95 protein-coding genes, 6 pseudogenes and 1 riboswitch are annotated in these 115,343 nt (G+C 39.1%); of the genes and pseudogenes, 48 read left to right on the top strand and 53 right to left on the bottom strand.

Annotation, left to right across the window (positions count from 1 at the left end; all coding sequences use genetic code 11):
- Positions 1-218: 218 nt before the first annotated feature.
- Positions 219-351: riboswitch (cobalamin riboswitch) on the bottom strand.
- A 61-nt stretch (positions 352-412) separates the two neighbouring features.
- Positions 413-1,342, bottom strand: coding sequence for a porin (locus tag P20652_RS04700; protein ID WP_008170861.1), 930 nt, complete (start codon positions 1,340-1,342; stop codon positions 413-415).
- A gap of 182 nt (positions 1,343-1,524) precedes the next feature.
- Positions 1,525-2,379: a LysR family transcriptional regulator gene (locus tag P20652_RS04705; RefSeq protein ID WP_008170859.1), complete on the bottom strand. Its 855-nt coding sequence runs from the start codon at positions 2,377-2,379 to the stop codon at positions 1,525-1,527.
- 91 nt (positions 2,380-2,470) lie between these two features.
- On the opposite strand from P20652_RS04705, the gene P20652_RS04710 reads away from it, so the two are divergent.
- Together P20652_RS04710 and P20652_RS04715 are read left to right on the top strand one after the other, a co-directional pair.
- Entirely contained in the window at positions 2,471-2,845 is a 375-nt protein-coding gene (locus tag P20652_RS04710) for a DUF413 domain-containing protein (RefSeq protein ID WP_008170857.1), read from the top strand.
- An 86-nt stretch (positions 2,846-2,931) separates the two neighbouring features.
- A complete protein-coding gene (locus P20652_RS04715) occupies positions 2,932-4,167 on the top strand; it encodes a response regulator (protein ID WP_008170856.1) in 1,236 nt (411 codons plus the stop codon).
- Here P20652_RS04715 and rarD read toward each other — a convergent pair.
- Both rarD and P20652_RS04725 read right to left on the bottom strand, forming a co-directional pair.
- Entirely contained in the window at positions 4,164-5,084 is a 921-nt protein-coding gene (gene rarD / locus P20652_RS04720) for an EamA family transporter RarD (protein WP_008170854.1), read from the bottom strand. The genes P20652_RS04715 and rarD overlap by 4 nt on opposite strands.
- Positions 5,085-5,135: 51 nt before the next feature.
- On the bottom strand, positions 5,136-5,591 hold the full coding sequence (locus P20652_RS04725) for a thioesterase family protein (RefSeq protein ID WP_193371789.1): 456 nt from the start codon (positions 5,589-5,591) through the stop codon (positions 5,136-5,138).
- Positions 5,592-5,723: 132 nt separating this feature from the next.
- Between P20652_RS04725 and recQ the strand changes: the two genes are divergently transcribed.
- From recQ to P20652_RS04745, 4 genes are all read left to right on the top strand, one after another.
- Positions 5,724-7,547, top strand: a complete 1,824-nt coding sequence (gene recQ / locus P20652_RS04730) for a DNA helicase RecQ (protein ID WP_008170852.1) — start codon at positions 5,724-5,726, stop codon at positions 7,545-7,547.
- 7 nt (positions 7,548-7,554) lie between these two features.
- On the top strand, positions 7,555-7,839 hold the full coding sequence (locus P20652_RS04735) for a DUF3630 family protein (RefSeq protein ID WP_008170850.1): 285 nt from the start codon (positions 7,555-7,557) through the stop codon (positions 7,837-7,839).
- A gap of 171 nt (positions 7,840-8,010) precedes the next feature.
- On the top strand, positions 8,011-9,720 hold the full coding sequence (locus P20652_RS04740) for a ShlB/FhaC/HecB family hemolysin secretion/activation protein (RefSeq protein ID WP_008170848.1): 1,710 nt from the start codon (positions 8,011-8,013) through the stop codon (positions 9,718-9,720).
- A gap of 69 nt (positions 9,721-9,789) precedes the next feature.
- Positions 9,790-10,362 carry a mechanosensitive ion channel domain-containing protein gene (locus P20652_RS04745; RefSeq protein ID WP_008170846.1) on the top strand — a complete coding sequence of 191 codons (573 nt, stop codon included), beginning with the start codon at positions 9,790-9,792 and terminating at the stop codon, positions 10,360-10,362.
- A gap of 104 nt (positions 10,363-10,466) precedes the next feature.
- On the opposite strand, the gene P20652_RS04750 is transcribed toward P20652_RS04745, so the two are convergent.
- The 3 genes and pseudogenes from P20652_RS04750 to P20652_RS18710 form a co-directional block, all read right to left on the bottom strand.
- The gene (locus tag P20652_RS04750) at positions 10,467-11,525 is read right to left on the bottom strand and encodes a succinylglutamate desuccinylase/aspartoacylase family protein (protein ID WP_008170844.1); all 1,059 of its coding nucleotides are present in this window, start codon (positions 11,523-11,525) and stop codon (positions 10,467-10,469) included.
- The gene (gene rimK, locus P20652_RS04755) at positions 11,512-12,417 is read right to left on the bottom strand and encodes a 30S ribosomal protein S6--L-glutamate ligase (protein ID WP_007376499.1); all 906 of its coding nucleotides are present in this window, start codon (positions 12,415-12,417) and stop codon (positions 11,512-11,514) included. Before rimK ends, P20652_RS04750 begins: the two co-directional genes overlap by 14 nt.
- Positions 12,418-12,419: 2 nt before the next feature.
- Positions 12,420-12,852, bottom strand: a pseudogene (locus tag P20652_RS18710) (ATP-dependent zinc protease).
- A gap of 285 nt (positions 12,853-13,137) precedes the next feature.
- On the opposite strand from P20652_RS18710, the gene P20652_RS04760 reads away from it, so the two are divergent.
- The gene (locus tag P20652_RS04760) at positions 13,138-14,109 is read left to right on the top strand and encodes a zinc transporter ZntB (RefSeq protein ID WP_008170838.1); all 972 of its coding nucleotides are present in this window, start codon (positions 13,138-13,140) and stop codon (positions 14,107-14,109) included.
- 721 nt (positions 14,110-14,830) lie between these two features.
- Here P20652_RS04760 and rraB read toward each other — a convergent pair.
- The 9 genes and pseudogenes from rraB to P20652_RS18705 all read right to left on the bottom strand — a co-directional run bounded on the left by rraB (position 14,831) and on the right by P20652_RS18705 (position 23,893).
- On the bottom strand, positions 14,831-15,166 hold the full coding sequence (gene rraB / locus P20652_RS04765; RefSeq protein ID WP_008170836.1) for a ribonuclease E inhibitor RraB: 336 nt from the start codon (positions 15,164-15,166) through the stop codon (positions 14,831-14,833).
- Entirely contained in the window at positions 15,166-15,879 is a 714-nt protein-coding gene (locus P20652_RS04770; protein ID WP_008170835.1) for a 1-acylglycerol-3-phosphate O-acyltransferase, read from the bottom strand. Before P20652_RS04770 ends, rraB begins: the two co-directional genes overlap by 1 nt.
- Positions 15,880-16,041: 162 nt before the next feature.
- Positions 16,042-18,336: a DNA topoisomerase IV subunit A gene (parC, locus tag P20652_RS04775; RefSeq protein WP_008170833.1), complete on the bottom strand. Its 2,295-nt coding sequence runs from the start codon at positions 18,334-18,336 to the stop codon at positions 16,042-16,044.
- A 10-nt stretch (positions 18,337-18,346) separates the two neighbouring features.
- Positions 18,347-19,441 (bottom strand): sorbosone dehydrogenase family protein, encoded by a 1,095-nt coding sequence (locus P20652_RS04780; RefSeq protein WP_008170831.1) that lies wholly within the window; start codon positions 19,439-19,441, stop codon positions 18,347-18,349.
- Positions 19,442-19,470: 29 nt separating this feature from the next.
- Entirely contained in the window at positions 19,471-21,360 is a 1,890-nt protein-coding gene (gene parE / locus P20652_RS04785) for a DNA topoisomerase IV subunit B (protein ID WP_008170829.1), read from the bottom strand.
- A gap of 108 nt (positions 21,361-21,468) precedes the next feature.
- Complete coding sequence (locus tag P20652_RS04790) at positions 21,469-22,029, bottom strand: YqiA/YcfP family alpha/beta fold hydrolase (RefSeq protein WP_008170827.1); 561 nt, start codon at positions 22,027-22,029, stop codon at positions 21,469-21,471.
- Complete coding sequence (locus P20652_RS04795; protein ID WP_008170825.1) at positions 22,014-22,799, bottom strand: metallophosphoesterase; 786 nt, start codon at positions 22,797-22,799, stop codon at positions 22,014-22,016. Before P20652_RS04795 ends, P20652_RS04790 begins: the two co-directional genes overlap by 16 nt.
- The gene (locus P20652_RS04800) at positions 22,786-23,244 is read right to left on the bottom strand and encodes a DUF1249 domain-containing protein (protein WP_008170822.1); all 459 of its coding nucleotides are present in this window, start codon (positions 23,242-23,244) and stop codon (positions 22,786-22,788) included. The genes P20652_RS04795 and P20652_RS04800 overlap by 14 nt, the downstream gene beginning before the upstream one ends.
- Positions 23,245-23,270: 26 nt before the next feature.
- Positions 23,271-23,893: pseudogene (locus tag P20652_RS18705) on the bottom strand (NUDIX domain-containing protein).
- Between the two features lie 154 nt (positions 23,894-24,047).
- Here P20652_RS18705 and tolC point away from each other — a divergent pair.
- The 3 genes and pseudogenes from tolC (at position 24,048) to P20652_RS04810 (ending at position 27,056) form a co-directional block, all read left to right on the top strand.
- Positions 24,048-25,403: an outer membrane channel protein TolC gene (gene tolC, locus P20652_RS04805; RefSeq protein ID WP_008170818.1), complete on the top strand. Its 1,356-nt coding sequence runs from the start codon at positions 24,048-24,050 to the stop codon at positions 25,401-25,403.
- Positions 25,404-25,513: 110 nt separating this feature from the next.
- A pseudogene (gene lpxL, locus P20652_RS18700) lies at positions 25,514-26,442 on the top strand (LpxL/LpxP family Kdo(2)-lipid IV(A) lauroyl/palmitoleoyl acyltransferase).
- A gap of 41 nt (positions 26,443-26,483) precedes the next feature.
- Positions 26,484-27,056, top strand: coding sequence for a toxin co-regulated pilus biosynthesis Q family protein (locus tag P20652_RS04810; protein ID WP_008170811.1), 573 nt, complete (start codon positions 26,484-26,486; stop codon positions 27,054-27,056).
- A gap of 67 nt (positions 27,057-27,123) precedes the next feature.
- Here the strand turns inward: P20652_RS04810 and glnE are convergent, their stop codons facing one another.
- Positions 27,124-29,919, bottom strand: coding sequence for a bifunctional [glutamate--ammonia ligase]-adenylyl-L-tyrosine phosphorylase/[glutamate--ammonia-ligase] adenylyltransferase (glnE, locus tag P20652_RS04815; protein WP_008170807.1), 2,796 nt, complete (start codon positions 29,917-29,919; stop codon positions 27,124-27,126).
- 77 nt (positions 29,920-29,996) lie between these two features.
- On the opposite strand from glnE, the gene P20652_RS04820 reads away from it, so the two are divergent.
- From P20652_RS04820 to ruvX, 6 genes and pseudogenes are all read left to right on the top strand, one after another.
- On the top strand, positions 29,997-30,890 hold the full coding sequence (locus P20652_RS04820) for a hypothetical protein (RefSeq protein ID WP_008170805.1): 894 nt from the start codon (positions 29,997-29,999) through the stop codon (positions 30,888-30,890).
- A gap of 89 nt (positions 30,891-30,979) precedes the next feature.
- Positions 30,980-31,459 (top strand): hypothetical protein, encoded by a 480-nt coding sequence (locus P20652_RS04825; protein ID WP_008170802.1) that lies wholly within the window; start codon positions 30,980-30,982, stop codon positions 31,457-31,459.
- A gap of 72 nt (positions 31,460-31,531) precedes the next feature.
- Positions 31,532-32,265: pseudogene (gene rsmE / locus P20652_RS18695) on the top strand (16S rRNA (uracil(1498)-N(3))-methyltransferase).
- Between the two features lie 54 nt (positions 32,266-32,319).
- Positions 32,320-33,270 (top strand): glutathione synthase, encoded by a 951-nt coding sequence (gshB, locus tag P20652_RS04830; protein ID WP_008170796.1) that lies wholly within the window; start codon positions 32,320-32,322, stop codon positions 33,268-33,270.
- A gap of 115 nt (positions 33,271-33,385) precedes the next feature.
- Positions 33,386-33,943 (top strand): YqgE/AlgH family protein, encoded by a 558-nt coding sequence (locus tag P20652_RS04835; protein ID WP_008170794.1) that lies wholly within the window; start codon positions 33,386-33,388, stop codon positions 33,941-33,943.
- A gap of 38 nt (positions 33,944-33,981) precedes the next feature.
- Complete coding sequence (gene ruvX / locus P20652_RS04840) at positions 33,982-34,431, top strand: Holliday junction resolvase RuvX (protein WP_008170791.1); 450 nt, start codon at positions 33,982-33,984, stop codon at positions 34,429-34,431.
- Between the two features lie 86 nt (positions 34,432-34,517).
- Here the strand turns inward: ruvX and P20652_RS04845 are convergent, their stop codons facing one another.
- Together P20652_RS04845 and P20652_RS04850 are read right to left on the bottom strand one after the other, a co-directional pair.
- Positions 34,518-35,654, bottom strand: a complete 1,137-nt coding sequence (locus tag P20652_RS04845) for a PilT/PilU family type 4a pilus ATPase (protein ID WP_008170789.1) — start codon at positions 35,652-35,654, stop codon at positions 34,518-34,520.
- A 9-nt stretch (positions 35,655-35,663) separates the two neighbouring features.
- A complete protein-coding gene (locus tag P20652_RS04850) occupies positions 35,664-36,704 on the bottom strand; it encodes a type IV pilus twitching motility protein PilT (protein WP_008170787.1) in 1,041 nt (346 codons plus the stop codon).
- A gap of 2 nt (positions 36,705-36,706) precedes the next feature.
- On the opposite strand from P20652_RS04850, the gene P20652_RS04855 reads away from it, so the two are divergent.
- The 8 genes from P20652_RS04855 to P20652_RS04890 all read left to right on the top strand — a co-directional run bounded on the left by P20652_RS04855 (position 36,707) and on the right by P20652_RS04890 (position 43,724).
- Entirely contained in the window at positions 36,707-37,420 is a 714-nt protein-coding gene (locus P20652_RS04855; protein ID WP_008170785.1) for a YggS family pyridoxal phosphate-dependent enzyme, read from the top strand.
- A gap of 17 nt (positions 37,421-37,437) precedes the next feature.
- Positions 37,438-38,259 (top strand): pyrroline-5-carboxylate reductase, encoded by an 822-nt coding sequence (gene proC, locus P20652_RS04860; protein ID WP_008170783.1) that lies wholly within the window; start codon positions 37,438-37,440, stop codon positions 38,257-38,259.
- A 27-nt stretch (positions 38,260-38,286) separates the two neighbouring features.
- Positions 38,287-38,820, top strand: coding sequence for a YggT family protein (locus tag P20652_RS04865; protein WP_002962568.1), 534 nt, complete (start codon positions 38,287-38,289; stop codon positions 38,818-38,820).
- A 60-nt stretch (positions 38,821-38,880) separates the two neighbouring features.
- A complete protein-coding gene (locus P20652_RS04870) occupies positions 38,881-39,324 on the top strand; it encodes a DUF4426 domain-containing protein (RefSeq protein WP_008170782.1) in 444 nt (147 codons plus the stop codon).
- A gap of 4 nt (positions 39,325-39,328) precedes the next feature.
- Positions 39,329-39,928, top strand: coding sequence for an XTP/dITP diphosphatase (locus P20652_RS04875; protein ID WP_008170780.1), 600 nt, complete (start codon positions 39,329-39,331; stop codon positions 39,926-39,928).
- A complete protein-coding gene (gene hemW, locus P20652_RS04880) occupies positions 39,925-41,061 on the top strand; it encodes a radical SAM family heme chaperone HemW (protein WP_008170778.1) in 1,137 nt (378 codons plus the stop codon). Before P20652_RS04875 ends, hemW begins: the two co-directional genes overlap by 4 nt.
- 68 nt (positions 41,062-41,129) lie before the next feature.
- Complete coding sequence (locus P20652_RS04885) at positions 41,130-42,965, top strand: DUF885 family protein (RefSeq protein WP_008170776.1); 1,836 nt, start codon at positions 41,130-41,132, stop codon at positions 42,963-42,965.
- 90 nt (positions 42,966-43,055) lie between these two features.
- Positions 43,056-43,724: a hypothetical protein gene (locus tag P20652_RS04890; RefSeq protein ID WP_008170774.1), complete on the top strand. Its 669-nt coding sequence runs from the start codon at positions 43,056-43,058 to the stop codon at positions 43,722-43,724.
- Here P20652_RS04890 and P20652_RS04895 read toward each other — a convergent pair.
- Positions 43,707-44,150 (bottom strand): hypothetical protein, encoded by a 444-nt coding sequence (locus P20652_RS04895; RefSeq protein ID WP_008170772.1) that lies wholly within the window; start codon positions 44,148-44,150, stop codon positions 43,707-43,709. The two genes, P20652_RS04890 and P20652_RS04895, sit on opposite strands and share 18 nt — an antisense overlap.
- Positions 44,151-44,424: 274 nt before the next feature.
- Positions 44,425-45,141, bottom strand: a complete 717-nt coding sequence (locus tag P20652_RS04900) for an SIMPL domain-containing protein (RefSeq protein WP_008170770.1) — start codon at positions 45,139-45,141, stop codon at positions 44,425-44,427.
- 114 nt (positions 45,142-45,255) lie between these two features.
- Here P20652_RS04900 and P20652_RS04905 point away from each other — a divergent pair, with 114 nt between their 5' ends.
- Together P20652_RS04905 and P20652_RS04910 are read left to right on the top strand one after the other, a co-directional pair.
- Positions 45,256-47,925, top strand: a complete 2,670-nt coding sequence (locus P20652_RS04905) for a bifunctional acetate--CoA ligase family protein/GNAT family N-acetyltransferase (RefSeq protein WP_008170767.1) — start codon at positions 45,256-45,258, stop codon at positions 47,923-47,925.
- Positions 47,925-48,893 carry an ion transporter gene (locus tag P20652_RS04910; protein WP_008170766.1) on the top strand — a complete coding sequence of 323 codons (969 nt, stop codon included), beginning with the start codon at positions 47,925-47,927 and terminating at the stop codon, positions 48,891-48,893. Before P20652_RS04905 ends, P20652_RS04910 begins: the two co-directional genes overlap by 1 nt.
- 22 nt (positions 48,894-48,915) lie before the next feature.
- Here the strand turns inward: P20652_RS04910 and P20652_RS04915 are convergent, their stop codons facing one another.
- Genes P20652_RS04915 through P20652_RS04925 form a run of 3 tightly spaced genes read right to left on the bottom strand, consistent with a single transcriptional unit; the run spans position 48,916 to position 54,068 of the window.
- A complete protein-coding gene (locus P20652_RS04915) occupies positions 48,916-53,424 on the bottom strand; it encodes an EAL domain-containing protein (RefSeq protein WP_008170764.1) in 4,509 nt (1,502 codons plus the stop codon).
- A gap of 24 nt (positions 53,425-53,448) precedes the next feature.
- A complete protein-coding gene (locus P20652_RS04920) occupies positions 53,449-53,850 on the bottom strand; it encodes a GNAT family N-acetyltransferase (RefSeq protein ID WP_008170763.1) in 402 nt (133 codons plus the stop codon).
- A 14-nt stretch (positions 53,851-53,864) separates the two neighbouring features.
- A complete protein-coding gene (locus P20652_RS04925; RefSeq protein ID WP_008170761.1) occupies positions 53,865-54,068 on the bottom strand; it encodes a DUF3283 family protein in 204 nt (67 codons plus the stop codon).
- A gap of 118 nt (positions 54,069-54,186) precedes the next feature.
- On the opposite strand from P20652_RS04925, the gene P20652_RS04930 reads away from it, so the two are divergent.
- Positions 54,187-54,885, top strand: coding sequence for a transporter substrate-binding domain-containing protein (locus tag P20652_RS04930; protein ID WP_008170759.1), 699 nt, complete (start codon positions 54,187-54,189; stop codon positions 54,883-54,885).
- On the opposite strand, the gene P20652_RS04935 is transcribed toward P20652_RS04930, so the two are convergent.
- Together P20652_RS04935 and P20652_RS04940 are read right to left on the bottom strand one after the other, a co-directional pair.
- Entirely contained in the window at positions 54,882-55,127 is a 246-nt protein-coding gene (locus P20652_RS04935) for a DUF1289 domain-containing protein (RefSeq protein WP_008170756.1), read from the bottom strand. The genes P20652_RS04930 and P20652_RS04935 overlap by 4 nt on opposite strands.
- A gap of 105 nt (positions 55,128-55,232) precedes the next feature.
- Complete coding sequence (locus P20652_RS04940; protein WP_033017761.1) at positions 55,233-56,366, bottom strand: 1-acyl-sn-glycerol-3-phosphate acyltransferase; 1,134 nt, start codon at positions 56,364-56,366, stop codon at positions 55,233-55,235.
- A 387-nt stretch (positions 56,367-56,753) separates the two neighbouring features.
- Here P20652_RS04940 and P20652_RS04945 point away from each other — a divergent pair, with 387 nt between their 5' ends.
- On the top strand, positions 56,754-57,698 hold the full coding sequence (locus tag P20652_RS04945; RefSeq protein ID WP_008170753.1) for a D-2-hydroxyacid dehydrogenase: 945 nt from the start codon (positions 56,754-56,756) through the stop codon (positions 57,696-57,698).
- Positions 57,699-57,882: 184 nt separating this feature from the next.
- Complete coding sequence (locus P20652_RS04950) at positions 57,883-58,263, top strand: DUF3192 domain-containing protein (protein WP_008170751.1); 381 nt, start codon at positions 57,883-57,885, stop codon at positions 58,261-58,263.
- 71 nt (positions 58,264-58,334) lie between these two features.
- Here the strand turns inward: P20652_RS04950 and P20652_RS04955 are convergent, their stop codons facing one another.
- The 3 genes from P20652_RS04955 to P20652_RS04965 are packed head-to-tail and all read right to left on the bottom strand — an operon-like array spanning position 58,335 to position 64,476.
- Positions 58,335-59,234, bottom strand: coding sequence for a diguanylate cyclase domain-containing protein (locus P20652_RS04955; RefSeq protein ID WP_008170749.1), 900 nt, complete (start codon positions 59,232-59,234; stop codon positions 58,335-58,337).
- Positions 59,218-63,027 (bottom strand): PAS domain-containing hybrid sensor histidine kinase/response regulator, encoded by a 3,810-nt coding sequence (locus P20652_RS04960; protein ID WP_008170747.1) that lies wholly within the window; start codon positions 63,025-63,027, stop codon positions 59,218-59,220. Before P20652_RS04960 ends, P20652_RS04955 begins: the two co-directional genes overlap by 17 nt.
- Positions 63,028-63,078: 51 nt before the next feature.
- Positions 63,079-64,476 carry a PhoH family protein gene (locus tag P20652_RS04965; protein WP_008170745.1) on the bottom strand — a complete coding sequence of 466 codons (1,398 nt, stop codon included), beginning with the start codon at positions 64,474-64,476 and terminating at the stop codon, positions 63,079-63,081.
- Between the two features lie 304 nt (positions 64,477-64,780).
- Between P20652_RS04965 and rapA the strand changes: the two genes are divergently transcribed.
- From rapA to P20652_RS04980, 3 genes are all read left to right on the top strand, one after another.
- Positions 64,781-67,675 carry an RNA polymerase-associated protein RapA gene (rapA, locus tag P20652_RS04970; RefSeq protein WP_008170743.1) on the top strand — a complete coding sequence of 965 codons (2,895 nt, stop codon included), beginning with the start codon at positions 64,781-64,783 and terminating at the stop codon, positions 67,673-67,675.
- A 209-nt stretch (positions 67,676-67,884) separates the two neighbouring features.
- Positions 67,885-68,538, top strand: a complete 654-nt coding sequence (rluA, locus tag P20652_RS04975; protein WP_008170741.1) for a bifunctional tRNA pseudouridine(32) synthase/23S rRNA pseudouridine(746) synthase RluA — start codon at positions 67,885-67,887, stop codon at positions 68,536-68,538.
- Positions 68,539-68,630: 92 nt separating this feature from the next.
- On the top strand, positions 68,631-69,593 hold the full coding sequence (locus tag P20652_RS04980) for a DUF3530 family protein (protein WP_008170739.1): 963 nt from the start codon (positions 68,631-68,633) through the stop codon (positions 69,591-69,593).
- Here the strand turns inward: P20652_RS04980 and djlA are convergent.
- The 3 genes and pseudogenes from djlA to P20652_RS18690 form a co-directional block, all read right to left on the bottom strand.
- Entirely contained in the window at positions 69,576-70,436 is an 861-nt protein-coding gene (gene djlA, locus P20652_RS04985; protein WP_008170738.1) for a co-chaperone DjlA, read from the bottom strand. The two genes, P20652_RS04980 and djlA, sit on opposite strands and share 18 nt — an antisense overlap.
- Before the next feature lie 28 nt (positions 70,437-70,464).
- Positions 70,465-71,124: an N-acetylmuramate alpha-1-phosphate uridylyltransferase MurU gene (gene murU / locus P20652_RS04990; RefSeq protein WP_008170736.1), complete on the bottom strand. Its 660-nt coding sequence runs from the start codon at positions 71,122-71,124 to the stop codon at positions 70,465-70,467.
- Positions 71,121-72,123: pseudogene (locus P20652_RS18690) on the bottom strand (aminoglycoside phosphotransferase family protein). Before P20652_RS18690 ends, murU begins: the two are co-directional and overlap by 4 nt.
- A gap of 101 nt (positions 72,124-72,224) precedes the next feature.
- On the opposite strand from P20652_RS18690, the gene lptD reads away from it, so the two are divergent.
- From lptD to P20652_RS05020, 7 genes are all read left to right on the top strand, one after another.
- On the top strand, positions 72,225-74,477 hold the full coding sequence (gene lptD / locus P20652_RS04995) for an LPS assembly protein LptD (RefSeq protein ID WP_008170731.1): 2,253 nt from the start codon (positions 72,225-72,227) through the stop codon (positions 74,475-74,477).
- Between the two features lie 39 nt (positions 74,478-74,516).
- Positions 74,517-75,812, top strand: coding sequence for a peptidylprolyl isomerase SurA (gene surA, locus P20652_RS05000; RefSeq protein ID WP_008170728.1), 1,296 nt, complete (start codon positions 74,517-74,519; stop codon positions 75,810-75,812).
- A 2-nt stretch (positions 75,813-75,814) separates the two neighbouring features.
- Positions 75,815-76,807, top strand: coding sequence for a 4-hydroxythreonine-4-phosphate dehydrogenase PdxA (pdxA, locus tag P20652_RS05005; protein WP_008170726.1), 993 nt, complete (start codon positions 75,815-75,817; stop codon positions 76,805-76,807).
- Positions 76,804-77,610, top strand: coding sequence for a 16S rRNA (adenine(1518)-N(6)/adenine(1519)-N(6))-dimethyltransferase RsmA (rsmA, locus tag P20652_RS05010; RefSeq protein WP_008170724.1), 807 nt, complete (start codon positions 76,804-76,806; stop codon positions 77,608-77,610). Before pdxA ends, rsmA begins: the two co-directional genes overlap by 4 nt.
- Complete coding sequence (gene apaG, locus P20652_RS05015; RefSeq protein WP_008170722.1) at positions 77,594-77,983, top strand: Co2+/Mg2+ efflux protein ApaG; 390 nt, start codon at positions 77,594-77,596, stop codon at positions 77,981-77,983. Before rsmA ends, apaG begins: the two co-directional genes overlap by 17 nt.
- Before the next feature lie 8 nt (positions 77,984-77,991).
- Complete coding sequence (locus tag P20652_RS18685) at positions 77,992-78,810, top strand: symmetrical bis(5'-nucleosyl)-tetraphosphatase (protein ID WP_033017742.1); 819 nt, start codon at positions 77,992-77,994, stop codon at positions 78,808-78,810.
- A gap of 136 nt (positions 78,811-78,946) precedes the next feature.
- Positions 78,947-80,962 (top strand): methyl-accepting chemotaxis protein, encoded by a 2,016-nt coding sequence (locus P20652_RS05020; RefSeq protein ID WP_008170717.1) that lies wholly within the window; start codon positions 78,947-78,949, stop codon positions 80,960-80,962.
- An 81-nt stretch (positions 80,963-81,043) separates the two neighbouring features.
- Here P20652_RS05020 and mutM read toward each other — a convergent pair whose 3' ends face one another.
- Together mutM and P20652_RS18680 are read right to left on the bottom strand one after the other, a co-directional pair.
- Positions 81,044-81,853 carry a bifunctional DNA-formamidopyrimidine glycosylase/DNA-(apurinic or apyrimidinic site) lyase gene (gene mutM, locus P20652_RS05025; RefSeq protein ID WP_008170715.1) on the bottom strand — a complete coding sequence of 270 codons (810 nt, stop codon included), beginning with the start codon at positions 81,851-81,853 and terminating at the stop codon, positions 81,044-81,046.
- Complete coding sequence (locus P20652_RS18680) at positions 81,853-82,368, bottom strand: hypothetical protein (RefSeq protein ID WP_033017739.1); 516 nt, start codon at positions 82,366-82,368, stop codon at positions 81,853-81,855. Before P20652_RS18680 ends, mutM begins: the two co-directional genes overlap by 1 nt.
- Positions 82,369-82,486: 118 nt before the next feature.
- Here P20652_RS18680 and P20652_RS05030 point away from each other — a divergent pair, with 118 nt between their 5' ends.
- Entirely contained in the window at positions 82,487-83,413 is a 927-nt protein-coding gene (locus P20652_RS05030; RefSeq protein ID WP_008170712.1) for a manganese-dependent inorganic pyrophosphatase, read from the top strand.
- Between the two features lie 145 nt (positions 83,414-83,558).
- Positions 83,559-84,674 (top strand): GGDEF domain-containing protein, encoded by a 1,116-nt coding sequence (locus P20652_RS05035; protein ID WP_008170710.1) that lies wholly within the window; start codon positions 83,559-83,561, stop codon positions 84,672-84,674.
- On the opposite strand, the gene P20652_RS05040 is transcribed toward P20652_RS05035, so the two are convergent.
- Complete coding sequence (locus P20652_RS05040) at positions 84,671-85,855, bottom strand: NAD(P)/FAD-dependent oxidoreductase (RefSeq protein ID WP_008170708.1); 1,185 nt, start codon at positions 85,853-85,855, stop codon at positions 84,671-84,673. The two genes, P20652_RS05035 and P20652_RS05040, sit on opposite strands and share 4 nt — an antisense overlap.
- Before the next feature lie 316 nt (positions 85,856-86,171).
- On the opposite strand from P20652_RS05040, the gene P20652_RS05045 reads away from it, so the two are divergent.
- A complete protein-coding gene (locus P20652_RS05045) occupies positions 86,172-88,298 on the top strand; it encodes a S8 family peptidase (protein ID WP_008170706.1) in 2,127 nt (708 codons plus the stop codon).
- Between the two features lie 163 nt (positions 88,299-88,461).
- On the opposite strand, the gene rpmG is transcribed toward P20652_RS05045, so the two are convergent.
- The 3 genes from rpmG to radC all read right to left on the bottom strand — a co-directional run bounded on the left by rpmG (position 88,462) and on the right by radC (position 89,814).
- Positions 88,462-88,617 (bottom strand): 50S ribosomal protein L33, encoded by a 156-nt coding sequence (gene rpmG / locus P20652_RS05050; RefSeq protein ID WP_004335545.1) that lies wholly within the window; start codon positions 88,615-88,617, stop codon positions 88,462-88,464.
- A gap of 11 nt (positions 88,618-88,628) precedes the next feature.
- Complete coding sequence (gene rpmB, locus P20652_RS05055; protein WP_004335549.1) at positions 88,629-88,865, bottom strand: 50S ribosomal protein L28; 237 nt, start codon at positions 88,863-88,865, stop codon at positions 88,629-88,631.
- A 274-nt stretch (positions 88,866-89,139) separates the two neighbouring features.
- The gene (radC, locus tag P20652_RS05060; protein ID WP_008170704.1) at positions 89,140-89,814 is read right to left on the bottom strand and encodes a DNA repair protein RadC; all 675 of its coding nucleotides are present in this window, start codon (positions 89,812-89,814) and stop codon (positions 89,140-89,142) included.
- 144 nt (positions 89,815-89,958) lie between these two features.
- Between radC and coaBC the strand changes: the two genes are divergently transcribed.
- The 3 genes and pseudogenes from coaBC to P20652_RS18675 all read left to right on the top strand — a co-directional run bounded on the left by coaBC (position 89,959) and on the right by P20652_RS18675 (position 94,804).
- On the top strand, positions 89,959-91,152 hold the full coding sequence (gene coaBC / locus P20652_RS05065; RefSeq protein ID WP_008170701.1) for a bifunctional phosphopantothenoylcysteine decarboxylase/phosphopantothenate--cysteine ligase CoaBC: 1,194 nt from the start codon (positions 89,959-89,961) through the stop codon (positions 91,150-91,152).
- Positions 91,153-91,275: 123 nt separating this feature from the next.
- On the top strand, positions 91,276-91,863 hold the full coding sequence (gene slmA, locus P20652_RS05070) for a nucleoid occlusion factor SlmA (RefSeq protein WP_008170698.1): 588 nt from the start codon (positions 91,276-91,278) through the stop codon (positions 91,861-91,863).
- A gap of 173 nt (positions 91,864-92,036) precedes the next feature.
- Positions 92,037-94,804 (top strand): annotated as a pseudogene (locus tag P20652_RS18675) (prolyl oligopeptidase family serine peptidase).
- Positions 94,805-94,940: 136 nt separating this feature from the next.
- Here P20652_RS18675 and P20652_RS05075 read toward each other — a convergent pair.
- From P20652_RS05075 to rplU, 5 genes are all read right to left on the bottom strand, one after another.
- Positions 94,941-95,318 carry a DUF3718 domain-containing protein gene (locus tag P20652_RS05075; RefSeq protein ID WP_008170693.1) on the bottom strand — a complete coding sequence of 126 codons (378 nt, stop codon included), beginning with the start codon at positions 95,316-95,318 and terminating at the stop codon, positions 94,941-94,943.
- 77 nt (positions 95,319-95,395) lie between these two features.
- Positions 95,396-95,887 carry a type 3 dihydrofolate reductase gene (gene folA, locus P20652_RS05080; protein ID WP_008170691.1) on the bottom strand — a complete coding sequence of 164 codons (492 nt, stop codon included), beginning with the start codon at positions 95,885-95,887 and terminating at the stop codon, positions 95,396-95,398.
- A 73-nt stretch (positions 95,888-95,960) separates the two neighbouring features.
- A complete protein-coding gene (cgtA, locus tag P20652_RS05085) occupies positions 95,961-97,118 on the bottom strand; it encodes an Obg family GTPase CgtA (protein ID WP_008170690.1) in 1,158 nt (385 codons plus the stop codon).
- Positions 97,119-97,257: 139 nt separating this feature from the next.
- Positions 97,258-97,515, bottom strand: a complete 258-nt coding sequence (gene rpmA / locus P20652_RS05090) for a 50S ribosomal protein L27 (protein ID WP_002957747.1) — start codon at positions 97,513-97,515, stop codon at positions 97,258-97,260.
- A gap of 16 nt (positions 97,516-97,531) precedes the next feature.
- Positions 97,532-97,843 (bottom strand): 50S ribosomal protein L21, encoded by a 312-nt coding sequence (gene rplU, locus P20652_RS05095; RefSeq protein WP_002957748.1) that lies wholly within the window; start codon positions 97,841-97,843, stop codon positions 97,532-97,534.
- A 422-nt stretch (positions 97,844-98,265) separates the two neighbouring features.
- On the opposite strand from rplU, the gene ispB reads away from it, so the two are divergent.
- Positions 98,266-99,237, top strand: a complete 972-nt coding sequence (ispB, locus tag P20652_RS05100) for an octaprenyl diphosphate synthase (protein ID WP_008170686.1) — start codon at positions 98,266-98,268, stop codon at positions 99,235-99,237.
- 86 nt (positions 99,238-99,323) lie between these two features.
- Here the strand turns inward: ispB and mdh are convergent, their stop codons facing one another.
- Positions 99,324-100,256: a malate dehydrogenase gene (gene mdh, locus P20652_RS05105; protein ID WP_007586102.1), complete on the bottom strand. Its 933-nt coding sequence runs from the start codon at positions 100,254-100,256 to the stop codon at positions 99,324-99,326.
- A gap of 225 nt (positions 100,257-100,481) precedes the next feature.
- On the opposite strand from mdh, the gene argR reads away from it, so the two are divergent.
- On the top strand, positions 100,482-100,949 hold the full coding sequence (gene argR / locus P20652_RS05110) for a transcriptional regulator ArgR (protein ID WP_008170684.1): 468 nt from the start codon (positions 100,482-100,484) through the stop codon (positions 100,947-100,949).
- A 13-nt stretch (positions 100,950-100,962) separates the two neighbouring features.
- On the opposite strand, the gene P20652_RS05115 is transcribed toward argR, so the two are convergent.
- Genes P20652_RS05115 through P20652_RS05130 form a run of 4 tightly spaced genes read right to left on the bottom strand, consistent with a single transcriptional unit; the run spans position 100,963 to position 105,596 of the window.
- Complete coding sequence (locus P20652_RS05115) at positions 100,963-101,862, bottom strand: Dyp-type peroxidase (RefSeq protein ID WP_008170682.1); 900 nt, start codon at positions 101,860-101,862, stop codon at positions 100,963-100,965.
- A 48-nt stretch (positions 101,863-101,910) separates the two neighbouring features.
- Positions 101,911-102,960, bottom strand: a complete 1,050-nt coding sequence (locus P20652_RS05120; RefSeq protein ID WP_008170681.1) for an ABC transporter ATP-binding protein — start codon at positions 102,958-102,960, stop codon at positions 101,911-101,913.
- Positions 102,961-104,592, bottom strand: coding sequence for an iron ABC transporter permease (locus P20652_RS05125; protein WP_008170680.1), 1,632 nt, complete (start codon positions 104,590-104,592; stop codon positions 102,961-102,963).
- A complete protein-coding gene (locus P20652_RS05130) occupies positions 104,592-105,596 on the bottom strand; it encodes a Fe(3+) ABC transporter substrate-binding protein (protein WP_008170679.1) in 1,005 nt (334 codons plus the stop codon). The genes P20652_RS05125 and P20652_RS05130 overlap by 1 nt, the downstream gene beginning before the upstream one ends.
- A gap of 947 nt (positions 105,597-106,543) precedes the next feature.
- On the opposite strand from P20652_RS05130, the gene P20652_RS18670 reads away from it, so the two are divergent.
- Positions 106,544-107,041 carry a hypothetical protein gene (locus P20652_RS18670; protein ID WP_033017737.1) on the top strand — a complete coding sequence of 166 codons (498 nt, stop codon included), beginning with the start codon at positions 106,544-106,546 and terminating at the stop codon, positions 107,039-107,041.
- Between the two features lie 10 nt (positions 107,042-107,051).
- On the opposite strand, the gene P20652_RS05135 is transcribed toward P20652_RS18670, so the two are convergent.
- The 5 genes from P20652_RS05135 to pdhR all read right to left on the bottom strand — a co-directional run bounded on the left by P20652_RS05135 (position 107,052) and on the right by pdhR (position 114,900).
- A complete protein-coding gene (locus P20652_RS05135) occupies positions 107,052-107,732 on the bottom strand; it encodes a tRNA-uridine aminocarboxypropyltransferase (protein ID WP_008170676.1) in 681 nt (226 codons plus the stop codon).
- Positions 107,733-107,863: 131 nt separating this feature from the next.
- Complete coding sequence (lpdA, locus tag P20652_RS05140; protein ID WP_008170675.1) at positions 107,864-109,288, bottom strand: dihydrolipoyl dehydrogenase; 1,425 nt, start codon at positions 109,286-109,288, stop codon at positions 107,864-107,866.
- Positions 109,289-109,463: 175 nt separating this feature from the next.
- Positions 109,464-111,383 (bottom strand): pyruvate dehydrogenase complex dihydrolipoyllysine-residue acetyltransferase, encoded by a 1,920-nt coding sequence (aceF, locus tag P20652_RS05145; RefSeq protein WP_008170674.1) that lies wholly within the window; start codon positions 111,381-111,383, stop codon positions 109,464-109,466.
- Between the two features lie 10 nt (positions 111,384-111,393).
- Positions 111,394-114,060 (bottom strand): pyruvate dehydrogenase (acetyl-transferring), homodimeric type, encoded by a 2,667-nt coding sequence (gene aceE / locus P20652_RS05150; protein ID WP_008170673.1) that lies wholly within the window; start codon positions 114,058-114,060, stop codon positions 111,394-111,396.
- Positions 114,061-114,150: 90 nt separating this feature from the next.
- Complete coding sequence (gene pdhR, locus P20652_RS05155) at positions 114,151-114,900, bottom strand: pyruvate dehydrogenase complex transcriptional repressor PdhR (protein WP_008170672.1); 750 nt, start codon at positions 114,898-114,900, stop codon at positions 114,151-114,153.
- Between the last annotated feature and the right edge of the window lie 443 nt (positions 114,901-115,343).

The following is a 115,343-nucleotide window of genomic DNA, read 5'->3' as shown; positions in this document are numbered from 1 at the left end:
ACCCGCTCGTTAAAAGAATTTATACCAATTGTATTAAATTAGTGATTTATTATTGCGACAAATAAATAGCTTAATAACAAGGCGAAAATTATGACATATAGTTGTTATCACTAATTGCTCCCTGCATTGCTCTACCTCCTGCATCTATGCAGTCGTATATCAATAATTTTTAACGAAGCTAATAAGTTATTTAATTCGCTAGAAAGCTCATGTTTTTAATAAAATTGGTATTATACCATTTGTATCTGACTTACAGCTCAGCTGCTTACAGTTGCGGGAACAGTCGAGGACTCGCACCTCATTCCAAATGAAGCTCTATTATGGGCGGCTAAGTAAATAATTTAAAGCAAAAAAAACCGCACTCAAAAGAGCACGGTTAAAAAGGGAGTGTTTTAACTAATTTAGCGAATAGTTAAAACTTGTATTCCATACCTAAGCCTACGTAGTCTTGGTCAACATTGTTGTCCATATCGAAGCTTGAGTAAAAGCCAAATACTTTAATGTTTTTATTTAATTTGTGATCAAGACCAACTGAAATTGCTGACTTATCGTCGCTGTCGTCAAAGTCCATATCTTGGTATTGTACTTTAAATGTGTTGTTACCCATGCTGTAAGCTGCGTTTAATAAGTAACCATCAGCCTCTGCGCTGCCGTCTACTTTTTCTTGTGTTTGGTACATTGCACCTAATGTAAAACCTTCAACTTTACCTTGAATTGATGCACGTACTACATCGTAGCCATTTACTTCGCTATCGGCTGCAATTGACGCGTATACCGCGCTCTTTTTAAGTGCAACGTCACCATAAGTAACCGCCATTGAATAGCCGTTATCCGCATCTACATCATCTTCAGCTATAAAAGTAGCAAGCACTTTAAAACCTTCGTATGAGTTTGACGAATAGCTAACTGAGTTACCTAAACGATTTTCACCTTTAAAGACATTTTTAATATCGCCTTCAAGGTCGTTAAATAAATCTAACTTACCTTGAGATTGCTTAAGTGCAGTATCGTTACGCCCAATTACCACTTGGCCAAACGCTCCTTTTAAACCCACATATTGGTTACGCGCGGAAATATTATCATCATCGCCTTTTGAGTCTGCGTCCGTTACGTCAACTTGAAACTCAAACTTATATACTGCTTCTAAACCATCGGTTATTTTTTCAGAACCTTTAAGGCCAAAGCGAGATGCATTACTTTTAATTTCAGTAAAAGACCCTTCGCCATCATCAGATGATTGCACGGTTACATTCGCTTTGCCGTATACATCTACATCGGCAATTGCATTAAAAGATAAACCACTTAATAGTGCTAAGCATAAGCTCGATTTTACAAATTTCATGTTATTTCCTTGGATAATCACAAAAGACTAATTTTTAAAACTGCTGCATTTTGTCACCGATAAATGACAGAAATATTACAACGGAAACATTTATGTCTTTTTTAATTAATAAAAATGCATTAAATATGAAATTAAAACAACACGAACACTAGAAACTAATATTTATCGAATAAAACTAGCTGTTAAGCATTAGGCTCTATTTTAGGTAGCAAATTTATTAAGGTTTCTATTAGTTCTTTTTGCTCGTTATCTCTATGATAGGCCACAAATATATCTCTTGACGTATTTTCTACGTTTTTTACATGAAATAATTCACCTTTCTCTAAATGCCCTTGCACCAATACTTGAGGAATAAATGCACTACCACCACATTGTAGTATTAAATCAAGTGCAATACGCCCAGTACTTGTTCTAAAGTAAGGCGATGTTTTACCTGTAAATTGGCGTGCGTGCCAAAGGGAAAAAGTAGTTCCCCAATCAACATATACATATTGATTATCAAAAAAATTCTCATTCGTTGCTGTGTCGAATCCGCTTACTGGAATAATTGGTAATTCACAGATTCGCTCTACTACTAACTCATCAACTTTTGGTGGATCAAATAATATTGCAAGATCGAGCGTGCGCTCTAATAACAGCCGAGTGCTCTCCTGTTGTGCTTTAACTTCAGCAACCAATGAAACACCCGGCATTGCCGATACAATATTAGTTATTCCAAACTGTAAAAAAGCATCCCAAATATTAGGCGTTCCTGCTAAGCTAATTTGCTTATGCATATTATCGGCAAGCGCAACATCCACTTTGGCACGCTGCATACCTGTAATAATCATTTGTGCGTGCGGCAATAAACGCTCGCCTGGTGCGGTAAGTTGAATATTATTGCGCTGGCGAATAAACAAATTAACACCAAGCCCTTGCTCTAATTGGCGAATTCTAAAGCTCACTGCAGACTGCGTAATATAAAGGTTTTCGGCCGCTTTACCAAAGTGACGCGTACGCACTACTTCAACGAATGTTTTTAATAAATCGATATCCAATTTTTTATCCTCACGATAAAAATAATTTGTTTAATAAATTGTCAAACTTGCATCATACTCCAGCTAATTAATAGGGTATGAGGATAAAGCTATGAGCAATAACATTTCATTACTACGCCAAGCATTTGTTAGCCAACGTCAATTTTATGATGATCAGAATTTTCCACGTGGTTTTAGCCGCAGCGGAAACTTCACCTTATTAGAAGCCAGTATATTAGAACAACATGGTGTTGTTTTAAGAGGCTTATATAGCAAAACAATTGAGCCACAAAACGAACATCAAGAACAGTTTGTAGCAGTCGTAACAGGCTCACAAGAACCTACCAACCCAATCGAACGAGCTTGGATAAAATACTTAAAGCTAACAACTTGTAAAACTAAGTTTCATACCTTATTTGGCCGTTCAAAAATATCGAGCCCTGCGCCTGTAAGTCAAGATTATTACTCAGACTCCGATAGTCTTTAAGTACCTAAGTTATTTGCTTTTTTGCGTTTTAACAGTTACAACTTATATAAGCAAATATTTTTGCAAAATATAACCAAGGCTGTTCCGTGACGCGAAAAATACTAATAGTTGAAGATACGCCTGCAATGGCGCGAGTGCAAAAGCACATCGCGCTTAAAGCTGGTTATGAAGTCGATGTAGCGAAGTCATTAGCACAAACAAAAGAGCTTATAAGTAATAATAACTACTTTTGCGCCGTGGTTGATTTTATTTTACCTGACGCTCCCAACGGCGAAGCTGTACCCTGCACTGTTAAAGCTGACATACCAACTATTGTAATGACGGGTAACATCGACAAAAAAACCCGCGACACTGTAGAAAAATACCCAATCATTGATTACATCATTAAAGAAAATAAACAAGCGTACCAATACCTAGAAAAACAATTGCAGCGCTTACCCCGTAACGAAAATGTAAAAGTACTGGTTGTTGATGATTCTAAATCGACACGCCGATACATTTGTAGCTTATTAGTTCGTCACAAATATCAAATTTTTGAAGCTCAAGACGGTCATGAAGCATTGGAAAAGCTCGAAAAATCACCAGACATTTCAGTCATTATTACTGATAATGAAATGCCTAAAATGAATGGGGATGAGCTCTGCAGTGAAATTCGTCGTTTATATAGCAACGATGAAAAAGCTATTATTGGCATTTCGGGTTCTGACTCTATAGGACTTTCTAGCTTGTTTTTAAAAAATGGCGCAAACGATTATCTGCACAAACCTTTTAACAATGAAGAGTTTTACTGCCGATTGAGCCAGAACGTTGACATGCTTGAGCAAATAGCCACAATTAAACACCAAGCAAATACAGATTACCTAACTAACCTGCCTAATCGTCGCTACTTTTTTCAAGAAGCTGAGAAATCATTAAAGCAAATTAAACACGTTAAAGTTGATGGTGCTTTAGCGATGCTTGATATTGATCACTTTAAGTCAATTAATGACACCTACGGGCACGATGTAGGCGACGAAGTATTAAAAAGACTCTCTATTTGTTTTAGTAAATATTTTACAAAGCATTTAGTTGCTCGTTTAGGTGGGGAAGAGTTTGCCGTTTACTTTCTCGATATAGACAAGCAAGAAGCGCTTAAACGCCTTGAAGGCTTTAGATACTTTGTAGAAACGAACAGCCAAGAATTTAGCGCATCAAAAATTAAGTTTACTATTTCAATTGGCTTTGCAAGCGGGCCTGTTTATCATATTGATGAATTATTAAAACAGGCCGATTTAAAGCTCTACGACGCTAAAGAATCAGGTCGAAATAAAGTAGTTAGTTAAACAACTTCTGCGGCTGTAATAGCCGCTTTTTTACGTTTACGTGATTGATGGTAAGAGTCCCAACTAAAAATAGCGAGTGCACTCCAAATACATGCAAATGTTACTACACGCTCCGCATCAAACACTTCACCATAAAATACCACTGCCAGTATGAACATTAAGCTTGGACCTATGTACTGGAAAAAGCCAAGTGTAGTATATTGCAAGCGTTTAGCGGCGCCAGTAAAACACAGCAGTGGTAGTGTAGTTACAATACCTGCACTAATGAGTAATACATTGGTATGCCAGTCGTTAGCTGGTAGGCTCGACGTTGCTGTTGGGACCATTAACCACCAATAAATGAGTGCAACTGGCAATAATATAAGCGCCTCAAGTAATATTCCTGGCAGAGCTTCAACAGGTAGTTTTTTACGTAATAAACCATAAAGCGCAAACGATATAGCCAGTGAAAAAGCTACTACCGGAAACGAGCCAAAACTAATTAATTGCAGCACAACACCGGTGAAGGCAAGTGCTACAGCAACACCTTGAAACTTACGCAGGCGTTCGCCTAAAAAGAGCATCCCCAGTAACACATTTAAAAGAGGGTTTATGTAATAGCCCAAACTTGCATCAAGCATGTGGTTGTTATTTATAGCCCATATAAACAAACCCCAATTAAATCCTAGTAATGCTGAGGTAATAACAAGCATGAGCAAGAGCTTAGGCTGCACAATAATGCGCTTAACCGTCGCCCAATATTTTAAAATACTTACGACCAGTACTAAAAACACAACCGACCAAACAACCCTGTGCATTAAAATTTCAAAGGCAGAAACATGCTGAATCAACTTAAAATATATTGGTGCAAGACCCCACATAAAAAAAGCCAGACAAGCAAAAATAGCACCTTTACGCTGCTCGGTATCAATCGACATAATAAACACTTAGTGATTCAAAAGGTCGATAGTTTACTTCTCATAGGGGTTTTATCCAACTAAATACGTACCTGTACCAAAAGCAATTTGAACCGACTGTTCATTATGTAATTCCATTCGACATACACATACTTTATTACCTGAACGAATAAGTGTGGCACTGGCTGTAAAACTCTTCCCTTTGCCTGGGCGTAAATAATCGGTACGCAAGTCTATTGTCCCAAGCGTTGCTAATCTGTTTTTTACACTCACCATATCTAAATCTATCAATTTATCTATAACACTTGCAGCAGCGAGCATACCGCCTACATTATCAAGTACGGCTGAAATAACACCACCGTGTAGTATTTTTTGCACAGGATTGCCAATTAAAATATCCTGCCACGGAAACGTAATTTTTGCCTGCTCAGGGCTAAGCGACTCGACTGATATTTTTAAAAACTGATTAAACGGCATACCATTTACAAACATCGCACCAACCTGTTCAATTAACATTTCTTTATTCATTATTATTCTCTATGTTTACGTTAGCGATACGAGTAGAACATACCTAATGTAAAACTACGAGACTCCACTTAAATAATTTATCAAGTAACTCAGCTAAAGACATCTTGCTAAAAAACCACTAAAATACCGCCAATGAATACACTAACACCACCACCTAGTACGCTTGTGCGTAAACCTGAAACTGTCCTCAAACAAGTGTTTGGCTACAGTGAATTTCGCGACGGTCAAAAAACAGTTATTGATGCTGCCATAAATGGGCAAGACTCACTTGTATTACTGCCTACCGGCGGCGGAAAATCGGTTTGCTATCAAATACCGGCTTTAGTGCTCGAAGGCGTCACTATTGTTATATCTCCGCTTATATCGCTCATGCAAGATCAGGTAACGCAACTGCAGGCTCTCGGGGTAAAAGCCGCTTATGTTAATAACAGCTTAGCCCGAGAAGAACAGCAATTGGTGTATCAACAGCTTCATCAGGGGCAAATTAAGCTTTTATATGTGGCACCTGAAAAAGTATTACAACGCGAATTTTTAGAGCGTTTATCGCATTTAAATGTAAGTTTATTTGCCATTGACGAGGCGCACTGTGTGTCGCATTGGGGCCATGACTTTAGACCTCACTACTTTCGCTTAAACGAATTAAAGCAACGTTTTGCACATGTCCCAATGATGGCATTAACCGCCACCGCCGATAAAGCCACACGGTTTGATATAGTTGAGCAATTAAAACTACAACAGCCTTATATTCATACTGGCAGCTTTGATCGCCCTAATATTCGCTACACCATAGAAGAAAAATTTAAACCTATGGTGCAATTGCTTCGCTACCTAAAGGAGCAAAAAAGCCAAAGCGGTATTATTTATTGCACCAGCCGTAAACGCGTAGACGATATAGCTGAAAAAATAGCAGATGCAGGACTTAATGCTGCAGCCTATCATGCAGGTATGAGTAACGAGCAACGACAATTTGTACAAACCGGGTTTGCCCGTGACGATATACAAATAGTGGTCGCAACCGTTGCTTTTGGTATGGGCATAAACAAGCCTAATGTGCGTTTTGTACTGCATTATGATATTCCAAAAAGTATAGAGTCGTACTATCAAGAAACAGGTCGAGCTGGGCGAGATGGACTTGCCGCAGAAGCTATAATGTATTTTGATCCAGCTGATATTGGTCGCGTAAGGCGCTTTTTTGAAGACATAGACGACGAACAACGCCGCCGCGTAGAAGAACAACGTTTTAACGCGATGGCAAGCTTTGCAGAAGCGCAAACATGTCGTCGTCAAATATTACTTAACTACTTTAGTGAATATCAACGCGAACCTTGTGGCAACTGCGATATTTGCTTAAATCCGCCAAAAAGCTTTGATGGTACCTTAGTCGCCCAGCAAGCACTTTCGTGTGTATACAGAGCGGGACAACGTTTTGGACTTGGTTATATTGTTGAATTACTGCGCGGTGCAAACACGAGCCGCATCCGCGATAATAATCATCATGAGTTAAGTACCTACGGCATAGGTAAAGATAAAAGCAGTGAATTTTGGCTCAGTATTTTACGTCAACTTATTCATCAAGGCTTACTTAGCCAAGATATAACACAAGGTGCGTCACTTAGATTAACAGAAGCCGCGCGTGTAATTTTAAAAGGTGAATACGCACTGCAATTAGCCGAGCCACGCCTGCAAGCCAAACACGTTTATCAAGATAAGTTAGCGCAATTTAATTACGACAAAAAACTCTTTGCTCGCCTGCGCGCACTTCGAAAAGAACTTGCTGATGCCGACGATGTGCCACCTTATGTAGTATTTAATGATAAAACGTTAGCCGAAATGGCGCAGCTTATGCCAACAAACGACAGTGAATTTTTAAAAGTGTCGGGTGTAGGTTTTACTAAGTTAAATAAGTACGGCGGCGCATTTTTAACGGCAATTCGACACTACTTAACCACACAATAAGAATTTTATGACCCAAATAGAATATGATCATGCTCATAAATATATTTTAATTAATCCCACCGAGCCACCACACGATGAAGACTTTGAGTTGTGGAGTACGTTATTTTTACACTCGGATGATATAACTATCAGCGATTACGCTGCTGGTGCCGATCGCCACCAAGTTCGTTTTACCTATAATCATCAAACCTTTAATTTAAACTATGAGCATTACAGCCAAAGCATCTGGATTAATGCCGAAGGGCTTGAAGCTGAGCACTTACTCGCCGCTTTAGCATTTTATTTAAGCTAGCTTTTAATACCCCGCGCACAGGCGGTTCTAAACCAGGTTGGTTATTAACAAAAGTGAATATGAGTAACAATTAATTAATTTCAAAATCCATACCTTTTACTTACATTATAATAACAATGATGTAAGCTGATATTACGGTAGTCATTTGCTACGTAGCAGTAAAGAGGTTTAATGGTGAACAAGAAGTGGATAGCACAATGTTGTATTAGCTTAACGGTTTTAAGCTTTTATGTGCCTAATGCATTCGCACAACAATCGTCAATGAAAACTGATAACTGCCTTGTAGAACAGACAGATTTAAACACAGATAAAAACTTACGCCGAGAAGTTCAAGACAAAACAACCCTCACGCACAGTAATAGTAACGCTAAAATAGCCTCAATAAAACTCAAGCAACTTAATGTATTTAATACTGAGCTTGAAGAGGAAAATAATGCCTTATTCCGATTTGCTAACCGCGCTCATATTCAAACAGAGCCCGATGTTATTAATAACCTTTTATTATTCTCCCCTGGTGACAAGTACGATGCTAAAAAGCTCGCTGAATCTGAGCGCCTACTTCGTAAAGAAAGCTACTTATATGATGCACAAATTAGTGCTACCGAAAACTGCGACGGCAATGTTAATGTAGAAGTGGTTACCCGTGATTTATGGACACTTTTACCTGAAGTGAACTTTAGTCGTAGCGGCGGAGAAAATAAATCGAGTATAGGTTTTAGAGAATCAAACCTACTTGGGTGGGGTAAGCGCCTTTCTTTTTCGCGCACGACTGACAGCGATCGTAGCGGTTACTTATTTGTTTACGACGATCCTAATATTTTATCTACTCGCTACCGCGGCCGTTTAGAGTACGCTGATAACAGCGATGGCAAACGCCATTTGCTTGAGCTAACCTATCCATTTTATGCGATAGACACCCCTTTTAGTTACGGTATTTTAAGCTATTCTGAGCAGCGCGAAGAGTCACTATATAAACGCGGCGAAGAGTTTAGCGAATTTGATCAAACTACCGATTTAAACCGTGCATTTATAGGACATTCTAAAGCGCTTAATAATAATTGGACCCAGCGCTTAACCTTAGGTTATACCGACGAGCAGCATACCTTTGAGGCTATAGACACTACTTTTGCACCACTTGCCGATGACAGAAGTTTAAGCTACCCCTTTATAAGCGGCCATTGGTTTGAAGATAACTACATAAAAGTACGCAATTTTGACAGTATATCTCGCACAGAAGATTTAAATTTAGGTTGGAATATTAAAAGCTTAATTGGCTATTCAGATGAATCATTAAGTAATGATGACAGCCGCGCGGTGTATTCTTTTAACTTTAAAAAAGCCCACTTTACTAACGATAATACCTTATGGCGTTTTAGTGCTGATATTGATGGCTATTGGAATAAAGAACAGAAAAAACTCGAAAACTTTATGGCCACCAGCCAAGTTCAATATTATTTAAATACTAGTGAAGACCAATCTTGGTATTTTAAAGCCCGCGTGCAATACGCCAAAAACCTGACTGCTGATCAACAGCTTACTTTAGGCGGTGAAACAGGCCTGCGTGGTTACCCTATGGATTATCAACATGGCGACCGCAGCTTTTTAGTTAATCTAGAAAAGCGTTATTACTGGGAATACGATTTACTTCAGCTATTTAAAGTAGGTGGCGCAGCTTTTGTAGATGTAGGCAGAGCATGGTTTAACAATAAAAATAATGGCGAAAACGCACATGTCTTAAAAAATATAGGCGTGGGTCTTCGTTTGGCACCAAGTCGTGCAAATTCAGGAACCATGATCCACATTGATATTGCCGCCCCAGTTGATAGCTACGATGACGTAGACTCAGTACAGTGGCTCGTGAGCGTTAAAAACACTTTTTAAATAATACAAACGCGTTAAACTAATACCAATTGAATTAAATTGAATTGGTATAAAAGTTCAGGGCCTAATGTGGAAATAATAGAAGTTTTAGAATTGTTTGCATCACAATATAAGTTAATTGTAACTATAATCGCTATTTTGGTTTTCCCTCTGCTATTAAAAATAACCAAAAAATTACTCGAAAAAGCAATTAAGGGGAAAGTTGATTTACACCGAAAATACCGTGCAGAGCTCTTACTAAAAATTATACTCGCCTTTGTCGTGCTGTGTTTAGTTTTAGTATTTTGGGGTATAGAGCTGCGTGGTTTATTGGTTTTAGGATCCTCTTTATTCGCTATGTTGGGCGTGGCCCTCTTCGCTGCCTGGTCATTATTAAGTAATCTCACCGCATTTTTACTAATGTTTATTCAAAACGATTGCCGTGTTGGCAATTGGGTACGAATTATTGACGGTGCGAATCATGTTGAAGGTCGAATAGTAGAAATGGGCTTAATGAATGTAGTGCTTGAACATATAGATGGGCACCGTGTAATTTACCCTAATAATTTATTTGTGATCCGCCCTGTCATGGTTTTAAATAAAGAACCAAAGCCAACCAAAACACCCGTTATAAAGCGTATTATTGGCCCTAAAAAAACATAGTTTAAAAAGCATCGTTAATAAAGCAATATTCACAAAAAAGCCGCAGTAAGTAATTACCTACTGCGGCTTTTTAATGTTTGACTAAACAGAGTTCAGGTTGGCTATTAGTTATTTAGTTCAGCTGTTTTAAGCTCGTCATCTAAATCGTTTATTTCGTCAATAAAGTTCTCTAGTTGCTGCTCGACTAAACTATTGTCATTTGCAAAGTAAGCAAGGTGGAATACCGCATCACCTTCATTTACTAATGGCATAGTTTGCTGACCAATAACAATACCGCCTTTGGGCGCTAAAAGCTCAAGCTCTGAGTCACCTAATGGGCTACTAATATAAGCAAGTACTTGCCCTTTAGTTACATGCTCCCCTAGTGATACTTGTGCACGCACAATGCCATCAACTTCAGCGCGTATCCAACTAGTTGAACCTGCAATTATAGGATCTGGTAACTTTTTAGGACGCTTGCCACGGATCATTTTTAAATGACGCATAACATAATCAACACCCTGTACACCTGCCGCAATTGCGATTGGATCAAAACGCAGTGCTTCACCAGCTTCATAAGTTATAACCGGTATACCTAGGTTTGCAGCTTCACTTCGTAATGAGCCATTACGCAATGATGCATCTATAACTGCAGGCGTGCCGAATGCTTTAGCCATTTCAGCGGTTGCTTCATCGGCTAAGTTAGCGCGAATTTGCGGTAAGTTAGTTCGATGAATAGCGCCAGTATGTAAATCAATAATATGGGTACAATGTATTGCCACTTGATTAAAAAACATATAAGCCATACGCCCAGCAAGTGAGCCACGCTCAGAACCCGGAAAACTACGGTTCATATCACGTCTGTCTGGTAAGTAACGCGATTTATGAATAAAGCCAAACACATTCACAATAGGTACCGCTATTAGCGTGCCACGTAGTTGGCTAGGATCTATTTTAGCAAGTAACTGACGCACAACTTCTACGCCATTTAGCTCATCGCCATGAATCGCTGCACATACCATCAGCACAGGCCCTTCCATTACACCATTAACCACTTCTATAGGAATATTAAGTGGTGAGTGGGTATAAAGTTTAGCCGCTTCTAAGGCGAGTGTTTTACGCTCGCCAACGCCAATATTTTCGCCTAATAAAGTAAAAGGTCGGTTAATTTTAACCTTTGCCACGTGTTGCTGTTCCTTTACTTGAAGCATTTTTTTCGATGAAATCAATCACCATACCGGCAATGTCTTTACCTGTTGCTATTTCAATGCCCTCTAAACCTGGTGATGAGTTTACTTCCATCACTAATGGCCCACGAGATGAGCGAAGTAAATCTACACCCGCTACGTTTAAACCCATTGATTTAGCTGCTGCTACTGCTGTTTTACGCTCTTCTGGTGTTATACGAACCAATGTAGCGCTACCACCACGATGAAGGTTAGAGCGGAACTCACCTTCTTGCGCTTGGCGTTTCATTGCTGCGATTACTTTGTCGCCTAACACGAAACAACGTATATCTGCACCACCTGCTTCTTTGATGTATTCTTGAACCATAATATTAGCTTTTAAGCCCATAAATGCTTCAATAACACTTTCTGCCGCTTTACGTGTTTCAGCAAGTACAACACCAATGCCTTGTGTACCTTCCAGTAATTTAATTACTACCGGTGCGCCACCTACCATTTCTAATAGATCTTTTACATCATCTGGTTTGCTCGCAAAGCCAGTTACTGGCATACCAACGCCTTTGCGTGATAGTAACTGAAGTGAGCGTAACTTATCGCGCGAACGAGAGATAGCCACTGATTCGTTTACAGGGTATACACCCATCATTTCAAACTGACGCAATACAGAACAACCATAAAAGGTAACAGATGCACCAATACGCGGGACGATTGCATCGAATTCTTTTAAGTTTTCACCGCGATAGTGAATTTCTGGTTGCTCTGAGTTTATATTCATATAACAACGCAGTGCGTCGATTACTTTCACTTCGTGTCCACGTGCTTCTGCAGCTTCGATTAAACGGCGTGTTGAATATAATTTTTTGTTACGAGATAAAATACCGATTTTCATAGTTAAACCTTACGACCTAATAGTTGAGATAAAGCCGGGTCAACGACTATACGATTTTCCATGGCTGTACGCCCTAATAACATTCTAAACTTCATTGTTGCTCGGCTTGTTAACGTAATTTCGATAGGCCAGCTATGTTCACCTGCATGCAATGTTGTCTCTATAAAATAACGTAATTCTTTTTGCCCACTAGAGCTAGTTACATACTTCTTTTTTAACTTTTGCATTGCAAGTGACTTGCGTTTGCTCATCGTCTTGCAACGGTTGGGCTGTAAATTTAACCCATTTTTCTGAGTCAACTTCGTATTCTTCAATATTGATTGCATGAATACATGAAGTGCGGGCGCCGGTATCAATTTTAGCTTTTATTCGCTCGATGCCAAGCTCTGGTAAACTTAGCCACTCACGCCAACCAACTGTTATCTTTGCTGTCATAAATGTGCCCTTATTAAAAAAGTGACTTATACGCTACAGGTCAAAAAATACCAACGAAATAATTTTATCTAGTCGATAAGTGAATTTGATTGATCTTTTTAAGTAACCGATTGCACAATGCCTACCTTACTGCTGAGTAAAAAGCACTCTGTTCAGTACTTGCATACTACTGCATTAAACTTATTAGCAAACTTAACTTATTAAAAGTAAAGGTAAGTCTGTAAGCAACTCAGTAGATACACTATAGTTAACGGTATTAAAAATACACTATTATGAGAAATAATTATGATTAATGGTTTACTACATGCACTTGTACTTGATGAACAAGGTGGCGCTCACCCTATTGAAAGCACTAATGAGCTAAATAGCTGGCAACCAAGCCACGGAAAACTTTGGGTGCACATGGACTATAGCCAAAGTGAAGCTGTTGAATGGCTCAAGGCACAGTCTCATTTAACAGATTACGAACTAGAGTCTTTAATTGCTGATGAAACACGCCCACGTATTACAGCAACAACTAATGGGCACATGTTATTTTTACGTGGTGTAAATTTAAATCCAGCACAAAGCCCTGAAGATATGGTTTCAATTCGTTTATTTATTAGCGAAGACATTCTTATTACTACCCGCAAGCGCCGTTTATTATCGGTGCAAGATACGCTCGCCTGTTTAAATGAAAATAAAGGCCCATGCAATATTTCTGAGCTAGTATGCTCTATTACACAAAAACTAACTTCTCGCATGCAAAGCGTTATTGACTCACTAGATGAAACACTCGACGAATTTGAAGAAGAAATAGATGAGCCCAGCAAACCTTTTGATAACCAAGGCTTATCACAGTTACGCCGTCAAACAATTGCCTTAAAACGTTATTTAAAACCGCAAAAAGAAGCCCTCAGCTCAATGGTAAATAACCACTACCCTTGGCTTTTTGAAGATGATAAAGCAAAGTTAAACGAAACCACTAACTTACTTATTCGCTATCTTGAAGAGCTAGATAGCTCAATTGAGCGCGCGCAAATTATTCAGCAAACGATCACCAACCAAGTTTCTGAACAACTAAATCAGCGCATGTATGTTATGTCGGTAGTCGCAGCTTTGTTTTTACCACTAGGCTTTTTAACTGGCCTTTTAGGTGTAAACGTAGGCGGTATACCAGGTACCGAAAGTCCTTACGCATTTAGTGCATTTGTAATATTTTTAATTGTACTGACTGGTGGTATTGGTGTGTATTTTAAAAATAAACATTGGCTGTAGTTTTATAAATATTAAAAAGACCATCGAACTTTAAACTGAGTGGTCTTTTAACTAATTAGTTAGTTTTGCGCGTGGAACTAACATCAGTCATTGTTATTTTAAGCTTTGTAATACCTAAATATTTAAAGCACTTTTGAATAAATCTGAGTTTACTGACTACCCACACTCATCGAACATATGTGGGTCTTGCGATTATAGGTCATTAGTAAAAAGCCATCAAAACGAATATCGCTTGAGCTGATATTATACTTAGCAAAGACCTACAATGAACTAGTATGAACTTGAATAAAGTTTTAAATATTTTGCCCACAAAAAAACATAAAATTTCTCGCTTTTAAATACCCGTTGAGATCATTAATCCCAATTTTTCTCTTACCAAGTAGGCACTCAATGTGTATTGCGTTCACCAACCACAACTTGATAAACACGCCCTTAACTGCCTTAAATTTTTAATGATTTAAAAACTTTGTGAGCACTAACTGAAATAACGGTGAGCTCTGTTTCATCCCAGCGGCCCCAACCATCTTCAAATCAGCGTTGTTGATCGTTGCCGATTGTCCAAAAATCACTCTAGCGGAGCATCGCATTGCCGCAAGCATAAATAGAGATTTTGGTTAATATTATCTGGCAGATTCAACTTTGAGGTGAATATTTTATTTTAAAGATATTAAAAAAGACGAGCACTTTGCAATGATCGCCTTTCTTTATAACAGTCAGCTAATTACTCTTGAAAGTAAGTACCCCAACCGTCGTACTCAACTTCGCACTCAACAGCAAGCGCTGCTAGCTTATCAACGTCTTCCATAATGACGTCAACGTCGAGCTCAGCTTCAACTACAATGTCAAAGCTCCAAATTTTATTACCGTCTTCAAGCTCAAGCTCTGCCGGCTCTTCAACATCGTAACCCAATTTAAAAGCAGCCAATGCAGCTTGCTCTAATTTAGGAAAGTCTTCACACACAAAGTGATGCTCTACTTCATAAAGTATTTCAGGGTCTGACCCATCTTCAAGTAGTGAACTTACGATGTCTTCACTTATTTCACGCCAGTTTTCCATTATTTTTCTCTCACTTGAGCATCTAATTCAGTTATTTTAGCAGCCATAATGCTATGCACGCTTTTAGCATGCTCACGCGCGCTAATTTCTTTATCAAGCGTTATAGGCGCTAACATTTCGATGTAAATTGTACCATTATCCCAACGATTTAGCTTAATGGTTTTATGTGTTGTATTCATACATACCGGAATTATGGGTACATCTGCGCTCATTGCGGTGTGAAATGCACCGGTTTTGAATGGTAGCAACCCTCTTCCGTAGCTTCGTGTACCTTCTGGAAACATCCATACAGATAAGCCATTATTTTTAATTTTTTCGGCGGATTTTGAAATAGTTCCCGCTGCTTTGGAGCGATTCGATCTGTCTATTAATATATTACCCGATAACCAATAAAGCTGACCAAAGAATGGGATCCACTTTAAACTCTTTTTACCCAAACTTACGCAGTTTTTTGGCACCATCGCTGGCACTGTAAATAAGTCGTAGCTATTTTGATGATTCGCAACATAAACTGCAGGGCCTGTATCAACTGCATCTTTATGACGTGTTAAAACTAATTTAACGCCAATCATTTTAGCCATTGAGCCAAACCAGCCCGCTATAATATGTACATTATTAGGATGAAATGGTCTTACAATCGAAAGTAATAAACCAAAAATACAACTGAACAATATAAACAGCAGCATAATAAAAACGCGAATAACAGCTAGCAAATGGGCTTCTCCAAAGATCAATTATGATTATTATAGCGTTATTTTGTGACACAGACGAGTCAATAGCGCACAAGTGTACGCTGAAATATGCAAGCTCTTTATTTTAAAACAAAAACGGCCTGCAAATGCAGACCGTTTTTATTTATACAAAAAAGTAATTGGCTACTCTTCGCTAATAACGTCTATTGGTTCATCATCTTGAGGCGTTAGATCAACAACGGCTTCGTCAACACGCTGTAAGCCGCGCGGTAGTTTATTACCCCTACGCCCTCGCTCACCATGATAATGCTCTAAATCACTTGGTTTAAGTGTTAGTTTACGCTTACCAGCATGAAGCGTAACACTGCTTCCTAGTGGCACAACAGCAAGCACTTTTACAAACTCTTCACGGGCTTGTACTTTAGCACCCGGTATAGAAATGATTTTATTACCTTTACCCTTACCTAATTTTGGTAAGTCTCGCAGCGGGAATAAAAGCATTCGACCTTCGTTAGAAATAGCCATACAGTAATCGCTAGCAACATCGTTCACTCTAATAGGAGAAAGTAATATTCCACCTTTAGGAACGCTTACCAGCGCTTTACCATTTTTATTTTTACTCACTAAGTCTTTAAAGTCAGTAATAAAGCCGTAACCTGCATCTGACGCCATAAGCAATACTTGCTCGTCTTCACTCATTACCACGTGCTCAAAATTAGCGCCTGGTGTTAAGTTAAAACGACCTGTCATTGGTTCACCTTGACTACGCGCCGAAGGTAGACTGTGCGCATCGGTTGCAAACGCCCGCCCTGCTGAATCTAGAAATACCGCAGGTTGATTACTTTTACCACGAGCCGAGGCTCTAAAGCCGTCACCTGAGCGGTAATTTAAGCCTTGAACATCTAAGTCATGACCTTTACCAACACGAGCCCAGCCTTTGTCTGATAGCACAACAGTAACTGACTCTGATGGAATTAAATCTTTTTCGTTAAGTGCTTTCGCTTCAGAGCGCTCAATCACTGGCGAGCGACGATCGTCACCGTACATTTCAGCGGCTTCTTGAATTTCTTTTTTAAGCAATGTCGACATACGACGTTCTGAGCCCAAAATTTGCGCTAATTTATCACGCTCTTTGGCTAGTTCGTCTTGCTCACCACGAATTTTAAACTCTTCAAGCTTTGCTAAATGACGAAGTTTTAATTCTAAAATTGCTTCTGCTTGCGTATCAGTTAAATCAAAGCGCTCCATTAATACAGGCTTTGGTTTATCTTCGCTGCGGATGATTTCAATCACTTCATCAATATTTAAAAAGGCGGCTAGTAAACCTTCTAAAATATGCAAACGCGCTAATACTTTATCTAAACGATACTGCAAACGACGACGCACCGTTTCGCGTCTAAATGTTAGCCACTCACTTAAAATACAGCGTAAGTCTTTAACTTGCGGGCGACCATCTAGCCCTAGCATGTTTAAATTTACACGGTAGTTTTTTTCTAAATCGGTGGTTGCAAATAAGTGCGCCATTAATGGCTCAGCTTTAATGCGGTTTGAGCGCGGGATAATTACAATGCGTGTTGGATTTTCGTGATCTGACTCGTCACGTAAATCGGCAATCATTGGTAATTTTTTAGCGTTCATTTGCGCTGCAATTTGCTCAAGTACTTTACCACCAGAACATTGATGCGGCAGTGCTGTAATAACAATATCGCCATGCTCTTCGGTGTAAACCGCACGCATTTTAATAGACCCACGACCGGTTTTATATATTTTATGAATATCGGCTTTTGGGGTAATTATTTCAGCGTCGGTTGGGTAATCTGGTGCATGTACAAGCTCAAGTAATTCTTCAAGTTCTGTTTTTGGTTTATCAAGTAATAAACAACATGCACTAGCCACTTCACGTACGTTATGTGGCGGTATATCGGTTGCCATACCTACGGCAATACCGGTTATACCGTTAAGTAAAATATGCGGTAAACGAGAAGGCAGTACAACAGGTTCGTCCATTGTGCCGTCAAAGTTGGGTGTCCAATCTACAGTGCCTTGACCAAGCTCTTTTAATAATACTTCTGAAAACTTAGATAAACGCGCCTCGGTATAACGCATCGCTGCAAACGATTTAGGGTCATCTGCCGCGCCCCAGTTTCCTTGTCCATCTACCAAAGGGTAGCGGTAAGAAAACGGCTGCGCCATTAATACCATGGCTTCGTAACATGCGCTGTCGCCGTGTGGATGGTACTTACCGAGTACGTCACCCACTGTACGGGCTGATTTTTTGTACTTGGCATTAGCCGACAAACCCAGTTCGCTCATCGCATAAATAATACGACGTTGTACTGGCTTTAGGCCGTCACCTACATGCGGTAGGGCACGATCCATGATCACGTACATAGAATAATTTAAATAGGCGTCTTCGGTAAAACGCCCCATTGTTTGTTGCTCAATTCCTTGCATTAGCAAGGTATCTGTATCACTCATTAAAGCTTACCTAGTTTTTCTTATAGCTTACACGGTAGATTACATTGGCGTAATCATCGCTTACTAACAGACTGCCGTCACCTAATTCTGCAAATGCAACAGGGCGTCCAAATGTTGTTTCGTCTTTCATAAAGCCAGTAATAAATGGCGTATATTTAGTTACGCGACCTACTTCAATTGTTGCCAGCCCTACTTTATAACCTGACTTTTTAGAACGGTTCCATGAGCCATGTTCAGCAACAAATAATTGTTGCTTATAGCTTGCTGGAAATTGCTTACCGTTATAAAAATGAATACCTAATGGCGCTACATGCGCAGCAAGTGCAAGAGCTGGCGACGTGTAATCGGCAATATTTTTACCTTCACCAAACTCAGGGTCAATAATCGCACCGGCATGAACATACGGAAAACCAAAGTGCTCACCTTCTTGCGTTATACGGTTTAACTCATCTGGTGGAATATCATCGCCCATCATGTCGCGACCGTTGTCACTAAACCATAAAGCTTGAGTAGCCGGATGAAAATCAAAACCCACTGTGTTTCTAACGCCCTTGGCTATTGTTTTTATTTGTTTTGTTTCTACATTAAGCGCAAAAATACGACCAAAACGTTCATCTTCAGCACAAATATTACACGGTACACCCACCGGAATGATTAGCTCGCCCGTTGGTGCAAAACGTAAAAATTTCCAACCATGATGACGCTCGCTCGGCAATGCGTCATAAACCACATCAAATTTTGGATCTTTTAATTGGGTATCAATATTTTTAAAGCGAATAATACGATGTACTTCGCCTACATATAAATCGCCATCTTTAATTGCTATGCCAGAGGGCATATTTAGGCCTTTAGCTACAACAATTTTTTTATCTGCTACGCCATCGCTATTATGATCAATAAGCGCATATACGTTACCCGCTTTACGAGAGCCAACATACACAATACCTTTTTTTGAAACGGCTATTTGGCGTGCATTTTCTACATCATTTGCAAATAAGCTTATTTCAAACCCTGGTGCTACTGTGAGCTTATCGAGTATATTTTTCGCCATAACAGGAGCGGTAGTCAGCCCAAGTAACAGCAAACATCCTAGTAGTTTTTTCATTCGCCTCTCCTAGTGTTAAGCACAGGTAATTAAACGAGTGCCTTATTACCATGATCTTCTAACCATTGACGACGATCAGGCGATCGTTTTTTAGCAAGTAGCATATCCATCATCTCCATGGTTTCTACTTCTTCATCAAGCGTAAGCTGCACTAAACGTCGTGTATTTGGATCCATCGTGGTTTCACGCAGTTGTAATGGGTTCATTTCACCCAGACCTTTGAACCGTTGTACGTTTACTTTCCCGCGTTTTTTCTCGGCTTCTATGCGCGCCAAAATAGCGGTTTTTTCTTGTTCATCAAGTGCGTAATAAACTTCTTTACCAATGTCTATTCTAAATAATGGCGGCATTGCTACATACACATGCCCTGTTTTTACTAACTCCGGAAAATGGCGAACAAACAGTGCACACAAAAGTGTTGCAATGTGTAGTCCATCCGAGTCAGCATCGGCCAATATACAAATTTTATTGTAGCGTAGTCCTGACATGTCGGTTGATTCTGGATCAATACCCAGTGCCACTGAAATATCATGTACTTCTTGCGATGCTAGTATTTGCCCCGATTCAACTTCCCAGGTATTTAAAATTTTACCACGTAGCGGCATAATTGCCTGAAATTCACGGTCTCGTGCTTGTTTAGCAGAGCCACCAGCAGAATCACCTTCCACTAAAAACAATTCGGTACGGTCGTTATCAGCAGCGCTACAATCGGTAAGTTTACCCGGTAAAGCGGGACCAGCAGTAACACGTTTACGCACTACTTTTTTAGCTGCACGCAAGCGTGTTTGCGCATTTGAAATACATAACTCAGCTAATAATTCTGCGGTATCTGTATGTTCATTTAACCATAAACTAAACGAGTCTTTTACAACCCCCGATACAAACGCAGCACATGAGCGTGATGATAGTTTTTCTTTTGTTTGACCGGCAAATTGAGGGTCTTGCATTTTAACCGACAACACGTAACTACAACGATCCCAAATGTCATCAGGAGTTAATTTCACACCACGAGGGAGTAAGTTTCTAAACTCACAAAACTCTCGCATTGCTTCAAGCAAACCTTGGCGTAAACCATTTACATGTGTACCACCTTGCGCGGTAGGAATAAGGTTTACGTAGCTTTCAGCTATTGATTCACCACCTTCTGGCAGCCATACAACAGCCCAGTCAGCACCTTCAATTGAACTTTTAAATTCGCCAACAAACGGGTCTTGCGGTAATGTTTCAAAACCTTTAATTGCTTCAACTAAATAATCTTTTAAGCCAGTTTCGTAAAACCATTCTTGGGTTTCTTTTGTTTGCTTATTAATAAACTTAATTCGCAGTCCTGGACACAAAACCGCTTTGGCTTTTAATAAATGATTAAGCTTGGTAATTGAGTAGTTTGGTGAATCAAAATAGCTAACATCAGCCCAAAAACGAACCGTAGTGCCGGTGTTACGCTTACCGACTGTACCAATTACATTTAAGTCTTCTACTTTATCGCCGCTTTCAAATGCCATTCTGTATTGTTGAGCGTCACGTCTTACTGTTACTTCTACACGTGTAGATAACGCATTTACTACCGAAATACCTACACCGTGTAAACCACCCGAAAATTGGTAGTTTTTATTAGAAAACTTACCACCTGCGTGTAATTTAGTGAAGATTAGTTCTACCCCTGGGATACCTTCCTCAGGATGAATATCAATAGGCATACCACGTCCGTCATCACTTACTTCAAGCGAGTTATCTTCGTGGAGTATTACGTCGATACGAGTAGCATGACCGGCCATAGCTTCATCGACACTGTTATCGATAACCTCTTGACCTAAATGATTGGGACGTGTTGTATCGGTGTACATCCCTGGGCGTCGTTTTACCGGATCTAGTCCATTAAGTACTTCAATGGCTTCGGCGTTATAATTTTGATCACTCATAGTTTTTGTCTTTATATCCGCTAAGGCTCTAATTCGTTTTACTAGTTTTATTGTTATATGCGCTAAAGCGTTAATATAGTAACTAACCTCAGTTCAGCCTAACTAGTTTTACGTGATTTTAAGAAAATCTACAATACTTGCAAAGGTGCGTTCAAATTCAACGTAGCTATGATCGCCACCAAACTCTATCAATTGCTTGCATTGCGAATAATAGTTTACTGCGTGTTGAAAATTCAACACTTCATCGCCTGTTTGCTGTAATAAGTACAGTAACTCAGGGGATGCTAATTTATCTACAGCGAGCAATTTAAGTGCCTCAATATGGCTGTTATTTAAATCGTAATGATAATCTTGATACGGATTATAATTAGGTCCAATTAACGACTGTAATAAATTATAGGGTGCGACCGCGGGATTAATAACCACTGCAGGAATTTGATAACGCTGCGATAAATACGTGGCAAAAAAACCACCTAACGAGCTGCCTAATAAAACGGTATTTGGCGTTAGTAATTGCTCAAGCTCAATGATAGCTTGTAGGGGCTCGTGGTTTAAGTTCGGTACACAATAATCAACGTCATAGTTTGCCATAAGCTCACCAAAGCGCACAGCTTTATATGATTTTTGTGAACTATTAAAGCCATGAATATAAATTACGCGCTTAGCCATACCACTTCCGTTTTTACTTCTAGTTTATCTTTTTTACTCTTTATATTTAGCATTCTATAAGCTGGCCCCGTATTTTTTTGCTCCCACTCTGGAGTATATTTTACAAACTGTATTGAGCTCGCTGGGGTTGCATATATGGGCAGCCCTCTAAAATATTGTTCGTAATCATTGTGTACATGGCCATGAAAAAGCGCAGATACATGATTACTATTAACTAAAATATTTAAAAGCTGTGGGCCATTTTCTAATAGATGCTTATCAAGGTAGCCGTTTATTGGCAGCGGATTATGGTGACAAAATATAACTTTACTACTATTCGAATTGATTAAAGCGTCTGTTATTTCGTCTAAATGCGCGCCAGTAACCCATCCTGCAGGTGTAGGACCTTTAGAGTTAATCAGAAGTAGCTCAATACCATTGGCAATAATATGTTTAGCCGAATTTATTTGCCCACCACTTATGCGATTAAGCATTGCTAACTCATCATGGTTACCTGGTACCCAAAATACAGGGCAAATGATGTCACTGGCATTTATAAGTTCACTAAATAATAAGTACGATTCGAAACTATGGTCTTGTGTTAAATCACCACCAAAAATTACGCAATCTATTGACTGCTCAGCGATGTGTGCCAAAGCTTGTTCAAAATGAGCTGCAGTATTTACATTAAAATATTCACCATTTTTATCTGCAAATAAATGGCTGTCGGTAATATGTGCAATGCACAAAGATGATTTATCAAATGTATACGTATCATCAAACCAAACCATTATTTACATCCCAGTTTAATGTAGCTTGTCCGTGCTCTACACAGGCCACTAACCAGTCGTATAAAAACGCATTAAGTTGATACTTTTCATCTTTTTGATGCATTTTAGGGTTGGGGTATCCGTACGATGGTTTTATGCGCTGATGGTAATCGTGATGAATAATTTCAGCTACTTTCGCATCGTGATACAAGCGTACCGTTAAATACAGCGGCGTGATCCCTTTAACCATTCCTGTTAGCTGCCTAATTGAAATATCCATAGTATATTTTGCGCTACCATCAATTTTTGTAGCAAACTCACTGTTGCCAAGTTTAACTTCACGAATGCTTCCTACGTCACGCTCGCTCGGTAACAACTTTAATAGTCGCACATAGTTATGCTCACAAAGTGTTAAATACTTTGGGAGGCTTTGAATATATCGCTTTGTTGCTAATTGTGCTGTCAAAGTACCACCATAATATTAGTAAGAGTTTATGCCCATTTGCTTGCCATTTTTTCGCGATTAAGCGCAAGCCACTGCATACAAATAACCGTTGCCGCATTATCTATTTCACCATTATTGAGACGCACTAGCGCATCATCAACTGATAGAATATGAGTTTTTATATCCTCGCCTTCAGTTTCAAGACCATATACACCTGATTTTACTTGGCTTAAATCTGCACGCGCTAAATATAAATATAAGCGCTCAGTTGTACCACCTGGGCTTGATAGATATGAAAGCATAAATTCAAGCTCGGTTAATTCAAGCCCGGCTTCTTCGTACGCTTCTTTTTTAACAACTGATTCGTAATCAATACTGCCGTCGGTCATTCCGGCTATACATTCTAGCAGCCACGGCGAATGTTTGCTTTTAATGGCACCTATACGTATTTGCTCAATTAAAAGAACAGTATCTGATATTGGGTCGTAAGGAAGAACAGCAATTGCATCACCGCGTTCTAATATTTCACGGCTAATTATTTTAGACTTCCCACCCGCAAAAAGAGCATGTTCAAACTGGTATAAATCAACCTGAAAAAACCTTTATAAAGGTTTTTACTTGGCTTTAAATTCACATCTTCATGTGTAAATTGAACGAGCTTTTGTATCAACCACGTACTTATCCTCTACTTATTTTAAGCTATTAAATGCGTTAATATATTCTGTTACACTTGAACATACTGTTTTACTAATTATTTTTTTGTTATGGAGTAAAACAGGTTAACATGCTTTTAGTACAAAAATTGTCTAAGGACTGAACCTAATATGAAAAAGAACATCCTTGCGGCGCTGGTTAGTTTATCATGCGCATTAGGCGCTACAGCCGCTAACGCTGAAGATTTACTTCAAGTTTTTGAAATAGCGACAGCTAACGATCCTACTGTTTTAAAAGCAAAAGCCCAAGCTGATGCGCAATCTTACCAAAGCGATTTAGCAATGAGCGCACTATTACCTCAAATTGCTTTAACAGCCAGCTATACAAAAAGTGACTCAACGTCGTATCAAAGTGTTGGCGATTTAGCTAGCCAAGTAAAAGTTGAAAGTGATACAGACCAATTCTCTCGTGGTGTAAGTTTAAGCCAAACATTATTTGATTTAGGCGCCTGGAACACTTTAGATATTGCCGATAAGCAAGCTCTACAAGCAAGCGGCCTATATGATGCAGCTAAACAAAATTTAATTGTACGCGTTGCTGAAGGTTATTTTAACGTATTAAGTGCCAGCGATAACCTTGAATTTGTTGAGGCTGAAAAACGCGCAATCGAACGTCAACTTGAACAAACAAAACAACGTTACGCTGTAGGTTTAACAGCTATAACAGACGTACACGAAGCACAAGCTCAGTTTGATAATTCCGTAGCCCAAGAAATTATTGCCAGTAATGCTGTAGAAACTGCACGCGAACAGCTTCGTGAAATCACGGGTAAGTATCACGAAAAATTAAATTTTTTAAATACAGATACTTTCTCAACAACTAAACCAACTAAGCGCTCAAGCGACTTTGTTAAAGTAGCTGAAGATAAAAATATCAACTTACAAGTCTCTAAAGTAACGGTTGATATTGCAAAAGATCAAATTGAATTAGCAAAAGCGGGTCATTATCCAAAGCTAACTCTAAGTGCAAGTTATGGTGACTCTCTTACAGACACTCAAAGAAATGGCGCTAATTTTGATGACCAACCGCGTACAGATTCAAGTTCTGTTGGGCTTAACTTTAGCGTACCTTTATATTCAGGTGGCGCAACGGTTGCTGCAACAAACCAAGCGCGTGCGTTTTACGTATCAGCGAGCCAAGATTATGAAACAAATTACCGCGCAGTCACTCGCACAGTAATTACATCTTATAATCAAGTTGTTTCAGATATTGCGACTTACAAAGCGCTAGAGCAAGCGGTTGTTTCAGCTCAAAGTGCCCTTAAAGCAACTGAAGCCGGTTTTGAAGTTGGTACGCGTACCATTGTTGACGTACTCGTGAGTACGCAAAACTTATACAATGCAAAGCGTAACCTCGCTGATGTACGTTACCGTTATGTGTTATCTACCCTTCGCTTAAAACAAGCTGCGGGTACACTAACAAGTGAAGATTTAGTTGCTATAAACCAAAGTTTAAAAGCAGCTTAAACCACAACATTCGTGTAATTAAAAAACATTCAAAGCCAGCTAACTGCTGGCTTTTTGTATTTTACAGCGCTTAGCGTTAAACTACCGTTTTTATTCTCAGAGAGATTTTTGTGGTCACCTCATCTCCTTTTAAAGCATCTTTTTTAGGCCCTCGATACTGGTTAACGTGGATTGGCGTTTTATTTTTATATTTAATTTCTTGGCTACCACAAAAGCTACAATTGGCAATGGGTAAACAGCTAGGCCGCTTAGTTCACAAGTTTATGAAGCGTCGTCGCCACATCGCAGAAGTAAACGTTAAACTGTGTTTTCCTCATATGAGCGAAGCAGATCAAAAAGCTCTTGTGCTCAAAAATATGGAAAATACAGGCATTGCGATGGTTGAGACCGGCATGGCTTGGTGGTGGCCGCAGTGGCGAGCGCAAAAAGCACTCGGATCTTTTAAAGGACTTGAACACTTTGAACGTGTTCAAGCGTCTGGTAAGGGGGTTTTATTACTTGTACCTCATATTCTGCATCTTGAAATGGCTAGCCGCATTATGGGCTTAGAATGCCAAGGTATCGGCTTTTATCGTCCTCATAATAATCCGCTTATGGAATACTTTACAACGAATGGCCGCCTTCGCTCTAACGAATACCTGATTGGCCGAAAAGATGTAAAAGGTTTATTAAAAGCATTAAAAATAAAAAGGTATGTTATTACTTACCGGATCAAGACTACGGCCGTAACCGCTGTGAGTTTGTCCCATTTTACGCAGTACCTGACGCGGCAACTACAACAGGTACTCTTATGTTTGCAGGCAGTAAAAACTGTGAAACAATGAGTTTAATAACTCGCCGTGATGAAAATGGTAAATACCACTTAGAAATACTGCCAGAGCTTGAAAACTTCCCCAGTGGTGATGATAAAGCTGATGTAACACGTGTAAATCAGCGCATGGAACAATCTGTTAATGCCGCACCAGAACAATATATGTGGCTACACCGTCGTTTTAAAACTAGACCTGATAAAAATACCCCTTCTTTTTATAAAAAGTAATGGTATAACAATAACAGAAGTAATTAAGGTGGGTAATCGTAATGTGGTTTTGGATTAAACATTTATCGTTTGCAGCTGTACTAATAGCACTTGCCGGCTATTTTCTATTGGGCGATGGACCTGCGTTTGATATTAAAGAGTCTAAAAATGCAGCAGCAGAAGGTTTATCACGCTTTTACGCATCTATTCGTAACCAAGTAAAAAGTAATAAAGAACGAGACCAGTTTGTTTTAAAACTTAAAACACCAGAACAAACTCTTGATAGCGTGCTTTCTGAGCGCATGCGAACAGTAGACCCGATGCCTACAACATGGTCCGGGGAGGTTGAACCTAGGCGCTTTGAAAATGGCACAACACTCAAAGATGCACTTAGTCTATATGCAAAAAATGAAGGTATTGAACTTTACTGGTATTTAAGTAAAGACTACGTAGTTAAAGATCACTTTAGAGTAGATAGCAACTTTACTTCAGCGCTTTATCAAATTGGCCGCGCTATAAATGATGACTTTGAGCATGAGGTTTACACTTACTTTTGCCATAAACAAAGAGCAGCAGTTATTACCGAGTTACCATCAGAGTTTGTACGTACAAATTGTTTAAAACTAAAGATTTAAGGGTTTACAGGTGCAAAAAACCCAAGCAAGCGCTTGGGTTTTACAATTTCATTCAATTCAATTCAATTCAATTCAATTCAAAAATACTATTCCAAATATTCGTTACGTTAGTAATATCTTGTAAGAAAGCTTCTCGCAAGATCAATTTGCCCTGCTGATCTAAACTCAACACGTGATAACACGAGCGATAATCAATATACGCTTTAATCAACTGCTGTTTTTGATTTTTAGTAATACATCCTATATTAGCTGCATCCGTTAAAATTCTTACATTATCGGAATACACGGTGAGTTGTTCAAAATTTTGAGCATGTTTAAGCACTAAATATTGAGTAATGAATTCAATATCAGCCATTCCACCAATATCTTGTTTTAAATCAAATTGCTCTGCATCACCTTTCGCTAGATGCTCACGCATCTTTTCTCGCATTTTTATTACATCGGCTTTTAACACGGCGTCATCGCGCTGTTGGCAAAGTATATTTTTACGAATTTGTGAAAAACGATCTATTAGATCGTCTTGGCCCAAAATTAAACGAGCGCGAACAAGTGCTTGGTGCTCCCACGTCCACGCTTGAGTTTGCTGATAGTGATTAAAGCTCTCTAAATTTATCGCCAGCAAGCCTGACGCCCCTTCAGGGCGCAAGCGCGTATCAAGTTCATATAAAATCCCCGATGCAGTACGAGTATTAAATAAATGCATTAAACGCTGAGCGAGCTTTAAATAAAACTGGCGCGAATCTATTGGCTTTTCACCATTAGTTTGACTTGAACCGTCATGATTGTGCACAAAGACTAAATCTAAATCTGAATCGTAACCGACTTCAAACCCACCTGTTTTACCATAAGCGATAACAGCAAAGCCCTTATGTTCATTATCGGTACCCGGCGGCATACCAAAACGCTTAACGGTATTATGCCATGCAATATTAACAGCTTGGTCAACAATCGCTTCTGCCAACACTGTTAAGTGATCGCTTACTTTCATTACATCAAGAACACCGGTTGCATCAGCAGCAGCAATTCGTAATTGATGCGTTTGCTTAAATTGCCTTAACGACTCCATTTGTAACTCTAAGTCATCGTACTCTATACGTAAAAAATATTGTCTTATTTCATCTTTATAAGCACTTAATGGGGTTGGCTTATAAAGTATTGCGGGGTCAATTAACTCATCGAGCAATATGGGGTAGCGAGATATATGCTCTCCAATCCACTTACTATGGCAACACAAAAGTACCAGTTGTTTTAATGCACCTGGGTTTTCGTATAACAATTCTAAATAAGCAGTGCGAGAAATAATCTTATTTAGTATTTGGCAAATCATCGTAAATGCAGCTGCGCTGGCTTTAAAATCACTTAATTGTTTTAACAATGCCGGCATTAATTTATCTAAAATGTCACGCCCACGGTTTCCTACATTCACTTTTAAAAGGCGTTGTTTAAAGTCTTGAAGTGGTAATTGCCACTCATCTTTTTGTTCTTTTAAAAAGCTTATATCACCATGATCCCACGCACTAATAAATGCACCTTCACTGGTATCTAAAGGAACCGTTTCCTCACCTATCACATGCGTAAACTCGTTATTAACTTGACTCATTACACGCTCTATTTTGTTAATAGACGAAACAAAGTCAGGTTGCTCTAATAGGAAATTTAAGCGCTGTTGGTTAAGATCATCGTCTGGCAGTGTTTGTGTCTGTTGGTCGTCAAATATTTGCAAGTACTGTTCTACTTTACGTAAATAAAGGTAATTCCTCTGAATGTCTTTTGCCTCAAGTTCATCTATTACCTGGCTAACTGTAAGCTCTTTTAACGCGTTAAGTAATGATTGAGTTTGCAAGTTTGCTTCTCTTCCACCACGTACCATTTGAAGCGCTTGAACAATAAACTCAACTTCACGAATACCACCCGCCCCTAACTTTATATTGTTAGTTAGGCGCTTACGGCGAACCTCTTGTGCAATCATTAACTTCATTTTACGAAGTGATTCAATAACAGAAAAGTCAATGTACCGGCGATAAACAAACGGCTTTAAAAGCTGGATAAATTCATCCCAATATTTATTAGGCGTTCCAATCAAGCGCCCTTTTAACATTGCGTAGCGCTCCCAGTCGCGCCCTTGTTCTTGGTAGTAATCTTCAATAGCATTAAAGCTCATAACCAAAGGGCCACTTTCGCCAAATGGGCGTAAGCGCATATCAACTCTAAATACTTGCCCATCACCGGTTATTTGATTGAGTGATGCAATTAGTTTTTGCGCAACCTTTGTATAAAATATCTGCGCTTCAATACTGCGACGACCGCCTTGAGTTTTAATACTGCGAGGATAGGCAAAAATAAGATCGATATCAGAAGAATAGTTAAGCTCTTGCCCACCCAACTTCCCCATGCCAAGCACCATCAGTGGCATAGCTTGACCTTGCTCATCCAAAGGTTCGCCATTCACCTTTGCAACGTGTGCATGCGACCATTCATTAGCGCTGAGAATCAGCATATCTGCAAGCTGGCTAATATATTTAATGCTATCAGAGATTGAGTTATTGCAGCACAAGTCTAAAAAAGCGACTTTAAGCCAATATTTTTCACGGTATTGACGAAGTACTTTATGACATTGAACTTCATCAATATCAGCTAAGTTTAGATTTTCAAAAGGAGAATCGATTGCCCTATTGTGTATTTCATCTTTACATAATAGCCACGTGTTTAAAGCCGGTTGTGATTCTAAACAGCGCCAAGCAAAGTCACTGAGCGCTAATAGCCTTATAATCTCACTTTGTTTACTTTGTTGCGGATATAATTTCTCAAAGCGCATTAAGCCAAGTTTTTGTAATTGAATGGGAAGTTGCTTTGCGTTACTCATCAATCCTCACTTTTATATCATCAATAACCGTACTAGAATGACTAAAACCTAGAAAGGTTAACTTAATTAGGATCACCATGTCATATTTGTCTTTATCTAACACTAGTTTTATTGCGATTGCTATTAGTTTTACGGTTATTTGTGTAACTATTTTTAGTTTACGAGTTGTCACTCAAATCAAAGCAAAACAAGCGCTTAAAGATGAGCTAGCGCAACACGATAACTTTGCTATGGGTATTAGCTTTGCCTCTGAAATATCAGTAGTCATAGCAACGATGGCTTTTTTATTTGATGAAATAAGCATAAGCACAGCTCAATCAAATCCATTAAAAGTTTTAATTATTATTATTCTCTTATTTACATTTATAAAAATAGGTCATTTAATTCACAGAAAATGGATATTGCATAGATTTAATGAGGAGGCCGCCATATTAAAGCAAAATGTATGTGCCGCACTAGTGGATTCTGGTATGTTAATCGCCAACTGCATTATTGCACTTGGGTTGTACACGTGGACACACACTCAAGGCTTTAGTAACTTACTCATTGCTTGCGTTAGCTTTTTAACGCTTCAGGGAATGTTTGCACTCGATAGTAAAATACGAGAGCACCGCTTTGCGAGAGCTAATCAAGGTGCTTCATTGCAAAGCAATTTCAACCTAGAAAACACCTCTATTGGCATAAGATATGCTGGTAAATCAATAGGTTTAGCGTTAGCAGTGTATGCTGGTTTATCTAGTGCAGCATTTCAAAATGGTAAAATGGTGGAAAACATATTCACACTCGTTATGCATTGCGGTGTAATGTGGATGTTACTTTATTGTTTAACTTATGTAATAAAAGTTATATCTTTACCAAATATTGATACAGCGCTTGAGATTGATCACCAAGATAATATTGGGATTGCATGTATAGAGTTTGCTGTTTTTTGTGCAATAGGCTATCTACTTATTAGCATGTTTTCTATTTAACACCCATTTTTGCTGAGTTTAGTTGCTAGTTATTAGCTCTGTATTCAAGCAAGGGTAAAAATCATTTTGCTTAAACGCAATGAGGCCCTATGCCACTTGAAGTAACTAACTATTTGTTAATTGACATAGACAACGAATTTAGCCGTGCATTTGCAGAGCATTACACTACTGCACCCTCCAAAAAAACGCCTAGCTTACTTATTGCCGCAGGTAGTAATACCCGACAACTAGTAAGAATGATGTTTGACGAATTAATCAAAGACTACTCTTATTGCGATCTCGAAAACGAAATCAGTGTATCAGAACTTATTAATTACCTAACTGAACATCATAATTTACAAGGCGTTTTATTTAACAGTACTGATTACTTACTCGCAAGCGATAAACAGCGGTTTATTTTTAATTCCTTACACGAAAATCGCTTTTTAATAAGTGTTGATGACACAGGCTATACGGTTAGCCCTATTACGGATGAAAATTTAATCAAACCTTCAACAGCTAATATCGACATTGCACACACTCCACAAGACCTAATTGAGCTTGCAGAACAAATCAATAAAAATAAATAATTGCACCAACTCCTTCGCTTACTTACCATAACGGTATATAACTTTTATTCGCTAACCAATAAGTGACACCACATGCGAGTTCCTCATATTTATCAGGCATCGAGTATTGCCTTAAATACTCCCGTTACATTAGATGAAGACGCTGCAGGCCATATTGGTCGAGTGTTGCGTATGAAAGTAGGTGAAAAAGTATCTATTTTTAATGGCGAAGGCGGAGAATACCTTAGTGAAATTATCGAGGTAACTAAAAAAATGTTGTCGTGATGCCGCAAGAGTTGATCCCGCACGATGTAGAATCTCCCCTTAAAATTCATTTAGGCCAATGCGTTTCTCGCGGCGATAAAATGGATTTTACAATTCAAAAGTCAGTAGAACTGGGTATTACCGAAATCACTCCTATTTTTAGTCAGCGCTGTGGCGTGAAACTAATGGGCGATCGTCTTGAGAAAAAACACCAACAATGGCAAAAAATAGCCATTGCAGCGGCAGAGCAATCAGGGCGTAATTTTGTGCCAATTATTCATCCTCCGGTGGATTTAAAGCAATGGCTTGCACAACAAACCAATGCAATTAAGCTCACTCTTCACCCTCGTGCTGAGCACAGTATTAAAACCATTACGGTTCCTAAAGATGGTGTACGCTTTTTAGTAGGCCCAGAAGGTGGCTTTACCGATGATGAAATGGCATTAACTAAACAACTAGAATTCGTGGATATTCGCTTAGGCCCGCGCGTTTTACGAACGGAAACTGCTGCTTTAACGGTCTTAAGTGCATTACAACTTCAATTTGGCGATTTAGCTAATTGAAATAACTAAAAGCACCCTCATATAAACAGTAACATTTATAGTAAGGCACAGCGCATGGCAATTAAGTTAGGTATTATTTCAGATCCTATTAGTGGATTTAACATCAAAAAAGACACCGGTTTTGCAATGATGATGCAAGCGCAAGAACGCGGCTACGAAATTTATTATATGGAGATGGATGATTTATCTCTTCGTAAAGGTAAGTCGTACGCTACAGCGTCTAAAGCGCAAGTATTCAACAATGAAGACAAATGGTACGAGCTTGAAGAAAAAGCCACTATAGCGCTTGCCGATCTTGATGTAATTTTGATGCGTAAAGATCCTCCTTTTGATACTGAATACATTTACGCGACTTATATTTTAGAGCGTGCAGAGCAAGAAGGTACGTTAATAATTAACAAGCCACAAAGCCTTCGCGATGCTAACGAAAAGCTATTTACAGCATGGTTTAGCGAACATACGCCAGATACCCTGGTTACACGTAGTCAAAAACAAATTCGTGAGTTTTTAGCGCAGCATAAAGATATTATTTTAAAACCCCTTGATGGTATGGGCGGCGCATCTATTTTTCGTGTTAGAGAAGACGACGCCAACATTGGTGTAATTTGTGAGACGCTAACCGAGCACGGTAGCCGCTTTGCTATGGTGCAAAATTACATTCCAGAGATCAAACAAGGTGACAAGCGCGTACTAGTAGTTGACGGTGAAGTTATTCCATATTGTTTAGCGCGTATTCCACAAAATGGTGAAACACGCGGTAATTTAGCTGCAGGCGGTCGAGGTGAAGCCCGCCCACTTAGCGAATCAGATTTAAAAATAGCGCAAGCAGTTGCACCAACGCTCAAAGAAAAAGGCTTAATATTTGTAGGTTTAGATATTATTGGCGATAAATTAACTGAAATTAACGTAACTGCACCAACGTGCGTGCGCGAAATTGAAGCTGCTTATGATATCTCTATTACAGGTATTTTATTTGATGCAATTGAGCGTAAATTAGGTAAGTAATTACCACAATAAAAAGCCCATTAGTTTAAGCCTTTCATGCAATTAATGGGCTTTTTATGTCAATTTAAATAACTATGCCATACTCAAAGTTCATTAATTAAAAAGGGTGAAATCTATGCAGTCATTAGAAAATCATTTTTTAATCGCGATGCCGTCGATGCAAGACCCTTTTTTTAAACGTGCTGTTACCTATATTTGTGAGCACAATGAAGATGGGGCTATGGGCTTGGTAATAAACCAACCCATTAATGTTACCGTTGGCGAGCTTTTAGATAAAATAGAAATTGATAACGACAAAACGCAAAACGCAGCAAAAGTAAGTGTGTTTGCAGGTGGACCCGTTAAAACTGACCGTGGTTTCGTTTTGCACTCTCCCCAATCGGGTTATTCAGCAAGCCAAAAACTCAGTAGCGATATTATGATCACTACCTCAAAAGACGTTTTAGCAAGCTTAACCACAGCACAAGCACCTGAGCAGTTTATTATCACTTTAGGTTACTCTGGTTGGGAGCAAGGACAACTCGAACAAGAATTACTTGATAACAGCTGGTTGATAATTGAAGCAGATCCAAAAATAATTTTTAATACGCCCGTTGAAAAACGATGGGAAAAAGCAGTTTCAATGTTGGGCTTTGATATTAGCCAACTCAGCCCTGAGGCTGGTCACGCATAATAGTAACTTAACCCTTAGCAAACTTAAACAAGATACACATGACAAAAAAATCGCTTAAGCCGCAAGGCGAACGCACTGTAATGGGCTTTGACTTTGGTACCAAAAGCATTGGTATTGCTATTGGGCAAGAGCTAACAGGCAGCGCCTCTAGCCTTAAGGCTGTAAAAGCACAAGATGGCATTCCTAACTGGGACCATATTGCTGTACAAGTAACCGAATGGCAGCCTGACTTAATGGTTGTTGGCTTACCACTAAATATGGATGGAACGTCACAAGAGGTTACCTTTAAAGCAAAAAAGTTTGCCAACAGATTGCATAATCATTATGGTATTCCTGTGCAAACACAAGACGAGCGTTTAACAACAGCCGATGCAAAAGCGCGACTTTTTGAAAGTGGCGGCTACAAAAACTTAGGCAAAGGTAACGTAGATAATATGTCTGCAGTTATTATTTTAGAAAGTTTTTTTGAATCGAGTTACGGTGAGTAAGCCTGCTCTATAAACAACCCGTGATGAATAAAAAGCGCCAATTGGCGCTTTTTTTGTATTAAGTATTAATATCAAAACGCATAGGTTTATTGATCGCTATTTTTATCGTCAATGCCATCAATAGTAACGCCTTGTAAAAAGCCTGCACCTTGCTGCTCGTTATTGCGCAGTTTAATCATTAAGCGTAAATCATTTGGTGAATCGGCATGATGCAGTGCATCTGCGTAATTAATGCGTTGTTGTCTGTAAAGCTCAAACAATGCTTGGTCAAATGTTTGCATGCCCATTTCTCTCGATTTGGCCATTGCCTCTTTAATCCCACCAATATCACCATTTTTAATAAGCTCTGCAATCATTGGTGAATTAAGTAGTATTTCAATCGCTGCCACACGACTTTCACCATCTGCAGTTGGTACAAGTTGTTGTGCCACGATTGCACGTAAATTAAGCGCTAAATCGTACTTAAGTTTGTCATGCTTTTCTTTTGGCACCAGGTGCATTATACGGTCTATTGCTTGGTTCGCATTATTTGCATGCAGGGTAGCTACGCATAAATGACCTGTTTCAGCAAAACTTAATGCATATTCCATGGTTTCTTGTGATCGAATTTCACCAATCAAAATTACATCAGGAGCTTGGCGTAATGAACTTTTTAGGGCTGATTCAAAGCTTTCAGTATCAAGCCCTACTTCGCGTTGTGTAATAATACTTTTGCGGTGCTCGTGTACAAACTCAATCGGATCCTCAATAGTCAGTATATGACCGCGCTGGTTACGGTTTCTATAACCGATAAGTGCAGCAAGTGAGGTCGATTTACCCGTACCTGTACCACCCACAAACAATACTAAACCACGTTTAGACATAATTACATCGGTAAGCGTAGAAGGCAGGCCTAATTCAGTTACATCAGGTATTTGCGTCACAATGCGGCGAATAACCATTCCCGCTCTATCGCGTTGCCAAAAAGCAGAAATACGAAAGCGCCCTTCGTCTGTTGCAATCGCAAAGTTACATTCTTTTGTTTTATGGAATTCTGCTTTTTGCTTTTCGCTCATTGCAGATTCAACCATTTCAAGCGATTGCTTGTCTGTTAACTTTTCATCACTAAGCGCAATAAGCTCACCGTTTATTTTAGCGCTTACTGGTAGTTGGCTCGATACAAATAAGTCAGAACCCTTTTTCTCAATCATAATCAATAAAAAGTCGTTTAAAGATAAAGCCATAATAATTACTTACCCGCCAAATTGTGTTTTGTCTTGTGCTTTTTCCTTGGCTGCAGCATTAGTAATAACGCCACGATTTACCAAATTATTTAAACACTGATCCATTGTTTGCATACCTACCGAGGCACCTGTTTGAATAGATGAATACATTTGTGCAATTTTATCTTCACGGATCAAATTACGAATAGCAGGCACTGCAATCATAATTTCGTGTGCTGCAACTCGCCCACCACCAATTTTTTTAAGTAATGTTTGCGAAATAACAGCACGTAATGATTCAGATAACATTGAACGTACCATGGCTTTTTCTTCACCTGGGAATACATCGATAATACGGTCAATCGTTTTTGGTGCCGAAGTGGTATGTAGCGTGCCAAATACTAGATGGCCTGTTTCGGCTGCGGTCATTGCAAGACGAATGGTTTCTAAATCACGTAGTTCACCTACCAGTATTACATCAGGATCTTCACGCAATGCACTGCGTAGCGCGTTTGAAAAGCTGTGTGTATCACGATGAACTTCACGTTGGTTAATAAGACTTAATTTATTATCGTGAACAAACTCGATTGGATCTTCGATTGTTAGAATATGGTGATGTTTATTTTGATTTATGTAATCAACCATAGCGGCAAGTGTTGTTGATTTACCAGAGCCTGTTGGCCCTGTCACTAACACGAGTCCACGCGGTGTATCAGAGATTGTTTTAAAAATATCTGGCGCACCTAAATCATCAAGCGTTAACACTTCACTTGGTATGGTACGAAATACCGCAGCAGGTCCGCGATTAGAGTTAAACGCATTCACACGAAAACGTGCTAAATTAGGTACTTCAAACGAAAAATCCACCTCGAGGTTTTGTTCGTAGTCCTTGCGTTGATTATCGTTCATAATATCGTAAACCAGACTGTTTACGTCTTTGTCCGTAAGGGCTGGTATATTAATGCGGCGAACATCACCGTCTACGCGTATCATAGGTGAAACACCCGATGATAAATGTAAATCGGATGCTTTGTGTTGCACACTAAACGCTAATAATTCGGTAATATCCATTTATGACTCCACAACTAACTGATAAATATATGGTTACAATAGCAGAACGACTCACATCCGCCTACGCTAGAATTGCAAACGCGGCAAAAAATGCACAACGAAACACTAACGATGTCACTCTACTGGCAGTGTCTAAAACTAAACCAAGCGACGATGTTATTGCAGCTTATGAGCATGGTCAGCGCGAATTTGGTGAATCTTATGTTCAAGAGGCTGTAGATAAAATAGCTCAACTGCAGTCATATAGCGACATCATTTGGCATTTCATTGGGCCTATTCAATCTAATAAAAGCGCTTTAGTGGCTGCCAATTTTGATTGGGTGCAAAGTGTTGATCGTATAAAAATAGCAAAACGATTAAATTCCCAGCGCCCAGACGATAAACAGCCTCTTAATATACTTATTCAAGTAAATATAAGTAATGAGGAAGCAAAGTCGGGTTGCCTCCGCGATGAAATAGATGAACTTGCCGATTTTATTAACCAATGTGAGCACTTAACACTTCGAGGTTTAATGGCAATTCCCGCTAAAAGCGACGATCTGGATACGCAAATTCAATCTTTTGAGCAATTACAAACTTGCTTTGATAAACTAAAGACCCAATATCCTCAAGTAGATACTTTGTCGATGGGTATGAGTAACGATGTTGAAGCTGCTATTAGTGCAGGCTCAACCATGGTAAGGATCGGCACAGACATTTTTGGAACACGAACTTAAAAGGTGATAACAGATTTATGTCAGATAAAAAAATCGCATTTATAGGCACAGGTAATATGAGCTACGCCATTATTGGTGGCATGGTAAAAAACGGTTTTAACGCAAGTAACATTATTGCGACTAACCGCAACCAAGAAAAGCTTGAAAAGGTAGCCTTTGATTTCAAGGTGCAAACCACCAGTGACAATAACGAAGCCCTGCGCGATGCTGATGTAATTGTTTTGTCTGTTAAACCACAAATGATGGGCGATTTATGTAAATCGTTTCAAGAGTCGGGCGTAGATTTTAGCGATAAACTGTTTATTTCTGTTGCTGCTGGCTTAACTGTAAAACGTTTACGTGAAATGCTAGGTCAAGACGTTAAAATGGTACGTTGTATGCCAAATACACCGTCTTTATTAGGCCGTGGTGTATCAGGTTTATATGGCGCGGGCGAAACACAAAGCGAACACGAGTTTGTACAACAAGTTTTTGAATGCACGGGCATCGTTGTATGGGTCGAAAAAGAATCACAAATTAACGATATTATTGCCGTAACTGGCTCATCACCTGCTTACTTTTTCTTATTTATGGAAGCCATAGAAGAAAAAGCTAAAGCGCTGGGCTTTAATGATGAAGACGCTCGTCGTTTAGTACAACAAACAGCTCTTGGCGCTGCTGAAATGGCACTTAGCCAGCCTGATATTACTATTTCGCAACTACGTTCAAACGTAACATCTAAAGGCGGTACGACTCACGCAGCTGTTGAGCACTTAAAAGATCAAGGCTTAACTAAAACCGTTGGCGATGCAATGGATGCGTGTATTGCGCGTGCAGAGCAAATGGAAAAAGAACTTTAAAACCACTTTTTTATTGAAGGTTACACTATGAATGCCATGCAATTTTTAATCAGTACCCTGTTTGATTTGTTTTTAATGGTGGTATTACTGCGCTTTTGGCTGCAGTGGGCAAAAGCCGACTTTTATAATCCAATGAGCCAGTTTGTGGTTAAAGCCACTTCGTTTGCGGTAAAACCACTGCGTAAAATCATTCCGGGGTTTGGCGGACTTGATCTAGCATCTCTGTTGCTGGCATTTATAGTGGCTGTAGCCAAAATTAGTACTTTAATGCTTGTTATATATAATGCGTGGGCAATACAGCCTGTGCTTATTCAAGCACTTATAACGGTACTAAAAGAAGGCCTTAATTTAGTATTTTGGGTACTTATTATTCGCGCTATTTTAAGTTGGGTTAGCCAAGGCTATAACCCTATAGAAGCGGTTTTCCACCAGCTTACTGAACCAATGCTAAAACCAATTCGTAAAATATTGCCATCAATGGGTGGCTTAGATTTATCAGTTTTAGTGCTTATTATTGGTATTCAGTTTTTGCAAATGCTGCTTATGGATTTTTTAGTCTAATATGGATTTTTTAATTAGAGGCCCAAAGGCCTCTTTTTTATATGTTTTGAGGAATACATCATGAACCGTTTAATTAAGTTTTGTTTTATTGCTTGTTTAGCATTTGCATTTAACGCGCAAAGCGAAGAAATGCAAGGCGCACAATACAAAGAGCTTGGCCCTTGGCAAGTCCATTACATCGCCTTTCCTTCTACTTTTATTCAGCCAAAAATAGCAAAAGCGTACAACCTTGAGCGCAGTGGCTACAAAGGCATTGTAAATATTTCTATATTAAAAAATGATGCCGATAAAACAGCACAAACGGCAAAGCTTACAGGCACAGCAAAAAACCTACTTGGCAATAAACAAACGCTTACTTTTAAAGAAGTAAAAGAAGGTGATTCAATTTATTACCTTGCCCAAGTTGATTACACCAACGAAGAGATTTTACGCTTTGAGATTGAAATACAACAAAGTAATCAATTTCAAAAATTACAGTTTCAGCAAAAATTTTACGTAGATTAATAACATGACCAAAACTTTAGTACTTGCTACAGGTAACCCTGGCAAAGTAAAAGAGCTCGCTAACATGCTAAGCTCTCTAAATATTAATGTAGTTCCACAGAGCGATTTTAATGTAAGTGAAGTTGCCGAAACCGGCACTACCTTTGTTGAAAATGCCATCATTAAAGCGCGCCATGCCGCTAAGATTACCGGCATCGCAGCTATTGCCGATGACTCAGGTTTGGAAGTTGATGGCTTAAATGGTGCACCCGGTGTGTATTCTGCTCGCTTTGCAGGCCAAGGTGCCAGCGATCAAGATAACATTGATAAGTTACTTGTTGATTTAGGTAATAACCCTATCCGCAGTGCACGTTTTTGGTGTGTACTGGTATTAATGCGCCACGCAGACGACCCTACTCCGCTTATTTGTAGTGCAAGTTGGGAGGGCGAAATTACGCTCACTCAAAATGGCAACGGTGGATTTGGTTACGATCCGGTGTTTTTTGTAGCAGAGAAAAATTGTACGAGTGCTGAGCTTACAAAAGAGCAAAAAAATGCAGTGAGTCATCGCGGACAAGCGCTACAAAAATTATTGCTAGAACTACAGCAAAAAGGCGGCCTGTGAACCTTCCACCACTGAGCTTATATGTGCACGTGCCTTGGTGCGTGCAAAAATGCCCGTACTGCGACTTTAATAGCCACGGACAAAAAGGTGAAATACCTGAAGCTGAATATGTTCAACACTTAATTGATGACTTAAAAGCGGATTTGCACTTAGTACAAGGGCGTAAAATTCACAGTATTTTTATTGGTGGCGGGACGCCAAGCTTATTAACTGGTGCAGCTTATACCCGATTATTAAATGAAGTCGACAACCTAATTGGGCTTGAAGACAATTGTGAAATTACCCTTGAAGCCAACCCTGGTACAGTAGAAACAGGTCGCTTTAAAGATTACGTAAAAGCAGGCATTAACCGTATTTCTATCGGTGTGCAAAGCATGCAAAACGACAAGTTAAAAGCACTTGGTCGGATTCATGGCAGCGACGAGGCAAACTATGCCGCGCAACAAGCTAAGGAAGCCGGTTTAAATAGCTTTAACCTTGATTTAATGCATGGCTTACCTGGGCAAACACTTGACGATGCACTGAGTGATTTAAAACAAATAATAGCGCTCGATCCACCGCATATATCTTGGTATCAACTAACTATTGAACCCAATACTCAGTTTGCTTCAAAACCTCCTACCTTGCCACAAGACGAAACACTGTGGGACATTCAAGAACAAGGGGTTGAGTTACTAGCTCAAGCAGGTTACGTGCAATACGAAATATCGGGTTATGCAAAACCAGGCTATCAATGCCAACATAACTTGAATTATTGGCGTTTTGGCGATTATCTCGGTATTGGCTGCGGCGCGCATGGTAAGGTTACTGATGTAAATACAGGGCTTATAACGCGTACCGAAAAGGTTAAACACCCACGCGGCTATATGGATTTAATCAAACCGTATATGTACAAAAGCTGGCATGTAGAGCAAGACGATTTAGCGTTTGAATTTTTTATGAATCGCTTTCGCCTTGTTGAGCCTTGCCCAATTAGTGATTTTAATAAACGAACAACACTGCCACTGCAAAGTCAGCAAAGCGCATTAAACCAAGCAATTAATAAAGGTTTATTGACTCAAACAGACAGTCATTGGCAGGTAACCTTAAAAGGTCATCGCTTTTTAAACGACCTGCTAGAATTATTTGTGTAGCGCCCAACGCTAGACAAAAAATAAATATAAAACACCCTAATGGGTTTCTAACAACAAAAGGGAAAACAATGCGTAAACTTACTTTTATTGCGGCCGCAGTAAGCGTTGCACTACTTGCTGGTTGTCAGCAAGCAACACAACAAGCGACTTCAGCTCCGATTGCACAAGCAGTTCAATCACAACAAAGTGAAATAGACAAAGCCAATGCATTTTTTGAAGATACATTTAACCGCGATGTAATGAGCAGTCCTGTATATCAAACATACATGGGTATTAAGCAAGATTACGATAAGTGGGACGATGGCAGCGAAGAAAGAAAGCTTAAAGATTTAGCGCAAACAAAAGCTGACCTAGTTGCACTAACAACAATTAATCGTGATTTATTAGATGACGCAACAAAAGTTAGTTACGACTTAAAAAAACAAGATCTTGAAAGCTCAATTGCTGACTTTAAATGGCGCTACCATAACTATCCTGTAAACCAAATGTTTGGTACGCATTCGATGATCCCGGCGTTTTTAATTAATCAGCACTCAATCAATAATGTAAAAGAAGCTAAAGACTACATTTCACGTTTAAATGGTGTTACGACGGTTATTGACCAGCTTATTACTGATTTAGACATGCGTGCAGAAAAAGGGATTATTGCTCCTAAATTTGTGTTCCCACATGTTATTGATTCAAGTAAAAACATTATTCACGGTGCACCATTTGAAAAAGGCGATGACTCTACATTGCTTGTCGACTTTAAACGTAAAGTGACCGCGCTTGAAATTAGCCAAGACGAAAAAGATTCGTTAATCAGCGATGCATCAGATGCATTAAAATCGGCTGTTAAACCATCTTACTCTAAGCTAATTAATTACCTAGCACAGCTTGAAAAACGCGCTGATGATCGTGATGGTGCATGGAAACTACCTGATGGCGAAGCGTTTTATAACAATGCACTTAAACGTACAACTACAACAGATTTAACAGCTAAAGAAATACATGCAATTGGTCTATCTGAAGTGACACGTATTCATGATGAAATGCGTGAAATTAAAGACAAAGTAGGCTTTAAAGGCGACTTAAAAGCGTTTATGCAGTTTATGAAAACTGACAAACAATTTTACTACCCTAATGATGCACAAGGTAAGCAGCGCTACCTAGATGAAGCAACAGGGCTTATTGATACAATGAAAACGCGTTTAGATGAGCTATTCATTGTTAAGCCAAAAGCAGATTTAAAAGTAAAAGCTGTTGAAGCATTTCGTGAAAAAGCGGCAGGTAAAGCATTTTACCAACAGCCAGCTCCTGATGGTTCACGTCCGGGCATTTACTACGCTAACCTTTACGATATGGAAGCAATGCCAACGTATCAAATGGAAGCACTGGCATACCATGAAGGTATTCCTGGACACCACATGCAAATCGCTATTTCGCAAGAACTAGAAGGCGTTCCTAAGTTCCGTAAATTTGGTGGCTACACAGCGTATATTGAAGGCTGGGGTTTATACTCAGAATTCATTCCTAAAGAAATGGGCATGTACTCAGACCCTTACTCAGATTTTGGTCGCCTTTCAATGGAGCTATGGCGCGCATGTCGTCTAGTGGTTGATACGGGTATTCACGCGATGAAGTGGACTCGCCAAGAAGGTATTGATTACTACGTAAATAACACGCCTAATGCAACCTCTGACGGTGTTAAAATGGTTGAGCGTCACATTGTAATGCCTTCACAAGCAACGGCTTATAAAGTGGGTATGCTTAAGATTTTAGAACTTCGTGAAGAAGCTAAAAAGCAACTGGGTGATAAGTTTGATATTCGCCAGTTCCACGACGTAGTACTTAAAAATGGTCCTGTACCACTTAATGTACTAGAAAACTTTGTTAATGAATGGGTCGCAAGCAAAAAAGCTTAAAACTAATTTAAACAATTGCTTTAAATATGAAAGGTCGCATTTGCGACCTTTTTTGTTTTATAGTATCAAAAAAGATTTTTGGAAATAATAATGGATTTAAGCATACAACTACTTAATGTGCGTATTTCAAAGCAGCAGTTAAATGAGCTCGATAACGACTTTAAGCAATTAAGCCCTGCTCAGCAAACTTTGCAGCTTAACCATTTATATGACAGCGCCCAACGGTTGAGTGTTAAGTATGACTTTATGCAAAACATAGCAACGCGTATATTAAGTACTAACACAGCACCATCTCCATTTATTAATCAACTCACTAATATTGACGCATTGAGCTTTTTTACCCCAGCGCTGAAAGTAAATAAAGGCTTTTTAGTACAAGATACTCAAGGAAATAACGTACTGCACAATGTGTTTAAGCATGCCGGTGCTACCAAGCTGCCATTTAACTATGTACGCTCTTTAATGCTGTTTGAATCAAATGATGACTTAGTTAAAGCACTCGCGCAGCTCAACTCAGAAGGGTTAACACCAGTTGCCTGCTACATTGCCTATGCAAATAAATCGAGCACACCGGTAAAGCATGAATTTTCAGCTTTGTTAGCATTAATGGAAATAGAGCAAAAACAAAACCCTAACGCAAAACAGCAGCTTGCCAGCGTACTAAAAGGGCAAAAAGTTAATGAGACCACAATTTTACTGAGCGCCGCTTACTTGCAACGCTCAACGGCGCAAGTTGCTCACTTAATCAAGGCGCTTTAATTCACTTACAACTTCTGTACGCACACCATCAATGGCATGTGTAATAGATTGCGCAGCACTTTCGTGATCAACCATATTTGGCCAATTTTTTTGCCAGACCTTTTGTAAGTCCTTTGTTTTTAAATGTACTTTATCAACAGCTAAGTAGCTTAAATCGTGAATTAAGTTAACTTTAACCCAGCCTTTTCTGGGGCTACCCTCTATTTTGTTATTATCGTAATGTGCCGCAAATACAATAAGCTCAAGCTCAGCTAGTTCTTGTAATATTTGAAAGCTAGCAATACGTGTATTGTTATTCTCCTCACTTGCCTCCATTCGCCATGCATTATAACTAAAGCCTATAAACGCAAACACTACGCTCGCTATAGCAGTAAAAAAATACGAACGGGGCGCCAGTACAAACTGACCATATTTAGACTCTGACATATTATTTCCTAGGGCCTGTTTATCTTTCGAGGTTAAATTTGCAGCAGTATGTTTGGTATTTAGGCAAGGCAGAGCCTATGTAGTGTGGTTATTCCCCATAAATAGGCGATAACGTAGCACAAATGCCAAACATACGCTGCCCGAAGGGTTCTGCCTAGGGGCAATTTACTCTTTGTTGCTCGGTTTTTACTTAGCCCGCTAGGTTACAAACCTCACGCCGCGATTAAATCGCCCCTAGATTGAACAAATTTTAATCCTGAAAGGTCAACAGGCCCTAGTCATTTAAATAATATTCAACACTAGTCACCACTCTTATGTTTTTTATTTGCGGTGTGTTTGAATCTCGATTACTGATACTAAATTGCCCTTGGCGAGCTGTTTTTATTTTGCCTAATTTTGAATTAGAGTCTTTAGCAAATTTATTAGCAACTTCACGCGCCTTTTCAGTTGCTTCTTGCACCATCGCAGGCTTTACATCATTGAGGCCTGTAAAAATGTATTCAACTTTTGTTTCGTAGCTGTCCTGCACTATTGCGATATCTTGTTTAGCAAGCTGGCTTACTTTACTCAGCGCGTTTTGCACTTTATCTGGCGCATCAGAATAAACAATAATATTTGAGCGCACTATGTATCTAAATTGCTGATTTTCATTACTGTATTCACGTGCTTGCTTATCAATAACTGACTGGCTGCCTATTGTTATTTCATCGTCATCAAAACCATGGAGTTTTAAAAAAGCAGTTACCGCATCATTTTTTTTCTCAACTCGGCTGACTAATTTTTCAAGGTTATTGTCGGCATCACTAAATTGCAGAGGCCAAATTACCGTATCGGCTATTACTTCTCGCTCGGCCAATCCCTTAACCTGCACAGTACGTTCCATCCCTTTTACACTGAGAGCGGTACTTTTTAAAATAAACCCTAAGCTAATTAAGCCTATACTTAAACAAATAGCCGCTATAACAATGTAAAAACCGGGGGTTTTATTCACAGTAATCTCCTTGATTGATATCAATAATAAGCATCGAGACGCTCGAAATAACACAGTAAACAGGGTACATTGAGACTATAAATAACGCAAAATTTAATCAGCCTAGGAAAAACCATGAGCCTTAAGCGCATTACCCAGTTTTTTAACCCAAGCTCAGTGGCCGTTATTGGTGCCTCTAACGTATCTACTCGTGCTGGTTTTGTGGTTATGCGCAACCTACTTCAAGGCGGCTTTAAAGGGCCAATAATGCCCGTTACTCCAAGCCATAGCGCAGTACATGGCGTACTTGCTTACCCCTCTATTGCTGACTTACCAAAAGTACCCGACCTTGCTGTTATTTGTACTAACAAAAACACCTTAATTGATATTATTGAGCAGCTTGGTGAACTAGGTTGTAAAAGTGCAATTGTTATTGCTGATGGGCTTTCATCCGATCAAAAGAAAACATTAAAAAGCTGTGCACACGCTCATCAGGTAACTCTACTTGGTCCTAACTGTTTAGGTTTGTTAATTCCCCATATTGGTTTAAATGCGAGCTTTTCACATACCGTGGCAAGCCCAGGTAAAATTGCATTTGTATCGCAATCTGCAGCAGTATGCTCAACTATTTTAGATTGGGCTAAAAACAAAGAAATTGGCTTTTCATATTTTGTATCGGTAGGTGATTGCCTTGATATAAACTTTAATGAACTACTCGACTTTTTGGGTCGTGATGCTAAAACCAAAGCGATTTTACTCTACATTGATAACATTGAAGATATTCGGGGCTTTATATCAGCAGCAAGAGCTGCAGCTTTTAGCAAACCTGTAATAGCGATTAAAACAGGTAAAACAACTGCAGGTGCACTTGCAGCCGAAATTCACACCGGCGGAAAGCAAAGCTCTGATGCGGTTTACGATGCGTTATTTCAACGAGCGGGTATGCTACGTGTAAATGATTTACGAGAGCTATTTGCAGCGACACAAACACTCGCCATGCATCCAAAATTATTAAAAGTAGAGCAATTAACAATTTTAACTAATGGTGGCGGGCCGGGTGTTATGGCCGTTGATGAGCTTATTCAAAGTTCAGGTAAATTAGCCGAATTGAGTATTGAAACTCGCGATGCACTTAATAAAGTGATTCCACAATCAGAAACCACTTCAAACCCTGTGGATATTTTTGGCGACTCAGCACCGGCACGTTATAAGCAAGCATTAGAAATTTTACTGCACGCAAAAGAAGTTAAAAATTTACTCATAATTCATACCCCTTCTGCACTTGCACCAAGTGAAGATTATGGCGATATTATTGTTCAAACACTCAAAACGCTTCCTAAAATGGCGCGCCCCTATGTAATCACTAACTTTATGGGTGAAGATGCATCATACGCTGCAAGAAAAGTATGTTCCAATAACGCGATACCCACTTATCGCACGCCAGAAGGTGCTGTTGGTGCATTTATGCATTTAGTCACTTATCGTCGTAACCAAAAACATTTAACGCAAACACCTGAGTCAAATACTGATGACGCTAAAATAAATAAAGAAGCAGCTAAAGCCCTTATTAATGAGTTTTTAGATGATCAACACAGCTATTTACCGACTCATCAAGCAAGCCAAATATTAAACCATTATGGTATTAAATGCATAAAAACCGAGGTTGCTTACACCCCAACAGAAGCTAAGGAGCAAGCCATAGAGCTTGGTTTTCCTGTCGCCTTAAAATTGATTAGCCCAAGTATTGCCTCTAAATCTGAGGTAGGTGGTGTTGTGCTCAATTTAAATGATGCCAACGAAGTAGAACAAACTGCTTTTGCAATGCTCATACGTATTAAAAACACGTATCCGGATGCTGTTATTGAAGGGTTTTCATTACAAAAAATGGCGCCACGAGCAGGGGCAAACGAGCTGCGAATTGCGATTAAAACAGAGCCTAATTTTGGCCCAGTTATATTATTAGGTGAAGCAGGAACAGGGCTTGAGTATGCGCAGGCTGCAGTTGCCTTACCGCCACTGAATATGAACTTAGCAAAATATTTAATTGCCGCAGCGCACGACAAAGGCGTATTAAAGGAGCGTATACTCCCCGAAAAGGTTGATAAATATCGTTTATGTGCACTGCTAACGCGTATTTCTCAGTTAGTAATTGATCAACCCGATATCAGCTCAATGGAGCTCAATCCTATACTTGCCAGCAATGGGCAGTTTTTAGTGCTCGATGCCACCATGACACTTAACCGCTATCAAGCTAAGAGCAATCGTAAGCGCTTATCTATTCGTCCCTACCCTATTGAACTTGTTGAAGTGGTAACACTTAAAAATAACACCCAGGCTACGCTCAGACCAATAAAGCCAGAAGATGAACAAGCTCATAAAGCATTTGACGAGTCACTTAATAAAGAAGACAGATATAAACGCTTTTTTGGTGAGCTACCCCAGTTTAACCACGACCAACTCGCAAAAATGACGCAAATTGATTACGACCGAGAAATGGCGTTTATCGTTTGCCAACGATTTGAAGGTAAAACGCGCACACTCGGTGTTTCTCGGGTCATTATGGATCCCGATAACTTACATGCTGAATTTGCCATTGTCGTTCGCTCAGACTGTCAAGGTTTAGGCTTAGGTCGAATACTCATGAGTGCCGCAATTAATCACTGTAAACGACAAGGCGTCGAATCAATTGAAGGCATTACATTGCCAGAAAATACCGGCATGATTGAGCTTGCACGTAAACTCGGCTTTAAAATCAGTCGCGATTTTGAAGAAGGTAGTATTAACATGGTACTTTCACTTAAATAATGAAAAACACACTTACCCCAAGACAAAAAGTAGCTTGCCTGTTTGAAGGCACTGGAAATTATCATCATGCTGGTCATTTACTCGATATAGCATTGATCACTTTAATTATGATTAATGTAGTTGCTATTATTATTGAATCGATTCCAAGCGTAGCTCAGCAATACTTCGATGCTTTTTTAATTTTAGAGATAGTCTCAGTGGCTGTTTTTGGAATTGAATATTTAGTAAGAGTTTGGTCGTGCGTTGATAAAGCAAAGTATGTGGCTATTGAAGGTTCAAATACAAAGCGCCGACTCAAATATCTTTTTTCCCCACTAGCAGTCATTGATTTAATTGCCATATTACCAAGTTTGTTAATGTTTATAGTGCCACTAGATTTGCGTTTTTTACGCGTACTTAGGCTCTTAAGAGTCTTTAAACTTACTCGTTATTCACGTGCTATGCAGTTACTTTCGCGTGCTTTTGTAAGTGAAGGTAGCTCGCTCTTTGCTGCTTTTTTTATTATGGCAGTTGTTCTTATTTTAGCTTCTTGCGGCATTTATTTAATTGAGCACGACGTACAACCAGATAAGTTCGGGTCTATTCCTGCCGCTATGTGGTGGGCAATGGCAACACTCACTACGGTAGGCTATGGTGATGTAGTGCCAATAACACCACTTGGTAAATTTTTTGGGGGAGTTATAACGCTACTCAGTATGGGCATGATAGCAATACCAACAGGTTTATTAGCATCAAGCTTTTCAGAGCAAGTAAGAAAACGTCGTCAACTTTTTGAGGACGCTGTACATGAACAAATTCATGGTGACACACTTAACGACGGTTCACTTAATAAAGCGCAACGCAGCCATTTGGAAGAGTTACGCTGTAAATTAGGCCTAAATAAACTAGAGGCTAACAAGGCAATAAAAACTCAGTTAAATGAGCACAATAGCAAATTATTTTGTCGTAACTGTGGAAAGCGCCCCTAGAAACCCCAGGGGCAGCACATGTTTAACTTTTTTTGAATATGTCATCCCAGTTACGTGTAATCAGCGGCAGTACTTCTTCCCTAGAAACTGGACGGCTAAATAAATACCCCTGAAAATGCATGCAACCAAGCGCCTTCAAAAAGGTAAGTTGATACAAGTTTTCAACGCCTTCAGCAACACATTCTTTTCCTAAACTATGCGCCAACGCAAGTGTGGATCGAATAATGGCTTCATCGTCAGAATCCACGCCAATATCTTGCACAAAGCTACGGTCTATTTTTATTACATCAATCGGGAAGCGCTTTAAGTAGGTGAGCGAGGCATAACCTGTACCAAAGTCATCCATGTATAATCTACATCCAAGCTTTTTAAGCATTTTCATACTTTTTAAAGCGTGTTTTGAATCACGAATTAATATTGATTCTGTAATTTCAAACACAATAGCCTCCGAAGGTATATCTGCTGAATTTAACGCTCGCTTGATCTCAGGAACGAGTTCTTCAAACTCAAAATCAAGTGCAGATAAATTTATAGATAAATATAATTCAGGCGAAGCTTTGCGCCAATTTTTCAACTCACCTAATGCGCGTGCAAGAGTCTGCAACATTATTTTTGTAATTAAACCAATACCCTCTGCCGCTAAAGAGAACTCTTGAGTTTCTACTAATTTGTTTTCGGGCCAACGCAGCAACACCTCAAACCCTTCTGTTTTATAAGTTTGCGCATTTATAATAGGCTGATAATAATTACAAAACTCATGCTCTTGATACGCTTTAGTTAACTGTGACTCTAAATGCAGAGCCTTTTGCACATGCTGATTCATTTCTTGTTTATAAAATTGATAACTCCCTTCAAGTGAATCTTTGGCGTGATACAGCGCAATATTAGCGGCTTTTAATAGGCTGTCACCTTGTAGTGCATCATCGGGCGAAATAGCGACACCAATACTTAAATTTATATTAACAACTTGCTCGTTAATGCTTATATTTTGATTTACACAATCCATGAGCTTTGCGCATATTAATAATACCTCTTCAACTTGATGAATATCTTCAACGAGTACAACAAACTCATCCCCACCAAAACGCGCAACACTATCTGATGGACGCAAAGTAAGTTTTAACCGTTTAGCTACCTTAATAATTAATTCATCAGCCGCTTCATGCCCCAACGAATCGTTAAAGTATTTAAAGCGCTTAATATTTATATGCAGTAGCGCTACTTTACATTGATGGTGTTTGGCTTGCTCTAATGCATGCTCAACACGGTCATTAAATAATGTGCGATTAGGCAAACCCGTCAATACATCGTAATTAGCAAGTAAGTGAAGCTCATTTTCGGCTGCTTTTTGAGCGCTAATATCAGTTAAAATAATCACATAACTATTTAAGCACTGATTGTTATCAGCCACGGCACTTATCTTTACTAATACATGGCGCGACTCTCCATTAGCAAGTATGACTATATCTTCACAAGAGAAGTGCTCTTCTACCGATAGTTTTTTCATGATACGTAAATAGTCAAATAAGCTACTGCGCGAAATACCTAAATTTAAAGAGCGACTAGATAATGACTCAGCCGAAAAATTAAACGCAGTCTGTAGTGATTTATTTGACGCGCGGACATTTAAATTTTTATCGAGTATGAACACCCAGTCACGTGTTTGCTCAAACGCTGCAGTAAATAGTAAAGCGTGTTCTTCAAACACCATTTCACGGGTCATATTGGTATATGTACCGGCTACTTTTTGTGGTGTTTTATCATCCCATTCAACTACCTTGCCAAAATCCTTATACCAGCGCCAATAACCTTTAGCGTGGCGTAAACGATATGTACAATTAAAGTAACCTTTATCAGTAGATAAAACCTCAAGCCACTCTAAGCGAAATAACTGTTTATCTTGCGGGTGAATTTTAGATAAGTACTCATCAAGGCTTACGGTTTCATTTTCGTACCCTAACTCACTCGCCAGACGAGGTTGGTAAATACTTGGATTACTCGATTCCCAATCCCAAACACCCGATTCACTGCCTTCAAGAGCTAGCTTTAAACGCGCTTCGCTTTCTTTACTTTCTTTATTTGCTGCCAATAAAATACGCTGGATTTTATTGCGGCGCATAACCCACATAGCAACAAAACCAATAAACAGCATAGCGTAGAGCACCATAAAATAAGGTGCACGCCAAAGCGGATACTTTACTTTTATTTTTAACGTTGCTGGCGACGTATATTCACCGGTAAAAGGGTCTTTAGCCCAGACTTTTAACTGGTAATTACCTGGATTCAATTTTGGAAACAGTACACGGTTGTTGTTTCGGGTATAACTTTTTTGCCCGTTATCGAGTTGGTATTCATAAATAATACGTTCTTGATTACTAAATGCCATTGCCGAAAAGGCAACTTCAAGACCTATATCATCATGATTTAGTACAACTTCATTAAGTGGTTGTTTTAAATCAAGCGATAAATCTCGTGACATTAAATCAACCCGCGTAATATTTACATCATCAATAAGCGACTGATAGTTTTGGTTTTCCATTGGATGAAAATAAGTGAATCCCTTTAAGCTGCCATACGCGATATGGCCATCTTTAAGCTGTGCCATAGCGTTACTATTAAACTCAGCTGAAAGTAATCCTTCTGATGTAGAAAATTGCTGAAAATGAAGTGTTTCTGGATTTAATCGCCAAATGCCTTTATGGCTACTCATCCAGATCATGCCATCATCATCTAGCACCATATCGTAGAGCAGTGTGCCTAATTTGTTTTTCTCTAGATCAATTGTATGAACTAATTGATAGGTAGATGCGTCAAGACCTATCAAGCCAAAATTAGAAAGTGATATCCACAATATATTGTTATTATCGATTAAATAAGAAAGCACGCTAATGGCTACGTTTTCGTGCTGCTTTGGCACTTTGTAAATCATTTTAAGTGCTAAATCACTTGGGTTTACTTGATATAAAATTCCAGCATTAAAAAATAGTGGCGAGTCTGGCTTATCGCTTAATGCCGGTAAAAACCCGTGCGCTAGAAAGGGCTCAAACTGTGCCATTTCTCCACCTAATCGAGACACTATTTGTGTATCTACATTGTAAACAAAAACACCATGATCAGAGTGAACATAATACAAGTCACCATTAGGCATTAAAGTCACGCCATGTACCCAGCCTGTTATTTGATCTTGGTTAGCTGGATTTTTTGCCTTAGGCTCACTGACTTGATGTGTAACGGGATCAAAAATAAATAACCCGCGATTACTATAAAGCCATAGTTTATCTTTGTAAGGCATTATTTCGTAGATAGTAAATTCTGTAGTGAGTAAATCTACTTTATAATTTTTTAGATAAGGAGTGCCTGTATTTGCTTTTAAATCAACCTCAGTTAACCCGTTGTGCGTTGCTAGCCATAGTTTATCTTTATACTCTGTAATCCCCCAAACAGAGTGATGCGATAACCCTTCCCCACCGAGCTTACTGCCATCAACATTACTAAAGTGATGATTATCATTTGATAGATAAAACGCCCCATCAGTTTTAGTTGCGACCCATGTACCACCTGACTTATCTTTGGCCATATCTATAATACTGGTATCGGCAAGTGTGTACTTACTTTGGGCTATTCGAGTATTTTTAATCATCTCCCCGGTGTTTAAATCAAATTTAAACAAGCCTTTATCGGTAGCTAAATCTATTTTTCCGTGTTCGTTTACTATGCTCCATACATTTAAATCACTGAGTATTACCTTACTTTCAAAAGGCAAATCTGGGCGTTCAAACATTTTTGATAAGTGGCTAATATCAACTTCGTATAAACCTTGTACCGCGCCTACTAATAGTTGTTTATTTTCACCCAATGCGAACGACTTAACATTATTTTGGTAAATATGCTCAGCTTCACCTTTTAAGTGCTGTAAGGGTCTCACTTGCTCTGTGGCAATATCAAATACGTATGCGCCATGGCTTGTACCTATAAATATATAACCGTTGTAAGCAAACAGCTTTCTCACCAGGGTATTTTTATATTTAGCGGGAAGCTCAAAAATAGTTGTTATTTTTCCGGTTGCTATATCAAGCTTTGCAAAATCACGACCTCGTCCAATCCAAAGTGTTTTTTTATCAACGGCTACCATACTAAAAACAGACTGATTAATAATTTCTTCTTCACTGGTAGGTTTTTCTAGGAATTGCTGATATGAATCTGTTACGGGGTCGTATCTAAATAGGCCTGCAAGTAAAGAGGCTATCCAAATTTGCCCTTGAGGGTCTTGGTAAATACGATCTATGATTGCTTCTTCTAACTCACCATTTGGGCCATTTATTGGAATAACTTGATAGCCATCATAACGATTAAGCCCAGCCTCAGTAGAAAGCCAAAGGTAACCGTTAGTATCGATAAGCATTGTATTGACGTAGCTTTGCGATAAGCCTTCACTGGGAGATAAACGTTTTACTTGTGCGCCTACTTGGCAACTTAAAATAGTTATTAAAACTATAAAGTAACAGATTATCCCATTAACGCATTTACTCATGCTTATTCCATATTATTTTTATTACTATGGGTACTCTAGAGCCACTACATTTCGATGTTTGTAAGTATCAAAAAGTACTTGTAAAGCAAGAGTATATGTTAACACCTGGTTAAAACCAATAGCACAATATAAATCAACTACGTTTTTATATGCGAAGGTATAAAGCGTCTTATTTTGCGACTTTAAGAGTGTTGATAATAGTTGTTTAGCCACACCTTTACCGCGATGTTCCAGCACGACAAACACGGTAGATAAAAATAAAAACTCTGTTTTATCTTGTAACCTACATGCTGCAACTATTTCATTATTATAGTAAGTAACCCATACTTTATCTTGTTTATTAGCCCGCCCTCTTACATTATGTTTTTTATAAAACTTATTAACGAGTGGGATCTTTAGCTCATCCAACAATTCAACTATATACATTTTTATATCAATACTTAGCTAAGCATTAGCGCTAAATATTGCTCAAATTTTTGCTTCAAAACTATTTGCTCCGCCATTGGGCGGCTATGAATTGTGTTATAAACTTGCTCTCTCGTTTTTTTATTTCGCTTAATTTGATACGCCCAAAAAGACGCTTCATAATCTAACTGAATTTGGTATTTTTCTTCACGTGGCAATAGGCATAAATTAAAACTCACAATACTTCCTCATTCGCTTTTAAAATTATTTGATTAACCCCGAAACTGGGCAAGAGGTAATCTCCTTGTTATTATACGCGTCTTATTTTATTTATTTCTGTAGTAATTGGAACTGATAATGAATAGACATTTTAGTATCTTGTTATTATTGGTAAATTTATTTTTTAGTGCCTCTTGTTTTAGTCATCAATACAACCTCACTTTTAATCGTCCGCAAAGTACACCCCAAGCTGATTATGCCTTAGAGCTTTTAAAGTTAGCATACGCAGATATCGGTTTTAAAATACATATAATCGATTTTAGTCACCAAAATGCTTTGCTCGCTGCAAATAATGGCGTACTTGATGGGCAGTTAGGAAGAGACGCTAGCATTGAAGAAAATTACGAAAACTTAATTAGAGTTGATTATGAGCTATTTAAGTTTGACTTAATATTATATAAAAACTGTTTACCTAACAGTTTAGAGCAGCTCGATAGTGTCGCAATTGTTGACGGTTACCCTGTGCAAGAACATTATTTAGCAAGCACGCAGTTTGCAGGAAATATTATTAAAGTTAAAAGCATGAATACCCAACTTAATTTGCTTGCTCAGCAAAAAGTACAAGGGGCTTTAATGATTGATTTTATAATGCAAAACAATGAACTCCCGTCACCTCAAGGTTGCTTTGTAAGAGAAGTGTTGAATACTTATCCGCTTTATCATTATTTAAATAAGCGTAATGAAAACTTAGTAGAAAAGCTTAAAATGTCATTAATTAATTTAACTAACAATGGCACAGTGTACTCACTAAGAGCCAAGTATGGATTAAGCTTTTAAAAGTCGAACCCTTGCTGCTGTGCCTGTGTACTTGGCACTGCATTTTGCTGCTTTTTTTGAAGGTAGCGCTTGTAGCGCTGCTGGCACAAACTAAGCACCTTCTTTTTTTGGTCGTTCGATAAGGTATTCCACGAAAAGCGTTCATCCCGACTACGATAACACCCTTTGCAATACCCTCTGTTATTAACTAAGCAAATACTTTTGCAAGGGCTTGGAATATCAAATATTTCAATTTGTTGCATGCATAAGTACCGCCCAGTTGAAGAGTAGGTATTAGTATAGCTTTATTTTTGAGCAAAAAAAAAGCAGCAATTTAATTGCTGCTTAGTTTCGTTGAGCTGGGATTATTAATACTCACAGCTATTGGTATTTATCTCTGTTTTACGGTGAAAGGGCTTAGCGTACATAGCCAGCACTAACGGTTTTAATTCTTCTGGTACACAGGCTATACGCTGTTCAAATGTCGCTGTATCTGGAGAGTCTATTACCGCCTCTTTACAGCCACCAGCAATGTAATTACCTGGGTGCAAATAAAACGAACCTATAATTTGCCTATCAATTGTTTTAGCGAGCTCTTCAGCACTATCACATTTAGATTCAATTGGTTGCCCAAATGCTAAATGCACGTGCCCTTTAGCAGTACTAAAGCCTTCAACAATGCTCGCAATATCTTCACCAGCCGACTTTACGTACTCACCATGATGTTGCTTGTGGTAAAGCTCTTTAGCCTTAGCAATTGCACACGGTTCATATTGATAAGAAATAGAAACAGGCACTATTTTTAACTCTTTAATATAATCGCCAAATTCTTTCTTTTGTTTACGTCCATTTAATTGCAACATTTTTAAAAGGGCAGGATCTGTTTGATCAAAACCGTCTTTTGCACGCCCTTCTTTTTGTGCAATCCAAATAGAATTTCCACCGATTAAAGAGTCATAGATATATGACGATAACTGGGTTAATGCTTTTAACATTTCTTTTGGTGCTTTAGCAGAGCGCTTAACAATGAAACTTTTATTTAAACGCATAAGCTCCGTAATGTAAGGTATTTGCAATAAATTATCGCCAATAGCAATACGCACTGTTTTCATTTTATGCTGATATAAACCCCAATTAACTAATGCAGGATCAAGCACTATGTCTCTGTGGTTTGAAATAAATAAATAGGCCTGGTTAGCGTCTAACTGATCTAGCCCAGAAAAGGTAACTTTTGATGTGGTGCGCTTCACTAGTTTATCTAAGTATTGCGCCACTTCATTTTGCACATCTTCAACGGTGCTTACTTTGCCCCATTTTTTGCGTAACTGACTTCTTACCATTGGACGCGCAATAAAAGGCACTACCGATAAAAAGCGCGGTAAATTATACTTTGCTATTACATCAATAAACGCATCATCGTTAATTAAACGTGTAAGCGACGCCGCAACTTCGTCGTCGTTGTATGGGCGTATATCTGCGTATTTATCTTCTAATTCACTCATTACTACATCTACAATGTTAAAAAACGGCACGCTAAAGCGCACCATTTATGTCTATATCCGATTATAACTCAGCCAATCTAAAATGCGAAATAACCAAAAAAACGATTTTTATTTTAGCAACTTGCTTTAAAGCTGAGTTTAATTACCTTCTATGACCATAGGCTTGCTTAAAAGTGCAAAAAGCTGATCAATCTAGCAAAATACCATGTTCTCAATCTGCTAGTGGGCAGACCACTACTACATAGCCCTCTAATCATTTGGTAGTAATACCATTAACAAGGCCTTTCATTCGTAGTACCTTAAGCCCATATTTTAGATTTTTGATGGATCGTAAGCCTCTTTTTTACGATTTTAACTCTTTCAGATCCACTTATTTTAGGGCTCATAATGAACATTACTATTCTTGATAACGCAACGTTAGCTAAAACATCTCTTTCGTGTATAGAACAACTTGGTAAATTAACGACTTATGAACTTACCAGCCCAGAGCAAGTTATTGAGCATTGCCAAGGCGCTGATGTATTAATCACTAATAAAGCAGTTTTGAATCGCGATACGATTAGTCAGCTAACACAGCTGAAATTAATTTGCGTAAGTGCAACCGGTACTAATAATGTTGATTTAGAAGCCGCTAAAGAATTTGGTATTGCCGTAACCAACGTAGCTGGCTACTCAACCCCTTCCGTTGTTCAACATACGTTTTCTTTAATTACTAACTTACTGGGTAACACACACCGCTATCAGGCGGATTGCCAGCAAGGCGCATGGCAAAAAAGTGAAATGTTTTGCATACTCGATTACAGCTTTAACGACTTACAAGGTAAAACATTTGCCATTATAGGCGGCGGCACGTTAGGCAAAGGCGTTGCTAAAGTAGCAGAAGCATTTGGTGCTAACGTTATTGTTGCAGAGCGCAAAGGTGCTGCATGTCGTGATGGTCGTACACCCTTTGAAGACGTTATTAAAACAGCCGATATAATCAGCGTTCACTGCCCGCTGACTGATGAAACGCTTGGTTTAATTGCATTAAATGAGCTTAAAATGATGAAGCCAAGCGCTATAATTATTAATACAGCACGTGGTGGTATTATTAACGAATCAGACTTAGCAACAGCGCTTGAGCAAAATCTAATTGCCGGAGCTGGTGTTGACGTACTAACTAAAGAACCTGCTGAGCTTTCAAACCCACTTGCCAATTACACAGGCAATAACCTTTTACTTACTCCACATATAGCATGGGCAAGCACTGAATCAATTGTGCGTTTAATTAATGAAGTAAGTTTAAACATTGCGGCATTTACTAAAGGCGAATCACGCAACCGCTTGGTGTAGTGATTTTATTGTAGTAATCAAATAAGCTAAAAAATGGCTGTTTTTACTAATACATTTAATATTTTATTAGATAAAAACAGCTTACCCCCTTAACAAACTGATTAATAACAACTTATAAATATGGTCTACTCTTTGCTTTAATACAGCTAATAACCAATTAAAAATCTTATTAAGGTAAATAAAAATGAAAAAGTCACTTTTAGCGGCCGCTTTAATCGCTCCATTTTTAACAGGCTGTGTTATTGCAGTATCAGATGGTGAAGCTGAAACTCATTGGGCGGGTAACGACTCATCTAGCTGGGAAACTAAGAATGAAAATAATCGTGAAGCCATTTCAGCACTTGCAATGGATAGTAGCTACCAATCCGTTTTAACTAAATTAAAAACACCTAATTTCACTGAATTATTAAAAAAAGACAATGATGTATATCAAGTTCTTTTCTATGCGACTCATAGTGTTCATTCAGACGGAAAAACAACTAAAGATGAATGTACACCACTCGTATTTAAAAACGATAAACTGGTAGGTATTGGTCAAAGCGCTTTAATATTAGCAACGCAATAGTAGCGCACCAATAAATAACAAGCTCAAATAAAAGCGCTAATACAAATATTGGCGCTTTTATATATTAAATTTTAACGCGCGATTATTTTATCACGACCTGTGTCTTTAGCCGCATATAAAGCTAAATCGGCTTCTTCTAATAATGTTTGCTCGGTATAAACTTGACCACTCTCAGTTGTAGCTATACCGATACTGATTGTAATGTGATCTGCATTTAACGACGCTTTATGTTTTATGCATAAACTTTTTACTGCATTTCTCAGTTTGTTTGCAAAACTTTTTGCCTCAGACTTATCTAACCCAGGCAATACAGCGGCAAATTCTTCACCACCATAACGTGCAATAAAGTCACCACCACGCTTACATTGGGCAGTCAATGCTTGTGCAACATCCTTCAAACACTCATCACCTGCACGGTGTCCATAGCAATCGTTGTAACGCTTAAAGTAGTCTATATCCATAAGTATTAGCGTTAAGGGGATACCACTGCGCTTACTGCGGCGCCACTCACGCGATAAGTTCTCATCAAGGTAACGCCTATTAGGAATTTCAGTTAAACCGTCTATTGAGACCAGCGTTTCTAGCAAATCATTTTTTTGTTTTATAAGTAATTGATTACGCACCCTAACGCGAACTATAGAAGGACTAAATGGCTTAGTTATATAATCCATAGCGCCGAGCTCTAAGCCCTTAGCCTCATCATCATGACTATGATTTGCTGATATAAAGATAACAGGTATAGCCTGAGTTATTGGGTTTTCTTTAAGCTGCACTAATACTTCATAGCCATCAATACCAGGCATAATTACATCTAGGATAATTAAATCAACTTGCGTTGTTTTTACAAAAGTCAGTGCTTTTTCGCCATTCTCAACCAGAAATACGTCGTGCTCTGCTTTAAGTGTTTTTTCAAGTACTAATCTATTTAGTGGGTCATCATCGACAACCAGTACTTTAGCTCTTTTCGACATCCCTAGCCTCTAACCCTTTTATAAAAACAATGACTTGTTCTAACTGCATAATAAGCTCTTTCAGTGTTATATCAGTAGGCTTATTCGTTGTTTTAAGCGTTCTTTCGCACAATAAAGCACAGTGCGACAAGCGTTTAAAACCTAAATTACCTGCTACACCCTTTATACTATGCACTAAGCGTACCAAATCATCTTTATTCGTTGTATCTTTCACTTGTGACAGCTGGGTTTGGCACAAATCAGCAAATTTATCAATCATCGTATTGAGCAGTTTTTCATCCATACTAAACTGCGTTAAAGCGAATGATTTTTCGAAAAAGCTTGGCTTTACCAAGTTTAAATCAGCAATTGCATCAATAAGTACTTTAGCGACAACTGGCTTAGTTAAATGCTTATTCATGCCACATTTTAAAGAACGTTCAATATCAGCAGGTTCACAATGAGCTGTTAACGCAAAAATAGGCAGTTGCTTTGCGTCAAACTGTTGACGAATTAAAGTGGTTGCTTGGCAACCATCAATTTTTGGCATTTGCACATCCATTAATATTAAGTCAGGTTTTAATATTTGCAATAATTCCATTCCAATTGATGCACTCAAAGCGGTAACAACACATACGTTTTCTTGGCGCAGCACACTGCTAATAATTTCTAAATTAAGTTGGTTATCATCAATAGCTAATACAAGTAGACCTGATATGTCAGCATTAACCTCAGCGGTATTATGTATCACGTCAATTGTATTGCCATTAGCCTTTTGATGAGCGCTCAAACTAAAGAGCCTTTGCCCTAGCGCTGATGCTTTAACGTGATATGCAGCTAAATGTGAACTTGTTGGTAAGTTAGAGGTATGTTGATGATTAATAATAATCACCGATGTGTTTTTAGCTGATAACGAATCATTAATCGCTTCAACATTTAAAAGTGTAGGTAAGTCCGCTGCATCAATTATTATTTGCTGAGCACTAGAGAGCTTAATTGGGTATTTCAATACCTCATTTAAATTAATCTTAGCAAGCTCGCTATAAGCATTTGTTACTTGCTTAAGCTCTTTGCTTTGATGCGATAAAATAGCCAATGTATTAGTCGGTAAAACATTGTTTTTATTGGTATCAACTAAAAAGCCAATGCTAAAGTAAAATTCACAACCGTGGCCTTTTTTACTCTTTAAAGCAATTTCGCCCCCCATTAATGACACTGCATGTTTAACAATCGCTAAACCTAATCCAACACCTTGATGTATACGTGTTGAAGACTCATCACCTTGCGTAAAGGCATCAAACAAACGTCTTTGATCAACTTCATCTATACCCATACCGGTATCAATTACTTTAAAGCAAATAAGCTGTTGCTCTAAGCTATCACTTTCAATAAGTTCCATTTTTAAAGTGATAGAACCTGTTTTTGTAAACTTAACAGCATTTGTTAATAAGTTACCTAATACTTGCTGTAAACGAATGCTGTCACATATCAAATCAGGCGCTATTAACGGGTCAATATCAATAACAAATTCAATACCTTTTCCTTCGCACAATGGAGCTGTTAAACTTTCGCAAATATCCACCAGCTCAACCATGCTAAAAGATGCTTGTTTTAAATCAGTTTGCGAACTTTCTATACGTGCAAAATCAAGCATTCGATTGAGCATTAGCAACAAGCTTTGTGCTGCATGCTTAGCTTGGTCGGTTTGTTGTAATTGATTTTGCGTTAGTCCTTGCTCAATAAGCATATCAAGCAGCCCTAAAACAGCGTTAAGAGGAGTGCGTATTTCATGACTTAAATTGGCTATAAAGCGGCTTTTAGCAAGCGTTGCTCGCTCTGCATCGAGCTTAGCCTTAGTGAGTGCACTCACATCCTGAATATGAATTACATAATAAGCTGGGTCACGGTTTTCATCCCATACAAGGGATACACTCAGTTGCAACCAACTTGTTATGCGCCCTTGTGCAAGGGTTAAGTGATATACGCGTTTTTTGTCATCTAACAATTGCGCTAAAGTGGTTTTTATTTGCTGCCATTGAGAGTCATCAAACAACGCTTTTAACGGCTCGCCAACTAGTACTTGCTGCTCAGAAAACAGCTTCCTAGCCGCTTTATTTACTTGTAATATGGTGTGCTCAAGCGAGAGTAAAACTACGCAGTTAGCCGCAAATTCAATCGCACCTCTAAATTTAGATTCAGATGCTTTTAAAGCTAATAATGCTTGTTGCTGTTCGGTAATATCGCGGCCAATCCCCATAGTCCCTAACAGATGTTGGTGCTCGTTATAAAAAGGTGCAATAGTAAGTTGGTATGATTTTGTATCGGTTTCTATGCGTTGTTCAACACTATTTCTATTTTGTAATACTTGTTTTTCAAGCGCATTTATTTGCTGATCGTTGTCACCTAAATCATCTACATATTTACCGACTAATGCAGTTTGATCTTTACCGATATACGCCTCAAATGCTTTATTGCATCCTAAAAATGATCCATCAATATTTTTAAAATATATAAGGTCTGGCACACTGTTTAGCATCGTGTTTAGCAAAGCTAAGTGGCGCTCTTTCGCTTCATAACTGCGGCTTAGTTTTTCTGATTGCAGCTGAACTTGGTCGTCCAGAGCTTTATTTGCACTTTGTAATGAATCAACCAACTGTTTATTTTTAGAAAATACACGCTTCACTTTAGAAAACCAAGGCTGCCAGCTCAGGGGGACTTTATAATCCAGCTGCACTTCTTGCTGTGAACCGTTACTCTCCAAGTACGACATTAAGTGAGTCATTGGCTTTATAAAGATGCGCTGACTTAACCAAAAAAACACGCCAAACATAATACTTAAAAATAGCGTTAAAAATGCAAACTCTAATAATATTTCATACTTAATTGGGCTTATTAATTGGGGTTTTTGCTCGTAAAATGCTGCGTGAATAGGTAACCCATCCATAGGCTGCATAAAGTAATTACTATCATTAGTTAATACTGTTTTTTTATTCTGATGTTCTCTCAAGTCTGGCCAATAATTTTTTAATGCTGTTGCTTGCTCTATTAACTGTTTAGAACTTGCGATAACTTGATGCGATTGGTTCATAAAAACGTATTCGCCACTACTCGGTGACACCTCTTTTAACCACCCTGAAATTGCCTGAACATCATAAATTAAAATAACGTAATCGGCTGAGCCAGTGCTTCGTTGTCGGCCAATAGCAAAATACGATTTATCATTAATTTTAACAATAGGACTTGAAGTAAGTTTATTTGGTAATAATTTTGGTTTAAATTTTCCATTTAAGATTTCGGTAAGCATTAAACTTTGGCTTTTGTTACGCCTGCTTACATAGGCAAAACCATTATTATCAACATATGCTACGGCAGATAACGACTGCGTTAATGCAAGCGTTGTATTAAACGAAGGCCCTAATGCAATCGCCTGTTGCCATTGTATGAGTGTCTTGGTAGATAACGCAAACTCACCCTTACCTACAATTTCAGTACCTTGCTCACTAAAATAACGGTAATAGTAACCATTATATTGATTTATACCTTCGAGCAGCGTTTGGTCTATTTTCGGATGGATTGGTTGTTCATATAAGCTAAAAATTGTGGTGAATAAATCACTTAGCGACTCTACTCTATGGTTAACTTGCGCCGACACGTTAGCAAAATCTGCTTCTCGTTTTTCAACTGCTCGCTCAAGCTTTATGTTGTATAAGTGCAAACACAGTAAGGAGGCAACAATTAAAGGCACCAGCAGCGCAATAAATAATGAACGATAATAATGCTTCAGAGGTAAAAAATTCAATGTACTGCCTGCCATTTGGCCCGAAAATCAATCGATAGACTATCGGGCCAATTTGTTAAGCGCAAGTTATAAATTTTCTTCTGCAAATGACGCTAAGCGACTACGTACAACACCGTTGAGGTTTATCGTGGCGCTGCCTTCAAAGTTTTTAAAGCGCTCTACAATATAGGTTAAGCCCGATGTTACTGGCGTTAAATAGTTACTGTCTATTTGCGCTAAGTTACCGGTGCAAATTAATTTAGTGCCTTCGCCGCAGCGAGTAATAATCGTTTTGAGTTGAGATGCCGTTAAATTTTGACTCTCATCTAAAATTACCACCGCATTTTGAATGCTACGCCCGCGCATAAAGTTAACCGACTTAAACTGTACATTAGCCTTTTCCATTATATAGTTTCGGCTCGATATTGGGTTTTCGTCGCCTTTATGTAATACCTCTAATGTATCGGTAATAGCTGCAAGCCACGGTGCCATCTTTTCCTCTTCTGTACCGGGTAAAAAGCCAATAGATTCGGCTATTTCTGGCGTATTACGGGTGACTATTACTTTATCGTAAATACCTTTTTCAATAACCATTTCAAGTGCACTGGCAAGTGCTAACAAAGTTTTACCACACCCTGCTGGTCCTGTTAAAATAACAAGCTCAATACTTGTATCGAGCAGTGCATCAAGCGCCATTCCCTGATAAATGTTTTTTGGTTTAACGCCCCATGCTTGTTGATGCATTAAACGTTCAACACCAATATCTTTTAACGTTATGTGCTCGTCATCGTACGATTTAACACGTGCCGCAAACTGATCCCCTCCATCAAGTAAATATTCATTACAAAATACATCAGGTATTAAGTTTTTAGGCACATGATGAAACGTATCGCGCCCGTGTTGCTCGGTATTACACTGCCCAACATGATCCCAAAAATCCCCTTCAATTTTTTTATAACCACTAGTGAGCAAGCTTATATCGTCAATAAGTTGGTCTGTTCGGTAATCCTCAACATATTTAAGCCCTGCGCCTTTAGCTTTTAAGCGCATGTTTATATCTTTTGTTACTAATATTACTTTTGAATCACTGTGCTGCTTTTGTAAATACACAGCGCAATTAATAATACGATGGTCGTTTTCGTTACCAGGCAAACCAGAAATGGAGTCGGCAAATAAATGGTCGTTTACAATAATAAGAGTGCCTGCAGAGCTCGCCTTTGCCTTTTTGTTACTCGGCAGCGCCACGCCTTGTAGCATTTGTTCAGGCGTAGCATTTTTAAGTACTTCATCTAATCCACGAATAGCGACGCGCGCATCGCGGCTTACGTCGTGTTTTCTGTCTTTTATGTGGTCAAGCTCTTCAAGCACCGTCATCGGAATTACAACGTCATGTTCTTGAAAAGACAAATAAGCGAGGGGTTCGTGAAGTAGTACGTTGGTATCTAGCACATACATTTTACTTTCAAGGTTCGAAGCTTTTTCCATAGCACTTTCCTTACGTTTTATGATTTTTATGCTATACCCAATAATTAAGTAAAACGGGCAAAATCAAAACCTGCAGTACTTAATTGCCAAGGCATAAAGTAAGTTTAGTCTATTTGTCATAAAAGTCCGTTTTATTACAAACTGTAATTAGTTTTGATTTACCTAAAAAAGGGTCTTGTATTAGCCTTTTTAATAGTAATAATTAACACTTATTACATTAATTAAAAGTGAGTCAAATAGCGCCTTGCAGTGGTGTTAGCTTACAGGTAACATAGCCGCCTTTTTCATCATAGACGAGACATACATGAATTTTTCCTTAGGTCAGCGTTGGATCAGTGATACAGAGTCAGATTTAGGATTAGGCACCGTTGTTGCCATTGAAGGCCGTCAGGTCAGCATATTATTTCCTGCCAGTGGTGAGAGCCGTGTTTATTCATCGGCAGAAGCACCTGTTACCCGTGTGGCATTTAATCCTGGCGATGTGATCAAAAGCGTTGAAGAATGGGAATTAGAAGTAGAGTCTATTGAAGTACAAGGCGAGTTACTGTGTTATCACGGCACCCGTGTTGATAACGGCGAAACTGCCAAGCTTAAAGAAACCTTTTTAGATCATTTTATTAAGTTTAATAAACCACAAGATCGTTTATTTGCGGGCCAAGTCGATCGTTTTGATCGCTATACACTTCGCTACCAAACGTGGTTACATAAATTTGAACGTGAGCAATCGCCTATTAAAGGCTTAATTGGTCAGCGTGCTAATCTTATTCCGCACCAGCTTTATATTGCCCAAGAAGTGGGTAAACGTTTTGCACCACGCGTACTTTTATCAGATGAAGTAGGCCTTGGTAAAACAATTGAAGCGGGCATGATTTTACACCAACAAATTATTAGTGGTCGTGCGAGCCGCGTACTTATTGTTGTACCAGAAAATCTACAGCACCAATGGTTAGTAGAAATGCTACGCCGCTTTAACTTACATTTTTCTATTTTTGATGAAGAACGCTGCGACGAAGCGTTTGCAGATTCGCCAAACGTGTTTGATACAGAGCAATTGGTACTTACCAGTCTTGAGTTTTTAACCAAGAAAAAACGCTGGTTTGAACAAGCAACGCTTGCTGATTGGGATTTACTAGTTATAGATGAAGCCCATCACCTAAGTATAAATAACGGCAAGCCAAGCTCAGAGTACCAACGTATGGCAGAGCTTAGCCAAGATATCCCGGGTCTTATTTTACTTACCGCAACGCCTGATCAACTTGGTCACAGCAGCCACTTTGCACGTTTACAGTTACTCGATCCGGATCGTTTTTACGACTACGACGTGTTTAAAGAAGAAGAAGCAAATTATAAAGACGTTGCTGAAGCGGCAAATCAATTACTGCAAGAGCAAGCTCTTGACGACACAGCCAAAGCCACGCTAATTGAGCTATTAAAAGAAACCGATATTACTGATATTCTTGCAAAAGCACAGCAAGGTGATTTACCAGCACGTAAAGAAATACTTAACATGCTACTCGATCGCCACGGCACAGGTCGTATATTATTTAGAAATAGCCGCAGCGGCATTGATGGCTACCCGAGTCGTAAATTACACGCCTACCCAATGGCACTGCCAAAACAGTATAAAACCGCTATGTCGGTTCTTGGCAATATGGGCGGCATTCAAAACCCAGAGCTAAGCGCACATCGTGCGCTTTTTCCTGAAAAAATATTTCAAGAGTTTGAAGGCGAAAGCGCAAGCTGGGGTTTATTCGATCCACGTGTAGATTGGTTAATCGACACTCTTAAAACGCTTAAGCGCGAAAAAGTACTACTTATATGTGCTAAAGCTGAAACAGCTATCAGCCTTGAGCAAATACTGCGTGAACGTGAAGCAATTAAAGCGTCGGTATTTCACGAAGGCATGTCTATTATTGAGCGTGACCGCGCTGCTGCATTTTTTGCAGACGAGTACGATAATGCACAAATATTACTGTGTTCAGAAATTGGCTCAGAAGGTCGTAATTTCCAGTTCTCGCATCACTTAGTGTTGTTTGATTTACCACTGAACCCAGATTTACTAGAGCAGCGTATTGGTCGATTAGACCGTATAGGTCAAACGCAAGATGTGAACATTCATGTGCCATACTTTGAAAACACCGCTCAAGAAGTTCTGCTACGTTGGTATAACGAAGGTCTAGATGCATTCGAATCTACATCAACAACGGGGCAAATGCTTTATAAAGAGTTCCGTGATGATCTACTTGAATATATTTCTGCGCATAACTGCGATGAAGACGAACTCGATCCATTACTTGAGCAAGTAGCACAACAAAATGCGGTACTGCGTAAAAAAATGGAAAGCGGACGAGATCGTTTACTAGAGCTACATTCATCGGGTCAAGGTGCTGCCGACTCGCTTGTGACTGATATCGAAAAACTCGATAACCAGTTTGAATTGCCAAGCTACATGATCAACGTGTTCGACACATTTGGCGTAAGCCAAGAAGATAAAGGCGAAAGTACCATTATCTTAAAGCCAACGGAACATATGTTAAACCCATCGTTCCCATCGCTTAAAGAAGACGGTATGACGGTTACCTTTGATCGCGACACGGCACTTTCGCAAGAGGACGTACACTTTATCAGCTGGGATCACCCTATGGTTCAAGGCACCATGGATATGATTTGTGACGACGACTTTGGTAGTGCATCGGTGGCTTTACTTAAAAACAAAAAGTTACCGCCTGGCACCTTTTTTGTTGAGCTTATTTTTGTTGCCGAAGCAATGGCACCAAAAGTATTACAAGTTGGTCGCTTTTTACCGCCTACACCAATTCGTATATTGCTCGATAAAGCAGGTAATAACCTAGGTGATAATGTGGCTTTTGATGGCTTTAATCAGCAGTTATCAGCCGTTGGCCGCCAAACAGCAAGTAAGCTTGCCGGTGCATTGCAAAGCGCTGTTCACCCAATGATCACTACCGCTAAAGACATGGCACAAGAAAAACTTGAAGTTATTCGCGCAGCGTCACTTGCTAAAATGCAAACCTCACTCAGTGAAGAGCAAGAGCGACTGGTTGCCCTTAAGCAGATTAACCCGAATATTCGCCAAGAAGAAATAACGTTTTACGATAAGCAGCGCAATGACCTAACAACGTATATTGAAAAAACGCAGTTACAACTTGATGCCATTCGACTAATCGTGGTTTCTCACTAAAGTTTTTGAGTTTTTAGTTTATAGCTGTCTGTCGTTAGTAAAAAATTGAAAATGACAGCTTAATAAAGCGCGGTATTTATACCGCGCTTTATTAAGCATTAGAACACTGCATACAAGTTAGAAGCCTTTATGCAGACTGTAAATGTTTTCCTTGAGCCTTCAGCCTCGCTCCACTAAAATAGCCCCCTTAAAAATCATTAAGGTCGGCTGTGTTAGTTAACTATAATCCCCCAATGAGTCCGTATTTAACGATACTTTATCAAGATGACGATTTGCTTATCGTTAATAAACCCAGTGAGTTATTAACAGTCCCAGGTAAAGACCCTAAACATGCCGATTGTTTAATAAGCCGTGTTAATCGTGTTTTCCCTACCGCTAAAATAGTCCACCGTTTAGATATGGCAACATCTGGCATACTTTGCCTTGCCATGAATAAAGCAGCCCACAGGCATTTAAGTATGCAGTTTCAAGAACGTGAAACCGCTAAGCGTTATATTGCACGTGTATTCGGGCAGCTTGAGTCTGATACCGGCTCAGTGGACTTACCGCTTATTTGTGATTGGCCAAATCGCCCAAAACAAATGGTTGATCACGAGAATGGAAAACCTTCACTTACGCATTTTAAAATACTTGAGCGTGAAAAAGATGCAACCCGTGTAGAGCTAACGCCCATCACTGGTCGCTCACATCAATTACGTGTTCATATGCTAAGCCTTGGCCACCCTATTTTAGGTGATAGGCTCTACGCTCACAAAGATGCGCTAGCGGCTGCGCCCCGCTTACAACTGCATGCACAAATGCTGCGACTAAAGCACCCAGTAACAGAGCATGTACTTACATTTGAAGCAGAGCCTGAGTTTTAATAAGCCTTACTAATACTGATTATTGAATCATAACGCTAAACTTTTAGCGTGAAGCGCCGATATCTAATTAGTATTAATTATTTAGGTTTATTATGGTATTTGCACCATTTTTTAAAAATACGCTGTTTAACGTATTGCTAAGCAGTACGTTATTTTTAAGCATGCAAGTATCGGCTGCAGAGCATATTGCTCCACCCAGTTTATCAAGTATTGAAAATGGCGATATTGAACGCTTACTACCAAGTGATGAAGTAAAGTCAATACTTGCAGGCGAAACTGAATTTTTAAGTTTATACAGCGAATACATGAGCGCCGACTTTAGAGGTGTTGTACTACTTATACCGGATTGGCAATCAATGCCAACAAACAACACAGGCATGAGCTTTTTACGAAAAGAACTTAATTATTTAGGTTATACCACCTACGCAATGACGGTACCCGACATTGATTGGCAAGCCAGTAAAGTGCCCAAACTAACACCTGCTGAGGCACAAACGAAAACACCAACTGAAACAACAACTCCAGCAGTGCCCAATGACGCATCAAATACGCAATCACAGCCTGCAGAAATGAAAAAAAACACAGAGCCCCATCATGTTGACGCAATTGAAAAAGTAACCGATGAGATACTCGATAATTATAAAATAAATTTAATTGCTCGTTTTAATGCGCTTTATCAAACCGCTATGGAAGAACCAAGCAATATAGTTGTTATTGCACAAGGTGCTAGTGCTGGTGTGTTGCTAGAATTCTATGCAGATTTTCCAGAACAAAGAATTGATGCGTTTATAAGCTTAAGTAGTTACTTACCTAATAACAAACGCAATAAGGAGTTGGATCAAACAACGTCGCTTGTTACACCCGCCTTGCTGGATATCTATTATGCCAATGATAGTAACGACATTTTAATGAGCCTTAAAAATCGTCAGCGCTGGGTTAATCGCAATGCTAAATTTGATTACCGCCAACGCCAGCTATTTGGCCTTCGCGATCAACCTAATCAACACGCGCGCCTAACAAAAGAAATAGACGGCTTTTTACGCCGCCTTTTTTAAATACTCGTAGGCTGCTTGTATATCTTGGCTTTTTTTAACGGCAAGCTCCATCATATGCTTTGGCAGACCTTGCGATACTAATTTGTCAGGGTGATGCTGCGCCATTAACTTTCGATAAGCTACTTTTACCTCTCGCTCAGTAACGCCATTATTGAGCCCTAATAACGCTAATGCCTGCGTACGATTCATATTATTATTTGGCGGTACGTGATGACCAGAGCCTTCTCGATAGCTACTGCTTTGACCTTGGCTTTGTTGCTTATAGCGCTGTTGCTGCTGTCTAAAGTTAAACTCTGCTTGGTAGCGTTTTAATACAAAAATAAAATGCGCTTTAGAAATACCTAACTGCTTACTAACCTCGGCTAACAATTGCTTTTCTTGCTCAGCTAGTACACCATCAGAAAATGCCATTTGTATTTGAATTTCTAAAAACAATTGCATCAAGTCGTTTCTTTTGACAAAGCGTTCTTTAAAGTCGTGTACTGTTTCTTTAAGTGAAAAATCGCTTTCTTTGCCTGACTGAAATGCATGTTGTGCTTCGCGGCGTTCTTCGCCTTTTAAGCCCATTTCGTCCATAAACAAGTTAGCCGCTTTTATATGTACTTCGCTGACTCGACCATTTGACTTAGCTATGTGTCCCATTACAGCAAAACAACTCGAAAAGAATAAAGCTTGGCGCTCATGAACATCATCACCACTAAATAAATTTGAAAAGCCGCCCGCTTTATCAACGTTATTTTTTAGGCTTTTATCAAATAAATGGCCTAGGTATAAACCTAAAATGGCACCAAATATTTTGCCAAACATAAAACCAAAACAAAAACCGAGAATTTTTCCCCACATTTATAATGCTGCCTTTTTAAAAATTTAGTTAATGCGCCGCAAGACGTTTGTTTAATTGATTTAAACGATCTGGTGTACCAATGTCATCCCACTGCCCAATATAGAGTTCAGTAGAGATTAAATGTTCACTTAGTTTTTCACGTAAAATAGGCCCTAAAGGACGAATACCTTGCGTTAATCCTTTAAAAAAATCAGCCTGATAACGGCCAATCCCTGAAAATGTATATTTTTGACTATCAGGCGACAAGTGGCTCAACGCAAAGTCGCCATCTGGATTATGTGGCGGGTTTTCTATAAGCACTATGTGCGCCTCACCGGGTTGTAAATGAAGTTGCATTAGCGCACTTACATCATAGTCAGTAAATACATCTCCATTTATAACGATGAATGAATCGCCCAATAGAGGTAACGCTTTAATAATACCGCCGGCAGTTTCAAGACCACCTTCAACCTCTTGACTATATAGGATATTTACACCAAATTGACTACCATCTTTAAAGTAGTCTTTTATTTTATCACCTTGCCACGCGAGGTTTATTACAATATCGATAATGCCGGCAGCTTTAAGGTTATTTACATGATGTTCAATAAGTGGTTTTTCTGCTACTTTTAACATCGGCTTTGGCATATTTTGCGTTAGCGGCATCATTCTTTGCCCGCGCCCTGCGGCTAAAATCATCGCTTTCATGAGCGCTCCTTTGCCAACTTTTCAGTCACTTTTGGCACTATGGTATTTTTTGTCCACTCACTCAACGCTTTAAGTTCAGGATAATTGACAGCCACTTCAACAATGTAATCAAGTGTCGGTAAAATATTATCTAAATAACCTGTTTTACCATCGCGCAAATATAATCGACAAAATATCCCCGCTGCTTTTAAGTGGCGCTGTAATCCGGTTAAATCAAACCAATACTTAAACTCATCAAATGAAGTGTTCGACAGTAAATTTTGAGCCGTAAATTCTTGATAAGCAAAATCAAGCAAGCTTGTTAACTCTTTTTGAGGCAATTTAAAATAGCAATCGCGTAGTAGCGATACTACATCGTAGCAAAGCGGACCGCGTACAGCATCTTGATAATCTATAATTGCCCACTGTCCGTTACTATTCATAATGTTTCGACTATGGTAATCGCGATGAACGGTAACAGTGGGTTGCTCAAGCATGGCCTTTATTAATCGCTCTGAACTTGTTTGCCACATTACGTTTTGTTCTGCACTGAGTGACTCATTAATAAAATCGCTCACTAACCACTGGCTAAATATATCAAGCTCTAGTTTTATAAAATCTTCGTTATACGCTTGCATTGCAGAAGCTGCCGGCGTTTTTTGCCCACTGAGCACTTAAACTAATTAATGCTTGATAGTGCTCGGTGCGGTTTGCATCATCGAGCATGTCAGCTAGGTGCGAACTTCCTAAATCACTAAGAACAAAAAAGCCCTGTTTCTCATCACTTGCGATAATAGTGGGAAGTAAAAAACCTTGTTCAACAAACACCTGATTTAGTGAAATATAAGGTTCGTTATTCACTTTTTTTGGATCTGAGTCCATTACTATTAAATGCTTATTATCGTGATTTAAACGGTAATAACGGCGAAAACTAGCATCACCGGTGATCGCATTTAAAGTATGCGACTTGGCATTAATGTGTGTGTTTATAAATTGTTGTAAATTCTCAAAGCGTGTCATTTTATTAGATATCTATTTTTATAGGTCAATTACTGTAATTGCCATTATTTTCCTTTATTATGTGTAGATTATATTTAATAACACAGCATTAAGGTCGATAAATGAGCAAAACCTGGGGCATATTGATGCTAAGCGTAGTTAGCGCACCATCGCTTGCCGAAACTGAATTGGCACACAACCTTTGTGGCATTTCAATGCAAACCAGAGCTTGGCAACCACTCGAAGGCCTTAACCTTGGTGAAGTTGATATTCAAGCTGATGATGTTGAGCTGCTTGGCACCCAAAGTGCTGAGTTTACCGGCAATGTTGATATTAACACCCTTAAGATGAGTTTGTCCGCACAAACTGCGTTGATAGACAAACAGCGTGGTTTATTAAATGCGACGGGGCCAATTACTTATCAAGATTACGTAAGTAAGGTAAATAGCACCGGATTAAATGCCGATTTAAATAATTCAGAAATCAGTTTATTAGGCGCCGACTACAGCCTAACCGAACAACAAGGTAAAGGCGGCGCTGAAAAGCTCACTGTTAATCAGTCTGGCCTATTGCTCATGAATGCAAGCTTTACTACTTGCCCAAGTGATACCCCTGTGTGGGAAATTGAAGCTGATGAAATAAACCTTTCACGAGAAGAAGGCTGGGGCGAAACATATAACGCTGTATTGCGTATTCTCGATACACCGGTTTTATATCTGCCTTATTTTACATTTCCACTGGATGAACGCCGTAAATCGGGTTTACTTACCCCGACTATTTCAAGCTCTGACAAATACGGTCTTGAAACAATTACGCCGTACTATTTAAATATTGCACCTAATTTTGATGCCACTATTACGCCTCGTTATATGTCTAATAAAGGACTGCAACTACAAACAGAATTTAGATACCTAACAGAGCAACATGAAGGCTTAGTAGGGATTGAATATTTAGACAGTGATGATTCTGAGCCAGATTTAAATGAACGCTACATGTTTCATTGGCAACAACAAAGTTACCTGGGGGAAAACTGGCGGGCGAACGTTGATGTAACCAATGTGAGCGATGATAACTACATCACCGACTTAACCTCAAACTACGCAAGTAAAACCGATACTCAATTATATCGTACCGGTTCACTTACGCATTTAGGTGATACATGGCGCACCGATATTAAAGTACAAAACTTTGAAGTACTCGGCGATCACTTAGAGTCTTACACTGCAATACCACAAGTTAATTTTACGCAAACAGCTCCTTGGCGTTTTGACAATTTTGACTTTAGTGTGTCTGGGGAGATTAGCCATTTTACTAATGATTCATCAGACGTGGCCATAGACAACGCAACTCGTGTACACATAGAGCCAAAAGCCCGCTACAACTACGCAACGCATGCGTGGTCATTTTTATCTGAAGTGAGCTTATTGCAAACTAATTATAAGCAAAGCGGAAACTTAACAGGCACGCAATATAGCGATACCGTATCGCGTACTATCCCAAAAGTACGTTTGTACTCTCAACTTAATTTTGAACGTGATGCATCTTACTTTTTTGAAGATGGCGTACAGACATTAGAGCCACAAATTCAATATTTATATACGCCTAATAAAGACCAGTCCGATATTGGCTTGTTTGATACAACCAAACTGCAAGACGATTATTATGGTTTATTTAGAGACACGCGTTTTTCAGGTGTTGACCGCATTGCAGCAGCTAATCAGTTTACTTTAGGTGCTACAACGCGCTTATTTGATAAAAAACAAGAAGAAGTCTTTAACTTTAGCGCCGGTCAAATATTTTATTTAAGTGATGATGCAAAGCCAACTGAACAAGGCTTAAACTCAGACACTAATTATAATGCACTATTTGCAGCTCAAACCATGTTACATTGGCATCGCCGTTGGTACCTCGCAGGAGGTATTCAATACGATACAGATGGCAAGCAAATGGTACAGTCAAATGTAACACTTGATTATAAAGGTGATAATAATCAGCTAGTACAATTGAACCATCGCTATGCAAATGATGTCTCAGGAAATACAATCGAGCAAGCAGGTGTATTTACAAGTATTCCTATTAGCGACGAATGGCAATTTATTGCAAGCTATCATCGAGATCTTGAAAACAACAGAGGTATCGAAGTATTGAGCGGATTACAGTATGAATCATGCTGTTGGGCTATCCAAATTACTGGCCATCGCCAAATAGAAACTGATTTAAATCAGTTAATAGGGCAAGAACAAGCAACCTTTGATTCAGGTATTAGTTTGAATTTTGTATTAAAAGGACTTGGCAGTAAAAGCCGTTATGATGCACAAAAATTATTACAACAAGGTATTTTTGGCTATCGTAGACCGTATTTTCTTAGTAACTAGTATCACAACAGTACTATCAGCAAGAGTAGTAAAAAGAATATGAATTTAAAAAAATTATTAACATCAGCAGTTTTAAGTGCCAGCCTTTGTCAAAGTGCAATAGCTGCCCCAGTAGAAATAGATAAAGTTATAGGCATTGTAAACCAAGGCGTAATTTTAAAAAGTGAAGTAGACACCATTATTAATCGTGTTAAAAAACAAGCCGAAGAACAAGGTCAACAATTACCTAAAGACGACACTCTTCGTGTACAAGCTGTTGAACGTTTAGTTAACCAAGCGCTTATGATACAAATGGCCGAACGTATGGGATTACAGATCTCAGACAGCCAACTTGATCAAACACTTGCAAACATGGCACAAGAGCAAGGCGGTACAATCGCTGATTTACGTCGAACTATTGAAGGTTCGGGTGAAAGCTTTCAAGCTTACCGTGAAGAAATCCGTAAAGAGATAACAACACAACAAGTAACGCGTGCAAATGTCGATCGCCGTATTTATATTAGCGAGCAAGAAGTCGATAACCTTTTAAAAATTATGGAAACTCAAGGTCAAAGTGCTGAAGAGTACGATATTGGTCATATTTTAATTGATATCCCCAACGATGCGACAGCCGACGAAATAGTAAGTGCAAAAACGCGAGCAGAGAAAGTAATTGAGCTACTAAAAGGTGGGGAAGAGTTTAAACGTATTGCCATTTCATCATCAAGCGGCTCTAAAGCACTTGAAGGTGGTCAGCTTGGTTACATGGGCATAAACGAAATGCCATCACTGTTTGCTGAAGCCGTAAAAAGTCAAAAGAAAGACTCTATTGTAGGCCCACTTCGTTCTGGCGCTGGTTTTCATATTATTAAAGTTCAAGACGTCCGTGGTCTACAAGTTGTAGAAACGACTGAAGTTCGCTCACGTCATATTTTAATCAATCCATCTATTATACTAAGCGAAGAAAAAGCACGCTCTATGCTTGCTGGATTTGCTAAAGACCTACGTGCAGGAACAGCCGACTTTGGTGAACTAGCTAAAGAGTACTCAGAAGATCCAGGCTCTGCACTTAAAGGTGGCGAGTACGATTGGACTGATCCTACAACTTACGTACCTGCGTTTAAAGATACATTGCTTTCTCTTAAGCAAGACGAAATAAGCGAACCGTTTAGAACACAGTTTGGTTGGCATATTGTGCAGTTACTTGGTAAACGTGTAGCTGATAAAACTGAGCTAGCTAAACGTAACCGTGCTCACGGTATGTTGTTTAACCGTAAATTTAAGGAAGAAAGTTTTAACTGGCAGCAAGAAATGCGTGAACAAGCCCATGTTGAAGTTTTCCCTACAGACGAGTAAATATGACCTTAAGAATAGCGATTACGCCGGGTGAACCTGCTGGTATTGGCCCTGACTTACTCATCACGCTTGCCCAGCAAGCGTGGGATGCTCAACTTGTTGTACTTGCCGATGGCAAACTACTTAAAGAACGTGCAAAACACCTTGGTTTAACGATCAACTTAATTAAATTTGATCCAAATAAGCCAGCACTTCCCGCTCCTCCTGGTAGTGTTTATATTGACCAAGTTGATTTAGGTGCAGATGTAGAGCTTGGTGTACTAAACGACGGTAACGGACAATACGTGTTAGATACCTTGCGAATAGCAAGTGAAAAAAACATGGACGGCACATTCGATGCTGTTGTTACGGGCCCTGTACATAAAGGGATTATTAATAAAGCTGGTATTTCGTTCAGTGGTCACACTGAATATTTTGCTCAGCAATCAAATACCGCCGATGTAGTAATGCTATTAGCCACTGAAGGTTTGAGGGTCGCACTTGTAACTACTCATATCCCACTTGCTTATGTGTCTCGTGCTATAACACCTGAACGCTTAACTAAAGTTGCAGGTATATTAAACCACGATTTACGAACTAAGTTTGGTATTGAACATCCACGTATTTTAGTATGCGGATTAAACCCTCATGCAGGTGAAGACGGTCATCTAGGGCGTGAAGAAATAGAAACAATCACCCCAACGCTTGAAATACTCAGAAGCGAAGGTATGAATTTAATTGGCCCACTACCCGCTGACACTTTATTTCAGGATAAATACCTATCAGAAGCCGATGCCGTGCTTGCGATGTATCACGATCAGGGATTACCTGTGCTAAAATACAAAGGATTTGGTAAATCGGTAAATATTACCCTTGGCTTACCATTTATCCGCACCTCAGTTGACCACGGTACAGCGCTAGATTTAGCCGGTACAGGAAAAGCTGATGTTGGCAGTTTTGAATTAGCGATCCGCGAAGCAATTAAGCTCGCCCATGAAAAAGCACAAAATCAATGACCGATAATGTACATTTAGGACACCGCGCCCGCAAACGTTTTGGGCAAAACTTCTTATTTGATGAAATGATCATCGATAAAATAGTCTCTGCTATCGATCCTAAACCAGAAGACAACCTAGTAGAAATTGGCCCTGGCCTTGGTGCAATTACAGAACCTGTTGCAGAGCTAAGTGGCCACTTAACGGTTGTTGAATTAGATAAAGATTTAGCGCAACGTTTAATTGAGCACCCATTTTTAGGCCCTAAGCTAACAGTTAACCAGGGCGATGCAATGACGTTTGACTTTGCAAGCTTGGTTAGAGATGACAAAAAATTAAAAGTGTTTGGCAACTTACCTTATAATATTTCTACCCCGTTATTGTTTCATCTTTTTGAATTTGCAGATGATATTGAACACATGCACTTTATGCTTCAAAAAGAAGTTGTAAAGCGTATGGTTGCAGGCCCTGGTAGTAAAACATTTGGTCGCTTGAGCGTAATGACACAGTATTACTGTAATGCAATGCCAGTAATAGAAGTACCGCCTGAATGCTTTAAACCGGCGCCAAAGGTTGACTCAGCCGTTATACGTTTAATACCTAAAAAGCCTGAGCAACGCACTGCAAAAAGCGTTAAAATATTAAACACGGTGTGTTTAGAAGCCTTTAATCAACGCCGTAAAACACTGCGTAATAGTTTAGGTAATTTACTAACTGCAGAAGAGCTTACTAGCATTGGCATTGATATAACGCTACGTGCTGAGCGCTTATCTTTACAACAATTTATTGATATAGCTAACTGGATTTATGACAACAAGCAGTAATATTGGATCGCCTGTAAAGGTATCTGTAGAAACATTTTATGTAGAAGGCCAATCCCAACCTGAGCTTGAAAAGTACGTATTTGCTTACTCTGTAACAATTAAAAACCACAGTTTATGTAGTGCAAAATTACTGAGTCGCTATTGGTTAATTACCGATGCAAATGGCAAAGAAGTGGTAGTAGAAGGTGAAGGCGTTGTTGGTGAAATGCCCGACATTGGTCCAGGCGAGAGCTTTAAATACACCAGTGGTGCAATTTTAGATACCCCAGTAGGTACTATGCAAGGGCACTATACGTTACGCAACGAATTTGGCTCTACGTTTCAAGCGCCTATTAATGTGTTTCGTTTGGCTTGCCCTAACATTTTGCATTAAGTACTTAGATGGCAGATTATGCGATAGGTGATTTACAAGGGTGTTTTAGTGAATTTAACATCCTTTTGCAACGGGTTGATTTTAACCCAAGCAAAGATCACCTTTATTTAGTTGGCGACATAGTTGCCCGCGGATCTGACTCCCTAGTCTGCTTAGACTATATTTACCAACATCAAAATAGTATGACCATCACTCTAGGCAATCACGATCTTCACATGGTTGCCTGCTACTTTCTTAACAAACCCACCAATCCAAAAGATAAACTAAACCCAATATTTGAAAGCCCAAAATTAGCGCATTACATCGCTTTTTTACAAACCCAGCCATTGGCCTTAGAGCTTATAAAACATAACTGCTTTATATCTCATGCCGGATTAAACCCCGACTGGTCTATTGAAGATGCGCTAAAACAAGCGCAATTTGCACAAAGCTGTTATCAATCAAACAATGCTAAAGCATTTTTTGAACACATGTATCAACCTCACCCGGAGCAGTGGTCAAGCAATCTTGATGACTTTGCAAAGTTTAGATACATAGTTAACTATTTTACCCGTATGCGCTTTTTAACAAGTGATAACAAACTCGAGCTTAATGCAAAGGGTGCAATAACCGACAGCCAAACACTCACTCCCTGGTTTAACCATCCAAATATAGCTAAATCTAAACACGATATTATTTTTGGCCACTGGGCCGCACTTGAAGGTAAAACAGGTAATTCACGGGTTCATGCCTTAGATACAGGCTGTGTATGGGGTAACACCATGACCCTAATGGAGCTAAGCAGTAAAAAAATAATTAAAGAAAAATCCCACCTTTTGTCTAAATAAACTGAAAAATACTAATACATCTGTTAGATTTATAAATTAATAGTTAGAATTAATGAAAGTAATTGATTTTAATTACTTAACTTATTTGAATAAACGCCGATAAGTTTTAATTGAAGTACTTTTGAGTGGAAATCTTATGAATCTAACAGTAAGCCAGCGTATTTGGGGTGGTTTTATATTCATCACACTATTACTTTTAATAATTGGTGGAAATTCTTTAATAAAAATAGCAAATATTGATCGTTCGACTCAAAAAGTGAATCAACTATCACTTCCAGCATTAAATAAAAGTTCTGAATTACAAGCCGAATTTATTTTAATGAGTAAAGCAGCCCAAGCTAGCTTTTATACATCTTCCGCAATTGAACTCGAGCCAATAAAAAAACAGGTACTTGAACAAAAGCAATTGTTTAATACTCTTCATCGAGAATTACAAGATGTAGTTAAAAACGACGCTGCACTCAATCAAAGTAGCCAAAACGTAGAAAAAACTTATTTAAGCTTCTTGACTACGGTTGAGAGCTTGCTAAGCGATAAAAGCAAACAACTTGCAATAAATAAAAAACTAAAGGCACAATTAGAAAATATAGAACTAAGTGCTGAAGATGCTAATTCAATTGTTCTTGATATTACTGACATTGATGGATTTGAACAAAATCATCCCCGCGCCTATCAAGCTGCAAACAATCTAGAAAACAACTTTATGTCAGTAGTAAGTAACAGCACTGATATGCTAACAGTTAAAACCCTTAATACTCTCGATATCGTGAAAAACGAACAAACATACTATCTTGAAGAGGTAATACGCACAGTTGCATTAATTAAGCCCGCTATAGAGCAAACTCATAGCGATTTATATTCAAGCCTAAAAGAATACGTTGATACTTTAGAAGGTAATATTAAAGGTAATAACGGTTTAGCTGCTAACAAAAAACGCTTAATTGATTCCATTGCGCTAACACAGTCAGAGCTTGCACAATCAGAGCAAGCAACCAAAATGGCACTTAATCAAATTGACGAGCTAGTAAATCAAGCAAGTGACGTTGCGTTTAAATTACAACAAGGTGTGCGTAGCGACGTAGACTCAGCTAATTTATGGACATGGGTAGGTATGATTATAGCCACTCTTTTAGCTGTAGTAATTGCAATTATTACCGTTAGCCGCATTACTAAACCTCTTGCTGAAGTTAACCGTATTTTAGATATTGTTGCCAGTGGCGACATGACGCAACGTTTAGATGATAGTGCTAAAGATGAATTTGGTGAACTATCTAGGAGCTGTAACACTTTAATTGATAGCTTACGCAGCTTAATTAAAGGTATTATTTCTCGATCTACTCAACTTGCAGCCGCCTCAGAGCAAACATCTGCAATTACAGCAGAATCAAGCAAAGCAATCCGTAATCAGCAAGCACAAGTTGAACAAGCAGCAACAGCAACAACCGAAATGAGCAGTACATCGCAAACGGTTAGCAACAGCGCTCAACAAGCACTTAGCGAAATTAAAAATGCTGATAAAGAAGCTGAACGCGTTAAAGGCATTTCAAATAATAATAAAGCAACAATCGAGCAGTTAGCTCGTGAAGTGGATGATGCCTCGCTAGTAATTAATAAACTACACCAAGATAGCGCATCAATTGGTAGCATTTTAGATGTAATACGCGGAATAGCCGAGCAGACTAATCTGTTAGCACTAAATGCTGCAATAGAAGCTGCACGTGCTGGTGAATATGGTCGAGGCTTTGCTGTTGTAGCTGACGAAGTACGCTCTTTAGCAAGTAAAACACAAGAGTCGACCCAAGAGATTCAATCAATGATTGAATCGCTTCAAACTGGCGCAGAGGCTGCAGTAACCGCAATGAGTAAAGGTAAGCAGCGTGCTATATCATGTGTTGAGCAAACCGACTTAGCAAGTAGTGCTCTTGACTCAATTACATTTGCCGTTTCGCAAGCTCACGATGTAAGTGAAGAAATATCAACAGCAGCGCAAGAGCAGCAGCAAGTAGCTCAAGAAATTAGCGAACGCCTAGAATCAATAGTGACCATTGCAGAACAAACAGCTGAAGGTGCTAGTCAAACAAACATCTCAAGCTCTGAAGTTGCAAAGCTAGCTGAAGAACTGCGTCTATCGGTAGATGAGTTTAAAGTTTAAACCGCCCAATAAATGAATAAAAAACCCGTTGATACTGAGTCTCAACGGGTTTTTTATTTTAATCTAAACTAAAAATAACTATTACTTTTGGCAGTTTGAACAAAAAACAGTACTGCGTTGCCCTAATCGTATTTCTTCAAGCTGCGTTTTGCACGTCATACATGGCTTGCCTTTACGCCCATACACTAATAACTGCTGAGCAAAATAACCCGGCTTACCATCGCTTTGTGCAAAATCTTTAAGCGTTGTACCCCCTTGCGTAATAGCAGCAGCAAGGGTGTCTTTTATAATGGGTATAAGTGCCTGGTAGCGCTTTAGTGAAACTTTGCCTGCTTCACACTTTGGATGAATGCCCGCTTTAAATAACGATTCATTCGCATAAATATTACCAACCCCCACCACCACTGCGTTATCCATAATAAACTGCTTTACAGGTACTTTTTTATTGCGCGATTGCTCGTGCACACGTTTAGCAAAAAAATCATCAGTAAGCGGCTCTGGACCAAGCTTAGAGAGCAGCTTATGCACTTCGCCTAGCTCTTGCCATAAGCAACAACCAAAGCGACGAGGATCGTTTAAGCGAAGTGCTTTACCGTTGCTAAAAATAAACTCCACATGGTCATGCTTTTTAAGCGGCTCACTTTTATCTACAACACGCAAATTACCCGACATACCCAAGTGTAAAATAGTACTACCCAGTTCGCAGTGTAAAAGTAAGTATTTAGCTCGTCGCTCAACACTTGTCACTATTAACCCTTCAAGTTGATAAACATCATCAGGTATAGGCCAGCGCATACTCGCATTGTAAATATTTACCTTTGTAACAACTTGGTTTTGTACGTGGGGAGTGATGCCCATTCGGCTCACTTCGACCTCTGGTAATTCAGGCATTAATTAAACTCACTTTGTGAAAAATCAAAACTAGGAAATAACTGCTGTGCAGTTTTTAAATCGAGTGCGAGTATTCGTTGGCTTCTCTTTTCAAGTAAGTAATATTGCCCATCGCCTTTATAAAGCAAATAAACCCAAGGCAAACTTTCACCAGCCAACTCAAAAGTAGCAACGTATAAAGGTGCATTAGGATTAAAAACAACAGATTCATTAACGCCCATCAACTGCGCGCTTTGCCACTGGTTAATTAAATCACCTAATTGCTGCTCAGATGCTTGCCACACAAGCGGTATGTCTTTTTGTAGTGAGGTTGTACGCCAGCTTGTTCCTATACGTTCAATTTTTTGATCGACAAACTTGAGCGTTAATACAAAACTTTGCCCGGGGAGCACCGCTTGTAACATCGGTTGATCCTCCCCGCCTAAAAATTGCTTATGCCAGCCATTTAAAAAGAAGATCATAATCAACATCGAAAATATTATAACGTTGTTCCAACCTTTGCGGCCCAGTCGCATATTAATACACCTAGTAAATTCAAGATATTAAAGTGTAACTAAAACTTAATTGCACTGTCTATATGTTAAAGCGCGCATACTTTGTTAGAATATCGACAAATTTAAAGGAGTTCCGTCAATGTCTATGTATGTAGTGGGCCATAAAATCCCAGATTCAGATTCAATTTGTGGTGCAATTGCACTGGCTTATTTAAAAAACCAAATCGATGAACCAGCAATTCCAACACGTCTTGGTGAAATTTCACCAGAAACTCAATTTATCCTTGATAAATTTGGCTTCGAAGCACCAGAGCTTAAATTAAGTTACGCTGGCGAAGATGTTTATATAGTTGATCACACAGAAAAAACACAAGCACCGGACGATATCGACCAAGCGCGCGTTGTGGGCGTGGTCGATCACCATAAGTTAGGTGACTTAACGTCATCTACTCCGCTTGAATGTTGGATTCGCCCTGTGGGTTGTTCAAACACCATTATTAAAATGATGTACGACTTCTACAATGTCGAAATCCCTAAAGATATCGCTGGTATTATGATGTGCGCAATTTTAAGCGACACAGTCATATTTAAATCACCAACATGCACCACTGCCGATATTAAATGTGTTGAAGCGCTAGCCGAAATTGCAGGCGTAGAAGATTTTAAAGAACTGGGTATGGATATGTTCCGTGTTAAATCTGCGGTAGAAGACACACCAGCACGTGATTTAGTAATGCGTGACTTTAAAGATTTCAACATGAACGGTAAACTAGTAGGCATTGGCCAGCTAGAAGTAATCGACCTTGCTGTTTTTGACGACATTAAAGCAGACCTTGCAGCCGATATTGCTAAGCTAAAAGTTGAAGGCAACCGCCACTCTGTATTTTTACTACTTACCGATATAATGAAAGAAGGCTCAGAAATGCTGATTGTATCTGACGATGCAAACTTAGTTGAGCAGGCTTACGGTGTGAAACCAGAAAACGATAAAGTATGGTTAGAGGGTGTACTGAGCCGTAAAAAGCAAGTAGTACCTCCACTACAAGATGCATTTTTAAAAGCATAAATTGCCATAATTTAAAAAACCGATATTATTTTATTATCGGTTTTTTATAACTTAAAATTATAAAACCCATTAATTCTCTTCGTTACTACACACAATTTCTAAAATAAGTAATACTTAACAATTAATAAATAAAAAAGAAGTGACCATGCTAAATTTTTGGTACAAAGAGTCTCCGCAATACCCAAAAGATCACAAAGACTTTTGGCGCACCCGCTTAATAACTCACTCTTTACTAATAACTACCGTTTACTTTTTAGTTTTAACACTTCTCAATCTCTTTTATTTCCAAAGCTATGGTATTGCCTTAATAGATGCTTTGGGGCTTTTTATATCGTTAGGTATATATACTGGCTTTAACAAGTCAGCGAACGTAAATGCTGCAGCTTGGGCTGTAACCTTGATGGTATGTGGCTTAATAATGTTGTTTATTATTTCTATAGGTGGGCATGCGCACTCTTTGTTTTGGGCAACTTTAATTCCTCCTTTTGCATTTTTTTTAGTTGGAAGAAAATGGGGAAGCGCATTAAGCGTAGTCGCTTTTATTATTTGTGCATACCTTGTTTACTTACAGCAACAGCAATCAATAACGATTGGTTTAGGCTCTTTATTTAATGTGATTGAAGTGAGTCTTGCTCATATATTAATTTTTAGATTTTACGAAAAAGCACGTTTTTCGGCCTATAACCAATTATCTATTCGTAACCTCAAAATTCAACAATTAGCAGAAACAGACAAATTAACAGGGCTATACAACAGGCAAAAATTTGATTTTGAGCTCTCCAAATTAATCGTTAACAATACAAAGTCCACCAGCAAAACCTCTCATATTGTTCTTATTTGCGACATAGATCACTTTAAAAACATAAATGATACCTATGGTCATTTAGTGGGCGATCAGGTACTAACTGAATTTGCAAACACACTAAAAAGCAGAATCGGAAACAACGCACTTATAGCACGATGGGGTGGAGAAGAATTTACGATTATTTTATCAGATACATCGTTGAATGACGGTGTTAAGCAGGCCAATGAGTTAAGAGAATATATTGCTAAAAATACAATTACAAATATAGCACTTACTATCAGTATTGGTTTAGCAATCATGCAAAAAGACGACACCGTATCAAAACTATTAGAGCGTGCAGATAAAGCACTCTATAAAGCTAAAAATAATGGGCGTAATAAAGTATGTATAAGCGATAAAAACGCAGTTATTAACGCTCATTTAGCCAACTCAAACAAGCCTATAACACATACTTAAGCATACTGCCCTGCAGCAAATCCACAGCTCCAAGCATACTGAAAATTGTAGCCGCCCAACCAACCCGTTACATCAGTTACTTCACCTATAAAGTAAAGGCCTTTGGCTTTTTTAGCTTCAAATGTTTTTGAACTTAATTCGTCGGTATCTACACCGCCTAATGTTACTTCTGCGGTTCTATAACCTTCAGTGCCATTTGGTTTAATTTGCCAAGCATGGATGTAACTCACTAACTCATCAATTTGGGCATGTGTAAGCTGATTAATATTACAATCTGGAAGCGCTTTGCTTTCGTGCAATATTTCTATAAAACGTTTAGGCAAAATAGTTGCCAGGCTGTTTTTTAACGACTTTTGGGCTTGCATTTCTCGCCAATCAGCAAGTTGCTGCCTTAAATCGATTCCAGGTAATAGGTTTATAGTTACAGCCTGCCCTGCTCGCCAAAATGAGCTTATTTGCAATATTGCAGGACCCGATAACCCCCGGTGAGTAAAGAGGATATTCTCTTTAAATACGGTGCCGTCTTCGCTTGAAACCTCACATGGGATACTAATTCCCGAAAGCCCTTCAAAACGCTCTTTATCGTGCTGATGCAAAGTAAACGGCACCAGTGCTGCCATTGTTGGCAAAACATTTAAACCAAATTGCTCAGCAACTTTATAACCGATAGGTGTTGCACCTAGCTTTGGCATGGTTAAGCCACCTGATGCAATGACTAACGACTCACAGCTTAATGCTTCTTGCTCTGTGATAACACTATAACCAGTTTCGGTTTTTGACACGCTGATCACTTCATTGCGTAGCTTTATATTTACTCCTGCCCACTCACATTCGGTCAGTAAAATATTCACAATATCTTGGGCATTGTTATCACAAAATAGCTGGCCTAGTGTTTTATGGTGATATGCCAAGCCATGCCTGTCCACTAACTCAATAAAGTCATGCTGTGTATAGCGACTTAAACACGATTTAACAAAATGAGAGTTTGCGCATAAGTAGTTATCAGGGGTTGCGTTTTCATTTGTAAAATTACAACGTCCACCACCACTTATTAAAATTTTACGACCTGGTTTTTTTCCCATATCAAGTACTGTAACGCTTCGGCCACGGTATCCAGCTTGCGCTGCACACATTAATCCTGCTGCTCCCGCACCTATTACAATTACATCTACTTGGGTCATTTATTTATCTCATTAAAAAATTTGCTCGATTATAGCAAAGTTTAAAGGTCAAACACGCACCGAATTAATTATTATCATTAGCGCAACAAACTAATTATTTAATTATATTAACACGGCAAAAAACAACCCTTTAATACCACTTTTAATTTAATTTTAAATACAAAAAGACCACAAGAGTACTAGAAACAGGGGTTATAACCAAACGAAATAGGTACATATCGATTTGATATTTTAACTTTATTAACATTTAAATTACCTTTGTACCCGCATTGTGAGCATTCGTCACAATATAACTAATAAAAATCAAAGGAAAATTATGACAACAAGTAAAACTTTTAAAAAATGCGCAATTGCAATTACAGTTAGTACGCTTTTTGCAGCAACACCTGGCATGGCTCAATCAGTTTCAAGTTCAATGGCTGAAACATCGGCTAAACTACAAAGCCAAGGCAGTTTCGAAACTCAGTTCATTATTAAATATAAAAACAATAACGAAATGGCGAGCCTCTCAACTGCAGACGCGAGCCCGTCTAGCATGAAAAAGCGCGCACAAAGCTTTGTTAAAAACTTCGCTTCTAAAAAAGGCAAAGTAAAAGCAAAATATATTCGTGCAATGGCACTTAATAACCATCACGTAATGCGTGCTGATAAAAAATTAAGTACAGCAGAAGCGCAAGAGTTTATGCAAGAAATGGTTGATTCAGGCAATGTGGAATACATTGAAGTGGATCAAATGTTAAAGCCGTTTTCAACTCCTAACGACCCTCGCTTTGATGACCAATGGCACTACTACGAGCAAGCCGGTGGTTTAAACTTACCTACTGCATGGGATACCGCAACGGGTAGCGGTGTAGTTGTAGCTGTACTAGATACAGGTTACCGCCCACATGCTGATTTAAACGCTAATATTTTACCGGGTTACGATATGATCTCTAACCTATCGGTAGCTAACGATGGCGGTGGTCGCGATAGCGATGCACGTGATCCTGGTGATGGTGTTGCTGCGAATGAATGTGGTACAAACGGTGCACAAAACTCTAGCTGGCACGGCACGCACGTAGCCGGCACAGTTGCTGCGGTAACCAATAACGGCGAAGGCGTTGCGGGGGTTGCTTATAACGCAAAAGTAGTGCCTGTTCGTGTGCTTGGTAAGTGTGGTGGTTTAACCTCTGATATTGCAGACGGTATTATATGGGCATCTGGTGGTAATGTTTCAGGCGTTCCTACAAACTCAAATCCTGCAGATGTAATAAATATGAGTTTAGGTGGCAGCGGTTCATGTAGCTCTACAACTCAAAATGCAATTAACACAGCACGTAGTAACGGCACTGTGGTAGTTATTGCTGCAGGTAACGATAACGATAACTCAGCAAACTACAATCCTGGTAACTGTAATGGCGTTGTCAATGTTGCGTCAGTTGGTCGTAACGGGGGGCGTGCATATTACTCAAACTACGGTAGCAATATTGATGTTGCAGCACCCGGTGGTGCACAAAACTTTGCAAACGACTCAGAAGGCGTTCTATCTACTTACAATTCAGGTTCGTCTACACCTTCAAGCGACAGTTACGGTTATTCGCAAGGTACATCAATGGCAGCGCCTCACGTAGCAGGTGTTGCGGCACTTATTAAGCAAGCAAAACCAGATGCAACGCCTGACGAAATAGAAAGTATTTTAAAATCAACAACCCGTTCGTTCCCTGCTACATGTACTAGCTGTGGTACGGGTATTGTTGATGCAGCCGCAGCTGTTGCAGCAGCAAGTGGCGGCACTACTCCGCCTACAGGCGGTGATAGCGAGCTTATTAATGGTGAAGCTAAAACAGGTTTAAGTGGGGCTGCAAATGCACAAGCGTTTTACACGATGACCGTACCAAGCGGTGCAACTAACGTAACGTTCACTATGAGTGGTGGTACTGGTGATGCTGATTTATACGTACGTGCAGGCAGTAAACCTACCACTACCACCTATGATTGTCGCCCATATAAAGGCGGTAATAGCGAAGAGTGTTCCATTGATAACCCTACAGCAGGCACTTACCACGTAATGCTTGTCGGCTACTCTGCGTATTCAGCTGTTAGCTTGGTAGGTAATATTACTGGTGGTTCATCATCTGGTGGCGGTTCAGGTGCTCCACAAGCAGGGGGCGGCACGATAAGCGATGTGACAGCTAATACTGGGCAGTGGAGACATTACACGTTAGATGTTCCTGCAGGAATGAGTACGTTTACAGTAACAACATCGGGTGGCAGTGGCGATGCTGATTTATTTGTTAAGTTTGGCAGTCAACCAACTACTTCAAGCTACGATTGCCGACCTTATAAAAACGGTAATGCAGAAACATGTACATTCAGCAATCCACAAGCAGGTACTTGGCATTTAAGTGTTAATGCTTACAGCGCCTTTTCTGGTTTAACACTGAGCGGACAATACCAACCGTAATAATAAAAATACTTTTTAAGTAGCTAAGGCTAAACAACACTGCTTAGCCTTTTTTGTAATAAGTAACTCGTTAACTATTTGAATTAATAAATGTGTTTTACTTATTGCAGAAAAACAAAAAACCCAGCCTAAGCTGGGTTTTTAAATTCTAAAAGAACTAAAATTACTTAATTTTAGCTTCTTTAAAAAGAACATGTTTACGAATCTTTGGATCAAACTTTTTGATTTCCATCTTCTCAGGCATGTTACGTTTGTTTTTGTCAGTAGTGTAGAAAAAACCAGTACCAGCAGTTGAAACTAAACGGATTTTATCGCGCATGATTCAGATCCTTAAACTTTAACGCCGCGAGCACGGATTTCTGTAAGAACCGTGTCGATGCCTTTTTTATCGATAATACGCATACCTTTAGTAGTAGTGCGTAATGTTACAAAACGTTTTTCACTTTCAACCCAAAAACGGTGTGTTTGTAGGTTAGGTAGGAAACGACGTCTAGTCGCGTTTCTCGCGTGTGAACGGTGATTACCAACCGCTGGACGCTTACCTGTAACTTGACATACTTTAGACATGTCTATATATCTCCAATAACTTCGCTCGAGCTTAATTTAATCTAAGGCCGTGTATTTCCGCCCTAGAGATAAATCGAAGGGCGCTCTTTATACAGCTTTTACAGGCAAAGATCAAACACTGATCTATCCAATCAGCTCATATATGTAAATTTGATAGCGGCTAATTATAAAGATCGAATGCCCTTAGGGAAAGTAAAAACTGCATTTAAATTAAACTAATTTGCTAAAACACCTCAAACAGCTCATTTTTAACACACTTCTGTATTTAATAAAGCTAAATAAGGCCTCGCTCAGCAAAAGAAACACACGTTTCTCCTCCTACAATGATGTGATCAAGCACACTTATGTCTACCAATTGCAGAGCTTGCTGTAATTTATTGGTTATAAGTTTGTCAGCTTGGCTTGGCTCTGCAATGCCACTGGGGTGATTATGGGCAAAAATAACGGCTGCTGCATTATTTTTAAGCGCAGCTTTAACAACCTCTCTTGGATACACACTGGCAGAATTGATTGTGCCATAAAAAAGTATTTCATCTTTTATTAAACGATTTTGACTATCAAGGTAAAGCACCATAAACACCTCCTGCTGCAAACCACGCATTTGAATTGTCAGGTAATCATATACTGAGTTAGGGGAGTTAAACACGGCATCTCGTTGACAGCGCTCCTGCATATAACGTTGGCTTAGTTCAAGCACAGCTTGTAGCTGCACATACTTAGCGGTCCCTAACCCCTTTTGAGAGCAAAACTCATCAATGCTAGCGTTAAACAAATTATGCAGTGTTTTATTTTCGTTTAATAAATGCTGAGCAAGCTCAATTACATTCATTCCCGGCAATCCTGTTCGTAAAAATATGGCAAGAAGCTCCGCGTCGGTAAGCGATTTTGCTCCTTTTTCAATAAGCTTTTCACGTGGTCGTAGAGAATTTGGTAGCGAAGTAAGTTGCATTATCCATCCTTGAAAACCGAAAGAGTCTTATAAATGTAATCCAAATTTAAGATTTAGCCTGTTATTTCGAATTAAAAAACTTCGCTGTATGCGTAAAGATTTGTTATTTTAAGCCCAATATTTAATAAAAACTGATGAACATCCATGACTAACTTAACAAACAAAAAAATTGTACTAGGTATTACCGGCGGTATTGCAGCTTATAAATGTGCAGAACTCGTTAGGCGATTAAAAGACGCTGGTTGTGAAGTAAAAGTAGTTATGACTGAATCAGCTAAACACTTTATTACACCACTGACTATGCAAGCCGTTAGTGGAGAGACAGTCTCTGACTCATTATTAGACCCTTCTGCTGAAGCTTCAATGGGGCATATTGAATTTGCAAAATGGGCCGACTTAATTTTAGTCGCCCCAGCTACCTGTAATATTATTGCTAAGATGGCTGCGGGTATTGCTGATGATTTACTAACAACGTTATTACTCGCTACGCCTGCAAAAGTAGCCGTTGCACCAGCCATGAACCAGCAAATGTATGCACACGCAGCCACACAAGCTAATCTAGCGATACTAAAGGCACGTAACGTATTTGTTTGGGGCCCGGGCAAAGGTGAGCAAGCGTGTGGCGATGTCGGCGCTGGGCGCATGTTAGAGCCCAATGAGCTAGTTGCGCTATGTACAGCAAAAGAGCAACCACAGTTACTTTTAGGCAAAACAATTACAATAACAGCAGGACCAACACGTGAACCACTAGACCCTGTGCGCTTTATATCAAATCACAGTTCAGGAAAAATGGGGTATGCACTTGCAGAGGCCGCTTTATTAATGGGCGCAAAGGTTAATTTAATTTCTGGCCCTGTTACTATTAAAGCTCCTATTGGCGTAAATTTAATAAATATTGAAAGCGCTGAGCAGTTACTAAATGAATCATTAATCTATGCACCACAGTCAGATGCATTTATTGGCTGCGCCGCCGTGGCTGATTACAGAGCAGCAACGGTTGCAACTCAAAAAATAAAAAAACAAGGTGACGAGCTCACACTTACTCTAACTAAAAATCCCGATGTAATTGCAGCAATTGCAAATCTTGAGGAAAACCGACCTTATACCGTTGGGTTTGCAGCCGAAACCCAACATGTAGAGAGCTACGCTAAAGGTAAACTTAAAAACAAAAACCTCGATATGATTTGTGCTAATGACGTATCAAAAAGTGGCTTAGGGTTTAATTCCGATCATAATGCTTTAACACTGTACTGGCACAATGAACAACAAGAATTACCAACAACAAGTAAAATAGAAATAGCTCGCAAGGTGATCGAACAGCTGGCTAAACATCTATAAAAAGGCTGGAAACAAACTGAATAAAACATTAACATACGCCATTCATTTGAACAAAAAATGACTAGCTCTCTTAACTGCGCCACTAAGAAATAATTAATAAAAAAACTATAAAAAGGAATGTTCATGCCTGCGACAAAAAAAAGTAATCGCAAAGAGCAAATACTGCAAGCACTCGCACAAATGTTAGAAACAAGCCCTGGGCAGCGTATTACTACAGCTAAATTAGCTGCTGAAGTGGGTGTATCTGAAGCAGCGCTATACCGTCACTTTCCAAGTAAAGCACGCATGTTTGAAGGCTTAATCGAGTTTATTGAAGATACCCTTTTATCGCGCATTAACCTTATTTTAGAAAACGAAAAAGAAAGCCAAGCACGTATATACAATGTTTTATTGCTACTATTAACATTTGCAGAAAAGAACCCTGGTATTACACGTATTTTAACAGGCGATGCTCTGCAAGGTGAACAAGAGCGTTTACGCGAACGTGTACAAAGCTTTTTTGAAAAACTAGAAACGCAGTTTAAACAAATTCTTCGTGAGCGAAAACTACGTGAAGGTAAAAACTTTCAAAGTGATGAACTGACACTTGCAAACCTTCTACTTGCTTACGTTGAAGGCAAGATGAATCAGTTTGTACGTAGCGACTTTAAAACAAAGCCAAGCATACAGTTTGAAAAGCAGTGGCTTGAACTACAAAAAATTTGGCTGTAATAGTTTAATTAGTTAACTAAACTTACGAGTTATTTGCACTTCCAAAACGACCTTATGGTCGTTTTGTTGTATATATACGTTACTTATCGCCCCTGCCTGCTACTTATCTGATCTAGTCGAAATATAAACAAAACTCGTTACAATAAATTAATGTTAAAAAACGAGAACCTATAATGAAAACAAAGCTCACCCTATTAAGCTCCGCGCTTATTGTTAGCTTGGCTAGCACGACTGCCTATGCAAAAGAAGCATTACAATTTAAAGATGTGTTTAGTTTTAAGTCAGCCAAAAATACAACGCTATCTGACGACGGAAAGGTTTTATCGCTCAGTGCAACGCCTTATCGTGGCAATGCAACTGGTCAAGTTTACTCACTAAGTAGCAATACTTTAATTAGCGAAGTTGAGCGCGGCACTAAACCTCATATTAATAAAGCCTCAAACTGGGTCGCTTTTACACAAGTACCTACCTTACTTGAAAAAGAAACAACCAAAAAAAAGATACCCTTAAAAACAACCTGGTACTCGTAAATACACAATCAGGTGCTCAACAAAGCTTTGCTGATGTAAAAGATTATAAATTATCAGATGATGGAACGTGGCTTGCTTATCGACTGAACAAAAAAGACGATGACGCAAAAGTAGAAGATAAAACCGATAGCACTAAAAACGAAGAAGACAACGCTATCACACCCGATAAAAAAGATAAGAGCTATGCGCTTGTTATCGTAAATTTATCTGATAAACGCACCCATACAATAGAAAACGTATTTAGCTATGCTATTAACTCAGCTAACAGTCAACTATTAGTGAGCCAAAGTTACAGCGATGGTAATAACAACCAAATAGCGTTAATTGAGTTAAGTGACTTTAATAGCAGCGTATTAATTGATGAGCCTGGCGTAATCGCAAATAAAATAGCGTGGCACCCAACTGACAATATTGCAGCGTTTACATTAGGTAACTATGTAAATGATGACACGCGCCGTCGAAACTACAGTTTACAGCTATATAAAAACAATCAACTTTCAACTATAAATTCGCCGGATAAAACCTGGGTTTTAGGTAAAACAGCCTCACTTGAATGGTCAGAAAATGGCGAGCGCTTATATTTTGAAAACCATCCAAAGCTTGCTGCTAAAGTAAAAGCTAAAGAATATACTGACGAAGCATCATTGTACGATTTTGACACCATACGCGAACATAAAGGTTTAGATGTATGGCATAACAACGATGCGCAAATAAAACCGCGTGAAGAACAACAATGGAACGAAGTTAATAAAAACCGCCATTACAGCGCGGTATATCACGTTAACTCGAAAAAAGTTACGCAACTTAGTACACCAAACATGCCTGAGGTTGCACTAAACCCTCAGCGAGATGTCTCTTTACTTGGCTCATCTAACATCCCCTACCTAGAAAAAATAATGTACGGCGGTTTTTTTGCTGATTACTTTGCAGTAAATATAAATACCGGTAAACAAACTCCAATTATAAGTAACTACCCGTTTAGACCGAGCCTTGCCCCTAATGGTGAGTTTGCTGCTTATTTTAGCGACAGCCAAATACAACTAAAAGATTTAAAAAACAATAAAGTAACACCGCTTACAAAAGCGATTCAGGCAACCTTTGCTGATGATAAACACGACTATCCGTCTACTCAACCTGGCTATGGTTTTGCAGGTTGGACGACCGATAGCAGCCAAGTGCTTGCTTATAGTAAATACGATATTTGGGCGTTTAATGTAAAAACGCAGCAAGCTAAACGCTTAACTAATGGTAAGCAAAGTAATACGCAATACCGTGTTATTAAACTTGATAAAACCCAAGTAGGTTTTAAAAAAGATGACACATTACTCGTCTCTGCTATTAACTTACAAACTAAACAAAGCGAAGTTGCAAAGCTCGACTTAACCACTAACACAGTGACTAAAGTACTTAGCGGTAATAAGCGCTTTGATGTAGTTAAAAAAGCAAAAAAAGCTGATAAGTACGTGTTTACCTCGCAAACTTACAGCCAGTTCCCTGATTACCACCAAACAGACTTTAGCTTTAATACAGTAAAACAAGTGACGATGCTAAACCCACAAATCAATAATTTTGCATGGGGTGAACAGCCAGAACTAATAAGTTATAAAGGCTTTGATGACGAAGACTTACAAGGCGTATTAATAAAACCAGCGGGATATAAAAAAGGCGATAAAGTACCTGTGGTAGTGTATTTTTATCGTTATATGAGTCAGCGCATGTTTGATTTTCCTAAAATGGAATTAAATCATCGTCCTAACTTTCCAATGTTTACCTCAAACGGATATGCCGTATTTTTACCTGATATTCGCTTTGAAATAGGTCATCCGGGTAAATCGTCAACGCAAACTATGATTAACGCCACTCAAAAGCTAATTGATTTAGGCATCGCTGATAAAAATAAAATTGGTTTGCAAGGTCACTCTTGGGCGGGCTATCAAAGTGCGTTTATGATAACCCAAACAGATATGTTCAAAGCAGTTGTATCGGGAGCACCTGTATCTAACATGACCAGTGCGTATAGTGGCATTCGATTAAAATCAGGACTTGCTCGTCAATTTCAGTACGAAATGGGGCAAAGCCGCATTGGTAAAAACTTATTTGAAGCCCCTGAGCTTTATATAGAAAACTCACCAGTATTTTTTGCAGATAAAGTTAATACGCCTATTTTAATCATGTCTGGCGATAAAGATGATGCAGTTCCTTGGCATGAAAGCGTGCAGTACTACTTAGCCCTTCGCCGTGCAGGAAAAGACGCTACATTTTTACAATACGAAGGCGAACCACATCACTTGAAAAAGTTTCCTAATCAGGTCGATTTTTCAATACGTATGATGCAGTACTTTGACCATTATCTAAAAGGTAAACCAGCATCGAATTGGATGCTAAAAGGTGAAGCGTTTGTACAAGAGTAAATAACTTTTTAAGCATATAGCCGTTACTGTGTTGTATAAAATAAGTTATATCTGCTTTGTGTTTTTATATTCAGCAATAATTTATTTTGGGCACAAAAAAAACCGCGTATTTACGCGGTTTTTTAAAATTAAAAAATTAAAGGCCTGCGCGGTCTTTAATCACAGCGATAAGTGGTGAACCAGCATAATTGCTTTCAGCCCAGGCAATATCAGCACCATCAGTTAAAGAACTTTTTGATAAGTTTTTCACTATATATTCACCTGTATCAGCAGCATTGCTAGCAACAGCGTGGCGTAATAAGTTATTACCGTTACATTGTACCGCATCATAAATATTACGGATTTTTACGCGAGAGCTTTTAAGCTTGCTGCGTAAACGGTTTTTATCATCTGCTGAAATATATTCGCAAATAGACACCGCTAATTGATCTTCAGCATTTGCAGGGGTTGTATACGAAAACGAGCTTACAGCTACAACAGCAGTAAGTGCAACTAGCTTTGATAATTTTAACATGAAAAATCCTTCTGGTACTTTATTACTATATAGGCTGCGTAATAGTATACCAACCTGCCAAAATTTACGCAATAATGTTAATGTTCTTTATACAAAGTTACGAATTTATAACTAGATTTGTTCTTTTCGTCCGGGAGGTTTTCTTGCTCTTCTTTTATATTCCAATTTGCGATTTTATTGTAATCGGGAAACTGTGTATCGCCATTAACATCTAAATCAATAAAAGTTAAATACAAGCGTTCTGCTTTTGGTAAAAATTGCTCATAAATATTACCGCCACCAATAATCATTACTTCTTCAGCAGCACAAACCAGCTCTAATGCAGCCTCTGGTGTAGTTACCACTTCAATACCCTGTGCAGTATATTCGCTGTTTCGAGTAATAATAATATTACGACGCCCTGGTAAAGGACGGCCTATTGACTCAAAAGTTTTACGACCCATGATCACAGGTTTACCCGTAGTTACTTTTTTAAAATGCTGAAGATCCGCAGGTAAATGCCATGGCATTTTATTATCTAGGCCAATTACACGGTTATTTGCCATTGCTGCAATCATTGAAATTATCATAATAAACACCTAGTACTTTATTCTTAAACAAAGAAAAAGGAGCATAAGCTCCTTTTTAATAAATTCTATTTAATTAACGCTCGTAGACAACTTCTACGTCGTAATCATCTTCATCCCAGTCATCCCAATCATCATCATTGCCCTTACCTTTAATGGCTTTTTCATGATAGGTGTCCCACTTAAATTCAACTTCTTCGTCTTCAACCTGCACAAATTTTTCTTTAGGCATACTATCAAGTAGTGTCATTATGTTGTGGATTAAAGGTTGAGTATTAAGCTTATTAATTGCTGAAATATGATAAATATTTTCAGTTTCGCCCAGCTCTTCTGCAATCGCTTCGCATAGCGCTTTTGCTTCATCTTCTGGTAATAAATCTATTTTATTAAACACTAACCAGCGTGGCTTTTCAGCTAATTTAGGGCTGTATTGGTGTAGCTCGTTAATAATAGAAAATGCATTATCAACAGGGTTTGAACCATCTACCGGCATTACATCAATAATGTGTAATAACACACGACAACGCTCTAAATGTTTCAAAAAGCGAATACCTAGGCCTGCGCCATCAGATGCACCTTCAATTAGCCCCGGAATATCGGCTATAACAAATGATTTATTTGCTTCAGGACGTACTACACCTAAATTAGGAATAAGCGTCGTAAATGGGTAATCAGCTACTTTTGGTCTTGCTGCAGATACACTGCGGATAAACGTAGATTTACCGGCATTTGGCAATCCAAGTAAGCCAACATCAGCTAATAATAGTAACTCTAATTTTAAGTTACGTACTTCACCGGGTGTGCCCAATGTTTTTTGACGAGGTGCTCGGTTAGTACTTGATTTAAAACGTGCATTCCCCAAGCCGTGGAAACCACCTTTTGCAACCAAAATTCGTTGACCATCTTGAGTTAAGTCGCCAAGTCCCTCTTGGGTATCAACATCCATGATGCGCGTGCCTACAGGCACCATAACAAATAAGTCATCGGCTTTTCGGCCTGTACAGTTACGGCTGCGACCGTTAGTACCACGTTCAGCTCTATGGAAGCGCTCAAACTGATAATCAATTAGGGTATTTAAGTTTTCATCAGCTTGTAGATAAACACTACCACCGTCTCCACCGTCACCGCCGTCTGGTCCACCATCTGGAACATATTTTTCACGACGGAAAGACACGATGCCGCTGCCACCGTCTCCAGCTTCTGCGCGAATTTCTACTTCATCTACAAACTTCATGATTACTCACTTTAGGGATTGGCTTGTTTAATAACTCTATTATATACCCAAGCCAACACAAATGCAGGCTTGGGTATATATTTTGACTGACTACAAAACAAAAACCCCGCAAAGGCGGGGTTTTTAACTACCTTACTGATTACTCAGTTACGATAGTTACGTATTTACGGTTTAAAGGACCTTTTTGTTCAAACTGAACTTTACCATCTGCTTTTGCGAAGATAGTGTGGTCTTTACCGATACCTACGTTAGTACCAGGGTGAAAACGAGTTCCACGCTGACGAACAATGATGCTACCCGCTAGAACTGATTCGCCACCAAAACGCTTAACACCTAGGCGTTTGCTTTCTGAATCGCGACCGTTACGAGTACTACCAGCTGCTTTTTTATGTGCCATTTCTAAGTACCTCTAATTAAGCGCTAATGCTAGTGATTTTAACTTCAGTGAACCATTGACGATGGCCCATTTGCTTACGAGAATGCTTACGGCGTCTAAATTTAACAACCTTAATCTTCTCACCGCGACCATGTGAAACAACCTCAGCTGTTATCTTGCCACCGTTTACGAACGGTACACCGATCTCGATTTTCTCACCATCAGCAACTAAAAGTACTGAATCAAATTCTACTGCCGCACCAGTTTCAACGTCTAATTTTTCAAGACGAATCGTTTGACCTTCAGTCACACGATGCTGTTTACCACCACTTTGGAAAACCGCGTACATAATTAACTCCGTCTGTGCACCCTCAAATCGGCGCAACTAAAATATTCTTCGATAGGGCGCGAAGTTTACGCTAACGCGAAATAACTAGCAAGCCTATTTTGTAATTAAAATGAATAAAAAGTAGCTGCTTTGAGAGCAATTCAATATTTACCCCATTTTATATTAATTAGCCCTTTTGCCAAGCGCTTTTTAACTCTTAGTCGAAATAAATTAATGCTCTCAAATATGACCCTCACAGCTCAATATCTAAGCACACCATAAACTGTATATTGATTATCAATTAATCAGTTATCTTGGCTAATTCAGTCTAAATTAAGTACTTTAATAGTGTTTTTTCAATCAATCGTCACAAAATATCGAGCTAGTGCATTTTTTGTTGTACAATCTGCGCCGTTCACACATAAAAATTGGCTCGGAGATCAATGGATATAAAAGCTATCCAGGCGTTAATCGAAAGCGATATGAATGACGTCAATCAACTTATACATGCGCAAATGCGCTCAGATGTGGCGTTAGTTAATCAGCTTGGTTTATATATAGTTAGCAGTGGCGGCAAACGTGTTCGTCCAATGCTGGCGATCTTAGCAGCCAAAGCGCTCGGTTATCAGGGTAAAGATCACATAACACTTGCAACAATTGTTGAGTTTATTCATACAGCAACGCTATTGCATGATGATGTTGTAGATGAATCAAACTTACGACGTGGCACACCTACAGCAAATGCTGAATTTGGTAATGCTGCTAGCGTATTGGTTGGTGACTTTATTTACACTCGTTCATTTCAGCTTATGGTTGGCCTTGGCAAAATGCAGGTAATGCAAATACTTGCCGATGCAACAAACATTATTGCTGAAGGTGAAGTATTGCAGTTAATGAACTGCAACGACCCAGATACGACCGAAGCCAGTTATATGCAGGTTATTTACTCTAAAACAGCTAAGTTGTTTGAAGCGGCTACAGGGCTTGCTGCCATTATCACAGAGCAAGACCAAGCGACACTTGATGCACTAAACCTATACGGTATGCATTTAGGTACTGCGTTTCAGCTAGTAGATGATGTACTTGATTACAATGCAGATGCCGAGCAGTTGGGTAAAAACATTGGTGATGATTTAGCTGAAGGCAAACCAACGCTTCCACTTATCTATGCTATGCAACATGGTAGCGAGCAGCAAACGCAGCTTATTCGTGATGCAATAGAGCACAGTAATGGTATGGATCATTTAGATGAGATTTTATCGGCACTAAAGCAAACTAATGCACTTGAATTTACAATGAAAAAAGCAGAGCTTGAAGCTGACAAAGCTATTGCGTGTTTAGACTTTTTAGCTGAGTCTGACTATAAGCAAGCACTCATAAGCCTTGCTCGTATTGCGGTTGACCGCGACCACTAGTTTTAACTAGTTACACAGTGTGAAATTAATTCTGAGCAATAAAAAAGCCTGCAAATGCAGGCTTTTTTGTTATTCTACTTTGGCTATTACGCCATGAAATCAACACCTTCTTTGATGTCTTTTTTCAGTGTTTCAAGCATGTCATTTTTTGCTTTTGTTTCAAATGCGCTTAGTTCGCCGTAAGAAAGAATTTCTTCTACGCCGTTTTTACCTAAACGTACTGGATGTGCAAAGTACTCTGCATCGCCATTTTCAACAGCAACATACGCGTAATCTACAACTTCTTCACCCTGTAGGCCTTTAACTAAAGACATACAAAAGCGAGCTGCAGCAGCACCCATAGATAGCGTAGCTGAACCACCGCCTGCTTTAGCATTTACAACTTCAGTACCCGCATTTTGGATACGTGGAGTAAGTGCAGCAACTTCTTCATCAGTAAAGCTAACGCCTTCAACTTGAGAAAGTAGAGGAAGAATAGTTGTGCCTGAGTGACCACCAATTACTGGTACTTTAACAGTTGCTACGTCTACGCCTTTAAGTTCAGCAACAAATGCTTCTGAACGAATAACGTCAAGCGTAGTAATACCGAATACGCGTTTAGCGTCGTAAGTACCTGCTTTTTTGAATACTTCAGCAACAATTGGAACTGTGCCATTTACTGGGTTAGTAATAATACCGACTAACGCTTTAGGACAGCTAGCAACAATGCCTTCTGCTAAAGTTTTGATGATGCCAGCATTTACATTAAATAAATCAGCGCGATCCATACCTGGTTTACGTGGCATACCTGCTGGGATAAGAACGATGTCAGAGCCTTCAAGCGCTTTGTTTAATTCGTCTGCGCCAAAACCTGCTACTTTAACATCTGTTGGGATGTGAGAAAGGTCAACCGCAACACCTGGTACTACTGGTGCTACATCATAAAGTGATAATTCAGAGCCAGCTGGTAAGCCTGTTTTTAATAATAAAGACAACGCTTGGCCGATACCGCCTGCAGCACCTAATACAGCAACTTTCATTGGAATTCTCCGTAATTTGAGATAGGAAACATTTGTGGCTCTTAAGATAATGAAATTAGCGACTAAAAACAAATTTATCCGGTCTATTTCAAGTATATTTTCGACCATAGTCGTAAACTTTTGTGATTTAACACATCAAACTGGCAAGTTAACCAAACAACTGCTGCATAATTATTCATTCTTGTGTAGTATTTGTGGCATAAATAACAAAAAAGAATAAAATTTATGCAACCACAAGATAAGCAAGAAGCACTAGTAAAAGCATTTAAATCACTTTTGAAAGAAGAAAACTTTGGCTCTCAAGGCGAAATAGTTGATGCGTTGAAAGATCAAGGCTTTGACAACATAAGCCAAAGTAAAGTGTCACGCATGCTCAGTAAATTTGGCGCGGTACGCACACGTAACGCCAAACAAGAAATGGTTTACTGCTTACCTGCTGAAATGGGTGTACCTACGGCAAAAAGTCCATTACGCCAATTAGTAATCGATATTATGCACAACGAAATGATGATCATTATTCGTACCAGCCCAGGCGCGGCTCAACTTATTGCTCGCTTATTAGATTCATTAGGTAAAGCAGATGGTGTGCTTGGAACAATTGCAGGTGATGATACTATTTTTATCGCCCCAGCTAAAATATCTGAAATAGATGTAACTCTAGAGCGTGTACGGCTTTTATTCGATAATGTTTAAACTAAATAAAACGTTAAAGCTGCTTTAAAAATCCTATAGAGGGTGCAAAAAAAGCGGACCCCATATCGGCTTGAGTAAAATCAAGCCAGTGGTCGTAGCAATCCCCTTCCCCTAAACGGCTATTAAGTACTTTTTCAAATGCCGTTCCCGTACTAGCACATGTAATTGATAGCATTCCCTGCTCATACACGTCACCATAAGGCATACTTTGATTTAATAGTAGCGGTTGTCCGTTTTCGTCTTTTAGCTCACTACGCGAAGCATGGCTGGTTTCAATCGCGGGGGTAATTAGCGTGTTATCAAGGCGCGTACGCCCCATTATTTGCTCTTGTTCACTCAATGATAAATGCTGCCACATAGTTAAATCATGCTTATAACGCTGTACATGAATATAACTCCCCTGATCTTCAAAATTGCCAGGGTTACTAATTAAAGCCGTAGCGCGCTTTTTTCTTCCATGCGCGGTGTCGCCACCATAAATAAAACCGTTAAAATCACGACCATCTAAAAAGCGAAAATTACGAATTTGCTCCACCAGCTCAACATCGGGGGCAAATAATTTTAAAATTTGCAGCGCAAATAAATGGTTAACGTCTTCACGGTCAGAGCGAATTTGCACAAATAAATCGCACGGTTGTACGCTCATTTGATGATCGCTATGGTTTATATTAGGAAAGCTTTGTAATTCGCTTGGAATGTATTCAGGGAGGATATGCGGCCAATATTGCGCACCAATAGCAACCATACAAGATAGCATTGATTCTGAAAATTGATCGCTAAATTCATCTTCAATAGCGCTTACTTGCTTTAATTTTTCGCGAAGTGATTCATCTTGACCATCAAACACATTAAAAAATAAGTGCAAACCGTGTAAGTTTGCTTCAGCACAAATCCCTGATTGCGCTTGCGCCATTGTTATTCCTTAGTTTTATAAATTAAAACACAGCGAATAACAAATTAATTACGATTCGAAAAAATTCACCGTGTGAGGTTTTATTTTTATTATAACCTGCTCATTATTTTCAAATGATTGGCCATATTGTGCAGCAACTTCAATTTCTTGTTTATCAATAACAACCGAATAAACATACGCCGAACCAATAAAGCGACGACTTATGATTGTAGCTCGCTTGCTGAGTTTGTCACTTTGGTTATCTGCCACTAATTCTATTTGATGAGGGCGCACATATATAAGCCCTACGCTTACGTTATGCTTACTCTCAATATAAGATTCGACTAAACCAAATGGTGTTTTGTATTCAGTTGCTGTTAATACTTCTGCGCTCAAGTATATGCCTTGACCCAGAAACTCTGCAACCTCCTTTGAACATGGAGCTGCAAAAAGCTGCTCAGGCGTGCCTTGTTGCTCAATTTTACCCCGATGCATAATGGCAAGTGTGTCTGAAAAGGCAAACGCCTCTTCTTTTGAGTGCGTAACAAACACAGCAGATACTTGGGTTGCCTTAATAATTCGACGTATATCGGCAATTAATTCAAAGCGTACTTGTGTATCGATGTTTGAAAAGGGCTCATCAAGGAGTAATAAACTAGGTTTATAAGCTAATGCGCGAGCAATAGCTACGCGTTGCTGCTGACCACCCGATAACTGATGCGGAAATCTGTCGGCACAACCAATTAAATGTACGAGCTTAAGCATTTCATCTACGCGTTGCTGCTTTTGAGCTTTACTCATTTTACTAAGCCCAAATGCGATATTATTAGCCACTGTTAAATGCGGAAACAACGCATAATCTTGAAACATCATGCCGATGTTGCGATGCTCAGGCGAGACAAACGATTGCTCATCACTCACTAATTTACCGTCTATAAAAATAGACCCCTGCTTAGCTTCAATTAAACCTGCAATCGCTTTTAACGTGGTCGTTTTGCCGCACCCACTCGCTCCGAGTAGACAAACAATTTCATCTTTACCCACCGTTAAATCTAAATCGTGAATAACCTTTGTGCCGTTATAGTGATAGCTCACGCCTTGTAAAATTAAACTACTCATTTAACTACGCTGCTCCATAGAACGATTAATAAAATACAAAGGAATAAACCCAACAATAACAATAAATAATGCCGATATTGAAGCAAGCTCTAATTGCTCGTCACTCACATACTGAAATACATGAGTAGCTAAGCTTTCAAAATTAAACGGTCTGAGCAATAGCGCAGCCGGCAACTCTTTCATACACTCAATAAATACCAACAGGGCAGCAGTAAGCAATCCTCTTCGCAGTAAAGGTAGGTGTACTAAACACAGCGTTTGCCCTTGGCTTTTACCCATTGATTGGCTTGCCATATCAAGTGATGGGCTAATACGTAAAAAACTCGACTCTATTGCTCCGTGTGCAATGGCGTAAAATCTAACAATGTAAGCAATAATGACAGTAAGAATACTGCCTGTAAGCAGCAAGCCAATATCTAAATTATACGGTTCGAGCGCTGTGTTAATGGTGTTCTCTAATAGTGTAAGTGGTAACAAAACCGCAATAGCGAGTACAGTGCCAGGCAAAGCATATCCTGTGCTTGCTAAACGCCCAGGGATAAGCGGATAGGCTTGTTTTGCCACACGCTGATAAAAAACGACAAAAATACTCAATGTAATGGTTATAACACTTACGACTCCCGCCACTTTTAAACTTTGCCAAGCGTAACTAAAAAACTCAATATTCCATGCTTTATCAAAGTAGGTAATAGCGTAATTTATAAGTACTGCAATAGGAATTACAAATGCGATAAGTAAAATAAAGCTGCAAAATATAGTTGCGAGCCAAGCCGACTTTCCTTTTAATACATAGAGGGATTCACTATTTACGCTTGATTGGCGCTCAAACACCGCTTGGTTTCGGCGACTAAAACGCTCTGCCATTAATGCTAAAAATAACAGTAATAACATCACACCCGATATTTTAGCTGCCGCAGTAAGTGAGTAATAACCAAACCACGTATCGTATACGGCAGTCGTTAATGTACTCACGGCAAAATAACTCACTGTTGCAAAATCAGCCATGGTTTCCATGCTAATGAGCGCCAAAGCGGCTACAATTGCCCCACGAGAGAGCACTAAGCTTACTTTAAAAAAACTTTGCCAAGGAGATAACCCCATTAATTGGCTAGCTTGCACTAATTTGAATGACTGCTCTCGAAGGGCCGTTTTAAAAATTAAAAATAAATACGGGTAAAGCACCAAGGCAATCATAACAATAGCGCCAGGTAGTGTACGTATATCAAAAAACCAATAGTCGCTAGGTGATTGCCAGCCAAACCATTCTCTCAGTGCTATTTGCACCGGGCCCGCATAATCTAATAAATCAGTGTATACATAGGCAATAATATAGGCGGGCATAGCAAGGGGCAGCATAAGTGCCCATTCAAACTGTTTTTTCCCCGGGAAGCTACAGTAAGCAGTCAACCACCCAAGTGGCAATGCAATAACGCAGCTAAGGACACATACACCTAAAACCAACAATACGGTATTAGTTATGTAATCCCACAGCACGGTGTTCCAAAGGTGAGAAAACACCTCCGAGTTACCTTGTAGAGATTCAAAAAGAAGAAAAAACAACGGAGTCGATAGTATTAAACCTATCGACCACGCAAATAACTGCCATTTAGACAGCTTAAATTTATAAGTCATTAAAGATCGAACTTCACCTCATCAATTAGCTTGAGTGCTAACGGACGATATTTACTGATCTCATCCAGTGGCAAACTGTCTTCCTTAAAGCTACCCCAAGACGCAACCAAACTAGATAATTGCACACCTGGCTTAACTGGATATTCCATATTAAGTGAGGCATACATGTTTTGTGCTTTATTGTCGGTCATATACTCTATGAGTTTCAAGGCATTTTCTGGGTTTTTAGCGAATTTGGTAATAACCGCACCCGATACATTTATATGCGAGCCACGATTAGTTTGATTCGGAAAGTTAATATTTACCGCCTCAGCCCAACCTTTTTGTTCTTTATCTTCTAACATTTTACCAAGGTAGTAACTATTACCTAATGCTAAATTACATAACCCTTCTTTAACCGCTTTAACTTGAGCACGATCATTACCTTGGGGTTTGCGTGCTAAATTAGCCTTAACCCCTTCAAGCCATGTTTTAGTCTCTGCCTCACCGTGATGGGCAATCATTGATGCAACAAGCCCTAAGTTATACGGATGCTTACCAGAGCGCGTGCAAATTTGCCCTTTGTATTTAGGGTCAGCTAAATCTTCATAAGTGAGTTCAGGTAACGCACCAACTCGCTCTTTTGATGAATACACATTACGTACTCGCTTAGTAAGCGCAACCCATTGGCCATCTCCGTCACGAAAAGCGGCTGGAACATTATTATTTACACTGTCACTTTTTATAGTTTGTGTTAATTCTAAGTCTTCTAATTGAATAAGCGCACTAAAGTTAGAGGTTAATACTAAATCAGCTTTGCTGTGCTTCCCTTCGCGCTTAACGCGCTCAATTAACCCTTTCTTAGCAAATACAACATTAGTTTTTATACCAGTTTGCTCTGTAAAATCGTCTAAAATTGGCTGTATTAAAAACGGCTGACGAAAAGAGTAAATATTAACTACGTCGTTTGCAAGGGCGGGCACCGATACGACTAATCCTAAAGTGATAGCGATTGTATTCTTCATTATTTGCACCTGAATAATAATTATTATCAAATAATTCTACCGCGAACAACTAAAAAGTGCACACCTTTAATGGCTGTGAGTAGGTAAAAGCGTCCAAAATAGAAATACCATGTAAGACATATCTCACGGGCGTGGCAGCTAATGAGTAAAAAGCAATACAAAAATCAAGCAAAAAAGCATTAAGTAATTGAATTTATTTAATTAAAAACATTTAGCTGTTGCGAAGATAATAATTAAATATAGTCTTTAACCTATTTTAACCACCCTATTCACTTATAATTAACCCATGAACTAAGCAACAATGCTTATTGAGTAAAAAGAAATAGATTACTTACTCGAATAATCAGTAATTAGGTTACCAGGACAACACGGATTTTAGGACAGGCTCAGGATGAGTATCACAATGGAATGTTGTTAAAAAGGACAGCGTCAGGAAGATGCGAAAAGGATAACAACACAGCTAAGTTGTTTAACAGGATGTTTAAGGAATAAATGGACAGGCCTTTGAGGCAACACAATGGATTAGTTAAAATAGGGATGCACTAGGAAGTGCAATTAAGGATTTGGTAATAGTATTTACGCCTACAGGATGTTTAGGGATTTAAGGATACAAGCCCGGATTGGCTTACATTACATAGAACTAAAAAGTAATATAGTAATAAACATGGATTGGTAAACATTGGAGTTGATTAAGTTCAATTGCAGGATGCAGAAAATTAGAAGATTCCGCAAGCGCGCCTAGAGATAGAGCGCGCTTTTCTTTGTGTAAAATTTGAGCTTTAGTAAAAGCTATGACTAATTTTACAAGAACGAACCATCACTCACACCTAATCAACACCAACATTTTCAAAATTTCATTAATATTTTAAATTTCATTAAACTTTTTATCAATTGCGCCGATAATTACTACTTCAGGATGATAAATACTCGATGGATATAAATTTAAAATGCCGCAAAGAAAGACCTTTTCATGTAAAAAATCAAACCAGAAAACAGTCAACCCGGTTGGCATTTTTACACTCTCAATTCCTAAAGAAAACCCATATAACGCTCTATTTAACCCCAAAGGTTACAACTTCTTTAATATGCCAATGAGTGAGTTTAAAAACATACTTAGCGTAATCATTAAATTAGAGAGCGATATTCGTATTAGTAAAGGAGGTGAAGGCGCTCGACCTGACGAGTTTAGCTATCAGCTTAATAGAGTGTATAACGCCATAGGCAACTCTTACTTTAATGGCAAACTTAATATTAGCTGTTACTTTTTAAAGCGAGTTGAAGAAGCGAAAGAAATGATTGGTGAAGACTGTATCTCATTTATACATACTCATAACACCATAAGCGAACTGTATAATACTGTTTTACAATTAACATCTGAAGAAGGCTTCAGGGCAATACAAAATAAAGCACTGACTCACTTAAAAGAGCAGCAAGCTTTCGCTTAACTGCGTAAAACTAATCTTCTAGCGGTCGGCCTTTATTGCGCTTACCAAGCAAATACGCATCACGAAACTTAATAAAATGCTGTTCTAATTTAGAAGACGCATCCATTTCGCCCGCAAGTGCTAGTACCATAATAGCCACTTCTGCAGTACCTAATTGATGCGCATGAGGGGCAACACGTAATCGGTAATCAGATAGTTTATCAGCAGTAACAGAAAGTACAGGCAAGTTATCTAAATAAGGACTTTTGCGAATCATTTTTTTAGCTTCACGCCAAGTACCATCCAAAAAGATAAACAAAGGTTTTTTACCTTCTTCAATACTCACTTCTGTAATTGCTCTGCCCTCTTCTACATCTTCAGCCGGAAACACTACCAATGGCTGATATTGTGAATCGCTTATCAAAGCTAAAAGAGCGGGGTTTGGATCTGTTCTATCCCATCTAAACGCATAGTTATCTGGCACTATTTCAGCAATTAAACGCCCTGTATTAGAAGGTTTAAAGCTCTCGTTGTGATACATTAATAAGCATACAGCTGCTTTACAATCTGCATGCTCAACACCTTTGCAAATACAGTAATGTTTAGCAATCAGGCATTGTTCACAGCGATCTAATTTACCGCCTCGAGCATTAAACTCCCGACGAGATTCACTTATTTGCTGAGCACGTAATGCCAAAACTGAGTTTTTCACTGTATTTACCTTCAATTAATTAAGCGCGCATTGTAACGGCTTATCGCAATTTAATCTTATTTTTAATAAAAAGCGGGTATAAAAAAACCCAACCGAAGTTGGGTTTTTCAAACAAATGCTAAAAAGTTAAATTACTTCTTTTTAACTGCTTTTTTGTTTGGTAAGTCAGTAATCGAACCTTCAAAAATTTCAGCTGCAAGGCCAATTGATTCGTTCAATGTTGGGTGAGCATGAATTGTAAGCGCTAAGTCTTCACCATCAGCACCCATTTCAATACCTAAACCGATTTCGCCAAGCATTTCGCCCGCGTTAATACCGATCATAGCACCACCGATTATACGGCCACTTTCTTTATCAAAAATAAGTTTAGTAGAACCTTCTGTACGAGATGATGCAATAGCACGGCCAGATGCTGCCCACGGGAATACCGCAGTTTCAATTTTCAAGCCTTGCTCTTTTGCTTCTTTCTCAGTAACACCTACCCAAGCAATTTCTGGGTCAGTGTATGCTATTGAAGGAATACATTTAGGGTCGAAGAAATGTTTCTGACCAGAAATAACTTCTGCAGCAACATGCCCTTCATGAACAGCTTTGTGCGCAAGCATAGGCTGACCAATCAAGTCACCAATTGCAAAAATATGGCTTACGTTAGTACGTAATTGCTTATCAACATTAATAAAGCCACGCTCATCAACGTTTACGCCCGCCTTATCTGCATCAAGTAAGTTACCGTTTGGAGTACGACCTACAGCAACAAGTACTTTGTCGTAACGTACAGGTTCTGCTGGTGCGTTTTTACCTTCAAACGTTACATATAAGCCATCTTTTTTAGCTTCAACGCCAACAACCTTAGTTGAAAGCATTACGTTAAATTTGTTACTTACGTATTTTTGGTAAATTTTGATAATATCTTTATCAGCTGCTGGAATTAATTGGTCAGCAAATTCTACAACATCAATTGCAGAGCCTAGCGCACGGTAAACCGTACCCATTTCAAGACCGATAATACCACCACCAAGTACAAGCAGTTTTTCTGGTACGTCTTTTAGTTCTAATGCACCAGTTGAATCAATTACACGGTCATCTTGTGGGATGAAAGGTAAGTTAACAGGTTTAGAACCTGCTGCAATAATCGCGTTATCAAACGTGATAGTTGTAGCGTCTTTCTCGCCTTCAACTACTAAAGTATTGCTGCCAGTAAATTTACCGTATCCATATACAACTTTTACTTTACGCATTTTAGCCATTCCGTCTAGTCCACCAGTTAACTGGCCAACTACAGAATCTTTCCAAGTACGAACTTGGTCAAGATCGATCTTTGGTGCGCCAAAAGTAACACCATGAGATGACATTTCTGCTGCGTCATCAATCACTTTAGCTACGTGTAAAAGTGCTTTAGAAGGAATACAACCAACATTAAGACATACGCCGCCTAATGTTCCACGAGATTCTACTAATGTAACTTCTAAGCCCAAGTCAGCAGCGCGAAATGCCGCAGAGTAACCACCAGGACCACCGCCTAGTACAACAACTTGAGTTTTTAATTCGTTGCTCATGCTATTACCTTAATTGTTTGAACGGGACACTGCCCTAAAGTTTAACTGCCATGTTTCTGCAAGGCAGAAAGTGAGAGCAGATCACAAATTTGTGCAAAGATTGTATCATTGCAAATGGTAAAAATCCCAGCTAAAAACAACTGGCTGGGATTTGATTCTATTCATTGTCCAGCGATTACATCACCAATTGGCGAATATCACTCATGTAACTTGCAAGAGTCACAGTAAAGCGTGCAGCTAAGGCTCCGTCAATAACCCTATGGTCGTATGACATAGACAGCGGAACCATTAGTTTTGGTTCAAACTCTTTGCCATTCCATTTAGGTTTCATTTCAGATTTAGACACACCTAAAATAGCCACTTCTGGTGCATTAACAATCGGCGTAAATGCCGTACCGCCAATACCGCCAAGGCTAGAAATAGTAAAACAACCACCTTGCATATCAGACGATGTAAGCTTCCCGTCACGTGCTTTAACAGATACTTCCATTAATTCGCGTGATAGTTCAATAATGCCTTTTTTATCAACATCTTTAAACACCGGTACAACTAAACCGTTTGGCGTATCAACTGCAACACCAATGTTAATGTACTTTTTAAGGATTAAGCTTTCGCCGTCGTTAGACAGTGAAGAGTTAAACGTTGGGAAGTCTGCAAGTGCTTTAGCCGCTGCTTTCATCACAAACACAAGTGGTGTAATTTTAACACCCAGCTTTTTCTTCTCGCTAAGCACATTTTGCTCTTTACGGAATACTTCAAGGCTTGTGATATCAGCTTCGTCAAACTGTGTAACATGTGGTATTTGCACCCAGTTACGATGTAAGTTTTTGCCTGATAGCTTTTGAATGCGAGACAGTTTTTTCTCTTCAATTTCGCCAAACTTAGCAAAGTCCACTTTAGGCCATGGAATTAGACCAAGCTCACTACCACCTGCGCTATTACCTGCAGATAATTGACCCGACTCAACTTGCTTAACTAGGTTTTTAACATAGTTTTGCACGTCTTCTTTAACTATACGGGCTTTACGACCAGTGCCTTTAACGTTAGCTAGGTTAATACCAAACTCACGCGCTAAACGGCGAACAACAGGTGATGCATGAGCATACGCGCTGTTTTCTGTGAAGCTTTCATTACTTGCTTTTGCTGGTGCCGCTTGAGCCGGTGCCGACTCAGTTTTAGCCGCAGCTGCAGGTGCTGATTTTTCAGCTGGTGCAAGTGCTGCTACTGGCGCGCTGCCTGCAACTTCAAATACAAAAATTAATGAGCCTGTCGATACTTTATCGCCAGCGGCTACTTTAATTTCTTTAACTGTACCTGCAAATGGAGCTGGTACTTCCATTGCCGCTTTGTCGCCTTCAACGTTTAAGATTGATTGATCTTCTTCAACCGTATCGCCAACTGCAACCATAATCTCAGTTACTTCAACTTCATCACTACCAATATCAGGTACATTCACTTCTTTAGTACTTGGTGCTGCGTTTGCTGTTGAGCTAGCTGCTGGCGCTTCTACAGGAGCCGACTCTTTAGCCGGTGCTACAGATTCACTTCCTGCTACTTCAAAAACAAACACTAATGAGCCTGTTTTGACTTTATCGCCTGCGGCTACTTTAATTTCTTTAACTATACCTGCAAATGGAGCAGGTACTTCCATTGCTGCTTTGTCGCCTTCAACGTTTAAGATAGATTGCTCTTCTGAAACAGTGTCGCCAACAGCAACCATAATTTCAGTTACTTCAACTTCATCATCGCCAATATCTGGTACGGTTACTTCTTTAGTTGAAGAACCTGTAGAAGCAGCAGGTGCTGCCTCTTCAGATTTAGCTGGAGCAGCGGCTGATGTATTTTCCTCATCAGTGCCTTCACTCTCGCCTTCAAACAAAAACACTAAAGAGCCAGTTGTAACAGTGTCGCCAACGTTTACTTTAATCTCTTTCACTGTACCCGCTTGCGAAGCAGGTATTTCCATTGATGCTTTGTCGCCTTCAACATTTAATAATGATTGGTCAACATCTACTTTGTCGCCAACGCTTACTAATATTTCGGTTACTTCTACTTCGTCGTCACCAATATCAGGTACTTTAATTTCAATACTCATTGCAAACCTCTTATGCGTACAGTGGGTTAAGTTTGTTAGTGTCGATGTTGAACTTTTTAAGTGCTTCAACAACTACTGACTTCTCAACTTCACCGCGTTTAGCAAGTTCAGATAACGTAGCAACAACAACGTAGCCCGCGTTAACCTCAAAGTGGCGACGTAGGTTTTCACGGCTATCAGAACGACCGTAACCATCTGTACCTAGCACTTTGTAATTGCTGCTTGGAATAAATGAACGCGCTTGTTCTGCGTAGTTTTTCATGTAATCCGTTGCTGCAACAGTCACAGAGTCGTTTAATACGCTTGTGATAAATGCTGTTTTTTGTTCGCTTTCAGGATTAAGCATGTTGAAACGTTCAACATCTTGACCTTCACGCGTTAATTCGTTGAAAGACGTTACAGAGAACACGTCAGACGCAATGCCATACTCTTCGCTTAGAATCGAAGCAGCTTTGCGTACTTCAGTCATAATAGTACCTGAGCTTAATAGCTGTACGTTGGCTTTTTTACCTTCGTAACTTTCAAGCTTGTAAATACCTTTACGAATACCTTCTTCAGCGCCTTCTGGCATAGCTGGCTGATGGTAGTTTTCGTTCATAAGCGTTAGGTAGTAGTAAATATTTTCTTGGTCATCACCGTACATACGACGAATACCGTCTTGTACAATAACAGCAACTTCAAACGCGTAAGTTGGGTCATAAGAAATACAGTTAGGAACTGTATTAGCAAGAATATGACTGTGACCATCTTCGTGTTGTAAGCCTTCACCATTTAGTGTTGTACGACCCGCAGTAGCGCCTAATAAGAAACCACGTGCTTGTTGATCGCCCGCCATCCATGCCATGTCGCCAACGCGTTGGAAACCAAACATAGAATAGTAAATGTAGAATGGGATCATTGGTAAATCGTTAGTGCTGTATGACGTTGCAGCAGCAACCCATGACGACATTGCACCTAACTCATTAATACCTTCTTGCAATACTTGACCAGACGTTGCTTCTTTATAGTAAGAAACAATGTCGCGATCTTGTGGCGTGTAGTTTTGGCCATGCGGATTATAAATACCGATTTGACGGAATAAACCTTCCATACCAAATGTACGCGCTTCGTCTGCAATAATTGGGACGATATTTTTACCAATACCTTTATCTTTTAATAAGATATTAAGTGCACGAACAAATGCCATTGTTGTGGAAATATCACGTTTTTGCTCTTCAAGTAGCGGTTTAAACGCCTCAACTTCTGGCAATGCTAATTTTTCACTAAAACGTGGAATACGCTTAGGTGTATAACCTTTAAGTGCATCACGACGAGCGTGAAGGTATTTATACTCAGGTGAACCTTCTTCAAGCTCCAAGTACGGTAATTCTTTTAATTGCTCTTCAGATACTAAATCGTCAAGACCAAGGCGTGAACGTAAATGTGCAACATGCGACATATCCATTTTTTTAACTTGGTGCGCAATGTTTTTACCTTCAGCTGCTTCACCCATGCCGTAACCTTTTACAGTTTTAGCAAGGATTACAGTTGGACGGCCTTTCGTATCTTCAGCTTTTTTAAACGCAGCAAATAATTTTGATGACTCATGACCACCACGCTTAAGCGCGAAAATTTCGTCATCTGTCATGTCTGCAACAAGGGCCGCTGTTTCTGGGTAACGACCAAAGAAGTTTTCACGTACGTACGCGCCATCTTTCGCTTTATATGTTTGGTAGTCACCATCCACAGTTTCATTCATTAACTGTAATAATTTGCCCGTTGTGTCTTTAGCTAGAAGAATATCCCAACCACTGCCCCACACTAGTTTAATTACGTTCCAGCCAGCGCCTTTAAACAAGCCTTCTAGCTCTTGAATAATTTTACCATTACCCATAACTGGGCCATCTAAACGCTGTAAGTTACAGTTAATTAAGTAACAAAGGTTGTCTAGCTTCTCGCGTGAAGCAAAAGAAATAGCACCGCGTGATTCTGGCTCATCCATTTCACCGTCACCTAAAAACGCGTATACACGTTGGTTTTTAGTGTCTTTTAGGCCACGACCATCTAAGTATTTTAAAAAGCGAGCTTGGTAAATAGACGCAATAGGACCTAAGCCCATTGATACCGTAGGGAACTGCCAAAATTCAGGCATTAATTTAGGGTGTGGGTACGATGGTAAACCTTTGCCATCAACTTCTTGGCGGAAGTTGTCTAGTTGTGTTGCCGATAAACGACCTTCAACAAATGCACGTGCGTAAATACCCGGAGAAATATGACCTTGGTAATAAACTAAGTCACCACCGTCTACGTCATTTGGTGCTTTAAAAAAGTGGTTAAAACACACTTCATAAAATGCAGCTGATGATTGGTAAGACGCCATATGGCCGCCTAAGTCGAGATCTTTTTTCGATGCACGTAGAACGATCATAATCGCGTTCCAACGAATAATTGAACGAATACGACGCTCAAGATTCACATCACCTGGGTAAGCAGGTTCTTGATCTACAGGAATAGTATTAACGTAGTTCGTGGTAATACCCGTTGGCATATCAACGCCGTCTAAACGGGCTTGCTCTAATACTTGCTCAAGTAAAAACTGAGCTCGTTCAACACCTTCTTCGCGCACAACTGATTCAAGAGCTTGTAACCACTCTTGTGTTTCTAGCGCGTCTACGTCAATTTTATTGACTTCAGACATATGGAGGTTTCCTTATGTTTAAAATACGAATGTTTTAATTTAATATCACTGTTACTTAATTTTGTGTGTTCAAAGTAGCAATGTACTAGCTTAATTTTGTTTAGTGCGTCTTAAACTACGTTCAATTCGCGAATGTTCTTTGCCTGCTTCAAGTAATGCTTCTTCTATAAACGCTAAGTGCGCATTACTTGCTAAGCGGGCTTGTTCTGGATTACCGTCAATAACAGCGTCCATTAATAAACGCCTGTGCTCGGCTAACTGACTGCTAATATCTGACTTTTTTAATAAAACAGTTAAATTTTGCAATACATTTTGCTCAAGCAGCGCTTTCATGCCTCTTACTAAATGCAGTAACACCACATTATGCGAAGCTTCTGCCACGCTAAAGTGAAATGCATTAATTGCTTTTGCCTTTTGCTGTAAATCATCATTAACGAGGGCAATTTTATCAAAGCTTTCTTTCACTTTACTAAAATCGTTGCTGGTCCCGCGCAGTGCAGCGTAGTAAGCAGCAATCCCTTCTAATGCATGACGAAATTCAAGTAAATCAAACTGCGATTCCGGGTGTTTACTAATCAAATCAAAAAGTGGATCAGTAAGCCCTTCTTCGAGCTGATTTTTTACAAACGTACCGCCACCTTGGCGACGCGTAACTAAACCTTTCGCTTCTAATTTTTGAATTGCCTCACGTAGTGACGGGCGAGACACTTCAAATTGCTTTGCTAGTTCACGCTCTGGTGGCAACTTTTCACCTGGTGCTAACGAGCCTTCAAGAATCATGTTCTCGAGTTGCTGTAAAATAACATCAGATAACTTTGCTGCTTTGATCTTTAAAGACATGAATCAACGTCCGCGTTGTATAAATACCAAGAGCCCGTAAAATGGAGCTTTGAGTTGCATGACTCACCCAAAAGGTAAATTGGTCATACCAAAAATTTTCAATACGGTATCAAAAACATTATTAGCTGTCAATTTACAAGCAGTTTGAGCAGTTAAAGTATCGTAACGCATTTTGAACGAAGATAAAACTATGCGCAATTTGCGAAAAAATGAGGAAGTAAATTCAGTGAAAACAATTGGTCTGACCAGAAAAGTAGAGCATTAACTCTAGTTGAATTTATTAAAGAAATTAATAACAGGATAAAAGTACCAAAGAAATAGCTACAATTTACACACGATCAGTCAACTAAATATAAAATATAATGCGCGATATAAAATTTCGATCACACAATATCGTAGCAGCGGGTTTACCCCGCGACATTTGGCAACTAATCCCCCAACCG

Origin of the sequence: Pseudoalteromonas sp. BSi20652, from assembly GCF_000239855.1 — a bacterium.
In the GTDB taxonomy this organism is placed as follows: Bacteria; Pseudomonadota; Gammaproteobacteria; order Enterobacterales; family Alteromonadaceae; genus Pseudoalteromonas.
Note: the sequence above shows the minus strand (reverse complement) of the source record. Positions and strands in the feature narration are given on the sequence as shown.

What these genes read in the sequence shown, in the direction of transcription:
- P20652_RS04700 (WP_008170861.1), bottom strand. Translation starts at nt 1,342, where the DNA reads ATGAAATTTGTAAAATCGAGCTTATGCTTAGCACTATTAAGTGGTTTA.
- P20652_RS04710 (WP_008170857.1), top strand. Translation starts at nt 2,471, where the DNA reads ATGAGCAATAACATTTCATTACTACGCCAAGCATTTGTTAGCCAACGT.
- rarD (WP_008170854.1), bottom strand. Translation starts at nt 5,084, where the DNA reads ATGTCGATTGATACCGAGCAGCGTAAAGGTGCTATTTTTGCTTGTCTG.
- P20652_RS04725 (WP_193371789.1), bottom strand. Translation starts at nt 5,591, where the DNA reads ATGAATAAAGAAATGTTAATTGAACAGGTTGGTGCGATGTTTGTAAAT.
- recQ (WP_008170852.1), top strand. Translation starts at nt 5,724, where the DNA reads ATGAATACACTAACACCACCACCTAGTACGCTTGTGCGTAAACCTGAA.
- P20652_RS04735 (WP_008170850.1), top strand. Translation starts at nt 7,555, where the DNA reads ATGACCCAAATAGAATATGATCATGCTCATAAATATATTTTAATTAAT.
- P20652_RS04740 (WP_008170848.1), top strand. Translation starts at nt 8,011, where the DNA reads ATGGTGAACAAGAAGTGGATAGCACAATGTTGTATTAGCTTAACGGTT.
- rimK (WP_007376499.1), bottom strand. Translation starts at nt 12,417, where the DNA reads ATGAAAATCGGTATTTTATCTCGTAACAAAAAATTATATTCAACACGC.
- P20652_RS04760 (WP_008170838.1), top strand. Translation starts at nt 13,138, where the DNA reads ATGATTAATGGTTTACTACATGCACTTGTACTTGATGAACAAGGTGGC.
- rraB (WP_008170836.1), bottom strand. Translation starts at nt 15,166, where the DNA reads ATGGAAAACTGGCGTGAAATAAGTGAAGACATCGTAAGTTCACTACTT.
- parC (WP_008170833.1), bottom strand. Translation starts at nt 18,336, where the DNA reads ATGAGTGATACAGATACCTTGCTAATGCAAGGAATTGAGCAACAAACA.
- P20652_RS04780 (WP_008170831.1), bottom strand. Translation starts at nt 19,441, where the DNA reads ATGAAAAAACTACTAGGATGTTTGCTGTTACTTGGGCTGACTACCGCT.
- parE (WP_008170829.1), bottom strand. Translation starts at nt 21,360, where the DNA reads ATGAGTGATCAAAATTATAACGCCGAAGCCATTGAAGTACTTAATGGA.
- P20652_RS04790 (WP_008170827.1), bottom strand. Translation starts at nt 22,029, where the DNA reads ATGGCTAAGCGCGTAATTTATATTCATGGCTTTAATAGTTCACAAAAA.
- P20652_RS04795 (WP_008170825.1), bottom strand. Translation starts at nt 22,799, where the DNA reads ATGGTTTGGTTTGATGATACGTATACATTTGATAAATCATCTTTGTGC.
- tolC (WP_008170818.1), top strand. Translation starts at nt 24,048, where the DNA reads ATGAAAAAGAACATCCTTGCGGCGCTGGTTAGTTTATCATGCGCATTA.
- P20652_RS04810 (WP_008170811.1), top strand. Translation starts at nt 26,484, where the DNA reads ATGTGGTTTTGGATTAAACATTTATCGTTTGCAGCTGTACTAATAGCA.
- glnE (WP_008170807.1), bottom strand. Translation starts at nt 29,919, where the DNA reads ATGAGTAACGCAAAGCAACTTCCCATTCAATTACAAAAACTTGGCTTA.
- P20652_RS04820 (WP_008170805.1), top strand. Translation starts at nt 29,997, where the DNA reads ATGTCATATTTGTCTTTATCTAACACTAGTTTTATTGCGATTGCTATT.
- P20652_RS04825 (WP_008170802.1), top strand. Translation starts at nt 30,980, where the DNA reads ATGCCACTTGAAGTAACTAACTATTTGTTAATTGACATAGACAACGAA.
- gshB (WP_008170796.1), top strand. Translation starts at nt 32,320, where the DNA reads ATGGCAATTAAGTTAGGTATTATTTCAGATCCTATTAGTGGATTTAAC.
- P20652_RS04835 (WP_008170794.1), top strand. Translation starts at nt 33,386, where the DNA reads ATGCAGTCATTAGAAAATCATTTTTTAATCGCGATGCCGTCGATGCAA.
- ruvX (WP_008170791.1), top strand. Translation starts at nt 33,982, where the DNA reads ATGACAAAAAAATCGCTTAAGCCGCAAGGCGAACGCACTGTAATGGGC.
- P20652_RS04845 (WP_008170789.1), bottom strand. Translation starts at nt 35,654, where the DNA reads ATGGCTTTATCTTTAAACGACTTTTTATTGATTATGATTGAGAAAAAG.
- P20652_RS04850 (WP_008170787.1), bottom strand. Translation starts at nt 36,704, where the DNA reads ATGGATATTACCGAATTATTAGCGTTTAGTGTGCAACACAAAGCATCC.
- P20652_RS04855 (WP_008170785.1), top strand. Translation starts at nt 36,707, where the DNA reads ATGACTCCACAACTAACTGATAAATATATGGTTACAATAGCAGAACGA.
- proC (WP_008170783.1), top strand. Translation starts at nt 37,438, where the DNA reads ATGTCAGATAAAAAAATCGCATTTATAGGCACAGGTAATATGAGCTAC.
- P20652_RS04865 (WP_002962568.1), top strand. Translation starts at nt 38,287, where the DNA reads ATGAATGCCATGCAATTTTTAATCAGTACCCTGTTTGATTTGTTTTTA.
- P20652_RS04870 (WP_008170782.1), top strand. Translation starts at nt 38,881, where the DNA reads ATGAACCGTTTAATTAAGTTTTGTTTTATTGCTTGTTTAGCATTTGCA.
- P20652_RS04875 (WP_008170780.1), top strand. Translation starts at nt 39,329, where the DNA reads ATGACCAAAACTTTAGTACTTGCTACAGGTAACCCTGGCAAAGTAAAA.
- P20652_RS04885 (WP_008170776.1), top strand. Translation starts at nt 41,130, where the DNA reads ATGCGTAAACTTACTTTTATTGCGGCCGCAGTAAGCGTTGCACTACTT.
- P20652_RS04890 (WP_008170774.1), top strand. Translation starts at nt 43,056, where the DNA reads ATGGATTTAAGCATACAACTACTTAATGTGCGTATTTCAAAGCAGCAG.
- P20652_RS04895 (WP_008170772.1), bottom strand. Translation starts at nt 44,150, where the DNA reads ATGTCAGAGTCTAAATATGGTCAGTTTGTACTGGCGCCCCGTTCGTAT.
- P20652_RS04905 (WP_008170767.1), top strand. Translation starts at nt 45,256, where the DNA reads ATGAGCCTTAAGCGCATTACCCAGTTTTTTAACCCAAGCTCAGTGGCC.
- P20652_RS04910 (WP_008170766.1), top strand. Translation starts at nt 47,925, where the DNA reads ATGAAAAACACACTTACCCCAAGACAAAAAGTAGCTTGCCTGTTTGAA.
- P20652_RS04915 (WP_008170764.1), bottom strand. Translation starts at nt 53,424, where the DNA reads ATGAGTAAATGCGTTAATGGGATAATCTGTTACTTTATAGTTTTAATA.
- P20652_RS04920 (WP_008170763.1), bottom strand. Translation starts at nt 53,850, where the DNA reads ATGTATATAGTTGAATTGTTGGATGAGCTAAAGATCCCACTCGTTAAT.
- P20652_RS04930 (WP_008170759.1), top strand. Translation starts at nt 54,187, where the DNA reads ATGAATAGACATTTTAGTATCTTGTTATTATTGGTAAATTTATTTTTT.
- P20652_RS04935 (WP_008170756.1), bottom strand. Translation starts at nt 55,127, where the DNA reads ATGCAACAAATTGAAATATTTGATATTCCAAGCCCTTGCAAAAGTATT.
- P20652_RS04940 (WP_033017761.1), bottom strand. Translation starts at nt 56,366, where the DNA reads ATGAGTGAATTAGAAGATAAATACGCAGATATACGCCCATACAACGAC.
- P20652_RS04945 (WP_008170753.1), top strand. Translation starts at nt 56,754, where the DNA reads ATGAACATTACTATTCTTGATAACGCAACGTTAGCTAAAACATCTCTT.
- P20652_RS04950 (WP_008170751.1), top strand. Translation starts at nt 57,883, where the DNA reads ATGAAAAAGTCACTTTTAGCGGCCGCTTTAATCGCTCCATTTTTAACA.
- P20652_RS04955 (WP_008170749.1), bottom strand. Translation starts at nt 59,234, where the DNA reads ATGTCGAAAAGAGCTAAAGTACTGGTTGTCGATGATGACCCACTAAAT.
- P20652_RS04960 (WP_008170747.1), bottom strand. Translation starts at nt 63,027, where the DNA reads ATGGCAGGCAGTACATTGAATTTTTTACCTCTGAAGCATTATTATCGT.
- P20652_RS04965 (WP_008170745.1), bottom strand. Translation starts at nt 64,476, where the DNA reads ATGGAAAAAGCTTCGAACCTTGAAAGTAAAATGTATGTGCTAGATACC.
- rapA (WP_008170743.1), top strand. Translation starts at nt 64,781, where the DNA reads ATGAATTTTTCCTTAGGTCAGCGTTGGATCAGTGATACAGAGTCAGAT.
- P20652_RS04980 (WP_008170739.1), top strand. Translation starts at nt 68,631, where the DNA reads ATGGTATTTGCACCATTTTTTAAAAATACGCTGTTTAACGTATTGCTA.
- djlA (WP_008170738.1), bottom strand. Translation starts at nt 70,436, where the DNA reads ATGTGGGGAAAAATTCTCGGTTTTTGTTTTGGTTTTATGTTTGGCAAA.
- murU (WP_008170736.1), bottom strand. Translation starts at nt 71,124, where the DNA reads ATGAAAGCGATGATTTTAGCCGCAGGGCGCGGGCAAAGAATGATGCCG.
- lptD (WP_008170731.1), top strand. Translation starts at nt 72,225, where the DNA reads ATGAGCAAAACCTGGGGCATATTGATGCTAAGCGTAGTTAGCGCACCA.
- surA (WP_008170728.1), top strand. Translation starts at nt 74,517, where the DNA reads ATGAATTTAAAAAAATTATTAACATCAGCAGTTTTAAGTGCCAGCCTT.
- pdxA (WP_008170726.1), top strand. Translation starts at nt 75,815, where the DNA reads ATGACCTTAAGAATAGCGATTACGCCGGGTGAACCTGCTGGTATTGGC.
- rsmA (WP_008170724.1), top strand. Translation starts at nt 76,804, where the DNA reads ATGACCGATAATGTACATTTAGGACACCGCGCCCGCAAACGTTTTGGG.
- apaG (WP_008170722.1), top strand. Translation starts at nt 77,594, where the DNA reads ATGACAACAAGCAGTAATATTGGATCGCCTGTAAAGGTATCTGTAGAA.
- P20652_RS18685 (WP_033017742.1), top strand. Translation starts at nt 77,992, where the DNA reads ATGGCAGATTATGCGATAGGTGATTTACAAGGGTGTTTTAGTGAATTT.
- P20652_RS05020 (WP_008170717.1), top strand. Translation starts at nt 78,947, where the DNA reads ATGAATCTAACAGTAAGCCAGCGTATTTGGGGTGGTTTTATATTCATC.
- mutM (WP_008170715.1), bottom strand. Translation starts at nt 81,853, where the DNA reads ATGCCTGAATTACCAGAGGTCGAAGTGAGCCGAATGGGCATCACTCCC.
- P20652_RS18680 (WP_033017739.1), bottom strand. Translation starts at nt 82,368, where the DNA reads ATGCGACTGGGCCGCAAAGGTTGGAACAACGTTATAATATTTTCGATG.
- P20652_RS05030 (WP_008170712.1), top strand. Translation starts at nt 82,487, where the DNA reads ATGTCTATGTATGTAGTGGGCCATAAAATCCCAGATTCAGATTCAATT.
- P20652_RS05035 (WP_008170710.1), top strand. Translation starts at nt 83,559, where the DNA reads ATGCTAAATTTTTGGTACAAAGAGTCTCCGCAATACCCAAAAGATCAC.
- P20652_RS05040 (WP_008170708.1), bottom strand. Translation starts at nt 85,855, where the DNA reads ATGACCCAAGTAGATGTAATTGTAATAGGTGCGGGAGCAGCAGGATTA.
- P20652_RS05045 (WP_008170706.1), top strand. Translation starts at nt 86,172, where the DNA reads ATGACAACAAGTAAAACTTTTAAAAAATGCGCAATTGCAATTACAGTT.
- rpmG (WP_004335545.1), bottom strand. Translation starts at nt 88,617, where the DNA reads ATGCGCGATAAAATCCGTTTAGTTTCAACTGCTGGTACTGGTTTTTTC.
- rpmB (WP_004335549.1), bottom strand. Translation starts at nt 88,865, where the DNA reads ATGTCTAAAGTATGTCAAGTTACAGGTAAGCGTCCAGCGGTTGGTAAT.
- radC (WP_008170704.1), bottom strand. Translation starts at nt 89,814, where the DNA reads ATGCAACTTACTTCGCTACCAAATTCTCTACGACCACGTGAAAAGCTT.
- coaBC (WP_008170701.1), top strand. Translation starts at nt 89,959, where the DNA reads ATGACTAACTTAACAAACAAAAAAATTGTACTAGGTATTACCGGCGGT.
- slmA (WP_008170698.1), top strand. Translation starts at nt 91,276, where the DNA reads ATGCCTGCGACAAAAAAAAGTAATCGCAAAGAGCAAATACTGCAAGCA.
- P20652_RS05075 (WP_008170693.1), bottom strand. Translation starts at nt 95,318, where the DNA reads ATGTTAAAATTATCAAAGCTAGTTGCACTTACTGCTGTTGTAGCTGTA.
- folA (WP_008170691.1), bottom strand. Translation starts at nt 95,887, where the DNA reads ATGATAATTTCAATGATTGCAGCAATGGCAAATAACCGTGTAATTGGC.
- cgtA (WP_008170690.1), bottom strand. Translation starts at nt 97,118, where the DNA reads ATGAAGTTTGTAGATGAAGTAGAAATTCGCGCAGAAGCTGGAGACGGT.
- rpmA (WP_002957747.1), bottom strand. Translation starts at nt 97,515, where the DNA reads ATGGCACATAAAAAAGCAGCTGGTAGTACTCGTAACGGTCGCGATTCA.
- rplU (WP_002957748.1), bottom strand. Translation starts at nt 97,843, where the DNA reads ATGTACGCGGTTTTCCAAAGTGGTGGTAAACAGCATCGTGTGACTGAA.
- ispB (WP_008170686.1), top strand. Translation starts at nt 98,266, where the DNA reads ATGGATATAAAAGCTATCCAGGCGTTAATCGAAAGCGATATGAATGAC.
- mdh (WP_007586102.1), bottom strand. Translation starts at nt 100,256, where the DNA reads ATGAAAGTTGCTGTATTAGGTGCTGCAGGCGGTATCGGCCAAGCGTTG.
- argR (WP_008170684.1), top strand. Translation starts at nt 100,482, where the DNA reads ATGCAACCACAAGATAAGCAAGAAGCACTAGTAAAAGCATTTAAATCA.
- P20652_RS05115 (WP_008170682.1), bottom strand. Translation starts at nt 101,862, where the DNA reads ATGGCGCAAGCGCAATCAGGGATTTGTGCTGAAGCAAACTTACACGGT.
- P20652_RS05120 (WP_008170681.1), bottom strand. Translation starts at nt 102,960, where the DNA reads ATGAGTAGTTTAATTTTACAAGGCGTGAGCTATCACTATAACGGCACA.
- P20652_RS05125 (WP_008170680.1), bottom strand. Translation starts at nt 104,592, where the DNA reads ATGACTTATAAATTTAAGCTGTCTAAATGGCAGTTATTTGCGTGGTCG.
- P20652_RS05130 (WP_008170679.1), bottom strand. Translation starts at nt 105,596, where the DNA reads ATGAAGAATACAATCGCTATCACTTTAGGATTAGTCGTATCGGTGCCC.
- P20652_RS18670 (WP_033017737.1), top strand. Translation starts at nt 106,544, where the DNA reads ATGCCGCAAAGAAAGACCTTTTCATGTAAAAAATCAAACCAGAAAACA.
- lpdA (WP_008170675.1), bottom strand. Translation starts at nt 109,288, where the DNA reads ATGAGCAACGAATTAAAAACTCAAGTTGTTGTACTAGGCGGTGGTCCT.
- aceF (WP_008170674.1), bottom strand. Translation starts at nt 111,383, where the DNA reads ATGAGTATTGAAATTAAAGTACCTGATATTGGTGACGACGAAGTAGAA.
- aceE (WP_008170673.1), bottom strand. Translation starts at nt 114,060, where the DNA reads ATGTCTGAAGTCAATAAAATTGACGTAGACGCGCTAGAAACACAAGAG.
- pdhR (WP_008170672.1), bottom strand. Translation starts at nt 114,900, where the DNA reads ATGTCTTTAAAGATCAAAGCAGCAAAGTTATCTGATGTTATTTTACAG.